The organism is Henriciella sp. (assembly GCF_029937755.1).
Taxonomy (GTDB): domain Bacteria; phylum Pseudomonadota; class Alphaproteobacteria; order Caulobacterales; family Hyphomonadaceae; genus Henriciella.
The window spans coordinates 943,347-1,042,719 of record NZ_JAPYPG010000001.1; the positions used below are offsets into that span (position 1 = coordinate 943,347).

The 99,373-nt window shown below is 62.0% G+C and carries 105 protein-coding genes (1 of these 105 running past the window's edge); 50 read left to right on the forward strand and 55 right to left on the reverse strand.

Going from position 1 to position 99,373, the window contains the following annotated elements; genetic code table 11:
* Window positions 1-98, forward strand: partial view of a 3-hydroxybutyrate dehydrogenase gene (locus tag Q1K29_RS04775; RefSeq protein WP_300391814.1) — the 3' portion only. The gene continues 688 nt to the left of window position 1, outside the view; 98 of the gene's 786 nt are visible here — the last part of the coding sequence; the start codon falls outside the window, past its left edge; its stop codon occupies window positions 96-98.
* Window positions 99-214: 116 nt separating this feature from the next.
* Window positions 215-1,042 (forward strand): hypothetical protein, encoded by an 828-nt coding sequence (locus Q1K29_RS04780; protein WP_300391815.1) that lies wholly within the window; start codon window positions 215-217, stop codon window positions 1,040-1,042.
* Window positions 1,043-1,202: 160 nt separating this feature from the next.
* Here Q1K29_RS04780 and Q1K29_RS04785 read toward each other — a convergent pair whose 3' ends face one another.
* The 4 genes from Q1K29_RS04785 to Q1K29_RS04800 all read right to left on the reverse strand — a co-directional run bounded on the left by Q1K29_RS04785 (window position 1,203) and on the right by Q1K29_RS04800 (window position 5,639).
* Window positions 1,203-2,579 (reverse strand): vWA domain-containing protein, encoded by a 1,377-nt coding sequence (locus Q1K29_RS04785; protein ID WP_300391816.1) that lies wholly within the window; start codon window positions 2,577-2,579, stop codon window positions 1,203-1,205.
* Between the two features lie 80 nt (window positions 2,580-2,659).
* A complete protein-coding gene (locus Q1K29_RS04790; RefSeq protein ID WP_300391817.1) occupies window positions 2,660-3,931 on the reverse strand; it encodes an HlyC/CorC family transporter in 1,272 nt (423 codons plus the stop codon).
* Between the two features lie 3 nt (window positions 3,932-3,934).
* Window positions 3,935-5,053 (reverse strand): 3-dehydroquinate synthase, encoded by a 1,119-nt coding sequence (gene aroB / locus Q1K29_RS04795; RefSeq protein WP_300391818.1) that lies wholly within the window; start codon window positions 5,051-5,053, stop codon window positions 3,935-3,937.
* Between the two features lie 4 nt (window positions 5,054-5,057).
* Complete coding sequence (locus Q1K29_RS04800; RefSeq protein ID WP_300391819.1) at window positions 5,058-5,639, reverse strand: shikimate kinase; 582 nt, start codon at window positions 5,637-5,639, stop codon at window positions 5,058-5,060.
* Between the two features lie 88 nt (window positions 5,640-5,727).
* On the opposite strand from Q1K29_RS04800, the gene Q1K29_RS04805 reads away from it, so the two are divergent.
* Both Q1K29_RS04805 and Q1K29_RS04810 read left to right on the forward strand, forming a co-directional pair.
* On the forward strand, window positions 5,728-5,868 hold the full coding sequence (locus Q1K29_RS04805; protein ID WP_300391820.1) for a hypothetical protein: 141 nt from the start codon (window positions 5,728-5,730) through the stop codon (window positions 5,866-5,868).
* On the forward strand, window positions 5,858-7,618 hold the full coding sequence (locus Q1K29_RS04810) for a hypothetical protein (protein ID WP_300391821.1): 1,761 nt from the start codon (window positions 5,858-5,860) through the stop codon (window positions 7,616-7,618). Before Q1K29_RS04805 ends, Q1K29_RS04810 begins: the two co-directional genes overlap by 11 nt.
* On the opposite strand, the gene Q1K29_RS04815 is transcribed toward Q1K29_RS04810, so the two are convergent.
* Window positions 7,615-8,421 (reverse strand): enoyl-CoA hydratase-related protein, encoded by an 807-nt coding sequence (locus tag Q1K29_RS04815; protein WP_300391822.1) that lies wholly within the window; start codon window positions 8,419-8,421, stop codon window positions 7,615-7,617. The two genes, Q1K29_RS04810 and Q1K29_RS04815, sit on opposite strands and share 4 nt — an antisense overlap.
* A gap of 161 nt (window positions 8,422-8,582) precedes the next feature.
* Between Q1K29_RS04815 and Q1K29_RS04820 the strand changes: the two genes are divergently transcribed.
* Window positions 8,583-9,899, forward strand: a complete 1,317-nt coding sequence (locus tag Q1K29_RS04820; protein ID WP_300391823.1) for a dicarboxylate/amino acid:cation symporter — start codon at window positions 8,583-8,585, stop codon at window positions 9,897-9,899.
* Between the two features lie 26 nt (window positions 9,900-9,925).
* On the opposite strand, the gene Q1K29_RS04825 is transcribed toward Q1K29_RS04820, so the two are convergent.
* Complete coding sequence (locus tag Q1K29_RS04825) at window positions 9,926-11,017, reverse strand: alkene reductase (RefSeq protein WP_300391824.1); 1,092 nt, start codon at window positions 11,015-11,017, stop codon at window positions 9,926-9,928.
* A gap of 95 nt (window positions 11,018-11,112) precedes the next feature.
* On the reverse strand, window positions 11,113-12,918 hold the full coding sequence (gene lepA / locus Q1K29_RS04830; protein ID WP_300391825.1) for a translation elongation factor 4: 1,806 nt from the start codon (window positions 12,916-12,918) through the stop codon (window positions 11,113-11,115).
* Between the two features lie 108 nt (window positions 12,919-13,026).
* Between lepA and Q1K29_RS04835 the strand changes: the two genes are divergently transcribed.
* Window positions 13,027-14,139 carry an aromatic ring-hydroxylating dioxygenase subunit alpha gene (locus Q1K29_RS04835; protein WP_300391826.1) on the forward strand — a complete coding sequence of 371 codons (1,113 nt, stop codon included), beginning with the start codon at window positions 13,027-13,029 and terminating at the stop codon, window positions 14,137-14,139.
* 4 nt (window positions 14,140-14,143) lie between these two features.
* Here Q1K29_RS04835 and Q1K29_RS04840 read toward each other — a convergent pair whose 3' ends face one another.
* Window positions 14,144-15,022, reverse strand: coding sequence for a 3-hydroxybutyryl-CoA dehydrogenase (locus Q1K29_RS04840; RefSeq protein WP_300391827.1), 879 nt, complete (start codon window positions 15,020-15,022; stop codon window positions 14,144-14,146).
* A gap of 308 nt (window positions 15,023-15,330) precedes the next feature.
* Here Q1K29_RS04840 and Q1K29_RS04845 point away from each other — a divergent pair, with 308 nt between their 5' ends.
* Together Q1K29_RS04845 and Q1K29_RS04850 are read left to right on the forward strand one after the other, a co-directional pair.
* The gene (locus Q1K29_RS04845; RefSeq protein ID WP_300391828.1) at window positions 15,331-16,119 is read left to right on the forward strand and encodes a MauE/DoxX family redox-associated membrane protein; all 789 of its coding nucleotides are present in this window, start codon (window positions 15,331-15,333) and stop codon (window positions 16,117-16,119) included.
* 21 nt (window positions 16,120-16,140) lie between these two features.
* Window positions 16,141-16,896, forward strand: coding sequence for a Sir2 family NAD-dependent protein deacetylase (locus tag Q1K29_RS04850; protein ID WP_300391829.1), 756 nt, complete (start codon window positions 16,141-16,143; stop codon window positions 16,894-16,896).
* A 74-nt stretch (window positions 16,897-16,970) separates the two neighbouring features.
* Here Q1K29_RS04850 and Q1K29_RS04855 read toward each other — a convergent pair whose 3' ends face one another.
* From Q1K29_RS04855 to Q1K29_RS04880, 6 genes are all read right to left on the reverse strand, one after another.
* On the reverse strand, window positions 16,971-17,900 hold the full coding sequence (locus tag Q1K29_RS04855) for an electron transfer flavoprotein subunit alpha/FixB family protein (protein ID WP_300391830.1): 930 nt from the start codon (window positions 17,898-17,900) through the stop codon (window positions 16,971-16,973).
* Window positions 17,900-18,646, reverse strand: a complete 747-nt coding sequence (locus Q1K29_RS04860) for an electron transfer flavoprotein subunit beta/FixA family protein (protein WP_300391831.1) — start codon at window positions 18,644-18,646, stop codon at window positions 17,900-17,902. Before Q1K29_RS04860 ends, Q1K29_RS04855 begins: the two co-directional genes overlap by 1 nt.
* Before the next feature lie 134 nt (window positions 18,647-18,780).
* The gene (locus Q1K29_RS04865) at window positions 18,781-19,041 is read right to left on the reverse strand and encodes a DUF3297 family protein (RefSeq protein WP_300391832.1); all 261 of its coding nucleotides are present in this window, start codon (window positions 19,039-19,041) and stop codon (window positions 18,781-18,783) included.
* Window positions 19,042-19,090: 49 nt separating this feature from the next.
* The gene (locus tag Q1K29_RS04870) at window positions 19,091-19,507 is read right to left on the reverse strand and encodes a hypothetical protein (protein ID WP_300391833.1); all 417 of its coding nucleotides are present in this window, start codon (window positions 19,505-19,507) and stop codon (window positions 19,091-19,093) included.
* A 4-nt stretch (window positions 19,508-19,511) separates the two neighbouring features.
* Window positions 19,512-20,093, reverse strand: a complete 582-nt coding sequence (locus Q1K29_RS04875) for a cob(I)yrinic acid a,c-diamide adenosyltransferase (protein ID WP_300391834.1) — start codon at window positions 20,091-20,093, stop codon at window positions 19,512-19,514.
* Between the two features lie 20 nt (window positions 20,094-20,113).
* Window positions 20,114-20,320 (reverse strand): twin transmembrane helix small protein, encoded by a 207-nt coding sequence (locus Q1K29_RS04880; protein ID WP_300391835.1) that lies wholly within the window; start codon window positions 20,318-20,320, stop codon window positions 20,114-20,116.
* A 580-nt stretch (window positions 20,321-20,900) separates the two neighbouring features.
* Here Q1K29_RS04880 and rpoH point away from each other — a divergent pair.
* On the forward strand, window positions 20,901-21,794 hold the full coding sequence (gene rpoH, locus Q1K29_RS04885; RefSeq protein WP_300391836.1) for an RNA polymerase sigma factor RpoH: 894 nt from the start codon (window positions 20,901-20,903) through the stop codon (window positions 21,792-21,794).
* Between the two features lie 3 nt (window positions 21,795-21,797).
* Here rpoH and Q1K29_RS04890 read toward each other — a convergent pair whose 3' ends face one another.
* Window positions 21,798-23,000: a hypothetical protein gene (locus Q1K29_RS04890; protein WP_300391837.1), complete on the reverse strand. Its 1,203-nt coding sequence runs from the start codon at window positions 22,998-23,000 to the stop codon at window positions 21,798-21,800.
* Between the two features lie 79 nt (window positions 23,001-23,079).
* On the opposite strand from Q1K29_RS04890, the gene Q1K29_RS04895 reads away from it, so the two are divergent.
* Complete coding sequence (locus Q1K29_RS04895) at window positions 23,080-23,877, forward strand: RNA methyltransferase (protein WP_300391838.1); 798 nt, start codon at window positions 23,080-23,082, stop codon at window positions 23,875-23,877.
* On the opposite strand, the gene Q1K29_RS04900 is transcribed toward Q1K29_RS04895, so the two are convergent.
* The 5 genes from Q1K29_RS04900 to Q1K29_RS04920 form a co-directional block, all read right to left on the reverse strand.
* Window positions 23,874-25,169: an adenylosuccinate synthase gene (locus tag Q1K29_RS04900; RefSeq protein WP_300391839.1), complete on the reverse strand. Its 1,296-nt coding sequence runs from the start codon at window positions 25,167-25,169 to the stop codon at window positions 23,874-23,876. The two genes, Q1K29_RS04895 and Q1K29_RS04900, sit on opposite strands and share 4 nt — an antisense overlap.
* 85 nt (window positions 25,170-25,254) lie before the next feature.
* Window positions 25,255-26,721, reverse strand: a complete 1,467-nt coding sequence (locus tag Q1K29_RS04905; RefSeq protein WP_300391840.1) for an NAD(P)/FAD-dependent oxidoreductase — start codon at window positions 26,719-26,721, stop codon at window positions 25,255-25,257.
* A gap of 76 nt (window positions 26,722-26,797) precedes the next feature.
* Complete coding sequence (locus tag Q1K29_RS04910; RefSeq protein ID WP_300391841.1) at window positions 26,798-27,385, reverse strand: acyloxyacyl hydrolase; 588 nt, start codon at window positions 27,383-27,385, stop codon at window positions 26,798-26,800.
* A 126-nt stretch (window positions 27,386-27,511) separates the two neighbouring features.
* Window positions 27,512-29,107, reverse strand: a complete 1,596-nt coding sequence (serA, locus tag Q1K29_RS04915; RefSeq protein ID WP_300391842.1) for a phosphoglycerate dehydrogenase — start codon at window positions 29,105-29,107, stop codon at window positions 27,512-27,514.
* Window positions 29,108-29,230: 123 nt separating this feature from the next.
* Complete coding sequence (locus Q1K29_RS04920) at window positions 29,231-30,403, reverse strand: phosphoserine transaminase (protein WP_300391843.1); 1,173 nt, start codon at window positions 30,401-30,403, stop codon at window positions 29,231-29,233.
* Window positions 30,404-30,595: 192 nt separating this feature from the next.
* Between Q1K29_RS04920 and Q1K29_RS04925 the strand changes: the two genes are divergently transcribed.
* Together Q1K29_RS04925 and Q1K29_RS04930 are read left to right on the forward strand one after the other, a co-directional pair.
* On the forward strand, window positions 30,596-31,501 hold the full coding sequence (locus Q1K29_RS04925; protein ID WP_300391844.1) for a DMT family transporter: 906 nt from the start codon (window positions 30,596-30,598) through the stop codon (window positions 31,499-31,501).
* Between the two features lie 73 nt (window positions 31,502-31,574).
* Window positions 31,575-32,417, forward strand: coding sequence for a TauD/TfdA family dioxygenase (locus Q1K29_RS04930; RefSeq protein ID WP_300391845.1), 843 nt, complete (start codon window positions 31,575-31,577; stop codon window positions 32,415-32,417).
* Window positions 32,418-32,426: 9 nt separating this feature from the next.
* Here Q1K29_RS04930 and Q1K29_RS04935 read toward each other — a convergent pair whose 3' ends face one another.
* Complete coding sequence (locus Q1K29_RS04935; protein WP_300391846.1) at window positions 32,427-33,077, reverse strand: DUF998 domain-containing protein; 651 nt, start codon at window positions 33,075-33,077, stop codon at window positions 32,427-32,429.
* A 16-nt stretch (window positions 33,078-33,093) separates the two neighbouring features.
* On the reverse strand, window positions 33,094-33,906 hold the full coding sequence (locus tag Q1K29_RS04940; RefSeq protein WP_300391847.1) for a PhzF family phenazine biosynthesis protein: 813 nt from the start codon (window positions 33,904-33,906) through the stop codon (window positions 33,094-33,096).
* A 102-nt stretch (window positions 33,907-34,008) separates the two neighbouring features.
* Here Q1K29_RS04940 and Q1K29_RS04945 point away from each other — a divergent pair, with 102 nt between their 5' ends.
* Window positions 34,009-34,458, forward strand: a complete 450-nt coding sequence (locus Q1K29_RS04945) for a DMT family transporter (RefSeq protein WP_300391848.1) — start codon at window positions 34,009-34,011, stop codon at window positions 34,456-34,458.
* Here Q1K29_RS04945 and Q1K29_RS04950 read toward each other — a convergent pair.
* The 3 genes from Q1K29_RS04950 to ftsH all read right to left on the reverse strand — a co-directional run bounded on the left by Q1K29_RS04950 (window position 34,455) and on the right by ftsH (window position 37,947).
* Entirely contained in the window at window positions 34,455-35,132 is a 678-nt protein-coding gene (locus Q1K29_RS04950) for a peptidoglycan DD-metalloendopeptidase family protein (RefSeq protein ID WP_300391849.1), read from the reverse strand. The genes Q1K29_RS04945 and Q1K29_RS04950 overlap by 4 nt on opposite strands.
* 3 nt (window positions 35,133-35,135) lie before the next feature.
* Complete coding sequence (thiD, locus tag Q1K29_RS04955; RefSeq protein WP_300391850.1) at window positions 35,136-35,960, reverse strand: bifunctional hydroxymethylpyrimidine kinase/phosphomethylpyrimidine kinase; 825 nt, start codon at window positions 35,958-35,960, stop codon at window positions 35,136-35,138.
* Window positions 35,961-36,030: 70 nt separating this feature from the next.
* The gene (ftsH, locus tag Q1K29_RS04960; RefSeq protein WP_350210202.1) at window positions 36,031-37,947 is read right to left on the reverse strand and encodes an ATP-dependent zinc metalloprotease FtsH; all 1,917 of its coding nucleotides are present in this window, start codon (window positions 37,945-37,947) and stop codon (window positions 36,031-36,033) included.
* A gap of 207 nt (window positions 37,948-38,154) precedes the next feature.
* Between ftsH and Q1K29_RS04965 the strand changes: the two genes are divergently transcribed.
* Window positions 38,155-39,459 carry a TAXI family TRAP transporter solute-binding subunit gene (locus Q1K29_RS04965; RefSeq protein WP_300391852.1) on the forward strand — a complete coding sequence of 435 codons (1,305 nt, stop codon included), beginning with the start codon at window positions 38,155-38,157 and terminating at the stop codon, window positions 39,457-39,459.
* A gap of 6 nt (window positions 39,460-39,465) precedes the next feature.
* Here the strand turns inward: Q1K29_RS04965 and Q1K29_RS04970 are convergent, their stop codons facing one another.
* Together Q1K29_RS04970 and rlmN are read right to left on the reverse strand one after the other, a co-directional pair.
* Complete coding sequence (locus Q1K29_RS04970; RefSeq protein ID WP_300391853.1) at window positions 39,466-39,777, reverse strand: hypothetical protein; 312 nt, start codon at window positions 39,775-39,777, stop codon at window positions 39,466-39,468.
* A gap of 293 nt (window positions 39,778-40,070) precedes the next feature.
* The gene (gene rlmN / locus Q1K29_RS04975; RefSeq protein WP_300391854.1) at window positions 40,071-41,234 is read right to left on the reverse strand and encodes a 23S rRNA (adenine(2503)-C(2))-methyltransferase RlmN; all 1,164 of its coding nucleotides are present in this window, start codon (window positions 41,232-41,234) and stop codon (window positions 40,071-40,073) included.
* A gap of 104 nt (window positions 41,235-41,338) precedes the next feature.
* Between rlmN and Q1K29_RS04980 the strand changes: the two genes are divergently transcribed.
* Window positions 41,339-43,153 (forward strand): NAD(P)/FAD-dependent oxidoreductase, encoded by a 1,815-nt coding sequence (locus Q1K29_RS04980; protein WP_300391855.1) that lies wholly within the window; start codon window positions 41,339-41,341, stop codon window positions 43,151-43,153.
* Here the strand turns inward: Q1K29_RS04980 and Q1K29_RS04985 are convergent.
* Window positions 43,150-43,650 (reverse strand): invasion associated locus B family protein, encoded by a 501-nt coding sequence (locus Q1K29_RS04985; protein ID WP_300391856.1) that lies wholly within the window; start codon window positions 43,648-43,650, stop codon window positions 43,150-43,152. The two genes, Q1K29_RS04980 and Q1K29_RS04985, sit on opposite strands and share 4 nt — an antisense overlap.
* 180 nt (window positions 43,651-43,830) lie before the next feature.
* On the opposite strand from Q1K29_RS04985, the gene Q1K29_RS04990 reads away from it, so the two are divergent.
* Both Q1K29_RS04990 and Q1K29_RS04995 read left to right on the forward strand, forming a co-directional pair.
* Window positions 43,831-44,415 (forward strand): sigma-70 family RNA polymerase sigma factor, encoded by a 585-nt coding sequence (locus tag Q1K29_RS04990; protein WP_300391857.1) that lies wholly within the window; start codon window positions 43,831-43,833, stop codon window positions 44,413-44,415.
* 118 nt (window positions 44,416-44,533) lie between these two features.
* Window positions 44,534-45,184 carry a ChrR family anti-sigma-E factor gene (locus tag Q1K29_RS04995; protein ID WP_300391858.1) on the forward strand — a complete coding sequence of 217 codons (651 nt, stop codon included), beginning with the start codon at window positions 44,534-44,536 and terminating at the stop codon, window positions 45,182-45,184.
* A gap of 20 nt (window positions 45,185-45,204) precedes the next feature.
* On the opposite strand, the gene Q1K29_RS05000 is transcribed toward Q1K29_RS04995, so the two are convergent.
* Entirely contained in the window at window positions 45,205-45,549 is a 345-nt protein-coding gene (locus Q1K29_RS05000) for a DUF2794 domain-containing protein (RefSeq protein WP_300391859.1), read from the reverse strand.
* A gap of 357 nt (window positions 45,550-45,906) precedes the next feature.
* Here Q1K29_RS05000 and Q1K29_RS05005 point away from each other — a divergent pair, with 357 nt between their 5' ends.
* From Q1K29_RS05005 to Q1K29_RS05020, 4 genes are read left to right on the forward strand one after another with little or no spacing between them, the layout of a single operon-like run.
* Window positions 45,907-46,635 carry an ABC transporter ATP-binding protein gene (locus tag Q1K29_RS05005; protein ID WP_300391860.1) on the forward strand — a complete coding sequence of 243 codons (729 nt, stop codon included), beginning with the start codon at window positions 45,907-45,909 and terminating at the stop codon, window positions 46,633-46,635.
* Window positions 46,632-47,396 carry an ABC transporter permease subunit gene (locus tag Q1K29_RS05010; RefSeq protein ID WP_300391861.1) on the forward strand — a complete coding sequence of 255 codons (765 nt, stop codon included), beginning with the start codon at window positions 46,632-46,634 and terminating at the stop codon, window positions 47,394-47,396. The genes Q1K29_RS05005 and Q1K29_RS05010 overlap by 4 nt, the downstream gene beginning before the upstream one ends.
* On the forward strand, window positions 47,393-49,279 hold the full coding sequence (locus Q1K29_RS05015; RefSeq protein WP_300391862.1) for a GldG family protein: 1,887 nt from the start codon (window positions 47,393-47,395) through the stop codon (window positions 49,277-49,279). Before Q1K29_RS05010 ends, Q1K29_RS05015 begins: the two co-directional genes overlap by 4 nt.
* Window positions 49,276-50,334, forward strand: coding sequence for a DUF4340 domain-containing protein (locus Q1K29_RS05020; RefSeq protein ID WP_300391863.1), 1,059 nt, complete (start codon window positions 49,276-49,278; stop codon window positions 50,332-50,334). Before Q1K29_RS05015 ends, Q1K29_RS05020 begins: the two co-directional genes overlap by 4 nt.
* Here Q1K29_RS05020 and Q1K29_RS05025 read toward each other — a convergent pair whose 3' ends face one another.
* From Q1K29_RS05025 to cysS, 9 genes are all read right to left on the reverse strand, one after another.
* Complete coding sequence (locus Q1K29_RS05025; protein ID WP_300391864.1) at window positions 50,335-51,165, reverse strand: glycosyltransferase family 2 protein; 831 nt, start codon at window positions 51,163-51,165, stop codon at window positions 50,335-50,337.
* Window positions 51,162-52,448, reverse strand: a complete 1,287-nt coding sequence (locus Q1K29_RS05030) for an O-antigen ligase family protein (RefSeq protein WP_300391865.1) — start codon at window positions 52,446-52,448, stop codon at window positions 51,162-51,164. The genes Q1K29_RS05025 and Q1K29_RS05030 overlap by 4 nt, the downstream gene beginning before the upstream one ends.
* 16 nt (window positions 52,449-52,464) lie before the next feature.
* Window positions 52,465-54,438: a threonine--tRNA ligase gene (gene thrS / locus Q1K29_RS05035; protein WP_300391866.1), complete on the reverse strand. Its 1,974-nt coding sequence runs from the start codon at window positions 54,436-54,438 to the stop codon at window positions 52,465-52,467.
* Between the two features lie 5 nt (window positions 54,439-54,443).
* Window positions 54,444-54,779 (reverse strand): membrane protein insertion efficiency factor YidD, encoded by a 336-nt coding sequence (yidD, locus tag Q1K29_RS05040; RefSeq protein WP_300391867.1) that lies wholly within the window; start codon window positions 54,777-54,779, stop codon window positions 54,444-54,446.
* Window positions 54,780-54,901: 122 nt separating this feature from the next.
* The gene (locus Q1K29_RS05045; RefSeq protein WP_300391868.1) at window positions 54,902-55,351 is read right to left on the reverse strand and encodes an iron-sulfur cluster assembly scaffold protein; all 450 of its coding nucleotides are present in this window, start codon (window positions 55,349-55,351) and stop codon (window positions 54,902-54,904) included.
* A 55-nt stretch (window positions 55,352-55,406) separates the two neighbouring features.
* The gene (locus tag Q1K29_RS05050; protein ID WP_300391869.1) at window positions 55,407-56,036 is read right to left on the reverse strand and encodes an exopolysaccharide biosynthesis protein; all 630 of its coding nucleotides are present in this window, start codon (window positions 56,034-56,036) and stop codon (window positions 55,407-55,409) included.
* On the reverse strand, window positions 56,017-56,514 hold the full coding sequence (locus Q1K29_RS05055) for a phosphoglycerate mutase family protein (RefSeq protein ID WP_300391870.1): 498 nt from the start codon (window positions 56,512-56,514) through the stop codon (window positions 56,017-56,019). The genes Q1K29_RS05050 and Q1K29_RS05055 overlap by 20 nt, the downstream gene beginning before the upstream one ends.
* A 219-nt stretch (window positions 56,515-56,733) precedes the next feature.
* A complete protein-coding gene (locus Q1K29_RS05060) occupies window positions 56,734-57,147 on the reverse strand; it encodes a hypothetical protein (protein ID WP_300391871.1) in 414 nt (137 codons plus the stop codon).
* Window positions 57,148-57,389: 242 nt separating this feature from the next.
* Window positions 57,390-58,775: a cysteine--tRNA ligase gene (gene cysS / locus Q1K29_RS05065; RefSeq protein ID WP_300391872.1), complete on the reverse strand. Its 1,386-nt coding sequence runs from the start codon at window positions 58,773-58,775 to the stop codon at window positions 57,390-57,392.
* Between the two features lie 370 nt (window positions 58,776-59,145).
* Between cysS and folE the strand changes: the two genes are divergently transcribed.
* A complete protein-coding gene (folE, locus tag Q1K29_RS05070) occupies window positions 59,146-59,760 on the forward strand; it encodes a GTP cyclohydrolase I FolE (RefSeq protein ID WP_350210676.1) in 615 nt (204 codons plus the stop codon).
* Window positions 59,761-60,057: 297 nt separating this feature from the next.
* A complete protein-coding gene (locus Q1K29_RS05075; RefSeq protein ID WP_300391874.1) occupies window positions 60,058-60,483 on the forward strand; it encodes a hypothetical protein in 426 nt (141 codons plus the stop codon).
* On the opposite strand, the gene hrpB is transcribed toward Q1K29_RS05075, so the two are convergent.
* Window positions 60,467-62,917, reverse strand: coding sequence for an ATP-dependent helicase HrpB (gene hrpB, locus Q1K29_RS05080; RefSeq protein WP_300391875.1), 2,451 nt, complete (start codon window positions 62,915-62,917; stop codon window positions 60,467-60,469). The two genes, Q1K29_RS05075 and hrpB, sit on opposite strands and share 17 nt — an antisense overlap.
* Before the next feature lie 142 nt (window positions 62,918-63,059).
* On the opposite strand from hrpB, the gene Q1K29_RS05085 reads away from it, so the two are divergent.
* The 11 genes from Q1K29_RS05085 (at window position 63,060) to Q1K29_RS05135 (ending at window position 71,928) form a co-directional block, all read left to right on the forward strand.
* Window positions 63,060-63,791, forward strand: a complete 732-nt coding sequence (locus Q1K29_RS05085; protein ID WP_300391876.1) for a glycosyltransferase family 2 protein — start codon at window positions 63,060-63,062, stop codon at window positions 63,789-63,791.
* Window positions 63,792-63,882: 91 nt separating this feature from the next.
* Window positions 63,883-64,452 (forward strand): hypothetical protein, encoded by a 570-nt coding sequence (locus tag Q1K29_RS05090; protein WP_300391877.1) that lies wholly within the window; start codon window positions 63,883-63,885, stop codon window positions 64,450-64,452.
* A 129-nt stretch (window positions 64,453-64,581) separates the two neighbouring features.
* On the forward strand, window positions 64,582-66,357 hold the full coding sequence (locus Q1K29_RS05095; protein WP_300391878.1) for a sodium:alanine symporter family protein: 1,776 nt from the start codon (window positions 64,582-64,584) through the stop codon (window positions 66,355-66,357).
* Window positions 66,358-66,528: 171 nt separating this feature from the next.
* The gene (locus tag Q1K29_RS05100) at window positions 66,529-67,440 is read left to right on the forward strand and encodes a tyrosine recombinase (protein ID WP_300391879.1); all 912 of its coding nucleotides are present in this window, start codon (window positions 66,529-66,531) and stop codon (window positions 67,438-67,440) included.
* An 89-nt stretch (window positions 67,441-67,529) separates the two neighbouring features.
* A complete protein-coding gene (locus Q1K29_RS05105; protein ID WP_300391880.1) occupies window positions 67,530-67,754 on the forward strand; it encodes a hypothetical protein in 225 nt (74 codons plus the stop codon).
* Between the two features lie 52 nt (window positions 67,755-67,806).
* Window positions 67,807-68,328 (forward strand): hypothetical protein, encoded by a 522-nt coding sequence (locus tag Q1K29_RS05110; RefSeq protein ID WP_300391881.1) that lies wholly within the window; start codon window positions 67,807-67,809, stop codon window positions 68,326-68,328.
* A 135-nt stretch (window positions 68,329-68,463) separates the two neighbouring features.
* The gene (locus tag Q1K29_RS05115; protein ID WP_300391882.1) at window positions 68,464-69,102 is read left to right on the forward strand and encodes a putative 2OG-Fe(II) oxygenase; all 639 of its coding nucleotides are present in this window, start codon (window positions 68,464-68,466) and stop codon (window positions 69,100-69,102) included.
* Between the two features lie 69 nt (window positions 69,103-69,171).
* The gene (locus Q1K29_RS05120) at window positions 69,172-70,230 is read left to right on the forward strand and encodes a CoA ester lyase (protein ID WP_300391883.1); all 1,059 of its coding nucleotides are present in this window, start codon (window positions 69,172-69,174) and stop codon (window positions 70,228-70,230) included.
* 41 nt (window positions 70,231-70,271) lie between these two features.
* Complete coding sequence (locus tag Q1K29_RS05125; protein WP_300391884.1) at window positions 70,272-70,823, forward strand: hypothetical protein; 552 nt, start codon at window positions 70,272-70,274, stop codon at window positions 70,821-70,823.
* Between the two features lie 91 nt (window positions 70,824-70,914).
* Window positions 70,915-71,463, forward strand: coding sequence for an energy transducer TonB (locus tag Q1K29_RS05130; RefSeq protein ID WP_300391885.1), 549 nt, complete (start codon window positions 70,915-70,917; stop codon window positions 71,461-71,463).
* A gap of 30 nt (window positions 71,464-71,493) precedes the next feature.
* The gene (locus Q1K29_RS05135) at window positions 71,494-71,928 is read left to right on the forward strand and encodes a hypothetical protein (protein ID WP_300391886.1); all 435 of its coding nucleotides are present in this window, start codon (window positions 71,494-71,496) and stop codon (window positions 71,926-71,928) included.
* Between the two features lie 36 nt (window positions 71,929-71,964).
* Here Q1K29_RS05135 and Q1K29_RS05140 read toward each other — a convergent pair whose 3' ends face one another.
* Window positions 71,965-72,165 carry a dodecin family protein gene (locus tag Q1K29_RS05140; protein ID WP_300391887.1) on the reverse strand — a complete coding sequence of 67 codons (201 nt, stop codon included), beginning with the start codon at window positions 72,163-72,165 and terminating at the stop codon, window positions 71,965-71,967.
* A gap of 133 nt (window positions 72,166-72,298) precedes the next feature.
* Here Q1K29_RS05140 and Q1K29_RS05145 point away from each other — a divergent pair, with 133 nt between their 5' ends.
* From Q1K29_RS05145 to Q1K29_RS05160, 4 genes are all read left to right on the forward strand, one after another.
* A complete protein-coding gene (locus Q1K29_RS05145) occupies window positions 72,299-72,718 on the forward strand; it encodes a nuclear transport factor 2 family protein (RefSeq protein ID WP_300391888.1) in 420 nt (139 codons plus the stop codon).
* A complete protein-coding gene (locus Q1K29_RS05150) occupies window positions 72,715-73,254 on the forward strand; it encodes a GNAT family N-acetyltransferase (RefSeq protein ID WP_300391889.1) in 540 nt (179 codons plus the stop codon). The genes Q1K29_RS05145 and Q1K29_RS05150 overlap by 4 nt, the downstream gene beginning before the upstream one ends.
* 42 nt (window positions 73,255-73,296) lie before the next feature.
* Window positions 73,297-74,259 carry an acetyl-CoA carboxylase carboxyltransferase subunit alpha gene (locus Q1K29_RS05155; protein WP_300391890.1) on the forward strand — a complete coding sequence of 321 codons (963 nt, stop codon included), beginning with the start codon at window positions 73,297-73,299 and terminating at the stop codon, window positions 74,257-74,259.
* Between the two features lie 90 nt (window positions 74,260-74,349).
* On the forward strand, window positions 74,350-74,670 hold the full coding sequence (locus tag Q1K29_RS05160) for an SMR family transporter (RefSeq protein WP_300391891.1): 321 nt from the start codon (window positions 74,350-74,352) through the stop codon (window positions 74,668-74,670).
* Between the two features lie 11 nt (window positions 74,671-74,681).
* On the opposite strand, the gene Q1K29_RS05165 is transcribed toward Q1K29_RS05160, so the two are convergent.
* On the reverse strand, window positions 74,682-74,936 hold the full coding sequence (locus Q1K29_RS05165; RefSeq protein ID WP_300391892.1) for a hypothetical protein: 255 nt from the start codon (window positions 74,934-74,936) through the stop codon (window positions 74,682-74,684).
* A 100-nt stretch (window positions 74,937-75,036) separates the two neighbouring features.
* On the opposite strand from Q1K29_RS05165, the gene Q1K29_RS05170 reads away from it, so the two are divergent.
* Both Q1K29_RS05170 and Q1K29_RS05175 read left to right on the forward strand, forming a co-directional pair.
* Complete coding sequence (locus tag Q1K29_RS05170; protein ID WP_300391893.1) at window positions 75,037-76,005, forward strand: ATP-binding cassette domain-containing protein; 969 nt, start codon at window positions 75,037-75,039, stop codon at window positions 76,003-76,005.
* Window positions 76,005-77,459 (forward strand): ABC transporter permease, encoded by a 1,455-nt coding sequence (locus Q1K29_RS05175; RefSeq protein WP_300391894.1) that lies wholly within the window; start codon window positions 76,005-76,007, stop codon window positions 77,457-77,459. The genes Q1K29_RS05170 and Q1K29_RS05175 overlap by 1 nt, the downstream gene beginning before the upstream one ends.
* 70 nt (window positions 77,460-77,529) lie before the next feature.
* Here the strand turns inward: Q1K29_RS05175 and rpsU are convergent, their stop codons facing one another.
* Window positions 77,530-77,775 (reverse strand): 30S ribosomal protein S21, encoded by a 246-nt coding sequence (gene rpsU / locus Q1K29_RS05180; protein ID WP_350210674.1) that lies wholly within the window; start codon window positions 77,773-77,775, stop codon window positions 77,530-77,532.
* 84 nt (window positions 77,776-77,859) lie between these two features.
* On the opposite strand from rpsU, the gene Q1K29_RS05185 reads away from it, so the two are divergent.
* From Q1K29_RS05185 to Q1K29_RS05195, 3 genes are all read left to right on the forward strand, one after another.
* Window positions 77,860-78,483 (forward strand): COQ9 family protein, encoded by a 624-nt coding sequence (locus tag Q1K29_RS05185; RefSeq protein WP_300391895.1) that lies wholly within the window; start codon window positions 77,860-77,862, stop codon window positions 78,481-78,483.
* The gene (locus tag Q1K29_RS05190; RefSeq protein WP_300391896.1) at window positions 78,483-78,953 is read left to right on the forward strand and encodes a hypothetical protein; all 471 of its coding nucleotides are present in this window, start codon (window positions 78,483-78,485) and stop codon (window positions 78,951-78,953) included. The genes Q1K29_RS05185 and Q1K29_RS05190 overlap by 1 nt, the downstream gene beginning before the upstream one ends.
* 80 nt (window positions 78,954-79,033) lie before the next feature.
* Window positions 79,034-79,972, forward strand: coding sequence for a DUF481 domain-containing protein (locus Q1K29_RS05195; RefSeq protein WP_300391897.1), 939 nt, complete (start codon window positions 79,034-79,036; stop codon window positions 79,970-79,972).
* Between the two features lie 11 nt (window positions 79,973-79,983).
* On the opposite strand, the gene Q1K29_RS05200 is transcribed toward Q1K29_RS05195, so the two are convergent.
* Together Q1K29_RS05200 and purE are read right to left on the reverse strand one after the other, a co-directional pair.
* Window positions 79,984-81,057, reverse strand: coding sequence for a 5-(carboxyamino)imidazole ribonucleotide synthase (locus Q1K29_RS05200; protein WP_300391898.1), 1,074 nt, complete (start codon window positions 81,055-81,057; stop codon window positions 79,984-79,986).
* Window positions 81,054-81,545 carry a 5-(carboxyamino)imidazole ribonucleotide mutase gene (purE, locus tag Q1K29_RS05205; RefSeq protein WP_300391899.1) on the reverse strand — a complete coding sequence of 164 codons (492 nt, stop codon included), beginning with the start codon at window positions 81,543-81,545 and terminating at the stop codon, window positions 81,054-81,056. Before purE ends, Q1K29_RS05200 begins: the two co-directional genes overlap by 4 nt.
* Window positions 81,546-81,648: 103 nt before the next feature.
* On the opposite strand from purE, the gene Q1K29_RS05210 reads away from it, so the two are divergent.
* The 3 genes from Q1K29_RS05210 (at window position 81,649) to Q1K29_RS05220 (ending at window position 83,462) form a co-directional block, all read left to right on the forward strand.
* The gene (locus Q1K29_RS05210; RefSeq protein ID WP_300391900.1) at window positions 81,649-82,347 is read left to right on the forward strand and encodes a GGDEF domain-containing protein; all 699 of its coding nucleotides are present in this window, start codon (window positions 81,649-81,651) and stop codon (window positions 82,345-82,347) included.
* 116 nt (window positions 82,348-82,463) lie between these two features.
* On the forward strand, window positions 82,464-82,631 hold the full coding sequence (locus Q1K29_RS05215) for a DUF465 domain-containing protein (RefSeq protein WP_300391901.1): 168 nt from the start codon (window positions 82,464-82,466) through the stop codon (window positions 82,629-82,631).
* 60 nt (window positions 82,632-82,691) lie between these two features.
* Window positions 82,692-83,462 carry an SDR family oxidoreductase gene (locus Q1K29_RS05220; RefSeq protein ID WP_300391902.1) on the forward strand — a complete coding sequence of 257 codons (771 nt, stop codon included), beginning with the start codon at window positions 82,692-82,694 and terminating at the stop codon, window positions 83,460-83,462.
* An 83-nt stretch (window positions 83,463-83,545) separates the two neighbouring features.
* Here Q1K29_RS05220 and Q1K29_RS05225 read toward each other — a convergent pair whose 3' ends face one another.
* Window positions 83,546-84,877, reverse strand: a complete 1,332-nt coding sequence (locus Q1K29_RS05225; RefSeq protein WP_300391903.1) for a cytochrome P450 — start codon at window positions 84,875-84,877, stop codon at window positions 83,546-83,548.
* A gap of 106 nt (window positions 84,878-84,983) precedes the next feature.
* Window positions 84,984-85,466: a DUF2244 domain-containing protein gene (locus Q1K29_RS05230; protein WP_300391904.1), complete on the reverse strand. Its 483-nt coding sequence runs from the start codon at window positions 85,464-85,466 to the stop codon at window positions 84,984-84,986.
* Window positions 85,467-85,546: 80 nt separating this feature from the next.
* Here Q1K29_RS05230 and nth point away from each other — a divergent pair, with 80 nt between their 5' ends.
* Window positions 85,547-86,287 (forward strand): endonuclease III, encoded by a 741-nt coding sequence (gene nth / locus Q1K29_RS05235; RefSeq protein ID WP_300391905.1) that lies wholly within the window; start codon window positions 85,547-85,549, stop codon window positions 86,285-86,287.
* A gap of 64 nt (window positions 86,288-86,351) precedes the next feature.
* Here the strand turns inward: nth and Q1K29_RS05240 are convergent, their stop codons facing one another.
* Window positions 86,352-86,924 carry an ActR/PrrA/RegA family redox response regulator transcription factor gene (locus Q1K29_RS05240; RefSeq protein WP_300391906.1) on the reverse strand — a complete coding sequence of 191 codons (573 nt, stop codon included), beginning with the start codon at window positions 86,922-86,924 and terminating at the stop codon, window positions 86,352-86,354.
* On the reverse strand, window positions 86,914-88,326 hold the full coding sequence (locus Q1K29_RS05245; RefSeq protein ID WP_300391907.1) for an ActS/PrrB/RegB family redox-sensitive histidine kinase: 1,413 nt from the start codon (window positions 88,324-88,326) through the stop codon (window positions 86,914-86,916). Before Q1K29_RS05245 ends, Q1K29_RS05240 begins: the two co-directional genes overlap by 11 nt.
* 72 nt (window positions 88,327-88,398) lie before the next feature.
* Here Q1K29_RS05245 and Q1K29_RS05250 point away from each other — a divergent pair, with 72 nt between their 5' ends.
* Together Q1K29_RS05250 and phaZ are read left to right on the forward strand one after the other, a co-directional pair.
* Window positions 88,399-89,016, forward strand: a complete 618-nt coding sequence (locus tag Q1K29_RS05250) for an SCO family protein (protein ID WP_300391908.1) — start codon at window positions 88,399-88,401, stop codon at window positions 89,014-89,016.
* Window positions 89,017-89,080: 64 nt separating this feature from the next.
* Entirely contained in the window at window positions 89,081-90,313 is a 1,233-nt protein-coding gene (gene phaZ / locus Q1K29_RS05255; RefSeq protein WP_300391909.1) for a polyhydroxyalkanoate depolymerase, read from the forward strand.
* Between the two features lie 6 nt (window positions 90,314-90,319).
* Here phaZ and Q1K29_RS05260 read toward each other — a convergent pair whose 3' ends face one another.
* The 7 genes from Q1K29_RS05260 to Q1K29_RS05290 all read right to left on the reverse strand — a co-directional run bounded on the left by Q1K29_RS05260 (window position 90,320) and on the right by Q1K29_RS05290 (window position 98,773).
* Complete coding sequence (locus tag Q1K29_RS05260; RefSeq protein WP_300391910.1) at window positions 90,320-90,778, reverse strand: copper chaperone PCu(A)C; 459 nt, start codon at window positions 90,776-90,778, stop codon at window positions 90,320-90,322.
* A 40-nt stretch (window positions 90,779-90,818) separates the two neighbouring features.
* On the reverse strand, window positions 90,819-91,859 hold the full coding sequence (gene trpS, locus Q1K29_RS05265) for a tryptophan--tRNA ligase (protein WP_300391911.1): 1,041 nt from the start codon (window positions 91,857-91,859) through the stop codon (window positions 90,819-90,821).
* A 63-nt stretch (window positions 91,860-91,922) separates the two neighbouring features.
* Window positions 91,923-93,476, reverse strand: coding sequence for a murein biosynthesis integral membrane protein MurJ (gene murJ, locus Q1K29_RS05270; protein ID WP_300391912.1), 1,554 nt, complete (start codon window positions 93,474-93,476; stop codon window positions 91,923-91,925).
* A 28-nt stretch (window positions 93,477-93,504) separates the two neighbouring features.
* Window positions 93,505-96,330, reverse strand: coding sequence for a [protein-PII] uridylyltransferase (locus tag Q1K29_RS05275; RefSeq protein WP_300391913.1), 2,826 nt, complete (start codon window positions 96,328-96,330; stop codon window positions 93,505-93,507).
* 55 nt (window positions 96,331-96,385) lie between these two features.
* Complete coding sequence (locus Q1K29_RS05280) at window positions 96,386-97,195, reverse strand: inositol monophosphatase family protein (protein ID WP_300391914.1); 810 nt, start codon at window positions 97,193-97,195, stop codon at window positions 96,386-96,388.
* A 33-nt stretch (window positions 97,196-97,228) separates the two neighbouring features.
* Window positions 97,229-97,621 carry a helix-turn-helix transcriptional regulator gene (locus Q1K29_RS05285; protein WP_300391915.1) on the reverse strand — a complete coding sequence of 131 codons (393 nt, stop codon included), beginning with the start codon at window positions 97,619-97,621 and terminating at the stop codon, window positions 97,229-97,231.
* A gap of 264 nt (window positions 97,622-97,885) precedes the next feature.
* Window positions 97,886-98,773, reverse strand: coding sequence for an N-formylglutamate amidohydrolase (locus tag Q1K29_RS05290; RefSeq protein ID WP_300391916.1), 888 nt, complete (start codon window positions 98,771-98,773; stop codon window positions 97,886-97,888).
* 123 nt (window positions 98,774-98,896) lie between these two features.
* On the opposite strand from Q1K29_RS05290, the gene cpdR reads away from it, so the two are divergent.
* A complete protein-coding gene (gene cpdR / locus Q1K29_RS05295) occupies window positions 98,897-99,256 on the forward strand; it encodes a cell cycle two-component system response regulator CpdR (RefSeq protein ID WP_300391917.1) in 360 nt (119 codons plus the stop codon).
* Window positions 99,257-99,373 lie beyond the last annotated feature (117 nt).

Consider the following 99,373-nt stretch of genomic DNA (forward strand, 5'->3'; position numbering starts at 1 on the left):
AACAGGTCGGCGCGATGGCGGTCTTCCTGACCAGCCCGTCCGGCGACCAGATCAATGGCGCGCTGATGCAGATGGATGGCGGCTGGGTGGCGCAGTAGAAGCCGCTGGCGCTGCAATATTCGTTACACTTTCAAATTCGTTCCAAAGTCTTCCTATTCAGCGAGGGTTCATCTATGGCGAAAGAGGGTAAGCTGAATTCTGGAGGGAGGGCTCAATGCACAAGACCATGACTATCGTAAGCGGCGCAGTTCTGCTGGCAGGCGCAGCCAGTGCGCAGATTGTGGAGTTGCCGGAGACGTTCAACCGGTTCGATATTTCCGGTGTGAAGCTCGGTGATTCGCCAGACACTGTCATCGCAGCGCTCAGGGAGCGCGGCTATGAATGCGATTTTTCCCTGATGGTGAATGCCGACGGGACATTGATCAATTCCAACGGCAATGCCGGGTCGATGGTCTGCAAGACGACGGCGCAGGTAGAACAGCGCAGCGGACGGGCCTATCCCCGCGCGGAGGTGGTTGTGGATTTCGGCAATCGGGACCTCTCCGGCACAGGGACCGACGCCAGCAAGGTCTTCGCCACCTTGATCGAGTTCAAGGAGAATTATCCCGACAAGCCGAGCGTCGATACGATCGATGCGCGCCTGCGGGGCAAGTATGGCGAGCTCGATTATCATGACTACTATCAGAAATGGTCCAAGAGCGGCGCTTCGGCGCCAGACCTTGAAGAGCGCAAGTCTGCCTACAAGGCAAAGGAACGGGAATGCGACAGCATTCCGAGGAGCGAGCGCATCGCAAAGCTGGAATGCTCTCTGGCCGAGGCCGAGCTGCAATACGACTATCTCGCCGGCCGGCCTGCCGACCTGGAGGCGAGATACTTCAGCGCCGATCCCGATGACAGCTACTCGAAGATCAGGATCACCGCGAACTGGAGTCACTGGGGCGCGGTCATGACGCGTCGCAGCATAGCGGCGGGCACCGAACGGTCGCTGGATGAAGAACGAGCGGAACCAGAGATCGACGAGGATGTCGAAACGACCTTCTAGGAGAAGGCGCCACCCCGCCCCGCGAAGAGGGTCGGGGTGGGGGATGGGGCTTCACGCATAGATATCGTGCAGAGCCCGCCATGGGGTTCGACCTCGTTCAACATGCGGGCGGCTTCCGATGCATTTGCGGATGTCTCAAACTTTCCGCGCGCGTAGGGGCTTAGTTCTCCACGCCCTCCACCTTGCAGACCCCGGCCTTGTAATCCCCCACAACGCGGATGACCTCGTCGCCCTCGGGTTCTTCGCGCTGGCCTGTGATGAGGTCGTTCAACACGCGCTCGACGAGGCTGTCGAGGCGGGTGACGACGTAGCAGTCGACGGTGGGTTCGGCGTGGGCGTTGCCGACGCCGCTATCGTCGGTGAGGAAGAGATAGCGCCCGCCGGTGATCTGGCCCATGGCGCGCATCAGGAATTCGGCGGTGTCATCGACGCCGCTCGCGGCCAGCGGCACGATATGGATGCCGCGCGTGCGGGAATAGAGCGCGCTGTCCCAGGTCGCCTGGATGTCCTCGTCATGCGGCGGGGCATCGGCGACGAGCATGTTCACCTTGATCGCATCATCACGCCAGTCGAAGTCGAGGCCGGTTTTCATCGCGTCCTGCATGGCTTCCGGGAAATCCCCGCCGCCGGACGCGCTCTGGGCCTCAAGGTCCTCCATGAATGCGTCGAGATCGCCGGTGAAATCGAAATCGCGCACGACATAAACGTCGCCGGTGTCGCGATAGACGATCAGGCCGGCATGGATGTCGAGCCCGCCATGACCTTCGCGCACGCGGTCGAGAATGGCGAGCAGTTCGCTCTGCAGGTAGCGCATCTCGTCGCTCATCGAGCCTGTCGCATCGATGGTGAGCAGCAGGTCGAGCTTCTCAACCTTCGGCGCATCGCTGTCGAAGCTCAGCGTCACCTTTTCCGGCGTGTCGTCTGCCGTGAGGTCGATGGTGTGGGAAATGCCGCGTCCGTTCGGCGCGGATGCCTGCAGCGTGATGGCATCGCCCAGCGCATCGAACTCCGGATACAGGAAGACCTGCCCTTTCGCGCCTGTCACTAGCGGAAACATGGTCTCGCCGTCAGCATCCTGAACGAGGATTTCGGCGAATGGCATCGGCTTGCCGAGCCGGTCGGTCAGGCGGATTTCGAGCCGGTCCTGTGCATCGACATAGGGCAGATCCTTGCGGCCAAGCGGCCCCTGCAGCGCCTTGTCGAGATACGCCTTGTAGAGGCCGGGATTGAGCAGGTCGTCATAATCGCCGGCCGTTAGCGTGCCTGACTGAGGCAATGGTTTTGGTGTGCTCGGCTCAGGGCCCTCTGGCGGGGCCACGGTCGGCGCTTCGGCCCGTTCTGCAGCTGCCTCGGAAGGTGGCGGCGGTGGCGGAGGAGGTGGAGGCGACGGCGGGGGTGAGGCCGGCACTGGTGCAGCATCGCCACCGCTCGACCCGGTCACGACAATCTCGTCAGAGTCCGATGCCTCTCCTGTAGCACAGGCTGCTACACCGATCAGCGCGGCAGCAGCCACGGCGCTCCATGCAATGGTCCTCATATGCGTCCCCTTCGTCTGCATTTCGCAAAGCTAGGCCGCAAATTCTGACACAATCAAGGCACTGGTCGGGAGGATTGGCCCTATTCGCTTTCGGCTTCCTCTGGCACAGGCGCGATGCGCAGGCCGGTGATCTGGTTGCGCGTCTTGCGGATGACGTCGAAGCGGTGGCCGTGGAAGGCAAAGCGCTGGCCGGGTTCCGGAATGGTCTGGGCTTCGTGAATTAGCAGTCCAGCCACGGTAATCGCTTCCTCGTCCGGCAGGTCCCAGCCCGTGGCGCGGTTCAGATCGCGGATCGTGACCCAGCCTTCGACCATGACGGAGCCGTCGGCCTGCGGGCGGACACCCTGCACGGGCACGTCATGCTCGTCGCGAATGTCGCCGACGATTTCTTCCAGGATGTCTTCCAGCGTCAGCAGGCCCTGCAGCTCGCCATATTCATCCACCACGAGGGCAAAGTGATTGCGCTCCTTCAGGAAGAGGTCGAGCTGGTCCTGCAGCGGTGTTGTTTCGGGCACGAACCACGGTTCACGCAGCAGGTCCTGGAATTCCACATCGTCGACCGTGCCCTTCTGCTGGACGACGGCACGCAGCAGGTCCTTCATGTGAAGGATGCCGGTAATTTCGTCTTCCTCGGCATTGTAGAGCGGGATGCGCGTATGCGGGCTGTTCAGGGCTTGGCGGATGATGTCGGCGGGTGGGGCGGAGGCATCCAGCATGGTGATGTTCTTGCGGTGGATCATCACCTCCTCGACCGTCATGTCCTTGAGGTCGAGCGCGCCGACAAGGCGGTAGCGGTCGGCCTCGTCCACGCCCCCTTCGGAGTGGTGGAAATCGATCGTGCCGCGAATTTCCTCTTCGGCGGTGAAGGCCGAATCGGGGGCACCCGCTCCCACCATGCGGAGTGTGGCATTCACGACGGCCTGGATGAGAACCGTGATCCATGAGACCCCGGCGACGAGCCAGGAAATCGGCTTGCCGACCGACATCGCCATCGAGTCAGCGCGTGTGATCGCATAGGTCTTCGGCAGCACCTCGGCAAAAACGAGGACCAGCACCGTCATCACGGCGGTCGCGGCGGCGACGCCATAGGCGCCCGGCATGAGGCTGGCAAACAGGTTGGTCGCAAGCGCCGAGGCGAGAATGTTGACCAGATTGTTGCCAAGAAGGATCGCGCCGATCAGGCGTTCCCGGTCGGTGATCAGGGAATTGACGGCGGCTGCACGCTTGTTCCCGTCACGCTCAAGCTGGTGCATCCGGGTGCGGGAAGCGGCGGTGAGGGCTGTTTCAGAGCCCGAAAAAAATGCTGACATCCCGAGTAGTATCAGGATGGCGACAGCGGTTCCGATGATCATGGCTCAGCCCTGCTGAAGCTCCTCATTGAGAAAATCACGGACATCCGAGAGATCGGCGTCCGGCTGGATAAAGGCACGGCCCAGCCCGCGCGCCAGGATGAGCGGTACACGACCGGCCCGGGCCTTCTTGTCCTGTTTCATCGCTTCTGTCAGCGTTTCAGCTGGATAAGGCCCACCTGGCAGGCGATTGAGATGTGTCACCAGACCCGCACTTTCAAGCAAGCGGCTGGCTCTGTCGGCATCCTGACCGTTCATCAGGCCCTGACGGACCGAGTAGCGAAGCGCCAGGGCCATGCCGGCGGCGACCCCTTCACCATGCAGGAGCGAAGGTTTGAACCCGTTGGCCGCTTCAAGCGCGTGACCGAATGTGTGGCCGAGATTGAGCAGGGCGCGCACGCCGGCTTCGGTCTCGTCTTCAGAGACGATCCGGGCCTTCGCGGCGCAGGAAATGGCGACCGCTTCGCCGAGTGCTCCGGGGTCCAGCGCGACGACGGATTTTCCGTGTGTCTCCAGCCAGTCGAAGAAGTCCGGATCATCGATCAGCGCGTATTTCACGATCTCTGCATATCCGGCCAGACGCTCGCGCTCGGGCAGGGTGGAGAGAACGGAGGTGTCGGCAAGAACGAGTTGCGGCTGGTAGAAGGCACCGATCAAGTTCTTGCCCTGCCGCGCATTCACCGCCGTCTTGCCGCCAACCGAACTGTCGACCTGTGCAAGCAGGGTTGTGGGGATCTGCACGAATTTCATGCCGCGCTTCATCAGGGAGGCGGCCACGCCGGTCAGGTCGCCAACAATGCCACCGCCAAGGGCCACCAGCACATCGTCGCGGCCGGCCCCTTGCGAGAGCAGCCAGTCGAGCACCTCGCCCAGCGTCTGCCAGGACTTGGACTGCTCGCCCGGCGGTACCGTTTTCGTGATGGCGGCGAGGCCCGAGGCTTTCAGGCTTGCCGTCAGCGTGTCGCCGTGCAGGCGGGCGACGGTCTCGTCGCTCAGGACGAAGACCCGCGGCTGGCGCACCAGCGCAGAGATGTGACGCCCGGCCTCCTCAAGGAGGCGGTCGCCAATCAGGATGTCATAGCTTCGGTCTCCGAGATCGACCCGGACCTGTTTCGGTTCACTCATCGTTTCAGCCATGACGGGCCTTTGACCAGTCTTCAAGGGCGCGGAGGATCGCCTCCACCGTCGCCCTGTGCGGGCCTTCCTCGCTGCGGACCACGAGGTCGGCCTGTTCATAGATCGGGGCGCGCTCGCTCAGGAGGCGGCTGAGGACGCTTTTCGGGTTGTCTGCCTTGAGCAGGGGGCGATGGCTGCGCCGGGAGACGCGGCGCCAGAGCGTCTCAAGATCGGCATTGAGCCAGATTGTCACAGCTTTCTCACGCAGCAGGTCACGGGTCTCGGGATCGAGATAGGCGCCGCCGCCGGTCGCCAGCACGTGCGGCTCTTCATTCAGCAGGCGTTCGAGAACGCGCCGTTCGCCGCGCCGGAACTCTGTCTCGCCATGCAGGGTGAATATGTCCGAAATCGCAAGCCCTGCGGCCTTTTCGATCTCATTGTCGCTGTCGTAGAATTTGCGGTGCAGCTTGTCGGCAAGCCGTTTGCCCACGGTCGATTTGCCCGCACCCATAAGGCCGACAAGCGCAATGGTGCGGTCGGAAAGGGCCGCCTCAATTCTGCCAGCGTCTCCTGAGTAATTGCTCTTTGCGGTCATCGGGTTTTCGCTTCTCTACTGACTGTCCTATACAGTCTCGCACGAGGCGAGCAATGATTCCGGCAAATTCAGCGCCGGAGAGAGAGGTTTGACTTTGCGCAAGTGGTTTATCCTGTTCGGTGTCCTGGTATTGGGCGTTCTGGCGCTGCTGTGGTGGCTGGGTACCGAAGTCGAAGGCTCGATGCCTGATGAAGGGGAAGTGCGTATGGAGATCGATAATGTCTTCTAGGCTGCGTGCAGCCGCTGCCGCTCTCCTGTTTTGCAGTGCCTCCCTGCCGGCAACGGCCCAGATCGAAAGTGGAGGCCTGGGGGATATCAGTCCGTGGACAGCCAGCTTCCTTGAGCGGGGAGAAGACGGGCTTGGCCGGGACCTCTGGTCGAATTCCGACCCGGAATACCTGATTGCCCTGTTCGAACACATTGATGTCTCCCGGCTATCGCCAGCAGAGACGTCTCTGCTCAGTCTTGCGTTGCGGTCGCCAGCTCAGGCGCCGGAGGGCGACCTGGCCAACATGCTGCAGGCTGAACGCATCCGGTTGCTGCTGGCCCTTGGCGAACGCCGGGCTGCGGCATCGCTTGCCAGCCAGACGGGCGATGAGATTGAAGGCATCAATCCGGACGTGATCCTGTCGGACAACCGGCTGGCGCGTGGAGAGGTCGATGTTGTCTGCGCACAGGCCAATGTGACCGGCGATGGCCGGTTCTGGTCGGAACTGCGCGCGCTCTGTACCCTGAAAAATGGTGAGGAGGCTTCGGCCGAGCTTGCTATCGAGATTGCCGGCCAGCAGGAGGGCGCGGAGCCCTGGTTTACCGAGGCCGCAGTGTCTGTCCTGGCCGATCTCGACCCGGAAGACCGCCCGGCGGCCCGGTATGGGTCGGGCCTGGAAATGGCCATGTCCGAAATGGCCGGTCTCGAGCCCGATGGTGAGAGCCTGTCGCTTGCGCGTCCGGATCTGGCGCTGCTCATCGCAGAGGATGAGGGCCGTCCGCTGGCGCTGCGCCTCGCGGCCGCCGGAATTGCCGCCGAAGCGGGGCTCATTTCAGGCGAGCAGCATCGCGCGCTTTATGAAGCGCTGATCGAGGAAGAAGATTTCGAGCCGGAAACGCCCGTGGAGGCGGCTTTCGTCCTGCTGGCCCGGGAACCCGAGCCCGAGCCTGAACCCGTTTCCGAGATTGCTGCTGGCCCTGCTGGACCGGTCGATCTGAGGGCAATGACGGATGACTGGAGCGAACCGATCGAGCCGGAAGACCTCGAAGAGACTGAGGGAGCGAGTGAGGAAGAGGAAGGCCCTTCCCTGATCGCCCAGCAGGCCCTTGCCGTAAAATATGCGCTTGCCCGGTCGGCCTCCGATGCGGTGAGTTTTTCCGTGACAGCCCGCCTGTTCGAAGAGGCGTTGGATACGCTGCCGGCGGGCGAGGATACAGCAGACAGCGCTATCGTCTTTGCTGCCGCTGCCCTGGCCAGTGGCGATCTCGGGCTGACGATGACCTGGCTGGATGCCATCCCCGAGGACGCAGAGGACGCAACGCATTTCGAGGCGGCCCTGCTGGAGGGATACGCCCTTCTGTTTGGGGATCGCCGCGAAGCGTCAGACCTGGAGCCGCTTGTCAGCAGGCTTCTGGAGACAGGCTATGAGGAAAACCAGCGTCAGGCGGCGCTGCGGCTTTTCTCCGTCTGGTCTGGCTTTGATGTGCCGATGCCGGTCATGGCCCGTTCGGCGCTCACGCAGTCGCAGATAGAGGCTCCGCCGGTCGAGCCGGGTATCCTGCTTGGCATTAGCTCGGCTGAACGGGCGGGGGCGTCGGGCGAAGCGCTGCTGACCATCCTCACCCAGACCGATGGTCAGATCGAATCGCTGTCCGGACCGTCACTTGCTGTCCTGCTCGATACGCTCAAACAGATGGGGGCCGGAGAAGCGGCGCTGGCGCTCGCCCTGGACACGGGTGAGCTCTGGACCCTCGCGGCAGAGCGGAACTAGCGGCCCTGGAACTTGGCCTCGCGCTTTTCGAGGAAAGCCATCATCCCTTCGCGGGCATCTTCTGAGCGCATCAGCGGCAGTAGCTGCAGGAAGACATGGTGGACGTGCTCGGTGAACGGCTCCGACAGTCCCATCCGCATAAGGCGCTTGGATGCCTGAACGGCGAGCGGGGCATTGGCGGCGATTTCCTTCGCCAGCGCACGGGCTTCGTCCATCAGCGTGTCGTGCGGCACGACTTTCGCGCAGAGGCCTTCTTCCAGGCACTCATCGGCTTTCAGCGTGCGGCCGGTGAAGATGAGCTGCGATGCCTTCTCCCAGCCCAGCATACGCGGCAGAAACCAGGTCCCGCCACTTTCCGGCAGGATGCCGCGCTTGGTGAAGGCTGCCGCCATCTTGGCCTTGTCGGACATGATGCGGATGTCGCAACCGAGCGCGGTGTCCATGCCATAGCCGGCCGCGCCACCATTGATCGCGCAGATCGTGGGCGTGTCCATGTTGAACAGGATGGTGGGCGGGGTGTTGCGCAGGTCCAGGCTGGCTGATGAGACCGCGCCGGAGCCGATACCCTCGCCCTTGGTGGCGCTTTCGAGGTTCAGCCCTGCGCAGAAGGCGCGGCCTGCGCCGGTCAGGATCACGCAGCGGACCTCCGGATCGGCGTCGGCCTTGAGAAGGGCTTGCGACAATCCATCCAGCATCGGCCCGGAAATGGTGTTCATCCGGTCCGGCGCATTGAGTGTGACCGTCGCAACATGATCGGCGACCTCATAGATCAGCTCTTCGAAATTCGCAGCAGTGTCCGGCATGGCGTTCTCCCTGATTATTGGCGGAAGTCTAGCGCCAGAGCGCTGGCCTGCCTATCGGTGACGTGGGGTCTGCATGCGTGGGCTGGCGTCCTGCTCCAGCCCTTTGACCTCTTGCCGGCTTCTGGCAGAGATAAGGCAAGAGGACGGCTGGAGGGACCCTAATGGCCAGAATGCTTCGCCTGAACGCTGTAAGCGGCCTGATCCGATCCCGCCTCTGGGCCCAGATCCTTGTCGCAATGATGCTCGCCCTCACACTGGGCATATTGCTCTCGCCGGGCTCGGGGAGCCCCGTCGCTGTGGCGCCCGGCCAGATTGACAGTCTCGGCGAATGGGCGCGCCTGCCGGGCCAGATCTTCCTCAACATGATCCAGATGGTCGTTGTTGCGCTGATCGGCTCGTCCATCATCCTTGGCATTACATCCTCGAGCGATCCGGAATTCCTGAAGCGGGCGGCGACACGGATCGTCCCCTATTTCGTCGCCACCTCTGCCCTGGCCGTTCTGATCGGCATCGCCGTGGCGACCATCATCGAGCCGGGCCAGTATATCGACAGCAGCACGCTCGATCTTGCGCCCGTCCCGGACCAGACGCTGGTGGCTCCGATCGACCGTGTCCCGGCCACCGAGCAGATCGCAGAGCTTATCCCGTCCAATCTCCTCTCGGCTGCGGTTACCAAGAATCTGCTGCAGATCGTGGTCGCGGCCATCTTTGCCGGGATCGCGCTTATCTCGCTGCCGCGCGAAAAAACCGAGCCGGCCCTCCGGTTGATCCAGCTGGTGCAGGATGTATCGCTGAAGATTGTCGGCTGGGCGATGCGCCTTGCCCCGCTGGCGGTGTTCGGGCTCATTCTCGATTTCGTGCTGCGGGTCGGGATGAGCGCGCTCGTCGGACTGTCTGCGTATATTGCCACGGTCATTACCGGGCTTGTCATCCTGCTTGCGCTTTATCTGGTCATCGTGTCGGTCCTGGGCCGGCGCAACCCGTTTCACTTTGCGAGCAGGATCGCCGACGCCCAGCTGCTCGCCTTTTCGACATCAAGCTCGGCGGCCACGATGCCGCTCTCGCTGCGCATCGCCGAAGACCGCCTGCATGTCAGCCCCCCTGTCGCGCGCTTCATCATCCCCCTTGGTGCCACGGTGAACATGGACGGTACGGCGCTCTATCAGGTGGTCGCCGCACTCTTCATTGCGCAACTCTATGCGGTGGACCTGTCCTCGGTCGAGCTTGCGGTGCTCATCTTCACCGTAGTCGGTGCTTCGATCGGTAGCCCGTCGACGCCCGGGGTGGGCATCGTCATCCTCGCGACCATCCTGCAAGGGCTCGGCATTCCGGCGGACGGTGCCGCGATCCTTCTGGGTGTGGACCGTATTCTGGACATGTGCCGGACATCGGTGAACGTGTCGGGAGACCTCACGGCCTGCATCGTCATGGACAAGTGGCTGGGAGAGCGCCACGCCTTGCCAGAAGCGGTGCACTGACGGCGCAGCGCGGGCGGGCTGGCGCCTCAGGCTTCTTCCAGTGTTGGAAAGTCGATATAGCCCTTCGGTCCCCCAGCATAATAGGCGCGGGGGTCGGCTTCGTGCAGTGGAGCATTCTTCTTCAGCCGTTCGACAAGATCGGGATTACCGATGAAGGGCCGTCCGAATGCGATGATGTCGCCAGTGTCTTTCTCGCGGGCGTCGATCGCCATGTCGCGCGTGTAGAGATTGTTGAGAATGGTCGGCCCGTTGAAACGGTCTCGCAGTTTCAGGACATCGAAATACGGATCTGGGGTGCGCGTGACGCCGGTATCGCCTTCGACGAGGTCGAGCCAGCCGATGCCGAGACCGTTCATCATGTCGATGACATGGGTGAACAGGGGCTCCGGATTGGTGTCCCACGTGCCGTAGGCATGGCCAAGCGGGGCCAGGCGGACCATGACACGCGTCCCGTCCCAGACCGTCAATACAGCTTCGAGAATCTCCTTCAGAAAGCGTGCGCGGTTTTCGATCGGACCGCCGTAGGCGTCGTCGCGCTGGTTCGTCATGTCATTGAGGAAGGATGAGATAAGGTAGGAGTGGGCTGCGTGCAGCTCGACGCCGTCGTAGCCTGCCTCTTTCGCGCGCCGGGCGGCCTGTCGATATGCCTCGACCATGTCGGCGATCTCCGCCGTGGTCATGACATGCACGGCTTCGAACGGTTGCGGGCCCTGCTCGGTGAAGATCTTGCCGGGTTGCTCGAAGGCAGAGGGAGAGACCGGCGCACTCTTTCCGTCAGCGCTGAGCGAGGAGTGGCTGAGGCGTCCGGCATGCCAAAGCTGGCTGAAGATGAGGCCGTTCTTGGCGCGCACCGCGTCGGTCACCTGCTTCCAGCCTGCGATCTGGCTGTCATCCCAGAGACCGGGCAGGAAAGGTCCACCGCGCCCACCCGGAACCACGGCTGTCGCCTCGGTGATAAGCAGGCCGGCACTGGCGCGCTGTGAATAATAGGTCGCCTGCAGCTCGCCAGCATGGCCATCAGCTGTGGCACGGGCGCGGGTCAGCGGCGAAAGCGCGATCCGGTTTTTCAGTTTCAGCCCATTGAATTCGACCGGGTCGAATAGGTCCGTGCCTGCCATTGCCTGGCCTCCCGCGCTTATGGTTTGGCGGGAAGTCTAGTCAGATGCCGGGTGGCCGACCATCCATCACGTCGGGAAACCCCGCGGTGGCAGGCTCAGTCGTCATCCATCCGCAGCGCGGCGACAAAGGCCTCCTGCGGGATTTCGACCTTGCCGAACTGGCGCATGCGCTGCTTGCCGGCTTTCTGTTTTTCCAGCAGCTTGCGTTTGCGCGTCGCGTCGCCGCCATAGCATTTCGAGGTCACGTCCTTGCGCAGCGCCGAGATGGTCTCGCGCGCGATGACGCGCCCGCCGATGGCTGCCTGGATAGGAATCTTGAACATCTGGCGGGGAATGAGGTCCTTCAGCCGCTCGCACATCTGGCGGCCCCGGCCTTCGGCGCGGTCGCGGTGCACCAGCATGGAAAGGGCATCGACAGGCTCTTCATTGACGAGAATCGACATCTTAACGAGGTCGCCCGGCTTATGGCCGATGATCTCATAGTCGAAGCTCGCATAGCCCTTGGAGATGGATTTCAGCCGGTCATAGAAGTCGAAGACGATCTCGTTGAGCGGCAGCTCGTATTTGCACATCGCCCGGCCGCCCACATAGGAAAGCTCCTTCTGGATGCCGCGCCGGTCCTGGCAGAGCTGCAGGATGGAGCCGAGATGCTCGTCCGGCGTGTAGATCGTCGCGGAGATCCACGGCTCGCGGATTTCGGCGATCTTGACCACGTCCGGCATGTCGGCCGGATTGTGCAGTTCGGTTTCGGACCCATCCGTCATGGTCATCTCGTAGACCACCGACGGGGCGGTCGCGATCAGGTCGAGGTCAAACTCGCGCGACAGGCGCTCCTGGATGATTTCGAGGTGGAGGAGGCCCAGAAAGCCGCACCGGAAGCCCATGCCGAGGGCCGCCGAGGTTTCCATCTCCCAGGTAAAGGAGGCGTCGTTGAGGCGCAGTTTCGACATCGCCGCGCGCAGGTCGTCAAAGTCGCCGGCATCGACCGGGAAGAGGCCGCAGAATACCATCGGCACAACTTCCTTATAGCCCGGAAGCGGCTTGTCGGTCGGCTTCTTTTCATCGGTGATCGTGTCGCCGACGGCGGTTTCGGCGACTTCCTTGATCGAGGCGGTAAGAAAGCCGACTTCGCCCGGTCCAAGCTCATCCACGTCCACCGGTTTCGGGCCGAAGATGCCGACCTTGTCGACCTCATAGGTCGATTTGGCGCGCATCATGCGGATTTTCTGCTTCTTGCGCAGGACGCCGTCGACAATGCGCACGATGACCACAACGCCGAGATACGGGTCGTAATAGGCATCGATCAGCGAGGCCTTGAGCGGCTTGTCGGCGTCGCCTTCTGGCGGGGCTGGCAGGCGGTGGACGATCGCCTCGAGCACATCCTCGATACCGATATTGTTCTTGGCCGAGGTCTCGATCGCATCAGAGGCATCAAGCCCGATAATGTCCTCGATCTGCTCCTTGACCATGTCCGGGTCGGCGGCAGGCAGGTCGATCTTGTTGAGGACCGGCACGATCTCATGGTCCTGATCGATGGCCTGATAGACATTGGCCAGCGTCTGCGCCTCGACGCCCTGAGAGGCGTCAACGACGAGCAGCGAGCCTTCGCAGGCGGCCAGGCAGCGGGAGACTTCGTAGGAGAAATCGACGTGTCCCGGCGTGTCCATCAGGTTCAGGACGTAGGTCTCGCCATCCTTGGCAGTATAGTTCAGCCGGACGGTCTGGGCCTTGATGGTGATGCCGCGCTCCTGCTCGATATCCATGGAATCGAGCACCTGTTCGCGCATCTCGCGGTCGGTTAGGCCGCCGGTGACCTGGATCAGCCGGTCAGCGAGCGTGGACTTGCCGTGGTCGATATGCGCCACGATGGAAAAATTGCGGATCTTGTCGCGGGGTGTCATGTCTGCGGCATATAGCGGGGCTTGGGCGTCCCGCCTAGCGGTTGCGTGCTGTCAATCGTGGTCTCTACCTGCTTTCTGCATTGACGTAATCAGTATAAACCTGCGCCCATGGCCGACACACAGACCCTGATCGACGCAAAGATCGAAAGCCAGCCCGGCATTACCGCTGAAGGCTGGCTGACCGATAACTGGTATCTGGCGTGCCCGTCGAGCGAGCTGAAACCCGGTGGCCTGAAACATGTCATCATGCTGGACCAGCCCATTGTGGTGGGGCGAACCGAGGCGGGTGAGGCGTTTGCGCTGCGCGATATCTGTCCGCACCGTCTGGTGCCGTTGTCAGCGGGCAAGATGATCGAGACCAAGGGTGAGCCGACGGTAGAGTGCCCCTATCATGGTTGGCGTTTCGGCACTGACGGTGTTTGTCGGCACATGCCATCAGTTCTCGAAGAGCAGCCGTATGAGGCGAGCCGCTTCAAGGTGCGCCGTTATCCGGTGCACGAGAAGAACGGAATGATCTTCGTCTTCATCGCGCATGATCCGAAATTCGCAGGTGAGCCGGATGTGCCACCGCCGGATTTCGGTGAGCTGCCCGACAAGCCGAAATTCGTGATCGAAGAGACGTTCAATGCGCATATGGACGATGCGGTTGTCGGCCTGATGGACCCGGCGCATGTGGCGTTCGTGCATTCGCAATGGTGGTGGCGCCCGCCGAGCGTTGGCCTCAAGCTGAAGGAAAAGCCCTTTGTGCCGCGCGACCGCGGCTGGGCCATTGATCGCCACCAGCCGTCATCGAATTCGCTCGCCTACAAGGCAGTGTTTGGCGGCAAGGTGACGACGGAGATCATCTTCCAGCTACCCGGCTATCGCTGGGAGATTGTCGAGAATGATTCCGCCCGCCTGCTGACACTGACCTGCCTGACGCCGATCTACAGGAAGAAGACGCGGATTACGCAGGTGACCTGGTTTTTCGGCGCACCACTGCTCAACCTCGCCATCCCGATCTTCAAGCCCGCCGCGCGGAAGTTCCTGCGCCAGGACGGCGATATCGTCGACCTGCAGAATGAAGGCATGAAGTATCAGAAGGCGATGATCTGGATCGACGATATCGACGTGCAGGCCAAATGGTACCGCACGCTCAAGAAGGAATGGGCCGCCTCGCGGACCGAGAAGCGGCCCTTCACCAACCCGATCGAGCCGGTTACCCTCCGCTGGCGGAGCTAGACGCCTAGCGGGTCGGGACCGGTTCGTCGCCGCGATAGTCGTAGAAGCCGCGTTTCGCCTTGCGTCCCGTCCACCCGGCCTCGACATATTTTACCAGCAGCGGGCAGGGCCGGTACTTGGTATCGGCGAGGCCATCGTGGAGCACCTGCATGATGGAGAGGCAGGTGTCGAGACCGATGAAGTCTGCCAGTTCCAGCGGGCCCATCGGGTGGTTCGCGCCGAGCTTCATGGCGGTGTCGATGCTCTCGACAGTGCCGACGCCTTCATACAGCGCATAGACGGCCTCATTGATCATCGGCACCAGTACGCGGTTCACGATGAAGGCCGGATAGTCCTCGGCGTTCGTGGTCGTCTTGCCGAGACGGTCGGCAAAGCCGAGCGCCATCTCATAGGTTTCCTGGTCGGTCGCCAGCCCCCGGATGACTTCCATCAGCTTCATCAGCGGCACCGGATTCATGAAGTGCAGGCCGATGAATTTTTCAGGCCGGTCGGTGGTTGCGGCGAGGCGCGTAATGGAAATCGATGACGTGTTGGTCGCCAGATAGGCGCGCTCTGGTACGACGTCGCAGAGGGATTTGAAGATCGCTTCCTTGACTTCGCGGTTCTCTGTCGCCGCTTCGATGGCGAGATCGACCTTGCCGAAGACGTCGAGCCCCGTGCCGGGCTGGATGCGTTTCAGGCCTGCCGTCATTTCTTCCGGCGTAATCAGGGACCGGGAGACCTGCCGGGTCATGTTCGCCTCGATGGTCTCAATACCCCTGGCGAGGGCTTCGTCCGAAACGTCATTGAGGTGAACATCATAGCCGGCCAGCGCACAGACATGTGCGATCCCGTTGCCCATCTGGCCTGCGCCAACCACGCCGACAGTGCCGATATTGCTCATGCCGCTCTCCGAAGGCCTTCAACTCTATACAATCCGTAATCCACTAGACTGATTGTGCGGCGCGTCAAAGATCAAGTCTTGTGAGCAGATAGCCGCTCAGTCCCCGATTGGTTGTGGCCCCCCGGGCACAGGCGATGTCGGGTCAGGAGTCGGCAGTCTTGTCCCTGATTTTAGCGACGCGAAAACCGGTGCCGCGAGGGTCCCCCGCAAGCGATGCAAGCCGGCCGGTCTTATCGATCGGGGAACATCGGCGGGAGCTCTTCGCTGGTAGAGGGAATAGTCTCCAAACCACAGACGGAACCTCGCAAATGGCCGATACGATGGAAAAACCCGTTACCGAGCAGGATCCAGCGGCCCGCAGCGGGCCGAAAACAGCGGTTCTGTATCGGATGGTGATGGACGCACACATCTGCCCGTTCGGGCTGAAATCGCGCGACCTGCTGAAGCGCGAAGGCTATGACGTCGAGGACCACCACCTCACAACGCGCGAGGAGACCGATGCCTTCCAGCAGGAGCATGGTGTAAAGACCACGCCGCAGACCTGGATCAATGGCAAGCGGATCGGTGGTCATGACGACCTGCTGCATTTCTTCGGCAAGGAAGCGCCCTCAGACAAGACTGGCGAAACGACCTATCAGCCGGTGATCGCCATCTTTGCGACGGCGGCCCTGATGGCGCTTGCAACGAGCTGGGCGGCGTTCGGCACGGTGCTCACGGTTCGTGCGGTCGAGTGGTTCATCTCGATTTCGATGTGCATCCTGGCAATCCAGAAGCTGCAGGACCTGACAGCCTTCCAGAACCAGTTCCTTGGTTATGATCTGCTGGCGCAGCGCTTTACCCGTTATGCCTTCGTCTACCCGTTCGGCGAGGCGATTGCCGGTATCCTGATGATCGCGGGCGCATTGATCTGGATTGCTTCCCCGATTGCGATCTTCATCGGGACGGTCGGTGCGGTCTCAGTCTTCAAGGCGGTCTATATCGACAAGCGCGAGCTGAAATGCGCCTGCGTCGGCGGCGACTCCAATGTGCCGCTCGGTTTCATCTCGCTGACCGAGAATCTGATGATGATTGCGATGGGCCTCTGGATGCTGTTCTAAGCCTCGACTACATTGGCATTCATGAGCAATGCCAAAGAGTTAGCCAGCCTTATCCGTCACGCCGAGCGCGTCATGGTTTTTACCGGCGCGGGGATATCCACTGAAAGCGGTATTCCGGACTTCCGCTCGCCGGGCGGGGTCTGGAGCAAGATGCAGCCGATCTACTTCCAGGATTTCGTCGCCTCACGCGAAGCGCGCCGGGAATCGTGGTCGCGGGTTTTTAACCGCACAGCGGGCTGGGTCGGCGCCAAGCCCAATCCCGGCCATTACGCGATTGCCGAACTGGTCAGGCGGGGCAAGGTTGGCGCCGTGGTGACACAGAATGTCGACAATCTCCATCAGGATGCCGGTGTGCCGGACCATCAGGTGATCGAGATCCACGGCAATGCGTCTTACGCCAAATGTCTGGACTGCGGGATGCGCCACGAGATCGAGGAGCTTCGCGCGCCATGGGAAGCCGATGAGGAAATCATCTGCGTGAATTGCGCGGGCCTGCTGAAGACCGCCACCATCTCTTTCGGCCAGCCGATGCCCGAACGTGAAATGGAGCGCGCAACCGCCGAAGCTGAAGCGAGCGACCTCTGTATCGTGCTTGGGTCGTCGCTGGTGGTTTATCCGGCGGCCGGTATCCCCGTCATGGCCAAGCGGGCTGGCGCCAAGCTCGCCATTATCAACCGGGAACCGACCGACATGGATTCCTATGCCAACATGGTGCTGAACGTCGAGATCGGCGCATTCATGGAAGAGGTGCTCAAGGAGCTAGAAGAGACGGTCTGAACAGGGTCTTCAAACCCCATAAAAAAAGCCCCGGACGCGTCCGGGGCTTTTCTGAATCAGTCGCATGCGTGCGATCAGAGCGCTTCAGTCAGCTCCGGCACGGCGTTGAAGAGGTCCGCGACCAGGCCGTAATCGGCAACCTGGAAGATCGGGGCTTCCTCATCCTTGTTGATCGCGACGATGATCTTGGAGTCCTTCATGCCAGCAAGGTGCTGGATGGCGCCCGAGATACCGACAGCGATATAGAGTTCCGGCGCGACGATCTTGCCGGTCTGGCCGACCTGATAGTCGTTCGGCGCATAGCCGGCATCGACTGCGGCACGTGAGGCGCCAACAGCGGCGCCAAGCTTGTCAGCCAGAGGCACGATGAGGCGGTCGAATTCTTCCTTCGAGCCGAGCGCACGGCCACCGGACACGACACGCTTCGCGGAGGTGAGCTCCGGACGGTCGGACTGGACGATCTTCTCTTCGACGAAGGCCGACTTGAACGGACCAGCCGGCGCGTCAACGGATTCAACCGAAGCCGAGCCGCCTTCGCCAGCAGCGTCGAAGGATGTCCCGCGAACGGTGACGACCTTCTTCGCATCCGACGACTTCACCGTCATGATCGCGTTACCGGCATAGATCGGGCGCTCGAACGTGTCGGTGCCTTCAATGCCGGTGATGTCGGAGAGCTGCATGACGTCGAGCTTGGCAGCGACGCGCGGCATGCAGTTCTTGCCCATCGTGGTTGCCGGGGCGAAGATGGCGTCATAGCCGTCTGCCAGCGGAACGATCAGCGCTTCCATGGCCTCGGCCAGCTGCTTTTCGAGCGCATCGCCTTCAGCGTGCAGGACCTTGCGGACACCGTCGATCTTGGATGCGGCTTCAGCAACGGCACCAGAGCCTTTGCCGGCCACCAGCACGTCAATGTCGCCGCCAAAGGCCTTGGCCGCGGTGACGGTCTTGTGGGTCGCGTCGAAAAGGGACTCGTTGTCGTGATCAGCAATAACCAGAACAGCCATTAGAGGGCTCCTTCAGCTTTGAGTTTCGACACGAGCGTTGAAACGTCCTCGACCGTCTCGCCGGCTTCACGCTCCGGCGGCTCGGTGACCTTGACGACGCTGAGGCGGGCGGCGGTCTCGACGCCGTAATCGCCAGGCGCCTTTTCGTCGATCGGTTTCTTCTTCGCCTTCATGATGTTCGGGAGAGACGCGTAGCGCGGCTCGTTGAGGCGAAGGTCGGTGGTGACGATGGCCGGGGTCTGAAGCGACAGGGTCTGCAGGCCGCCATCGATTTCGCGGGTGACATTGGCCTTGCCGTCTTCCAGCACGACTTCCGAGGCAAAGGTGCCTTGCGGCCAGTCGAGCAGGGCTGCGAGCATCTGGCCGGTCTGGTTGGAGTCGTCATCAATGGCCTGCTTGCCGAGAATGACGAGATCGGGGCTTTCTTCGCCCACGATGCCCTTGAGGATTTTCGCAACAGCGAGGGGCTCGACCGCATCATCGGTCTTCACCAGGATGCCGCGGTCAGCGCCCATGGCGAGCGCGGTGCGGAGCGTTTCCTGGGCCTGCTGCGGGCCAACGGAAACAACGATGATTTCCTCGGCTGCGCCCTTCTCCTTGAGGCGGACGGCTTCTTCGACAGCGATTTCGTCGAAGGGGTTCATCGACATCTTCACATTGGCGAGGTCAACGCCCGTCTGGTCCGACTTGACGCGGACCTTCACATTGTAATCGATTACCCGTTTCACGGGCACGAGCACCTTCATCGGCTGGCTCCCATATTTCTACGATCCTGAAGTCTCGCGATCACCTAAAGAACCCGCGATCAACAATCAAGCTTGTCGCTAACGTAAAGGTCAATTCGTCGCGATAGCCGACTATCACTGGCCTCGTGAGCGGCCTATTCGCTGGCCTCGCCGTTACTGGCGTCCTCGAACCAGACCTCGACGGGGCCTTTCAAGGTCAGGGTCAGCGGGTTGCCCTTGCGGTCCAGCGACTTGCCGGCGACGACCTTGATCCAGCCTTCCGACAGGCAATATTCGACGACATTGGTGCGTTCCTGGCCCTTGAAGTTTACGCCGACGCCGCGCGAAATCAGCGCCTCGTCATAATAGGGGCTGCGCGGGTCGAGGCTCAGGCGGTCTGGTGGTGTATCACTCATGGCGCGATGGTTTGCCCTGAAGCGGCGGTTTGCTCAAGCCCTGATGCTGCTAGCCGCGCTTGTAATAGACTGAGCGATTGGTAGGCGCCGAGCCGTCAGGCAGGTAGACCGTCTGGACGATCCGCATGGTTTCATCATCGATCAGCGTCCGTGTCGCGTGCATCAGCGTCTCGCCCTTCAGCGAGGCCGAGGAATTGAGTTCGCTCCTGCTTTCCGCGGTGATGGTAAAGCTGTCGACCAGATCGGTCCCGTTGAAGGGGACCGCGACGCCGTCGGGCTTGCCCCGGAATGAGGCCGAATGGTCCTGCCCGGCCTTGTCGGTCCACGCCATGTCGAAGACAAGCTCATCGCCCTCCTCGCGGATCGTATAGGTGCCGCTGGCTGGCGGCTCGCCCTGCTGGTAGGCGCAGGAGGAGGGGTCGAGTTCCCAGTGTCCGAGAAAACGGGTGTGTAGCGGCCCGGCCACCGGTTCAGCCGTTGTCCCGGTTCGCGCCCGGAACCCATTTGATGTCGTCGGCACCATTATTGTTGGCGGCACGGCAGGCGACAAAGAGCCAGTCAGACAGGCGGTTGATATAGGCCAGCGCCGGGGCACTCACGGCTTCCTCCTCAAGACCGGACAGGCGCGCGACATCACGCTCTGCGCGCCGGCAGGTTGCGCGGGCGACGTGAAGCTGGGCGGCGAGCAGCGATCCGCCGGGCAGGATAAAGCTGTCCAGCGGCGGGATATCGGCGTTCATCGCATCGATCTCCCGCTCGAGGCGCTCCACCTGGGCAGCGACGATACGCAGGGGTTCCCAGCCGAGATCCTTGCCGCGATCCGGGGTCGCGAGATCGGCGCCGAGATCGAACAGATCGTTCTGGATACGGTGGATCGCTTCGGCCAAGTCCCCTTCAGCCGCATGCGCGGCCACGCCCAGCGCGGCGTTCACTTCATCGACACCCCCATAGGCGACGACGCGCGGATGCCACTTGTCGGCCGGTTCGCCCGTTGCCAGCCGGGTTTTCCCCTTGTCGCCGGTCTTGGTGTAGATCTTGTCGAGTTTGACCATGGACGGGCTCCTCTTGCCGATCAGCCTCCGAAGGCGCCCAGGACAAAGCCAAGGGCGCACAGGAGCGCAATGGCAATCGCCTGCACGATCACGCGCATGCGCATCAGCTTGTTGGAGCGGCTCGCCTGGTTTGCGTCGGTCCGTGTCAGGTTCACCAGCCCAAGGACGAGCACGATAAGCAAGACGGCAAGTGCGAGGTAGAAGCCGATTGTAAGCAGATTGGCCATGCTGGATCCTTCGTCGAGACAGAGCCCTACTTAGGGGCTCGCGGGCCCGGTGTCATGCCCGCAGGGTTGCGCCTCCTCGTCGCAAGGGAAATGGCGGAGCCAGATAACAAAGATTTCACCTCGCCGCACATTGCTCCAAGCAATCCGAAGGTATATTTTCAGAAGTGCTGGAGCATAGCGTTCCAGTGCTTGGGAGGCGCAATAGTAAGGCCTCACTCCAAAAGGCAATCGCGATGAATTCGCAACAAAACAAGCCTTCACAAAAACCGGCAGCCAAGCCAGCTGCAAAGCCAGGCAAGCCATCGATCCCCGGCAAGCCGAAGGGCAAATAATTTCAGCAGGCAGGCGCCTGAGAGACCCGGATGCCGCCCCCGCATCCGGGTCTTTTTTTTGCGTCATAAAGCCCGGACGGTCTTCATTTGGGCGCATTTTCACCCATTTATGCAAGTGCGTGATAATTCAGATGCGCGAATGGGGGAAAGACGCTGCCGATAATCGGGGCTACAAGCTTTTTCCAGAACCGATGCGGAACTGATGCCAGACTTATGGGTCAGACTCCGTAGACAGGAGAGAACAGTCGATGGCCAAGACGACATCAATCGCACTCAGCCCCGAACAGGGCATGAGCCGGTACCTGACCGAAATCCGCAAGTTTCCCATGCTCGAGAAAGAGCAGGAGTTCATGCTCGCCAAACGCTGGCAGCAGGACGAGGACACCGATGCTGCCGAGCAGATGGTGACATCGCACCTGCGTCTCGTGGCGAAGATCGCAATGGGCTATCGTGGCTACGGCCTCCCCATGGCGGAGGTGATCTCCGAGGGCAATGTCGGCCTCATGCAGGCGGTCAAGAAATTCGATCCCGACAAGGGCTTCCGCCTTGCGACCTATGCAATGTGGTGGATCCGTGCCGCGATCCAGGAATACATCCTGCGCTCATGGAGCCTGGTGAAGCTCGGCACCACAGCCGCGCAGAAGAAGCTCTTCTTCAATCTGCGCCGTATCAAGGGCGAGATCAGCGCGCTCGAAAGCGGTGACCTCAAACCCGACCAGGTGCGCGAGATCGCCGAACGGCTGAACGTGTCCGAAAAGGACGTGCTCAGCATGAATGGCCGGATGAGCGGCTCCGACGCCTCGCTGAATGCGCCGATGGGTGCGGAAGGCGACATGGAGTGGCAGGACTGGCTGACCGATGATGAGCCGGGCCAGGCCGAGACCTATGCCAACCGCCAGGAATTCGACAGCCGTATGACCTTGCTGCAGGAGGCCATGGCCGACCTGTCGGAGCGCGAGCAGCATATCCTGCAGGAGCGCCGCCTGACGGACGAACCGAAGACACTGGAAGAGCTCTCAGAGGTCTACAATGTCTCGCGTGAGCGTATCCGCCAGATTGAAGTGCGTGCCTTCGAGAAGATCCAGAAGGCGATGAAGCGCATGGCGAAGGAACAGGGCCTGCCCGCCGGAGCAGGGGCGTAAGCCTTATTCGGCGAGGCCCGGTTCTTCTTTCTCGTCTGCGGGCGGATCGAGGAATTCCGGCGCCTTCACGCCCATCACAACCGCTGCAATCAGCGATGCCACGGCGACGGTGAAAACGACGACGGCCACCAGGCCGCCGCCGACACCGAGCGTGCGGCTGAGATAGTTCACAATCTCCTCATAGCGGAAGACACCGATGACCGCGCCAATCGCGCCGGCCGATTTGAGCGCAGTTTCGATATGGCTCGGATAGGTGCGCAGGTGGAAGAAGATGAGCAGCATGGCCCACACGCCGAAACCGAGCGCGAAGAGCGGTGCGGTAACCCTGTAGGCGTTCGACAGGCCGTCCCCGGTCAGTAGCGCCGAGGTCGATAGATAGGCCGCGTTCATCAGAGGCCAGAGCAGCACCAGCGCGCCACCGGCCGCCAGCGGAAACGAAACCTGCTGCACGGCCTTGCCATAAAGTGCCGTCAGTGGCTTGCGCAGCCAGACGAGCAGGATGCCGATGAACAGCAAAAGAAGCAGGAAGACCATCTTCACCGGCAGCACGTAACGGTGGACCGAGGACAGCAGGGAGGGGTGGTTCGCCTGCATGTCGTTCACATAGGCGCGGAAGTCCGTCTTGGCGCGGCAGCAGGCTTCGACGCTTGTCACGGTGCCCGTCGGGAAGCACAGCTTCTGCTCCTGCGAGGTCACGCCATAGCGCAGCCATTCGGGCTCGCAGCGTGACTGGAAGCGCTGCAGGCCACTGTCCATGGCGGCATTGATCCGGAGCTGGATGAGCACTTCGCCGATCGCGGCGCGCCGCTCTGCCGGGTCGGTTGAGGCAGAGCCCTCATCCTGCACGATGGCGTCTGGCGAGACCTCGAAGAGCGAGCGCGTGTTCGAACCGGCAAAGGCATTGGACATGGCAAGCGCGGTCACGCCGATGACGCCCGCAACTGCAGCCAGTGTGACCCGGCCATACGGTACCTGTCCGGTGGCCAGCGCATCAACGATCAGGACAGCCGGACGCCAGAAGGCAATCAGGGCGAGCGCGCCGGCAACGGGAAAGAACAGGAAGTTGTGGGCAAAGAGCGTGGCCATGGGCAGGGCGAGGCCATGGGGCCCGAATTCATGGACGAGAGTGCCGGTCTCCACCAGGAAGGCGGTGTAGATCAGCGCGAACAACAGCGTCACCGCGATCCGCGACCCGAGATGTGTCATGACATGTCCCTCACCCGCTCCGCCCGCGCGAAGCTGAGGAAGCCTAGCCTGAAAGGCACGGGCAGGGAATAAGAGAGCCATGCTTGTTGAAATCGATGATCCCCGCGACCCGCGCCTCGCGCCATACATTTCTATCCGTGAGCGTGACCTGACAGGCCGTGGGGATGGCCGCTTCATTGTCGAGGGGAAGGTCACGCTGGGTATTCTTGCGCGGCGCTCGCGCTTCCAGATCGAGAGCGTGTTCATCGGGGAGTCGCGGCTTGAGCCGCTCGCGGAAACGCTGGCCGAGCTGCCGGGCGATGTGCCGGTCTATGTCGCCCCGCAGGCGGTGATGGATCAGGTCGCCGGCTTTGCGATCCATCGCGGTGTGCTGGCCTGCGCGCGCAAGGGGGAAGTGCTTCCAGTCGAACGTCTTCTTGAAAGCCAGACCCTGCTTGTTCTCAATGACATTTCCAATCACGACAATGTCGGCGCCGCGTTCCGCAATGCAGCCGCCTTCGGGGCAGGGGGTGTGCTGCTTGACGAGCGCAGTTGCGATCCTCTCTATCGCAAGGCGATTCGTGTTTCTGCCGGCAGCGCGCTTTGGCTACCCTTTCATCATGGCGGCACGGGGCTGGAACATGTCGCGGCGCTGAAAGCGGCAGGCTATGAGATATGGGCCATGACACCGCGTGCCGATGCGACGCCACTGCCGGAGATGCCTGTAGGGGGGAAGATCGCCATTCTGCTCGGCGCCGAAGGCCCGGGCCTGCCGGAGGCACTGATCAATGCGGCCAGCCCTGTGCGCATTCCCATGTCGCCGGGCTTCGACAGCATCAATATCGCGACCGCCGGGGCTGTTGCGCTCTCGCGGATATTTGAAGCGCGGCTGGCCTAGCCCCGCTCGAACGGGTCGCGCATCAGGATGACGTCTTCGCGCTCCGGCGAGGTGGAAACCAGCGCGCATGGCTTGCCGACAAGCTCTTCCAGGCGGCGGACATATTTGACCGCCTCGGCGGGCAGGTCGGCCCAGCTCCGGGCGCCGCGCGTGGAGTCCTTCCAGCCGGCCATGGTCTCATAGACCGGCTCGACGGCAGCCTGATCGGTGAGCCCGGCCGGGAAGTAGTCGATTTCCTTGCCGTTCAATTTGTAGGCGACGCAGACCTTGATCTCCTCAAAGCCATCGAGAACGTCGAGTTTGGTCAGGGCGAGACCGTTGACGCCGGAGGTGGCGCAGGCCTGGCGGACCATGACGCTGTCGAACCAGCCGCAGCGCCGGGCCCGGCCTGTCACCGTGCCGAACTCATGGCCCACAGTCCCGAGGCGCTGGCCGGTCTCATTGTCCTGCTCGGTCGGGAATGGGCCGGAGCCGACGCGCGTCGTATACGCCTTGGCGAGGCCGAGAACGTAGGAAATAGCGCTCGGGCCGACGCCTGCTCCTGCTGAAGCGGCACCGGCCACGACGTTTGATGAGGTCACGAAGGGATAGGTGCCGTGATCGACATCCAGCATCACGCCCTGCGCCCCTTCGAAAAGGATCCGGCGATCGAGCTTCACCTGCTCGTCCAGAAGCTTCCAGACGGGCTTGGCGAAAGGCAGGATTTTCGGCGCGATCTCGAGCAGCTGCGCCTTCAGCGCCTCTCCGTCCGGCTCCGGCAGGTCGAGACCGTTGCGAAGCGGGCGATGGTGGGCGAGCAGGCGTTCGAGCTTGAGGTCGAGGGCAGCCGGGTCGGCAAGATCCGCCACACGGATGGCGCGGCGGCCGACGCGGTCCTCATAGGCCGGGCCGATGCCGCGTTTCGTGGTGCCGATCTTGGAATCGCCCAGCGCCGCCTCGCGGGCCGCGTCTATATCCTTGTGCCAGGGCAGGATGAGACAGGCATTGTCGGCGACGACGAGATCATCATGGGACAGGGAGACGCCTTCCTTCTCCATGTTTTCCAGCTCGGACAGGAGCTGCCACGGATCGACGACCACGCCATTGCCGATGACGGAGAGCTTGCCGCCGCGAACGACGCCCGATGGCAGGAGGTTCAGCTTGAAGGTCTTGTTGCCGATGACCAGGGTGTGGCCGGCATTGTGCCCGCCCTGGAAACGGACAACGGTATCGGCCCGGCTCGACAGCCAGTCGACAATCTTGCCCTTGCCTTCATCACCCCATTGGGCGCCGACGACGACTACGCCTGCCATGGCATCAAGCTCCTTGAAATCCAGTGCGCCACAGACAGGGTTTGCGCTGGAATTTCAAGAGGCGAGATGCCGGGAAAGCACGGGATCAGGCGAGCTCGTAGTCCTCGACCTCCACCGTCTCCACGGCCTTGGCATAGTCGCGCGTATGCGAGGACCAGTTCTGGGTGATGAGGCCATCATCGGTCTTGTACCAGGAATTACATGCCGGATCGGCCCAGACAGTCTCCTGGAGCTGGTCCTGGATTTCCTTGTTCCAGCGCTCCTGGGCGTCCTTTTTCGGCATCATCGCCGCGGCGGACTTCTCATCAAGCGTGAGCAGTGCCTTGACCATGTATTCGACCTGGCGCTCGATCATGAAGGTGATCGAGTTGTGGCCGAGATTGGTGTTCGGGCCGTACAGGATGAAGAGGTTGGGGAAATCGGCAACCGTGATGCCCTTATAGGCTTCCGGATGGTCGGCCCATTCCTCGTTGAGGTGCTTGCCGCCAAGGCCCTCGACATCGACCGACCAGTTCCAGCCGGTGGTCTCGAAACCTGTAGCGAAGACGAGGATGTCGAAGTCGCGGTGGGTTCCGTCGCTGGTTGTGACGCCGGTTTCGTCAACACGGCTGGGCCCCTCGGTGACCAGCTCGACATTGTCGCGCTGAAGGGCCGGAAAATAGTCGTCCGAGATCAGGATGCGGCGACAGCCGACCGGATAGTTCGGTGTCAGTTTCTCGCGCAGGGCAGGATCCTTGACCTGATCATTCAGGTGGTTGGTGGCGATCGTCGTGTAGGCCTCGCGCCCGGCGGTCGTCCACTGGAAGGCCTGCCAGAAGAAATGGTCGGCATTGTCATACATGAGCTGGCGCTGGCGGGAGCCAAGTTCCATCGCGGTTTCCGGCTCGGTAAACATCAGCGCCTGTTCCTGCGCCGTGATCGGCACGTCACGGCGTGGAATCACCCAGTTTGGTGTGCGCTGGAAGACGGTGAGATGCGCCGCGGTTTTGGCGACTTCAGGAATGACCTGAACGGCGCTTGCCGCGGAGCCGACCACGCCGACGCGCTTGCCCTCGAAGTCCACCGAATGATCCCACCGGGCCGAGTGCATCTTCTCGCCCTTGAATGTGTCGAGCCCGTCAATCTCCGGCCATTTCGGCCGGTTCAGCTGGCCAAGGGCGCCGACGAGAATGTCGCCGGTATAGGTCGTCCCGCTTTCCGTGGTCACCGTCCACTTCTTGGCCGTTTCGTCCCACGTTGCCGACACCGCAGCATCGTCGAGATGGAGATTGGGCCTCAGCTGGTAGCGGTCTGTTATCTCCTCGGCATAGGCCTGGATTTCCGGGCCTTGCGGAAAGGCGCGGGTCCAGTTGATGCTCTGCGCGAAGGAGAGCTGGTAGAGCGCGACAGGCACGTCGCAGGCGCAGCCCGGATAGGTGTTTTCATACCAGGTGCCGCCAACCTTCGGGTTGCGGTCCAGCAGGTCGAAGGAATGACCTGCCTCCTGCAGCTTGATGGCTGCCGTCAGGCCGCCGAGGCCGGCGCCGATGATGATGGCATGCTTCTGAGCCATACAAACCTCCCATGTCATTTATAGGGGGAGGATTCGCCCGATCCGGCCGGAATGCAAGACTTACGGCGGGTAAGGCCTACTCGCCGAACCGCCAGTATGCCCGGAGCCCGACGCTGTCGACGCCCTGATTGCGGCCATTGCCGAGAATCTGGCCATGCGAAAGATGCTCATACTGAACCTGAAGGCCCCAGCGTTCACCAAAATCACGATTGATGGCGAGGCCTGTACGGAAGAGGTCTTCGGAGCCGTAAAGGACGTTCTCCTGCGAGAAGGCGTTGCTCTCCGGGCTGCCCTGCGGGAACGGGCTCGCAACGGCGCCGTCATGGATTGCATAGCCGAGGCTCGGTTCCAGCGACCAGCCTTCGGCGAAATCCCAGTTCCACATCAGGCCGACCGCGCCGTAGCTCGTGTCGCCAGCGGTGTTGATGGAGGCCAGCGCATAGGGGCGGGGGCCGAGCAGGTATTTGAAGAAATCCGGAGAGGCGAAGACAAGTTCGCCTTCAACGGTCGGGCCATCTTCCTTGTCCGCGTTCTTGCAGTCGATGACGCAGATATTGTGCTGCATCACGCCGACCCGGGCTTCCTCGACAAGCTGGGCGTCGGCGGTCTGGGCAACGGCCATGGCCGAAAGACCGAGTGCGCTACAGGCAAGAAAACGTTTCATAGTCAGACCCCTAAAAAATTAACCCGCCCCAGAAAGGCCGGGGCGGGCTTGAGGTCAAGTTAATCGTCCTGCCTTTTCGTGCACGGGAGTGACTTTGCCGCACACGCTCATGGTGATCGGCAGGGTCTAGAAGTGGATCACTTTTGCGTAGCGCACGTGCGACAGGGAATCGATTTTCTCCGTCACTTCCGCTGCCGGTTCTCCATCGATGCCAATCAGCGCGATTGCTTCGCCGCCAACATTCTGACGACCGAGATGGAAGGTGGCGATATTCACACCCGCTTCGCCCAGCATCACGCCCAGCGCGCCAATGAAGCCCGGCTTGTCGAGATTGTTGACATAAAGCATGACCGGCGAGAAATCGCCTTCCAGCGGCATCTCCTTGACTTCGACCACACGCGGCCGCCCGGCCGAGACGGTGCCGGCCATCGAGCGCCAGCCTGTCTCATCGGAATTGGCTGTCTTCGGCACGCGCACCTTGATCCGGATCAGGCTGTCATAGACCGGGCTGTCCTCGGTCACGGTTTCTGAGAATTTCACGCCCGAGTCTGCCAGAATGGCGGGGGCTGAGACCATGTTTACATCCCCACGCGACGCGCGCAGCAGGCCGGCCAGCGCAGCCGCCGTGATCGGCTTGCGGTTCATTTCGGCCAGCTCGCCTTCATATTCGATGACGACTTCCTCGAAACCATGGTCGGAAATCTGACCGGCGAACTGACCGAGTTTTTCGGCGAGGTCGATGAAAGGTTTCAGGCGCGGGGCCTCGTCGGCGGTAACCGACGGCATGTTGAGCGCGTTTGTGACGGCGCCAGAGAGCAGGTAGTCGCTCATCTGCTCGGCGACTTGCAGGGCAACGTTTTCCTGCGCCTCGACCGTCGCGGCACCGAGGTGCGGCGTGGCGACGAAATTCGGGGCACCAAACAGGACGTTCTCCTTGGCCGGCTCCTCGACAAACACATCGAAGGCGGCTGCCTGGATGTGACCGGAATCGAGCAGTTCACGTACAGCGGCCTCCTCGACCAGTCCGCCACGGGCACAGTTGACCAGGATGAGACCCTTCTTGGTCTTCTCCAGCGTTTCCTTCGACAGGATGTTGCGCGTCTGGTCGGTCAGCGGCGTATGCAGCGTGATGACGTCGGCGCGCGTCAGAAGTGTTTCGAGGTCGACCTTCTCGACGCCAAGGTCGACAGCGCGTTCTTCCGTCAGGAAGGGGTCATAAGCGATGACCTTCATGGTCAGCCCCTTGGCGCGTTCGGCCACACGGGCGCCGATATTGCCGCAGCCGATCAGGCCGAGCGTCTTGTAGGAGAGTTCGGTGCCGACAAAGGCTTTCTTCGGCCATTTGCCACCCTGCGTGCCGGCATCGGCCGCGGGGATCTGCCGGGCGGCGGCGAACATCATGGCGATGGCGTGCTCGGCGGTGGTGACGGCATTGCCGAACGGGGTATTCATCACCACGACGCCTTTGGCCGTGGCGGCCTTGATGTCGATATTGTCAACGCCGATCCCGGCGCGGCCGATGACCTTGAGATTCGTGGCTGCGGCGATGACGTCGGCGTCCGGTTTGCAGGCCGAACGCACAGCGAGACCGTCATATTGCGGGATAATCTCGATCAGTTCGTCTTTCGACAGGCCGACCTTGATGTCGGTTTCGATGCCGCGATTCTTGAAAATATCGACGGCGGCGGGGCTGAGATCATCAGCGATGAGGACTTTTGTCATGAGTGTGATTCCTGTTCACTACGTCCGCTCATCCCGGACCTGATCCGGGATCTCGTGCCAGATGCGTTTCGGCTGTCGGCCCGAGATCCCGGCTTTCGCCGGGAAGAGCGGTGAATTGTTGGATTAAGCGTCCTGAAGCTCTTCAGCGACGGTCGCGAAGGCCCAGTCCAGCCAGGGCAGGAGCTTCTCGACATCGGACGGCTCGACTGTCGCGCCAACCCAGATGCGAAGACCCGGAGGGGCATCGCGGTAGGCGTTGAAGTCGTAGGCGACGCCTTCTTTCTCCAGCAGGCCGACAAGCTTCTTTACGAAGGCTTCCTGCGCATCCTTGTCGAGCTTTGCGACGCGCGGATCGGCAATCCGAAAGCAGACGCCCGTGTTCGAGCGCACGCTCTTGTCCTTGCAGAGAAACTCGATCCAGTCGGTTTTCGCTTCCCAGTCTTCCAGGGTCTTGAGGCTCTTGTCGGAACGGGCCTTCAGTCCGGCCACACCGCCAAGGCTTTCAGTCCAGTCGAGCGCCTTCAGATAGTCCTCGACGCAGAGCATGGAGGGCGTGTTGATCGTGGCGCCTTCGAAGATGCCTTCGTTCAGCTTGCCACCCTTGGTCATGCGGAAGACCTTCGGAATCGGACGGTCCGGCGTGTAGGTTTCCAGCCGCTTCACGGCATTCGGCGACAGGATCAGCATGCCGTGCGCGGCTTCCCCGCCCAGCACTTTCTGCCAGCTATAGGTGATGACATCGAGCTTCTCGAACGGGATGTCCTGCGCGAACACCGCAGAGGTCGCATCGCAGATCACCACACGGTCCGGGTTCGGCTTGATCCAGCTGTGATCATCGACGCGCACGCCAGAGGTCGTGCCGTTCCAGGTGAAGACGATATCGGCATCGTCGCGCGCCTTGTCGAAGTCTGGCAGGACGCCATAGTCGCCGACATGGATTTCGCAGTCGTCGAGTTTCAGCTGCTTCTGGGCGTCGGTGACCCAGCCCATGCCGAAGCTTTCCCAGGCAAAGACATCGACGGGGCGGCAGCCGAGCATCGACCACATGCACATCTCGACGGCGCCGGTATCGGAGGCCGGAACGATCGCGACACGATAGCCGTCGGGAAGGTTCAGGACCTGCTTGGTGCGGTCGATGGCTTCCTTGAGCTTCGCCTTCGAATCCTTGGCGCGGTGCGAGCGGCCAATGGCGGCAGTTTCAAGTTCGGTGAGGGTAAAGCCCGGGCGCTTTGCAGTCGGCCCGGAAGAGAAATGCGGGCATGCTGGGCGCACGTCCGGCTTAGCGGGAATCGTCATCTGTTTTACTCCTATCCTTACAGATAGGCTGGCCCTCGTTGGGGAGGGCTGGCCCACGGCCCGTATGACAGACTTTTGCGCTGCATCAAAGGGCTTTCTTGTGACGTTTTGGTGAGCCAAAGGGCTTGCCGCCTCCAACAAGCAATGCAAATGCAGGTCTCCCGCTTCCCTGGCGAAGGACCGATCCCACGGATGACCACGCACCGCTCTCCAGCCGATTGGGGCCTGTTCCTGCTCCTGTCAGCCTGCTGGGCGACCGCTTTTGCGATGACCAAGGTCGCGGTCGGAGATCTGCCGGCAAGCGTCATCATTCCGGGCCGGCTGATCTCGGGGGCGATCATTCTGTGGGGCGTGATGCTGGCACGCGGCGAAAAGCTGCCGCCCTTTTCGGACCGCTCTTCCTGGCTCGCCATTGCAGGGATCGGCACGATCGGAACCGCTGCGCCCTTCTACCTGATCACACTTGGCCAGAAGACCATCGACTCCTCGCTGGCGGCCCTGCTGATCTCCGCTGCGCCGCTATTCACAGCCGGGATGGCGCATCTGCGCTTCCATGACGAACAGCTGACGGGCTTCAAGGTGATCGGCCTTCTGGTCGGCTTTGCGGGCGTGGCGCTCCTGCTTGGCCCGGACGCGCTGCAAGGGCTCGGCAATGCCGACCTGATTGCGCAACTCCTCGTGCTGGGCGGGGCCTTCTGCTATGCGGTCAACAGCATCATCGCCCGTCAGGCGCCGCGCATGGCGCCGACCGTGCTGCCCGTCGGATTTCTTACGGTCGCCTCTATCGCATCACTTCCGATGCTGGTTTGGACGGATTGGTCGACGGTCGATCCGACCACGGCGAGCACCCTTTCCGTGCTTGGGCTCGGTGCGGTCTCGACGGGCCTTGCGGGGATTATCCTGATGCACCTGGTCGCCCGTACCAGCGCAACCTTCATTGCGCTCACCGGCTATGTGATCCCGGTCATGTCGGCGGTACTGGGCTATTTCGCGTTCGGGGAAGTGCAGAACTGGACCGCTGCGGGCGCCTTCATCCTGATCCTGTCGGGCGTCTGGTTCTCGCAGCGGGCCTCACGCCGCGGTCGTGCCACGGCGTAAGGATTGCGCCTCAGGCTGGCTGGTCTAGGATTGCGCTTCAGTTCTGGCGCCAAGACCAGACCGGGAGGAAGCAATGACCAGCACAATAGAGGTGAAACCCATTTCCGGCGCGCTCGGCGCGGAGATTGGCGGGGTGAACCTTGCCGATGATCTTTCGAACGAAGCCTTCGACCGGATCCATCAGGCCTTTCTGGATCACCATGTCATCTTCTTCCGCAACCAGCACAATCTGACGCCGGAGAAGCACAAGGCCTTCGGGCGGCGTTTCGGCACACTCAACGTTCACCCCTATGTCAAAGGCATGGAGGGCCATCCGGAAATCCTCGAAATCATCAAGGAGCCGGACGAGAAGACGAATTTCGGCGGCGGCTGGCACACCGACATGTCCTTTCTCGAAGAACCCGCGCTTGGTTCGATCCTGCATGCGATCGAGGTGCCGCCCTATGGGGGAGACACGCTCTGGGCCAACCAGCATCTGGCTTATGACACGCTGTCAGAGGGGTTGAAGGAGACGCTTGGGCGCCTCACGGCCATCCATTCGGCCAAGGGCGAGTATGGGCCGAAAGGCCAGTCGGCCCTGAACCGGAAATCGATGGATACACAGGCCGCCCCCGACGCGCCGGAATTCGAGCATCCGGTCGTGCGCACCCATCCGGAAACGGGCCGGAAGGGGCTCTATGTCAATCCGGCCTTCACCATGCGGTTCAAGGGCTGGACGCGGCGCGAGAGCCGACCCTTGCTCAACTATCTCTTCGAGCATTGCAGGCAGGAGCAGTTTACCTGCCGCTTTCGATGGGCGGCCGGATCGGTCGCTTTCTGGGATAACCGGTCGACCTGGCACTTCGCCCTGAACGACTATCACGGCCACCGTCGCCACATGCGGCGCGTAACGGTCGATGGAGATCGGCCTTTCTAGGCTATGGCTCTACCAATTGTCATCGGTGGCGAGGTGCCCGCCATGGAAGGCGAGCAGCCAGAGGGTCAGGCTTGCCGCGGCAAACCGTTCGACGAGGCCGATAATTTCGTTTGAAACGCCGAACGTCGCCGATCCCGACGCCAGGAAAATGATGGCTGCGACCGCCGTGCCCCACCGGAACCACGGGCGTCCGCTGCCGCGCTGCCAGGCGATCAGGCCCAACGCGACCGCCAGGGAGATGCCAATGGCGCCGACCGCCCAGAAATGCAGCAACGGCCCGCTCGGTGTCTGCTTGGAATACTGTTCGTAGAGAGAAATGAAGACGATGAGCGGACCGGCAAACATGAAGAGCCCGGCGGCCCCCTTTGACCAGACACTGCTGCTCATGCGCCAGATGACAAGCCCTGTCAGGGCGATGGCCACGGCAACAAGGATTAGGCCAAAATCCTGAGCGGTCGCATAGTCCCCTGCGGCGAGGTCACTGATCGTCGTGGTCAGCAAGCTCTGGCGATCCATCAGGATGGCCATGGTGAGATCGATACTCACCGCGGCGAGGCAGGCGAAAATCGAGTAAATGTGGATATAGCGGTTTGGCGGCAGCATGGATCCGGTCTGGAAGCTGCCGATATAACGCGCTTGGGGCGCGGTCGTTGCCTGCACGGATCCCTGATTTTTCTTACAGGGTGAATTTGCCTTCAATCACGGTAACGGCCTCGCCGCGCAGTTTCACCCGGTCGCCAGCCAGTTCCACGCCGATTTTTGCGCCGCGGCCCGGATAGGCCTGGTAGCAATCGAAGGCACGCTTCAGGCGCGGCCCCATGATGGCGGCGACCATGCAGTGCCAGCTGCCGGTGGCCGGGTCTTCCGGGATACCGCTGCCGGGGGCAAAGAAGCGGCTCGTTACGTCGACACCGTCGCCTCCGGGGGCGAGGACGCCAAAACATCCTGTATGCCCCGTCTGACCGATCGTCATCGGACGCAACAGGCCGAGATCAGGCTTCAGGGCCATGATCTCTTCCGGCGATCCAACCAGGGCACCATAATACGGACCCGCCCAGGCTTCCTGCGGCTGCACACGAAGCGCTTCTGCCACCTCATCGGTAACATCGATTGTCTCAATCGCAGGGGCTGGAAAGTTCATTTCATAACGCCCGTCCGGTAGCTTTGTCACAAACAGCCGGCCAGACTTCACCGTGTCGAACGCGATCTCCGCACCATCAAAGCCGAGATGTGAAAACAGCACATGCGCCGAGGCGAGCGTGGCGTGCCCACACAGCGGGACCTCGATTTCCGGCGTGAACCAGCGCAGGGCCCAGACGCCTTCGCCTTTCGCCACGATATAGGCGGTCTCGGCGACGTTGTTCTCCGCCGCAATCGCCTGCAGCGTCTCGTCCGGCAGGAAGTCTTCCAGCGGCATGACGCAGGCCTGGTTGCCTTCGAAAGCACGACTGGCAAATGCATCGATCTGGTAAAAGGGCAGGGTGGTCATCAGGCTCGCCTCCGGTCTGGAGGCTTGCAAATAGGCGATCATCTGGGCCACCACAAACCAGACTTTCTAAGCCATGGTTTAGTGGAGAGGAGGCGAATGCGCATGCCGACTGGCAATCTGCTCGTAGGACTGGGCTTCATTTGCGGCACGCTGATCGCTGCGCAGGGCGCCATCAATGGCCGTCTCGCCGGCGGGATTGGCGGACCGATCCACGCGGCGCTTATCTCATTCTCTGTTGGCTGGCTGGCTCTGCTGGCGCTCAATATTATCCTCGGGCACCGATTGCCGAGCTATGGCCAGGCGATGAGCGTGCCATGGTGGGCGTGGGTCGGCGGTTTGATCGGCGCCGTCATGGTGTCGAGTTCGGCGACGGCCGTTCCCCGGATCGGTGTGGCCGCCTGGGTCAGTGCGGTCATCGCAGGCCAGCTTACGGCCGCGGTGATGTACGATCAGTTCGGCGCTTTCGGGCAGGCCGTGCGCCCGGCCACGCCCTTGCGCATTCTCGGCATCGGCTTCCTGGCACTCGGGGTCTACATGGTGCGCCGTTTCTAGGCGCTGGCAAGCCCGAGGAATTCCCCTGGATCCGGGCAGAGCGTGAGCCAGTCCGCAGCTTCAGACCGGTTGGCGACACCGGGAAAATCGCCCGTCCGGCCCTGCAGGTCGAGCATGATCTGGAAATGCAAGTGCGGCGCCCATCCGCCATTCACGTCATTCGCCCCAAGTGAGGCGATCTGCTGCCCGGTGAAAACCCTGTCGCCGGCCTGAAGGGTCTGAAGAACATCGCGAGCAAGGTGGCCATATAGCGTCCAGACCTGCAGCCCCTCGACGGGCTGATGTTCGAGGATCACCGTCGGCCCGTAATCCTTCGCATTGTCATTGTGCTGCACGCTGTGCACGCGGCCATCAAGCGGCGCGAAAACCGGCGTTCCGGCGGCGGCGAAAACATCGAGACCCAGATGGATCGTGCGCGGCTCTTTGCCCGGTGGGTTGAAGATCGGTGTGTCGTAGATCGCCCGGTCCTCTCCATAGCCGCCAGCATGGATTTCACCGGCGCCCGGCTCCCAGTCGAGCGGCAGGTCTGACCAGCCGCGCGCGTCAAGGCCCTTCCGATCCAGCGGGAGGTGGCGCGCCGATGACAGGCCCCTGATGGGCTCGAGAGGGCTGGTTGTGCGTGTGGCAAGCCAGTGTCTGTACGTCGCGAGAGCTGGACCGATCTGCGTTTCCACGCCTTACTCCTCGACAGGCTGAAGCTGCCAGCCATGATGCACTGGCCCGTGCCCGGTGCCAAACCCCTTGGCGTCCCGGATGGCGCCGTGGAGATAGTTGCGAGCCCTCTCAACAGCCGCGTCGATCGGCTGACCCTGTCCAACCAGCGCAGCGATCGCGCTCGCCAGCGTGCAGCCGGTGCCGTGCGTCGATGTCGTGACGATGCGGTCGCTCTCCAGCAACCATTCGCCGTCTTCGGTCTGCAGGACGTCAGTGATGACGCGGCCGGGGATGTGCCCGCCCTTGACTAGAACACCCTTGGCGCCACGCTTCAAAAGCGCTTCGGCGGCCCGGCGTTGACCGTTGACGCCATCAACTGACTTGCCTGTGAGGACTTCCGCTTCCGGTGCGTTGGGGGTCAGAAGGGCGACGCCGGGCAACAGGACCGAGGTCAGCGCTTCGACGGCGCGTTCGTTGACCAGCCGGTCTCCTGAGCTTGCCACCATGACCGGGTCGACGATCCGAGGAACGTCACGGGCACGCTCATCCAGCGTTTCACCAACCAATTCGACGAGATCGGCCGTGGCGAGCATGCCGGTCTTCACGGCATCGGCGCCGATGTCCTTCAGGCAGACAGCCATCTGGCTACGCACGATGTCCAGAGGAATCGGGTGAACCCCATGAACGCCTGTCGTGTCCTGGACGGTGATGGCGGTGACGGCGGTCATCGCATAGCCGCCCATCGCCATGATGGCCTTGATATCGGCCTGGATGCCAGCCCCGCCCCCGGAATCCGATCCGGCGATGACGAGGACGCGGCCATTTGGATCAGGTCTCTTTTCGATCATTTGCTGGAGCCTCCAATAAAAAAGGGCGCAGCCATGCGAGGCAGCGCCCTCTTTCTCAAGTGTCTGACGATCAGGCCGGGCTCGGTTCGCCGTCCGGCTCGCCACCGAAGCCCTTGCGGCGCTTGCCGGTTACCGGCACCGCTGAGGCGGGGCCTTGCGGCTCATCCGGCTCATCCGGGCGGTGGGGCGGCTTGCCGTCGAGCAGGTCACGAATTTCCTCGCCGCTGAGCGTTTCGTATTCGAGCAGGCCTTCAGCGAGCGTGGACCACTGATCGCGATACTTCGTCATGATGTCGCGGGCGTCATCCATGCCGCGCTGGACCAGCTTGCGAACCTCTTCCTCGATCTTCTTCGAGGTGTCTTCCGAGACATGCGACTTGTTCATCAGCTGTTGGCCAAGGAACACGTCACCCTGGTCTTCGGCATAATCGACCGGTCCGATCTCGTCCGACAGACCCCAGCGGGTCACCATGGCGCGGGCGAGCTTGGTGGCCTGCTGAATGTCGGAGGCGGCCCCCGCGGTGACATTCTCCATGCCGAACTTTTCTTCCTCGGCGACGCGGCCGCCCATCATGATGGCCAGACGCGATGTCATCTCGATCTTCGACATCGACATCTTGTCGTCTTCGGGCAGCTGCATGACCATGCCGAGGGCACGGCCACGTGGAATGATGGTGGCTTTGTGGACCGGGTCGGCCGCGGGCACCTTGAGGGCCACGATAGCGTGTCCGGCTTCGTGCCAGGCGGTGAGTTCGCGTTCCTTGTCGGACATGACCATGGAGCGTTTCTCGGGCCCCATGAGCACCTTGTCCTTGGCGTCCTCGAACTCGGCCATGGCCACTACGCGCTTGCCGCGGCGAGCGGCGAGCAGGGCTGCCTCATTGACGAGGTTGGCCAGGTCGGCGCCGGAAAAGCCGGGCGTGCCGCGTGCGATCACCTTCGGATTGACGTCCTTGGCGAGCGGCACATTCCGCATGTGGACCTTGAGAATACGCTCACGGCCCAGAATGTCGGGATTGTTCACGGTCACCTGACGGTCGAAACGGCCCGGGCGCAGAAGGGCCGGGTCGAGCACGTCCGGACGGTTGGTCGCGGCGATGATGATAATACCGTCATTGGCTTCAAAGCCGTCCATCTCGACCAGAAGCTGGTTCAGCGTCTGCTCGCGTTCGTCATTGCCGCCACCGAGGCCGGCGCCGCGCGAGCGGCCAACGGCGTCGATCTCGTCAATGAAGATGATGCACGGGGCATTGCGCTTGGCCTGTTCGAACATGTCGCGGACACGGCTTGCGCCGACGCCGACGAACATCTCGACAAAGTCAGACCCGGAAATCGTGAAGAAGGGTACACCAGCTTCACCCGCAACGGCGCGAGCCAGCAGGGTCTTACCTGTACCGGGCGGACCGACAAGCAGGGCACCCTTGGGGATCTTGCCGCCAAGGCGCTGGAAGCGGGCCGGATCGCGCAGGAATTCAACGACTTCCTGCAGCTCTTCCTTGGCCTCGTCTACGCCGGCGACATCATCAAAGGTCACCCGGCCAGACTTTTCGGTCAGCATGCGGGCGCGCGACTTGCCGAAGCTCATCGCACCGCGGCCACCGCCGCCGCCCTGCATCTGGCGCATCAGGAAGAGGAACAGGCCGAGGATCAGGATAAGCGGAAGGAGGTTCAGCAGAAGGCCGCCAAGGCTGAAGCCTGTATCGGCATCTTCGGTCACCTGCACGCCGAGATCGGAGAGCTTGTTCGACGCTTCGAAATTGCTCGGAAGTTTCTCGGCATAGACGGTACTGCCGCCCTCTGTCGTGGCCGTGATGCGGTCGTTTGTGACCGTCGCTTCGGAGACCTGACCGTCCTTGGCCATCTGCATGATTTCGGAGATCGGAACCTTCTCCGAACCGGCCGCCACTGATGAGCCTTGCATGGCGATCATCATGGCCACAACGAGTGCAGCAATGAGCCCCCAAACTGCGAGATTACGCATGTTCATATTCAAATCCGTCGATCCTGGTGTGTCTTGGAGAACACTAACATAGGGGGCACACTACCAGAAAACGACTCAAATTGCCGTCATCTTCCTGCAATTGCTTCAGCGTGCCGCATGATAGGGCGTCCCTGTGGAAATCATCCACTCGACGGAACAGGACCGGGCAGTCTAGAGTCGGGGCTGAGGTGGGTCGCGCTCATGGACAAGAAAATGAAAGATGCACTCAAGGTTTATGGGCCGCTCGCGCTGCTCGCGTTGGCCAGCATCTGGCTTGCCCTGTCCCTGATCGACCCGGCCCCGCCCCGGAAGATCACCTTCGCATCGGGCGGTTCGGGGGGAGCCTATTATTCCCTCGCTCAGCAGTACAAGCAGGCTCTTTCGGAAAGTGACGTCGAGGTCGAAGTTCTCGAAACGCGGGGGTCGGTCGAGAATCTCGATCTCCTGATGGCGGGTGAGGCCGATGTCGCCTTCATACAGGGCGGACTTGCCGGGCCGGAGAACCGCGAAAAGCTCCGTTCGCTTGCCGGGATGTTCCATGAACCGTTCTGGGTGTTCATGCGCGAGGATGTGGGGGCGGATGATTTCGGAGACTTGAGCGATGTGCGCCTGGCGATCGGTCCGGACGGGTCGGGCACGCGCGCCCTTGCGCTCGACCTTCAGGAAACATGGGGCGGTGACTGGACGGACAAGTCGCGTCGCAGCGAGAGCGGCCTTGCAGCGGCCTCGGCCCTGAAGGCGGGCGATCTCGACGCGGCGGCTTTTTCAGCGTCGATTGATGCGCCCTATATCGAGGATTTGCTTGAGACGGACGGCATTTCTCTCCTGCCTTTCGAGCGGGCCCCGGCCCTTGCCCGACGCACGGCGGCGCTCGACGAAGTCACGCTTTACCGGGGTATTCTCGATCTCGAAAACGATGTGCCGGCTCAGGATGTGCCGCTCATCGCGTCGGTGGCCCAGCTTGCCGTGGATGAGGCGCTGCACCCGGCCATCCAGTCGCTCCTGCTTGAGGCCTCCGAAAACATCCACTCGGGGAATTCGGCCTTTGCGCCCGCAGGTACCTTCCCGGACAAGTCCCTGATCGACATGCCGCTTTCCTCGGAAGCCGAGCGATACTGGAAGAATGGGCCGTCCTTCCTGCGCAACTATTTTTCTTTCCAGGTGGCAAATTTCCTCGAACGCGCCTGGGTGTTCCTGATCCCGCTTATCACGCTGCTTATCCCGCTCGTACGTGTGGCGCCGCCAATCTATCGCTGGCGCGTGCGGCGAAAAATCTACGTCTGGTACAAGGATTTGCGCGAACTCGAAGCACGCGGGCGCGAGGCGACCACGAATGATCAGCGCGACGAGGTGCTGACAGAGTTATCAAAACTCCAGAAGGAGGTCGGCGAACTCGATGTGCCGCTCTCCTATACGGAAGAAGTTTACCACCTGCGCAGCCACATCGCTTTCGTGCGCCAGCTGGTGCAGGGGCTCTATTCTCGTGAAGCTGGCATTCCGGCCGTAAAGACGGCCTGATCCGCGTCAGGCTGACTTGCTATAAGGGACGCGGTCAGCGGCCCCGGTATCGGCGTTCCGGCTAAGTTGCGAATAGGCCTGCTCGACAAAGCTTGGCCCTTCCTCGCTGCCTACGAGCAGGTGAGCCATCGAGGCGGGCTTTGCGTTCAGCGTGACTAGCGCACTTGCCAGCGATGCACTCATTCGCGGCATGTCGAGCCGTTCCCCGCCATTGGCATCGACCAGTGCGGATTGCGTTTCCTCATCGAGAATCTGTTCTTCGACGTCCGGTGCCGGCGTATTGTCTTTCGACCGGGGGGCTGCCGCTTTCAGGCGCATGGAGGCATCCACCGGAGACGGCGGCGGCCCGGATGAGACGGGCTGGGGATCTTTTCTTGCCGTGTCTTCTGCGCGCGAGGAGTGCGCCTCTGGTGTCTGTGCAAGATGGCTCAGAGACGGCCTCACGGTCGTCTGCAAGATGGACAGAACTGATGACATATGCGGCCCCCCGCCGACTAGTAGATTGGGGGCTTATGCCAGATCGGTCTGTAGGAACCGCGAAATAGGACTTGTGATTTTCAGATAGAATTCCGGGTCATGATAAATGCGGAATTTACCATTGTAGTCCGGCGTCAGGCTTCGGCCTGCTGGGCCAGCGCCTCGCGGCGCTTCTCGGCGGCTGACTTCTTCACACTTTCCGACCTAAGCTGTCCGCAGGCGGCGAAGATATCGCGACCGCGCGGGGTACGGATCGGTGAGGCATAGCCCGCCCGGTTCACGATCTCGGCGAAGTTCTCGATCGTCTCCCAGTCGGAACACTCATAGGGAGAGCCCGGCCACGGGTTGAACGGGATAAGATTGATCTTCGCGGGTACACCGCGCAGCAACTTCACCAGGTCACGCGCCTCGGCGAGCGAGTCGTTCACGCCTTTCAGCATGACGTATTCGAAGGTCACGCGTTTGGAATTGCCGAGATCCGGATAGGCGCGGATGGCATCGAAGAGCGTCTTGAGGTCATACTTTTTGTTGATCGGCACGATCTCGTTGCGAAGGTCGTCGCGTACCGCGTGCAGCGAAATGGCCAGCATGGCGCCGGTGCGTTCGCCCAGTTCCGGGATCTTTGGCGCAACGCCAGCCGTCGACACCGTAATCCGGCGCCGGCCGAGCGCGATGCCGTCGCCATCCGAAATCGTGTCGATGGCCTCGGCCACATTGTCGAGATTATAGAGCGGTTCGCCCATGCCCATGAAGACGATGTTGGTGAGCTTGCGGTTCTCCATCGAACTCGGCCATTCCTGCAGCTCATCTCGCGCGATCAGGACCTGATTGACGATTTCCTGGGCCGTCAGGTTACGCACCAGCTTTTGCGTGCCGGTATGGCAGAAGGTGCAGTTCAGCGTGCAGCCGACCTGGCTTGAGACGCAAAGCGCGCCGGACCGGCCGACATCGGGAATATAGACGCTCTCGCCTTCAACACCGGGCTGGAACCGCGTCAGCCATTTCTGCGTCCCATCCACGGACACCTTGTGTTCGGTAATCTCCGGACGGGTCAGAACGTACTTTTCGGCAAGCTCAGCGCGCAGCTCCTTGGCGATATCCGTCATTCCGGCAAAGTCCTGGACGCCGAAATGGTGGATCCAGCGGCGCAGCTGCTTGGCGCGCATGCCGGCCTTTTTCGGCTCGAGCCCGAGGGATTCCATCTCCGCCTTCAACGCAGGGATGGACAGCCCCGCGAGATTCTTCGGCGCGGATTCGCTTGCGTTGACGCGGCGTGAAAGGTCCAGATCGTATTTCATTGCGCTGCACATAGCATGTCCTCGGCCGAAATCTAAGAATTCGAAGGCATTGTGACTGCAGCGTGTAAATAAAAGGCCGAAAAGGTCTTCGAGGGAGGTACAATATGGCTGACGGCGCGCGCGGCGTGGACTTCGATCCGGACAGACTGAGAGAAAAATACAAGGCCGAGCGCGACAAACGCCTCAGGGCTGACGGCAATGAGCAATATGTCGAGGTCCGCGATGAGTATGCTGGCTATGTCGACGATCCGTATATCGACGAGAAAGTCGAGCGGGCGCCTCTCACCGATGAAGTTGATGTGATCGTTGTCGGTGGTGGCTTTGGCGGGCTGCTTGCCGGTGCGCGCTTGCGCGAAGCCGGCATCAAACAGATCCGGATGATCGAGAAGGGCGGCGACTTCGGCGGGACCTGGTACTGGAACCGCTATCCGGGCGCGGCCTGCGACATCGAGAGCTATATCTACCTGCCGCTGCTCGAAGAGACCGGATACATGCCGGTCGAGAAGTATTCGAAAGCGCAGGAAATCCTTGAGCATAGCCAGCGCATCGCGAAGCATTACGACCTCTATGACGATGTCCTCTTCCAGACCGAAATCACGGCCATGCACTGGGATGAGGCTTCGAAGCGCTGGATCGTAGAGACCAGCCAGGGCGATGCGATGAAGGCGCGGTTCGTCATCATGTCGAACGGTCCGCTCCACCGCCCGAAATTGCCCGGCATCCCGGGCATCCAGGATTTCAAGGGCCACACCTTCCATACAAGCCGCTGGGACTATGACTATACCGGTGGCGGCCCGCAGGGTGGGCTCGACAGGCTCAAGGACAAGCGCGTCGGCATCATCGGAACCGGCGCGACCGCCGTGCAGTGCGTGCCGCATCTGGGGGAAGGCGCCAGGCAGCTTTACGTCTTCCAGCGCACGCCGTCTTCGATCGATGTACGCGACAACACGCCGACAGACCCTGACTGGGCGAAATCACTTGAGCCAGGCTGGCAGCAGAAGCGGATGGACAATTTCAACATCCTCGTTTCCGGCGGCTACCAGGCTGAAGACCTGGTCAGCGATGGCTGGACCGACATCATCCGCAACCTGCTCTTCATTGCGAAGGAGCAGAATGGCGAGGAGATGACGCCGAAGAAGCTCGAGGAAATCGGCGAGCTGGCAGACTTCAAGAAGATGGAATCCATCCGTGCGCGCGTTGACGAGGTGATCGCCGACAGCAAGACCGCCGAAGCGCTGAAGCCCTGGTATCGCCAGTTCTGCAAGCGCCCGTGCTTCCACGATGAATATCTCAAGACCTTCAATCGGCCGAATGTCGAACTGGTCGATACGGACGGGCAGGGCGTCGAGCGCATCACCGAAAAGGGCATCGTCGTCGGCGGCAAGGAGTATGAGGTCGACTGCCTGATCTATGCCACCGGTTTTGAGGTGGGCACATCCTACACCCGCCGTTCAGGCTATGAGCTCTATGGCCGCAACGGGTCGCTGTCGGACGCCTGGGAAGGCGGGGTGCGCAGCTTCCACGGCATGATGGTGCGGGATTTTCCGAACGTCTTTGTCATGGGGGGTGCGCAGGCCGCCTTTACGGCCAACTATCCTCACCAGCTCAACGAGCAGGCGATCCATATCGCCCATATCCTGTCGGATGCTTCCGAGAATGGCATCATTGCGATGGAGCCGACCGAGGAAGCTCAGAGCAAGTGGGTCGATACGATCATTGCAAAGGCGCAGATGCGCGAGAAGTTTCTCGCCGAATGTACGCCCGGCTATTACAACAATGAAGGCCAGATTGCCCAGCGGGCACGCCAGAACTCTTTCTATGGTGGCGGTTCGATGGAGTATTTCTCGATCCTGAAGTCATGGCGCGAGGACGGCACGATGGCTGGCCTCGACGTCACGAAGGACAAGGTCTCCGCCTAGCGGCAGAGCGAAGACGCCTTGTCGATCGCGTTCGCCGATCCCGACAGGGAGAAGTGGTAGGAGACCTTGGTGTCACGCGCCGAGACCGCTTCTACGCGCAGCTCGCTGCCCTTTCTGAGGGCGGAGACAAGACGCGGATCGTCCTGGTCCTGAGCGAAGGCTTCCTTGCCGACACCATAGAGTGTCCAGCCGGAACGTCCGACGGAAGCGCGGGCGGGCAGATCGGCCCGCAGCTCATAGCCGACCTTGAGGCTCGGCTGGCTGCGCGCCTTGCCGGACTTCCAGTTGGAGACGAAGAACCACACATCTCCGTGATCGGAAGCTTTCGGTGCCTTGTCGGTCGCTTCGGTCGCGGCATAGCAAAGCGTCTCGCCGTTCACGGACTCGGTGAAGACGGTCCAGTCATCGTATCGGCCGATGGCTGTCGGGGCTGCATCTGCAGTAAATGCAGCGGTTCCGAACAAAATGGCCAGACTGGTCAGGGGTCTGTTTATCATGAGCATGAAGACGATTTGGAGTTGGAGAAAGAGGTCTTAACGCAGCAAAACTGCCGGAAAGTTAAGGCTGAATTTTGACGGTGCTGCTGACGTGTGATGCCAACAGGTCGCGCGCCTAAAGGTTGCATTTTGCGCCATATGTGCGATTTCTGAGAGCCAGCCATAGCCCTTGGACGTGACTTGACCTTAGCCCGGATTGACAGCGCCAGCAGCGATCGAGCCGTTCAGTCGGCATATATCCGAAAGATTGCCGAGGAACAGTGCCGGACGTCGTTCGGGCGCCTGTTCGAATATTATGCGCCCCGCTTGAAAAGCTATCTCAAGCGTATGGGGGCTGAGGATGCTGGCGCCGAGGAAGTCGTTCAGGATGTGATGCTCACCGTCTGGAAGAAGGCCGGCCAGTTCGACGAGAAACAGGCATCGGTCTCGACCTGGATCTTCAGGATCGCCCGCAACCGCCAGATCGATCTCTTCCGTCAGGCTTCCCGCCCGGAGCTGTCACCCGAGGAGCCGATGCTTCAACCGGCAGAGGAAGCTGCGCCCGACGAAACACTGAGCCGGGCCCAGATCGATGCGAGCGTGCGTGAACAGCTGAATGCGCTCCCCAAGGAGCAGCTCGATCTTCTGAAGGCGGCGTTTTACGACGGCCTCTCCCATTCGGAAATCGCGAAAGCCTTTGACCTGCCGCTTGGAACTGTGAAGTCCCGCATAAGGCTGGCCTTCAACCGCTTGCGCGGCCGCCTTCAGGGCGAAATGGGCGATTGACTGCATATGAGACCTGCAGGAAGCCTTGACGAAATCAGGAAGCCAGCAATATCGGCTATATAGCCGGTTGAGGGGCAAGCAGCAGGTCATAAAATTGCATTCGAGCGAACCATCATATGTGTCCGAACTCTATAGTGCGTATTCCGCCGGACGTTTAAGCCCAGCCTTTGCCCTGATGGTCGAGACCCAGGCAGCTATGCGCTCGGATATTCTGCGAGACCTCCACATATCGGAGTCGATCGCTGGCGCGATGCTCGAAAGGGAAGCGCCTGAAACGATGTCTCCCAATGCGTTCGAGCAGGCGCTTCGCGCGATAGATGAAATTGAGGAGACCGAAGACCGGGACCTACAGGCCGCCCGGGCCGCCGGATCAGAACTGCAGGAGCTGCTCTCACTCCCCGAGCCGCTACGCGAGAAAGCGCTCGAAGCTTGCGAAAAGCAGGGTGGCTGGAGAAATCTCACGGGGGGTGTCAGCCGGATTGACCTCGGCGACAGCGCTGCTGTCCATGCGCATCTCTACCGCATCAAACCTGGCGCTTCGGTGCCACGCCACAGTCACCAGGGCGATGAGCTTACACTTGTGGTGCAGGGTGGTTTCTCGGATGCGACGGGAACTTACGGCCCTGGCGACATCTCACGCCAGACGCCGAGCGATACCCACCAGCCCGTCGCCGATGATGATGGTGTCTGCATTGCCTTCGCTGTCAGCGAGGGCGGTCTCAGATTTACCGGCATTCTCGGTCTGCTGCAAAAGCTCACCGGCCACTAGCCGGCCGGGCAGCGCCCGCCTCACTTGTTCCCGTTGATCACTTCAAAGCGCCGCGTCTCGAAGACGCGCAATACTTGCGCGAGATCATGTCCGCGCTTCAGGACCTGGTCCTGGCTGCCATAGACGACATAGGCCCCTTGCTGGTTCCGGAGGGCCGGGACCTTTTCAATCCGCCAGGTCGGCGCCTCTGCATGGCGCCGGAAAATCGCGAAAACCGCATGATCGCCATACATGCCGATGGCATAATCCTTGGCCTGACCCGACATGACCATCCGGCCATACACATCCAGGATGCGACTCATCTCGGTTCTGTGGAAAGCAACCTTCGGCTGTTGCGATGGCTGCAGTCTTGTCACGCTTCCCATAAAGTGAGATCACGCTCCCTTGCTTTACCGCTCTACCTTCCTGTCGCATTTTTAATGCGAAGAACAGGATTTAGCCGCATTCTCGCCTTGCGAGCGCCGCCGATTACCGCCACCTTGCAATAGTCGGGTGTTGGTGTCTAGCAGGCATCCCGGACCCATCAGCCCCCCCAGCCCCCCGGGGAGCTTGTTCAACCTTCACCCGACATCCTCACCCCATGCAATACGGACCGCCAAGACCGGCAGGTGAAATTTCTTTCACTTTCTGCGTCTTGCCCGCGATTTGAGCAAACAGCCTCTGGCCAGCTGCGGGCGAGATGGTTACTCAGTTGGCGTCTGTGCAAGCCAACGGGTCCGGACATGCTCGAACTGAAGCATCTCGTGAAAAGATTTGGGGACCATGTGGCCGTCGAAAAGGTCAGCTTCACCCTCAAGAAAGGTGAGGTGCTTGGCTTTCTGGGGCCAAACGGCGCCGGTAAATCGACCACCATGCGCATGGTCGCGGGTGTGATCGAGCCCGATGAGGGTGATGTGGTGATTGCCGGGCATTCGATCATTAACCAGCCGCGTGAAGCTCAGCGCCGCCTTGGCTTCCTGCCGGAAGGTGCCCCGCTCTATGGCGACATGACGCCCGTGGAATTCCTGAACTTCCTCTCCACATCGCATGACCTTGCCAAGGTCGAGCGCAAGCGCGCCATCGACCGCGTGGTTGCCGATGCCCGGATCGCCAATGTCGCCAACCGGCGCATTGTCACGCTCTCCAAGGGGTACCGCCGCCGCGTGGGACTGGCCGGTGCGCTGTTGAACGATCCCGATGTCCTTGTCCTGGATGAGCCGACAGACGGGCTCGACCCGATCCAGAAGCGGGCCGTACGCGCCCTTATTGCCCGCATGGCGCCGGAAAAGGCGATCCTGATCTCGACGCACACGCTGGAAGAAGTGCCCGCCATGTGTAACCGGGCGATCATCATTGATCGTGGCCGGATCGTGGCCGATGGTACGCCGGACAGCCTGACCGGGCAATCGCCCGGCGGTCTCGAGGAAACCTTCATCACCATGGCCGGGACGGCGGAGGCCGACGGGGTATGAGGCAATGGGCCGTCGACACGCTGACAGGCCTGAAGGCCAGCTATTCGCGTGAACTACGCGCCTATTTCGCGACGCCGCTCGCCTATGTCTTCATGGCCATCTTCCTGATGATGCTCGGCTTCTTCACCTGGGAAGCGTCGAACTTCTTCGACACAGGGGCCGCTGACCTGCAGCCCTTCTTCTACTGGCATCCCTGGCTCTACATGATCTTCATGCCGGCGCTCTCGATGCGGCTCTGGTCGGATGAGACTGCGGCGGGGACATCCGAGCTTCTAATGTCCTTGCCGGTGAGTGTTACGGGTCTTGCCGCAGGCAAGCTGTTGGCGGCCTGGACCGTGGCTGCGGTGAGCCTCGTGCTGACCTTCCCGATGTGGCTGACGGTCAACTATCTCGGCGCGCCGGACAACACGGCAATTTTCCTGTCCTACCTGATGAGCCTCATCATGGCCGGTGCCTATCTCTCGATAGGTGCGGCCGTGTCATCGCTCGTCTCAAGCCAGGTGCTCGCCTATGTCATTGGCGTGGTCGTCGCCTTCGTCTTTACCGCTGCCGGCTGGCCGATGGTGGTGGGGGCGGTGTCAGGTGCGCTCGGGGCGGCTGCCGGGGACCTGGTCGCGACCTTTTCCTTCCTTACGCATTTCGAAACGGCTGAACGCGGCGTGCTCGAACTGCGCTCGCTGATCTACTTCTTCGGTGTGATCGCGCTCTGGCTCGCCCTGAACGTATTGTGGGTCAGCCATCGCAGGAATGGCGCACGATGAGCCCGCGCGTCTATCTCTCTGCGGCCACGGCCCTGATTGCGGTGATTTTCATCGCCGCGACGCTGATCGTGCAGCCCTTGCTGCGCACGGCCCGTGTCGATTTTACAGAGAACGATATCTACACGCTGTCCGAAGGCACCAAGGCGGTGCTGACGGACCTGGAAGAACCGGTCGACCTGACGTTCGTCTACACCCGCCGTGTCGGTCAGGAATTTCCGGCCGTGCGTGCCTATGCGACCCGCGTTCGCGAACTGCTCGACGCCTACAAGGCCGTTGCCGGTGCCGACCTTCGCATCCGCGAGATCGATCCCGAGCCCTTTTCCGAGGATGAGGATGAGGCGCTTGCGGCGGGCATTACAGCGGTCAATTCAGACGGTGGCGACCCGCTCTATTTCGGTCTGATTGGCAAGAATACTGTCGACGATCAGCGCGTCATTCCCTTTCTTGCGCCAGAGCAGGAAGATACCCTCGAATACGATCTCACGCGCATGATCGCGCGCCTGAACCGGCCCGAACCGCCGAACATTGGCGTGCTGTCGACCTTGCAGGGCATGAGCGGCCCAGGCGAGGACAGCGGCTACACGTTCCTGCAAGAGCTCTCGAAAAGCTACGACATGCAGGAGATAGACGAGGCCTTCTTTTCCCTGCCGGAGGATATGGATGTCGTGGTCATGGTGCATCCGCCTGAGCTGAACGATTGGCAGGCCTGGCTCATCGACCAGTTCATCCTGAGGACAGGGCGGGCGATTATCCTCGTGGATGCGGCCGCAAAAACCTCTCGTGGCAGTGACTTCTCCGGTCTGGACGACCGCCAGATCCGTTCCGACCTCGGTCGGTTTTCCGATGTCTGGGGCTTGAGCGTTTCCGAAGAGGCGCTCGCTGACACCGAAAGCGCGCTTCCGATCCAGGTGGCAACCGGTGGCGGGCGCTCGACCATTGTTCGCCACCCGCTCTATCTGGCCGCCACGCCGGCGCTGATGCCCTCTGATAGCCTCATCACAGCCGACCTTTCGCGAACTGTGAATTTCGGCGCACCGGGTGGCCTGATCCTTGATGAGGACTCTCCCATCGACAAGGAAGTCCTGATCGAGACCGGCCCGGCCCCATCATGGATCGAGGCGGATGAAGCGGTGAGCGATCTCACCGCGCAGGAGACGCTCGATCTCTATGAGCCGCTGGACCAGGCAATGCCGCTCGCCGTGCGCGTCCATGGCGCGCTGGTCTCGGCCTTCGATGAACGGCCGTCGCCGGACATGCCGGACGATCCCGTGATGGCGGAACTCGCGCGCGCTGCCGCTGAAGAGGCGCAGCCACACATCTCAACCAGCGAACGCGATGCAGAAATCCTTGTCGTCGCCGACGCTGACATGGTCGATGACGGTCTTTACGTGAATCTCGACAGCGCAACCGCCTTTGCCGACAATGGTGCCTTCCTGATGAATGCGCTCGATGTCCTGTCCGGAGATGCGAACCTGCTTACCCTTCGTGCGCGCACATCCTCGCGCCGGCCAATGACACGTGTGGAAGGTATGCGCGACGAAGCCCAGGCCCGCTTCTTCGACGAGCAGGCCCGGCTTGAGGACAAGTTGGCCGAATCCCAGCAGCGGCTGGAAGAACTGCAACAGCGCGGCGCCTCGGACGGGTTCTTCGAGGGCGATATCGAAGCGTCTCTGAATGAGAATGAGCGGCTGGAGCTTGCCCGCCTGCGTGAGGACATTGTCGAGACGCGGTCACGCCTTCGTACCATCGAGCGGAATTTCCGCCAGGAAATCGACGGGCTCGAAGGGACACTGAAATTCATCAATATTTTTGGCGGTCCGCTCCTTGTGGGCCTGTTGGGAGCATTGGTCTGGTGGCGCCGCCGGCGCAGGGGGATCGCGTGAGTGCCACCCTGGATACACGCCGCCGCAAGACGGTTGAATGGCTCTCGATTACAGCTGCAGCGCTGTGGATCCTGCTGTTCCTGATGAGCCTTTTTGCTCCGGCGCAAAGCGATGTGAGCCCGCGGACTGGTGATCCTGTGCTGCCGAACTTTTCCACCGTGCGCAGCGATACCGGCGCCATCAGCTTCACCATGGCTGATGAGCGCTACACGCTGGAGCGCCGGCAAGGGGAGTGGGTCATGGCCGAGACCGGAGGTTATCCCGTTCGCGAAGACAGGCTGGCCACGCTGGCTGAAGGGCTCGAGACGATGACATGGGGTGAACGCCGTACAGCCGAGCCGGCGCGCTTCAGCCGCATTGGCCTTGGAGATCCGCGTGAGGATGGCAATGGCATTCTTATCGAGGTCTTTGCCTCAAACGGATCGAAATCGGCTGAGGTGATTACCGGCCGACGTAATGAGACGCTGTACGCCCGTGACCCTGGCGAGAATGTTTCCTTTCGCGTCGAGGGCGACCTGCCGCCGCTCTATACACGTGAGGCATGGCTGGACCTTGATATCGTCGACATCGACGCCTCTTCCATCTCGGCAGTCCGCCTGACGGATTCGCGCGGACAGACGCTCTATCTCTCGCGTGTGCCCGGTGGCGACGCCCGCAGTTTCCGTCCGGCGCCGCCCTACCACAACGATACATTGCGCAGCCGGCTGGCGGCTTCGACGCCGGCGCTGGCCATGTCGCATCTTTCACCGATTGATGTGAAACCGCAAAGCGAGCTGACGACACGTCCAGTGGCCCGCCACATCACGGAAACCCATGATGGTCTCGAGATCGACCTGCGGGCCTGGCGCGAGCCGGACGGGTTCTGGGTGACGCTTCGCGCGGTTGAGGCTGGCGAAGGCGCGCGCCGGGCGCAGACGATCAATGACCGGGCTGAAGGCTGGGCGTTCAAGCTGACGGAATATGACTGGCGGGAATTCACGCCACTTGTCTCTTCCATCGTCCGCCGGGCCGATCCGGCCGCCGAAACGCCGGGCGAATCGAACTTTCAGCCCTAGCTAGTCCCGCGCTCTGGCGGGCAGCATCCACTTCAGCAAGGGTCCGATGACGCCGCTCACAAGAGCCAGTGAGACAGGGTTTCCGGAGAACTTCCGGAAATAGTAGGCGAGGCTTTCGGCCTTGTGCCGGGCGACAGTCTTGGAAGAAACGTCTGATGTGCTGCCGTAATGCAGGGCACCAGCATCGGGGCAGAAGATCACCTCTCCACCGGCCTCTTTGGCCCGGCGGCAGAGGTCAACATCTTCGACGTGAATGAAATAGGCTTCATCGAAACCGCCAAGCTGGCGGAAGCTTTCAGTGTCGGTCAGCATCAGCGCGCCGGATACGGCGCCAACGGAGGTCGGCCCGGAGGGCAGGGGAGCCGTGTTGAGATTCCAGGTATCGATACCGGCCGAACTCGTCAGGGCGCGCCACAAGGTGAGCTTGCGCCGCCGGTCGCCACGGCCTTCCTTGCCATGAAGATCGAAGATGCGTCCGCCCAGAAGCCAAGGGCGCTGGCGGTGTTCGCTTGCCGCAACCAGCGTGGAGACCGCATCATGCTTGATGACCGCGTCCGGATTGACGAGCAGAAGATATCCCTCCTCAGCCTGCCGGCTTGCCAGATTGATCGCCTTGCCGAAGCCCAGATTGTCACCGGGTGATATCAGCTGGACTTTGGCGTGTTCGGCAGCAAAGGTCTTCAGCCAGTCCGTCATGGCAGGCGGATTGCCGTTGTTAATGATCAGCAGCGTGGTGACATCCCGGCAGGCAAGCAGTGCGTAAAGTGACTCACGAAGGCGCGGTCCGGTCAGATAGGTCACGATGATTGCGGTTATGGGCCGGGGGCTCATTCGGCTGGCTCTCTTCGCGGCCGCGCCTTGCCCAGCACAATGATGGCAGCAGCCGAAAGAACCATATTCGCCCAAAAGGCTTCGTTCCAGACACTGTAGGAGAGGCTGAACAGGGAGAAAGACGCCCCGATCAGGCCAGCCGTCGCCAGCGCCAGAGGAGCGCCGAGCATTGCCGGTGAAGGCAGGGCCAGGGCAAGAAGGAAGAGGACGGCGCAGCCAAGCAGGACGCCGACAAGACCGGTTTCGGCCCATAGTTGCAGGCCCATATTGTGCGGATGGCCGGGCAGGATGCGGTACTTCTCCCACGGGATGCCGGTCAGGTCCGTACTCTCGCGCATCAGCTCAAGCAGGTCGGGTTCTTCGGCAAAGGTTTCGCGCCATTCCTTCGATGCTTCGATGCCATGCCCGACCAGCGGGCGTTCCTCGACTTTCCTGGCCGCAAGCGACCAGGCGAAGATACGTGACTTGGACGAGGCCTGAAGTGGCAGGTCAGAGTGTACTACCATTGGCGCAGCGGCACCGAGAACAATGGGTGAGCTCACCACGGCCAGGGCAACAAAGCCGATCAGGATCCGAAAACCGTTCTTCCTGAAGATCATTACCACGGCGCTGGCGAGAGCCACGAAGACCATGCCAAGCAGGGCCACATCTGACCGCAGCAGCAGGAAGGTGGCGGCACCGAGCAGGAAACTCGCAGCCGCTGCCGGATATCGCCATGGGGCTGGGAGGCACCAGGCCGCGCCAATCAGCAGGGGTAAACCCAGGAAGAAGGCATTGGCGCTGCGCAGGATGTTCTGTGGCGCTTCTTTCACAGGGTCGCTGAACGGGGCGTACGCGCTGAGGGCGGTGTCTGGTAGCAGGCCCATCAACAACATGAGTATCCCGTGGGTCAGGATCACGAGAATGATGAAGCCTGCGGCGATCCGGGCCTGTGACCGGATGCGCAGGCATGCCGCAACGGTGAGGATGCCGGCAATAGCCGTTAGCAGGATGCGCAGGCCAGCCGCATTGATGCCGAAATCCCCCTGGGCTAGGTCTCCGGACATGATCTGGCCGGTCTCGTCGGACCAGAGGGAGGAGATGGCCGACCACGCCACGAGCAGAAGTACGGCAATGGCCAGTCGGCTTATTCCACCGCGCCAGGATACGAAGAAGGCGGCCGGAATGGCTGCCAGCGCAAGCAGGACCGAATAGCCGCCCGCGCCGAAAAGAGCGACCGGAATCCAGAGGGCAAAAGCCGCGGCCAGCACGACCGCATAGCTGAAACCGCGGCTTTCCGTCATTCGGGTCTTCCGTACTCTAAACTTTTGCCCGTTTCAGGTCGGGCGGTGTCGCCTCATCCGACAGCTTTTCGGCGGTCTCTTCAAGTCCAAGAATCTCCTGTCCCTTGGACCCGAAGCGGCGAAGCGCCAGCGTGCCTTCCTCGGCCTCACGTGCGCCAACCACGGCAATGACCGGGACTTTCTGGACGGAGTGCTCGCGGACCTTGTAGTTGATCTTTTCGTTGCGCGTGTCAACTTCGACGCGAAGTCCCGCCGCCCGCAGGCGCTGGGCGGCCTTTTCGGCATAGCCGTCAGCATCCGATGTGATCGTTGCGACAGCAACCTGCGTTGGCGCGAGCCACATCGGGAAGGCGCCCGAATAGTTTTCGATCAGGATGCCCATGAAGCGCTCGAATGTTCCGTAGACCGCGCGGTGCAGCATCACGGGGCGATGCTTGGCCCCGTCGGATCCCGTATACTCCGCGTCGAGACGATCCGGCAGGACATAGTCGAGCTGGAACGTGCCGCACTGCCAGGTCCGCCCAATGGCGTCCGTCAGGTGGAATTCGAGTTTCGGACCGTAGAACGCACCCTCACCTTCGGCATAGTCGAAATCGAGACCGGCCGCCGTCAGCGCGTCGGCCAGCGCTTTTTCTGCACGGTCCCAGTTTTCGTCCGTACCGCCGCGAACCTCGGGGCGCGTGGCGAGCTTGTAGGAAATATCCGACAGGCCGAAGTCGCCATAGACCCGCTCGAACAGCTTCAGGAAGCGAAGCGTCTCCTCGCCGATCTGGTCTTCGCGGCAGAAGATGTGCGCGTCATCCTGCGTCATCTGACGCACGCGCATCAGCCCGTGAAGGGCGCCGTGCGCCTCATTGCGGTGACAGCAGCCGAACTCCGCCATGCGGATCGGCAGATCGCGGTATGAGCGCTGATCGTGCTTGAAGATCTGCACGTGGGCCGGGCAGTTCATCGGCTTCAGCGCCATAAGCTCCGCATCGCCCGACAGGACAGGGGCCTCGTCATCCGTGGAGGGGACTTCGTCGGGCACGACGAACATGTTCTCACGGAACTTGTCCCAGTGGCCGGACTGTTGCCAGAAGACAGAGTTCAGCAATTGCGGCGTCTTGACCTCAAGATAGCCGTCCTCGTCCTGCTGGCGCCGGATATAGGCTTCCAGCTGACGCCAGATCATGTAGCCTTTCGGATGCCAGAAGACCGACCCTTGTGCTTCCTGCTGGAGGTGGAAGAGGTCCAGCTGGGCGCCAAGCTTGCGGTGGTCACGTTTCTCGGCTTCTTCGAGGCGAACGAGGTGGGCCTTGAGGTCTTTCTCATTGGCCCAGGCCGTGCCGTACATCCGTTGCAGCATTTCGTTGCGATGATCGCCCCGCCAGTAAGCACCGGCGAGCTTCATCAGCTTGAAGGCCTTCGGCAGTTTGCCCGTGGATGGCAGGTGTGGGCCGCGGCAAAGGTCGAACCAGTCACCCTGCTTGTAGACCGTGATCGGGTCGCCCGGCGGGATGATGTCGTCGATGATCTGCGCCTTGTAGTCTTCGCCGATTTTCTTGAACGTCTCGATGGCCTCATCCTTCGACCAGACTTCCCGGATGATCGGGTAGTCCTTGTCGACGATCTCTTCCATCTTCATCTCGATCCGTTCGAAGTCTTCCGTGGAGAAGGGCTCTTCGCGGGCGAAGTCGTAATAGAAGCCATCATCGATTACAGGGCCGATCGTGACCTGTGTGTCGGGATAGAGCTCCTGCACGGCCTGCGCGAGGATGTGCGCGGCATCGTGGCGGATGAGTTCGAGGCCCTCTTCGTCACGGGACGTGACGATGGCGACCTCGGCGTCACCCTCGAGTGGGCGGTTGAGGTCATACATCTCGCCATTCACCTTGGCCGCAAGCGCGGCCTTGGCGAGGCTTTTGGAAATGGATTCGGCGACATCTGCGGGGCTCGCCCCGTCGTCATACTGTCGCTTCGATCCATCAGGTAGCGTTACGTTGATCATTGGTCTCAAGCTTTTCGGTTCGTCTCGGGTCCGGCGTCGGGGAAGGGCCGTTCCGTTCGGGCCCAGTCTCCGGCGCGCCATGGCGCCCAGAAAGGTGAAGGGTTTGCTTTCTCGGGAACCGGGTCGAACCCACGCGAGCCGCCGGGGCGGCACCGCGAGAGCCTTGCCAGCGTCATCCAGCTGCCGGTCCAGAGACCATGGCGGGAGACGCATTCCGCGCAGTATTCGCTGCAAGAGGGCACATGCCGGCACTGTGCTCCAAAGACCTGAAAGGCCGGAGACAGCGTCAGTTTGTACGTTTTCAGGGCCGCATGGGCGGCTTTCCTGCGAATGGCGGACATGAGGCTTGAAGCCCGGTTGGTGTTTCGTCGAAAGCGGTTCTAGACGCGCAGGGGGCAGCTCTCAACCCGCTAGGGCTGTGGCATATGCCGTCATGGGCTGCCAACCGGCTGCGGCGGAGCGCTCAGGCCGCCGCAGCCCGCTTAGTTCGTGCGGTCTCGATCGCCTCGCAGGCGGCTTCGAAAGCCAGCATCGTGGAGGTGTGACGCGGGGGGTAGTCGGCGACGCCAGCCAGGTGACGCAATTCGGCGAACCGGCCTGCTGGCGGCTTACCACCATCCTTCAGCATGGCGCGCAGGGCATCACGGGCTGAAAGAACGTCTTCGACGCGGGCGCCGACAATGTTCTCGGCCAGAACAGACGTTGCGGCCTGGCCCAGGGCGCACGCCTTGGGTTCAACGGCAATGGCCTCAACCGTCTCGCCATCTTCGCTGAGACGGATATCGACGCGCACGACCGATCCGCACACACGCGAGACCTTCTCCACCGATGCATCGGCATCGGCGAGGGTCCCGACATGCGGAATATTGGCGGCCAGTTCCAGCACGCGATTATGATAAAGCTCTGCGCTCATGGGGCCTAGATCGCCCTGAAACGCCCGAAGATCAAGTGAATCAGGGCCGTTTGCCTCAGCCGAAGAGGTTTTGTGCGATATTGATCACGCGTGGCAGGACACGAATGAGGATAATGATCGCGCCGGTCAGGGCCGCGCCGGCAAGAAGCAGGAAGACGCCATCGCGTGCTGTCAGCCCCAGTCCGAAAAGCAGAATAGTCAGCCCGGGCAAGAGCGGGCCGAAAGGGAAAAAGCCGAGCGGGATCGTGATCACCGATGCGGCCACGCAAATGAGGGCGATGAGCGGCGCGAAGATCGGGCTTGTCAGGATCGTCAGGCGCGGCTTGAGGTAGCGGTCGACCATATGGGCGTATTTACGCCCGCCCTCGACGCCGGAAACGAGGTGCTTTCGCTTGAATTCGAAGTCGAGAAAGCGCCGCGGCACCCAGGGAAACTTCTTTCCGATCACGATCTGCAGCGAAACAAGGAGCGTGATAAGCGCGACGAGCCAGGTGGCGCCGGGAATGAATGTGAGGGGGCTGACGGATATGAATCCGAGCAGAAGCAGGATCGGTCCATAGGCCCGGCGGCCCACGGCATCCATCAGGTTGCGAACCGTGACTGTTTCGCCTTCAGTCTGCTCGCACAGGCTGGTCATCAGGCTTTCGAGATTGTTGACCGGAGGTCTAGCCGTCGCTTGCGTCATTGCGCGCTCCATAGCGGCGGATATCGGTCTGTACCGTAGCGGTCCCGATGCCGGTCAGGACATAGAGGCGATCATATTCTGTCGGCTCGTCAATCGGCGGGCCCGCTTCGCCGCCGAGCGCTGCAGCCAGATCCGGTGTCGTGTTCGAGTGCCCGACGACGAGCGCGGTCTCGCCAGCTGTTTTCAGTGTTTCTGCAAAGGCATCAAGATCGGACGGATCGTAGATCTGGACGTCAACCTCGAGTCTTTGCGCCAGCGGGGCCGCTGTTGCACGCGTGCGCCTGTAGTCGGTCGACCAGATCGTCTCAAGGCTAGCATCTTCAAGCGCGTCTGCCAGCGCCTCGGCGCGCGCCTGCCCCGCTGCGTTCAGATCCGGGTCGTCTCCCGTTTCTTTTTCAGCATGCCGGACAAGATAGACGGTGATGCCCTCAACTGAGGCTTCCGCATCTGTCGTCTCTATCTCTGAAGAACAGGCCATTGCCACCGCAAACACAGCACAGAGGACGCTTATTGTCTTGGTGAAACCCAGCCTCATTTGCGCACTCTTGCCTAATCCCGCCGCCAGGTCGAGCCTGGCACTCTGCAACTCCAACGCTTGTGCAGCAGAACGGGTTTCTCGACGTCGTGCAAGCTGTGCCGAAACAATTGCGGCCAGAGGCAATCCTCTGGCCGCGTTGTTTCATATCATTAAGTGAGCTCAGCTCGTTGCCGAGCCCTCTGAACCCGCAAGCGCGGGGAATTCGGGATGATTGACGACCTTGCTCAGCAAGTCGCTCACAGTCGGCTGGAAGGCGTCGATCACGTTCTGGCAGGCGTTGATCGCGCTGAAGCTGGTCTTGAACGAGTAAGCCGTCGAGACGGAATAGCCTTCCGGCAGGGAGGGCGATGCGACAGCCAGGGTAACATTCCAGGAGCCTGTGCCAAAGGAACTGAAGTCGAGCTCAGTAACCTCGCCCGAAATCTCCGGTGCTCCGGAGGCGATGAGTCCGGCCTCAAAAAGCTCTTCCTGGAAAGCGTCATGAATATAATCGATCGGCGACTGCCCGGGCGCGACTTCCAGTGCGCCCATGGCCCGGCAGGTTGGCGACGTATCGACGTCTGCAGCCGCCACAAAATCTCCCACCGTAACTTTCGTGCCCGCGGGCAAGGCTGACTGCGCGGACATGATATTTTCGGTTGAGGCCTTGTAAGGCCGGCTGGACGTGGTTTCACACGCCGCTGTTAGCAAAAGTGAAGCGGCGATGACGCCAAAAGTGCCTAGTTTCAATGGACTTCCCTCCGTGGTTTCCAGGAAGTCCTTTGAAATCCTATTCGGATGACGTCTATGTCTGGGGTTGAAAAAGCTGTGGATTATCAGGTGCGGCGCCAGGTTGAGCCCTGCGGTCCGTCCATGATTTCAACGCCTTCCTCGGTGAGCTGGTCACGGATGCGGTCGGCTTCAGCCCAGTTTTTCGCGGCCCGGGCGTCAATGCGCGCCTGCACCAGGGCGTCGATGCGCGCCTTGTCTTCATTGTTGCCGCCCTGTTCCCATTCAGCCGGCGTCAGCGACAGCAGGCCGAGCAGAGCACCGGCCGCCAGAAGGTCGGCGCGCGCCTGTGCCATGCGCGGCTCATCCTTTGCGTCTGCGGCCTGATTGGCTTCGGACGCCAGCCGGGAAAGTTCGGCCAGTGCAATCGGCGTGTTGAGGTCGTCGCTCAGCGCTTTCAGCACTGCGCCATCCTTCGCGGTGCCACCCTCGGCGTCCCAGACCCGGCGCAGCGCGCCATAGATGCGCCCGAGCGTGGTCTTTGCCTGTTCAAGAAGGTCGCGGGTCCAGTCCAGCGGGGCGCGATAGTGCCCCGAGAGCAGCGCCATGCGCAGCACTTCGCCCGGCCAGTCCTCCAGCAGATCATGGACCAGCTTAACATTGCCAAGCGATTTCGACATCTTCTCGCCTTCCATGTCGAGGAAGCCGTTGTGCATCCAGTAGCGCGCCATCGGTTCGCCATGTGCGCATTCGGACTGGGCGATCTCGTTTTCATGATGGGGGAATTGCAGATCGATGCCCCCGGCGTGGATGTCGATGGTCCGCCCGAGATGAGCCGCCGCCATGGCCGAGCATTCGATGTGCCAGCCAGGCCGTCCGCGGCCCCAGGGGCTGTCCCAGATCGCGTCTTCCGGCTCGCCCGGCTTGGCGAACTTCCAGAGCGCGAAGTCCGCCGGATTGCGCTTTTCCTCCGACACCGCCACGCGGGCGCCGGCCTCATTGTCCTCGATGTTTCGGCCCGACAGCTTGCCGTAATCCTCCATCTGGGCGACGTCGAAGAAGACGCCGGAGGGAGCGGTGTAGGCATAGCCCTTCTTCACCAGCTGCTCGGTGATGGCGATCATGCCGTCGATGTTCTGCGTCGCCCACGGCTCGATCGTCGGCGGCAGGACGTTCAGTCCGGCCAGGTCGGCATTGTAGATGTCAGCATACTTGCGCGTGATCTCCGGGATCGGCGTGCCATCCTGCAGCGAACGCGCGATGATCTTGTCCTCTACGTCGGTAATGTTGCGCGCATAGACGACGTGCGCCTCGCCATAGGTCTTGCGCAGCAGGCGAAACAGCACGTCGAAAACGACGGAGGGGCGTGCATTGCCGATATGGGCATAGTTGTAGACGGTCGGCCCGCAGACATAGAGCGTCACCCGGTTCGGATCCTGCGGCTCAAATACCTGTTTCTCACGCCCGAGCGTGTTGTAGAGTTTGATCGTCATGAAAGTCTTCTAGCGCCTGGAAGGTAAATACAACGGAACGGAGCGGACATCATCGCTGTGATGTCCGGTGCATCAATCGGTTCAACAACACAAGATGTGAGCGGCAATCGCCATTCCGTCTTCCTTTCAGCGCGGCGTTTATGCCATGGAACCCCTTCGGCGCCAAGCCGCTGCAAGCCTGGCGTGGCGGGGTAACGCGAAGGCAACGCATCCATTTTCTGGAAATGGTGATCCGTTTGCCTTATGTGACAGTATACGCCCTGAGGGTACAACTCGGGCGGGCGTTAAGTCCGGTATTGGGGTGCAAGGGCGCACCCACAGAACATCTGGCTCGACCCCCGTCCCTCAGAAACAGGATTTCACCATGGCGATGGATGCCATCACGACTGACAAAGAACTCGCCAACAGCGAACCGCTGAAGCGTCCCACACGCGAGGAAGCCGAAGATGCGGTGCGCACGCTGCTCGCCTGGGCTGGCGATGACCCGCGCCGAGAGGGCCTGCTCGACACGCCGAAACGCGTGGTCAATGCCTATCGCGAATGGTTCCAGGGCTATGACGAGGACCCGGTCAAATACCTCTCGCGCACCTTCGAGGACGTGCAGGGCTATGACGACATGGTGATGCTGCGCGAGATCGATGTGGAGAGCCATTGTGAGCACCACATGGCGCCCTTCATCGGCAAGGCTTATGTCGCCTACATGCCAACCCAGGCCGTTGTCGGTATCTCCAAGCTTGCCCGCGTGGTCGAAATCTACGCCAAGCGCCTGCAGACCCAGGAGACGATGACCTCGCAGATTTGCGACTCGATTACCGAGAGCCTGGCGCCGTCCGGCACCGCGGTCCTTATCGATGCGGTTCACCAGTGCATGACGACACGCGGTGTGCACCACCCGAACGTGTCGACCATCACGACCCAGTTCACCGGTGTCTTCAAGACCGACAAGGACCTGCGCGACCGCTTCCTGCGTCTGGCCGGCCGGTAAGACTGGACCCTACGGAATTTCATGGAAGGCCGCTCTACCGGGGCGGCCTTTTTCGCTTCTGGTCTTTTAGACCTTTTATGACCTTTGGTTCAGATCCCCCTCAGGACTTTAAGCAATGGTGGCTAGGCGTTAGGGCTCCTCCGCGCCAGCGGGGTCCTTGGCAGACTCGCTATCCCCCCCCCCTCCCTGCCTCGGACCCCGCTGCCTCCTTCTCCCTTGTTGGAAAAACGTTGCTGCGCTTGACCGTGCACGAATTCGATATTATCGTTTTTCAATAATTAGAAGAAGGAAATCCCCATGCGCGCCGAACTCGTCCGTGTCAGCCTTCATCAGGTCGATATCAAGGTTGTCACCGGTGATGACGAGATGCATGTGCTGCAATGGCGGCGCAATCTGATCTGGGATGAAGTGCTTCTCGACGGCAAGCGCCAGGCGCATTCCAGCGGCTTCGGGCGCGAAAAGGTCTATGGACTCGTTTTCGACAAAAGGCCCGACGGTTCCGGTGGCACCAAGGTCATGCTGCTGCTCGACCCCTCCACCAGCTATGGCAACTGGGGCAACCCGCACCAGCAGCTGGCGGGCGTCCGTCTCGAAACGGCTGAAGGCCCCATTGTCGCTTTCGGCACGCTTGACCCGAAGAACCTTGAAAAGCCGGCCACCTTCTCCGACTGGATGAAGAAGACAATGGGCATGGACTGGGGCGACACTAACCGCCCGAACTGAGCCGTTTCTTCGTCATCCCCGCATGCGCTTTCGCGCTGGCCGGGTCCTCCGGCCAGTCATGCTTGGGATATTGCGCGCGCATATCCTTCGCCATGTCGCGATAACCGCCGCCCCAGAATCCTGAAATATCTTTCGTGACGGCGATGGGCCGTCCGGCGGGCGACAGGAGTTGCAGTGCCACAGCCACGCGACCGCCCGCAATGGCAGGCTGGCGCGTGAGGCCATAGAGTTCCTGTGCCTTCGCCTCGACCAGCGGGGCGTTATCATCAAGATAATCTACGCTCGCATTCCGGCCGCTTGGCAGCGTGATGGTCGCAGGCGCCAACGTGTCAATCTCCTGCGCCTTCGGCCAGCCGAGTGACTGTTTCAGTGCATTCGCCACCGCGCCGCCAGACGGCATCTGGAACTTGCCGCCCCCCAGCACCGGCGCCAGCCAGTCGTCCGCCGTCATGGCAAGGTCGGCCTCATTCAAGGCCGGCCACTCGTCGCTGAAGGCCTCATGCAGCAGGCTGAGCCGGGCGAGGAAGCCTTTGACAGGCATGCCGAGGCCCGCCGCCTCGAAGCCGTTCTGTTGCACGAACGCGATGAAGGCGGCCCTTGCTGCCTCACCAGAAGGCTGGGGCAGGGGTGTTTCCGACAGGACGATCTTGCCGACCGCCTTCACGCGCCGGCCCTTGAAGCTTTTTGACGCCGGGTCGAAGCTCGCCCATTCTTCCGCGACAGGTGGATGCAGGGCGAGAACGTCAGCTTCGGCAATTGGTGCTGCCAGCGTGATGCGGGCCCGGCCAGCCGCTCCCACCATATCTGCGACAACAATCCATTGGGCCTTGGCAAGACCTGAGTCAGCAGGCAATTCGCCCGCGCGGCCATTGGCAAGAAGGTAGCTTGTTTCCGATCCATCCCGGCGCCGGGCGATCTGGCCGGGCCAGGCGGTGGCAAGCAAGAGTGCTGGATCGCCGCTTGGTTTTGCGGCTTTCGCCCATCGTGCCGCCTGCCGCTTCAGCGCCTCGGCGCGTGGCCCGTTATCCCGCCTGAAGCCTGCGAGCCGGTCAAGAAGGTTGGCCGAGCTTCCGCCGATCCCGGCTTCGCTGGCCAGCGCGGCGATCTCTGCGGCCAGCGCGCCTTCACCATCGTTCTGGGCGCTCGCTACAAGGCTGGCATATTTCGGATCAAGTGGCAGGGCAGCCATGCGTTTGCCACGGTCGGTGAGCTTGCCGGCCTCATCCAGCGCGCCATAGGCGAGGAGCGCTTCCCGGGCCGCCTCGATACGTCCTTTTGGTGGCGCATCGAGCCAGGTCAGGCGGTACGGATCGTCTTCTCCCCATTCCGCCAGCGAGAGAAGCAGGCCGGACAGGTCAGCATTCAGGATTTCAGGCGCGGGTGCTGCAATGAGGCCGCGTGTTTTTTCCTCGTCCCATAACCGGTAACAGACGCCCGGCCCGAGACGCCCGGCCCGGCCCCTTCGCTGGTCGACATTGGCGCGGGCTGCCCGGATCGTGCGCAGGACCTGTGTGCCACTGGCAGGCTCGAACTCAGGGACGCGGGCAAGCCCTGAATCCACGACGACGTGGACGCCATCTATGGTGAGCGCGCTCTCGGCGATGTCTGTCGCAAGCACGACCTTGCGTTGACCATCTGCGGCAGGTCGCACGGCTTCGTCCTGTTCCCTTGGCGAGAGCGCCCCGAAAAGTGGGTGTACGCTGACATTGGCAGGCAGGCTGGTCAGCCGCTCAGCTGTGCGCCGGATTTCACCAGCCCCCGGCAGGAAGGCAAGGATAGAGCCCTGCTCGGCGCGGGCCGCCTTCTCGATGGCGGCCGCCATCTGGTCTTCGATCCGGTCCCGGTTACGCCCGAGATATTTCGTCTCCACCGGATATTGCCGGCCCTGGCTTTCGATGACCGGCGCGTCGAGGCGTCCGGCCACCTTGTCGGTGTCCAGCGTGGCCGACATGGCGATGAGGTGCAGGTCTTCCCGAAAGACGGCCTGGGTCTCGAGCGCCAGGGCGAGACCGAGATCGGCGTTGAGACTGCGCTCGTGGATCTCGTCGAAGATCACCGCCGACACGCCCTCCAGCGACGGGTCGGCCAGCAGGCGGCGGGTGAACAGGCCGTCGGTAATGACCTCCACCACAGTATCAGAAGAGACCTTGCGGTCTATGCGCGTCGCGAGGCCGATCCGCGCGCCGGTCTTCTCTCCAAGTGTTGCGGCCATACGCTCGGCAGCCATGCGCGCGGCCAGCCGCCTTGGCTCCAGCATCACAATCTTTCCCGGCAGTGCCTCGAAGCCCTCGATCAAGCCGGCCAGTGCCAGCGGGACCCGCGTCGTCTTGCCGGCGCCTGGCGGAGCGGCTAGGACCAGACGCTTTTCGGCCCGCACACGTGTGCAGATCTCTTCGAGCAGGGGCTCGATCGGAAGGTCGCTCAACTTTGCCATTACGGCCCCTCTAGCGGAATCCTCTGTCGTTGGCACGGCCTCTGGCAGTCTTCGCGGTCATCCATGGTTTCGCTTTGGGCGCGAACCGCTTAAAGAGGGCGGCCAGAAACACCCCCGCATCCTCTACAAGAGGCCAGAAGCCGTGGCTGAAACACTTGAATTCTCCGTCGTCGTTCCGGTGCACAATGAATCCGGCAATGTCGAAATGCTTGCGCGCGAAATCGCGACGGCGCTCGATGGCCGTGCTTATGAGATGATTTTCGTCGATGATGCCTCGACCGATGAAACCCGTTCGGAACTGGCTGAGCTGAAAGAAACATTTCCGGCATTGCGCATCCTGAGCCACCGCAAGAATGCCGGCCAGAGCCGGGCGATCCGGACCGGCGTCAAGGCTGCGCGCGGGCGTGTTGTTGGCACGCTGGACGGGGATGGACAGAACGATCCTGCCGACCTGCCGGACCTTTATCGCGCGCTGACACGCCAGGACGCAGGCGAGAAACTCGCCATGGTGATGGGCCGCCGGGCCAGCCGCAAGGACACCGCCTGGAAGCGCTTTGGGTCGCGCTTTGCCAACTCGATCCGCCGGCGCATGCTGCGCGATGACTGCGATGATAGCGGGTGTGGCATCAAGGTGGTGAAACGCGACGTCTTCCTCGCGCTTCCCTATTTCGACCATATGCACCGCTACATGCCGGCCCTGATCCGGGCGGATGGCTATGATGTTGAATATATGGACGTAAACCACCGCGAGCGTGGGTCAGGCACGTCGAAGTATACAAACTTCGGCCGCCTCTGGGCGGCCCTCTCGGATCTGCGCGGTGTGACCTGGCTCATTCGCCGCCGGCGTAACCCTGAAGGCGCCGACGAGATTTGATCTCAGGGTGAATCCTGAAAGACACATCCCCCACCCCGGCTTTCTGTATTAGGCTTTTCATGCTTAACAGGGCGGAAAGGGGACGTTAGGCATGAGTCTGAAAGGTGTCTTCGGAGCAGCCGCCATTGCGCGAGCCGAAGACCGCAAGAAACATGCGGCAGCCTCAAACCGCTCAAGCAAAGGCAGGGGATCCAACATGCGTGTGCTACTCGGTATTTTTCCGCTCCTGATCATTCCGGTCGCGATCTACAATCTCATTGCGCTGCCCTATGGCGGCACAGGCGATCCCGCGAATGCAGTGATCAATAATGCGTCGCCGATCATTGATCTTCTCAACAATCCGATGATCACGCTGCCGATGATCTCCGGCGTCAACTGGGCGATCACCAATGGCGAGATGCTGATCCTCTTCTCCATCGCTCTGCTTTTTATGGAAATCCTGAAGTCGACCTCGACCGGCACGGCGACGATCATCAATCACGGGATATCGATGATCCTGTTCATCGTCTGCCTGGTGGAGTTCCTGCTTCTGCCGAACTTCGCGACCTCGGCCTTTTTCATCATTACCATCATGACGCTGCTCGACGTGCTCGCCGGTGTCGTGGTGACGATTGTCTCTGCGCGCCGTGACTTCGGCGTGGGAGAAGGTTTCGGCGCCTGACGCTTTCCGGGCAAAATTGAACTCTTTGGCGCGGGGCAGATGTAAAATCTGCCCCGTCCTGCTTCACAGCGGCGAAAACACGTCTAGTGTCGGGCGCTTCAAGGGAGCAAGGAGCCGGGGAGGCCAGCTTTGGATATCATCGCTTTGATCGAGAATGTCGCCGGATTTATATGGGGCGGCACATGGGGCGACACGGTCGTCATACCGGGACAGATCGGCCCGCTTGCCGTCATCCTGCTCGGCACCGGGCTGTTCATGATGGTGCGGATCGCGGCGCGGCCGCTGCGCCGTTTCGTGCCAGCGCTGGTTGAGGTCTGGCAGGGCCGCAAGGCGCAGGGAGAGGACGGTGCAATCACCCCCTGGCAGGCGCTCTCGACGGCGCTGTCCGGACAGGTTGGCACGGGGAACCTCGCTGGCGTCGCGACGGCGATTACGCTTGGCGGGCCGGGTGCGATCTTCTGGATGTGGATCGTCGCCATCTTCGGCATGGCGCTCGCCTTCTCGGAAAGTTCGCTGGCCGTGAAGTATCGCGAAACCGACGAATATGGCCGCATCAATGGCGGCCCGATGTATTACATCAAGAACGGTCTTGGTAAGAATTGGGGCTGGCTGGCCGTCATCTTCTGTCTCGGGACGCTATTCTCTGCGGCTGCGACAGGCGGGGCCATCCAGGCCAATTCGATCATGGAATCGGTCACCGAGACAAGCCAGTCGACCCTTGGTTTGACCATTCCGCCCTGGGCCATCGGCCTGGTGCTCGCCGCTCTGGTCTTCGCCGTCATCATTGGCGGCATCAAGTCCATCGGCAGTTTTGCCGGCAAGGTCGTGCCGGTCATGGCAGCGCTCTATGTGCTCGCGGCGCTGATCGTGCTGATCATCAATGCCGACAAGGTGCCGGGCGCTTTCATGCAGATTATCGGGTCGGCCTTTGGCTGGCAGGAAGCGGCAGGCGGGGCAGCCGGTTATGGCGTCATGCAGGCGGTCCGCTACGGTATTTCGCGCGGGCTGTTCTCCAACGAAGCCGGTCAGGGTTCAGCCCCGATTGCGCACGCAGCGGCGCGCACCAAGAACCCGGTCCAGCAGGGCGAGATCGCCATGATCGGCGTCTTCATCGACACGATCATCATCTGCACCATGACCGCGCTCGTCATCCTGACGGTTGTCGGCGACTTCAAGAAGAGCCCGGCCCTGATGGCCGCGAACGCCTGTGTCGAGGCGGACTATGCCCTGCCGGAAGGCACGGACATGAATGCGCTTTTCCCGAGTGCCTATACCGAGGGCCGCGAGGCGACGATTGCCCGGAACGGGGCTGTGGCGTCGGCCTGGCTGCAGGAATGCCGCGCATCCGGCGTTGCGATTGAGGACATTGCTATCGAGGCAGCCCATCCGGCAGCCTTGCAGGCCATGTCCAGCGACGACGTTGCGGCGCTCGAAGCCGAAGCTGGCGAAGGCTGGACTGAACTCCAGGCGCAGATCGACGAGTCGATGGTCGCGGTCGACCATGCCTGGGAGACGGACGCCAACTCGGCGGCGATCACCACCCGGGCCTATGGCGCGGCCTTCCCCGGCGGTGAATTCATCGTGCCGGTGGCGCTGTTCTTCTTCGCCTTCACGACCATTATCGGCTGGTCCTATTACGGTGAGCAGGCGGCGACCTATCTGGTCGGTGAGTGGGCGACCCACCCGTTCCGCTACTTCTGGGTCGTGATCATCTTCCTGGGCACCATCGCGGCGGCCGACTGGCTGTGGCTGCTGGGCGATATCGCCAATGCGTCCATGGCCTTCCCGAACCTGATTGCGCTGCTGGCGCTCTCCAGTGTCGTGGTGGCGATGCACAAGATGAATGACGACCCCGATCACGGGCATCCTGTGTTGGACAAGACCGAGGACAGCCCGGCGGAATAAGGGGCGGACGAGATCGGGACATTCGCCGGAATTGACGTTCCAGAAACGTTCCAATTCCAGCCCGGTTTCAGACCGGTTTCCGGTCCCCAGAAAAATTACCGGGCGCGGCAGCGATGTCGCGCCCGGTTTTTTTAAGCGTGATCTTAAGACTCGTGGGCGCTCAATCGGCTGATGAGCGATGCCGCCCGGATCGATGCCTTTCTTGAAATGATGAGCGCCGAGCGCGGGGCCTCGGCCAATACGCTCGATGCCTATGGCCGTGATCTCGCCGATGCCTCCGGCTTCCTGAAGGGCCGTCTCACAAAAGCCTCTGCGAAAGACGTCTCGCGCTATGCGACCTGGCTCGCCGATCAGGGGCTCGCGCCCCGCAGTCAGGCGCGAAAGCTCTCCTCGCTGCGCCGCTTCTGCCGGTTCCTGTTCGAAGAAGGCGACCGCAAGGACGACCCGACCTCGAAACTCGAAGGCCCCAAGGCCCATCGCGATATTCCCGATGTGCTCTCACGCGAGGAGGTCTCGCGACTGATCGAGGCCTGTGGCGACGACATGCGCCTTCGCTGCCTCGTTGAATTGCTCTACGGCGCCGGTCTTCGCGTTTCCGAACTGGTCAGCCTGAAGCTCGGCAACCTGCCGCGCCGCAAGGGCGAGCGCTGGGAGACGAGCGACATCATCGTTCGCGGCAAGGGCGGCAAGGACCGGCTCTGCCCGCTTGGCACCCCGGCGCTGGACGCCATTCTCGCCTGGCTCGAGCAGCGCGAAGAAAGCCTGCCCAAGGGCACGGTGAAGGCGAAGTCAGCGGCGGCCTATCTCTTTCCCTCGCGCGGCAAGGAAGGCCATCTCACCCGTCGCAGGCTCGGTCAGCTGCTGAAGGAGCTTTCACTGGCTGCCGGTCTCGACCCGGCCCGCGTCCATCCGCATGCGCTGCGCCACGCCTATGCCACCCATCTGCTGCAGGGCGGTGCCGACCTTCGCTCGGTCCAGACGCTGCTTGGCCATGCCGATATTTCCACTACGGAAATCTACACCCACGTGCTCAGCGACGAGCTGGCAGAGCTGCTTGAGACGGCGCATCCGCTGTCGCGGTAAAGATTTTGCAGAGAGCCCTCTCCCACCCTGAAGCAGGTGGAGTATATATAGAGACGCTGGCAGCCGTGACTGCTCGTATTGGAGATTACATGTTCGCTCTCATCAAGGCCCTTGCGGCCACCATCCTGATCGCAGAAGTCGCCGGCGCCTTCGCGCTTGGTCTCGTGACCGTGGTCCTGTTCGGACTTCACATTCATGGCCTCATCTTCTGGGGCATTGAGGCCATCACGACCTGCTTCGTCCTGTACGGTTGCGCCTTCTTCTTCAGCCGCGCGCTTGCCTATGAGAGATCGGTCTCGCTGCCAAAAGATTGAACCAGACGCCGCGGCTACGCGTATCTCCTCCAGGCAAGGGCGGGATTTCGATATGCGGCGACACTTCTGGGGAGCCATAGGACTGGCATTTCTGGCGGCTTGCGGAGGCTCCGACGCTGGCGATAACAGCGATGCTTCCTTTGCGCCGAAGGTGAGCCCGGACGATTTTTCCGTGCTCGTCGGCGATGAGTGGGAAGGCTCGCTCACCTATCTCGACTATTCCGACGAGGAGACCGAGACGACCATTCCGGCCGAGCTCCTGGTCGGGCAGAATGGCCGGACGTTCGAACTCTATTTCTCTTTTCCCGAGGACCCGAGAGCCGACGGGCGCGCAGAGGTCGCGATTTCCGAGAATGGCCGTAAGGTGAATGACGAGACGGTCCAGCGTCGCGTCCAGCGGGGCGATGAACTCATGCTGGTCACGAAGCAGGACTGCCAGGACAATGCCGTGACGGCCACGTGCGAATATACCTACACCATCGCTCCACAGGAATTCACCATCACCAAGATGGTCACGCCGCGGGATGAAGACGAAGCCTTCCGGCGCAATCATTACAGCTTCACCCGCTCCTGAGCCCAAGCCTGCTACAGCGCCGCATTAAACGTCCATTGACCGCCCCCCGACATCCGCATTACAGATGTCGTGCGACAGGTGTAATAATTCAGGTTTATAAGGCGCTTTCAGGGTCACGCGCCGGAGATGCTGGACGTGGCTACGATATTCACGCCGCAGGCGGAGAAGGAATTCTTCACGCCTTTCGGCCCCATGATGGGCTTTTTCCGGATGCCGGGTCAGTTCGTCGACCAGATGAACAGCGCGATGAACCGGGAGCTGGAAGACCATTCCGGACAATTGGTCGGCAAGGTTCGCGAAGAACTGCGTTTCGACAAGCCGCTTGTCGATCTCGCCGCGGCTGCGCTCGGCCAGACGCTGATCGAGTATCATGTGCGCGCCAGCCGGCGTGGAGCGTTCGGCAATTACGACCATCGCAGCAAGCAGTTTGAGCTCAATATCGCGGGCGGCTGGTTCGTGCGCCAGTATGCCGGGGATTATAATCCGCTGCATATCCATACAGGCGCTGCGCTTTCCTGCGTCGGCTATCTCAAGCTGCCCGACGGCATCGAGGCCGAGTGGGAAGAGGATTACCGCGACCACCACCCCTCGCATGGGCACCTGCAATTCGCGCACGGGACCGACAGCCACTATTCCGTCTCGAATTTCATGATCAAGCCGCGCGTCGGCGACTTCTATATTTTCCCCTCCTACATGTTCCACTGCGTCTATCCGTTCCGCTCCGAAGGCGAGCGGCGCTCCTTCAGCATGAACCTCTCGGTGCTTGAGCGCTGAGACTTTCAGCCTGATTGACCCGGACAGGCGCTCCTCTATGTTGCGCTGCGAAAACAGGAGGACATGCGCATGACCCGGAAAACACCACGGAATTTCTTCAAGCCGCTGTCGATTGGCGCGCCGGACCCGATGCGCGAGCTGCCCGTCCGGCTGGAGCGGATGATCCATTTCGTCCCGCCGCATCTCGACAAGGTGCGCGGCAAGGTTCCGGATATTGCGCCGACGGTCGACGTCGTCCTCGCCAATCTTGAAGATGCCATTCCGGCCGATGCCAAGGACGCCGCGCGCGCCGGCGCCGTCGAGATGGCCTCGATGTATGACTGGCAGGGCAAGGGGACCGGTTTCTGGAGCCGGGTGAACTGCCTCAACTCCCCCTGGTTCCAGGAGGATGTCTCCGAGCTTGTCCTGAAGGCCGGCCACCAGCTCGATGTGATCATGCTGCCCAAGGTTGAAGGCCCGTGGGACATTCACTTCGCAGACCAGTATGTCGCCCAGCTGGAAGCCAAGGCAGGGCTGAAGCGCCCGATCCTGTTTCATGCCATCCTCGAGACCGCGCAGGGCATGGCGCTGGTCGAGGAGATCGCGCTTGCCAGCCCGCGTATGCAGGGCATTTCGCTTGGCCCGGCGGATCTCGCGGCCGATCGCAAGATGAAGACCACCCGCGTGGGTGGCGGACACCCCTACTACCGCGTCGTCGATGATCCGAACGAGGATGGTTCGGCGCGCGAGAGCGCCCAGCAGGATCCGTGGCACTATACGATTGCCCGCATGGTCGATGCCTGCCGCATGGCCGGGATCAATGCCTTCTATGGCCCGTTCGGCGACATTGCCGACCTCGAGGCCTGCGAGCAGCAGTTCCGCAATGCCTTCCTGCTCGGCTGTTCCGGCACATGGACGCTGCACCCCAAGCAGATCGAGATCGCCAAGCGCGTCTTCTCGCCGGATCCGAATGAGGTGAAATTCGCTCGCCGCATCCTCGAAGCCATGCCCGACGGGTCAGGCGTGGCGATGCTGGATGGCAAGATGCAGGATGATGCGACCTGGAAGCAGGCCAAGGTCATTTCCGACCTCGCCGACCTGGTCGCCTCAAAGGACCCGGATTTGGCGAAAGCCTATTCGGGTGATTAGGATGGGAAGCGTGGTCCAAGAGCAATCAAGGAGACACGCTCATGAGAATTTCCCCCCTCATCGCCCTCGCCGCCGCCGGTAGCCTGCTCGCGGGCGCCGCCCATGCCGAGCTGGAAGATTATCACGGCTTCGACAAGGAGGTCGTTGATGCGCTCAATGACCGGATGGAAGAACCGCTGACGAGCGAGCTGCTGGCAGCGCTGAGCGGGCATGTCGGCATCGAGGCCTGCGGCGGCGACAATGTGGTCGAGGAGCGCCCGCCCGAAGGCTGGGTCGAGCGGATAAAGAAAGCCAATGCGCCGGGCGGCGACGTCGTCATGCCCATTCCGACCGGGGCGCTCGCGCCGGATTATCCGCCGCTTTTCAGCGCGCTCGGTGTGGAGGGCACCTGCGAGGTGATGTTCGACGTCACGGCGACGGGTGAAACGGAAAACATTCTTGCCAACTGCACAATGCCGCCCTTTACCAAAGCCACGAAGGGGATGCTGGCAGACCTGGAATTCACTGCCGGTGAAGGCGCTGATTCTCCGGCAACCAAGAACATCATCATCCCGGTGCAGTATTGCCGTCCCGACAAGGAAGAGGGCGGCTGAGCGCTCACCTGCCGGCTGATGCAGGGTTGGCGCGGGATTTAAGGGCCTGATAAGCTCGACGCCTGATTAACCAGGTTCAAGGACGTCCCTCATGAAGCGCTCTCATCTTGCCCTGCTGGCCGGCAGCGGCCTCGTTCTCGCAGCGTGTGCCACCAGTCCGACCCGCGTCTACGGCCCGGGCCCGTCGCAGACCGGGGCGGCGGCCTCGACCGTCTCGCTCGAAGGCAAGATTGCCGAGTGCGGCCATTCCGGCGCCGCGCCGGCCCAGGTCGTCTATCCCGATGGCTGGCAGACGCGCTTCAATGAGGTGGCGCAGAAATCCATGTCGAATGATGAACTGCTCGGCGGGCCAGTGACGACCGAGGTTGTGGCGCGCAATGACAAGCCGGTCCGCCCGCCCGTACCGAGCTATCCCGCCTCGGCTGCAAGCCGCGGTGTCGAAGGTCTTTGCTATGCGCTGATGGACGTGACACCGGCCGGCACGCCGGATGAGATCCTGACGGCCTGTTCTTCTCCAGCGTTCAGTTCAGCGACCTATGAGGCGGTGAGGGATCTGGAATTCGCGCCGAAAACGGTCGAAGGGCGGCAGGTCCGCCGCCTTAATGTGGTCTATCCCGTCCAGTATTGCCTGCAGGACTAATTCCTTCGGATACGGAAAAAGGGGACGAGGATGAACAGATTGATCGCGGTCATGGGCCTGGGCCTGATACTGGCTGGCGCGGCTGTGGCCGATGAGGCGTGGGACACCGAGATCGGCGAGGTGATTTATGATCACGACACCGACGAAGGCCACGCTGTCCTGACCTATCCGATCGAGGGCAGCGATGTCCGGGGGATTGGTTATATCGAGGGTCTGGCCGGGCAGACGACGGGCCGGCAGGCTTATGCGGGCCTCTGGGTGGAGCCGGACGGCACCGGCAGCGAGCGCTGTCCGTATGCGATTGCCGATCCGGAAACCGGCGAACCCCGCTGGACCTGGGGACAGATCGAAATGGTCTTCGTCCAGCCTGATTTCCCCGCCAGCTGGGTCATCCAGCGCGGCTACTGCTTCGAGGATCCGAGTGAGTTTCTGGTCGGCCAGCCGGTAACGACCGATAGCGAGTAAGGCGTGGGCGCAGCAACACGCTGCGCCCCCTCAGCCCTAGTCCGTCAGCACAAAAGTCACTTTCATGGTGACATAGTAGCTGTCGATCTTGCCGTTCGACACGCGGGCCTTGATGTCCGAGACCCAGACATGTTCGACATTGTTCAGCGTTTCCGAGGCGCGCTTTACGCCCTCTTCGATCGCGCCTTCGACAGATGATCCGCTTGCGGTGATTTCTGTAACGCGGGCAACACTCATGGTTGGCTCTCCTTGGTAGTGAGCCGCCCCAGCCTGACAGCAATGAACCACAGCGGCCCGAGTTCCGCCAGCGTAAGGTCTTCGCCTTTCCGTTGCCCCGCGCTAAGGAGGACGAAACAGGAGGGAAGCCGCCATGGTGCCGAAAACCGGTCACTCGAAGAATTTGCAGCGCTGGATGGATTATTTCCATGGCACGCATACGCCGGAAGAGCTGTCAGCCCTGCTGCATGACGATGTCGTCTTCAGGAGCCCGATCGTCCACACGCCGCAGGAAGGCAAGGCGATCACGATGATGTACCTCGGTGCGGCCGGGCAGACGCTCGGCAGCGATGATTTCCGCTATACCCGCGTTTTCGATTGCGGCGACAAGGCTGTCCTCGAGTTCGAGACAAGGATGGACGGGGTCGACGTAAACGGGATCGACATGATCGAGTGGGATGGCGATGGCCTGATCACCGATTTCAAGGTCATGGTGCGCCCGTTGAAGGCCATCCAGGCGGTGCATGCCGCGATGAAGGCGATGCTGGGAAAGATGAAGGGAGCCCAGGTGTGAGCGGTTCTCCCGTCCCCGTCCTGCTGACCGGGCGACTTAAGCTGCGCGGTGTCGAGGCCTCAGACTTCGACCGCCTTGTCGCGCACTGGAGCCATCCCGAGACGATCCGCTTCATTGGCGGGGAGGCACGCCCGCCGGACCAGGTCTGGGCGCGCAATGTGCTGGGCAGCCGTGGCCTGTGGCCCCTGCTTGGCTATGGCTACTGGCTGGCCGAGGACCGCAAGACGGGCGACTATGTCGGCGAGGTCGGCTTTGCGGATTTCCATCGCAACACCGAGCCAGCCTTCTGGGGCGTGCCGGAATGCGGCTGGGTGATCTCGCCCGACCGCTTCGGCCAGGGCTATGCCAGCGAGGCTGTCGGTGCCATCCATGACTGGCTGGACGCGGAACTGTCGGTGCCAAAAAGCGTCTGTATTATCGACAAGGACAATCACGCCTCGATCCGGATTGCGGAGAAATTCGGCTACAAACAAAACGGAACCGTGCGCATGAACGGGGAAGACATCTGTTTTTTCGAGCGCACACGACGCAGTTGAAAAGCCTAGGAATCTCTGCCGACTACAGCTAGTTTGCCGCCCATGCCCACGACCTATCTCGATTTTGAAAAGCCGATTGCCGAGCTCGAGACAAAGATTGCCGAGCTGGAATCGCTTAGCCAGACAGGGGACGGCCCGTCGATTTCCGATGAGCTGAAGAAGCTCAAGGACAAGGCGTCCAAGCAGCTGAAGGATACCTATTCCTCGCTGACGCCCTGGCGCAAGACGCAGGTCGCCCGCCACCCCGAGCGCCCGCACTGCTCTGACTATATCGAAAACCTGTTCGATGACTTCCAGGAGCTGGCTGGCGACCGGGTCTTCGGGAATGATGAAGCCGTGATTGGCGGCCTTGCGACCTTCCGCGGCCGCAGCGTTGTCGTGCTGGGCCACGAAAAAGGCCGCACGACCGAGAGCCGCCTGCGCCACAATTTCGGCATGGCGCACCCGGAAGGCTACCGCAAGGCGGTCCGCCTGATGGATCTCGCCGACAAGTTCAACCTGCCGGTCCTCTCCTTCGTTGACACCGCCGGCGCCTTCCCCGGCAAGGCGGGCGAGGAGCGCGGTCAGGCCGAGGCCATCGCCCGCTCGACCGAACGCTGCCTGACGCTGACGGTGCCCATGGTCTCACTCATCATCGGTGAGGGCGGTTCAGGGGGTGCGATTGCCATCGCAGCGGCCAACAAGGTGCTGATGATGGAGCACTCCATCTATTCCGTGATTTCACCGGAAGGCTGTGCCTCCATTCTTTATCGCGATGCTGCGAAAGCCCGCGATGCGGCGGAAGCCATGAAGATCACATCCGACGACCTGCTCAAGCTGAAAGTCATCGATGCCATCGTGAAGGAGCCCGTCGGTGGCGCCCATCGCGATCCGCAACGCGCGATCAGCCAGGCTGGGCGCGCCATCGAGAAGGCGCTCGGTGAGCTGAATGGCCTCTCGGTGCAGGAGCTGAAACGCCAGCGCCGCGACCGCTTCTACGCCATCGGGCGTGAGGGGCTGAACTAGCCGCGACCTGGAATCCGGAAAGGCAGGCCACGTCCTCGCCCCATTGGGAATGAAGTCCGGGACGGCCCGGCGACCATGAGGTGCAACCCTATGGCCTGGACCATTCTTTTCATCGCCGGACTGCTCGAAGTGGTCTGGGCGTTCTCGATGAAACAGTCCGCGGGGTTTACCCGCCTGTTTCCATCCCTGGTGACGATTGTCGCCATGATCGGAAGTTTCAGCCTGCTTGCCTGGTCGATGCGCGTCCTGCCATTGGGGACGGCCTACACCGTCTGGACGGGGATCGGGGCGCTTGGGGCGCTGGTGATGGGGATCGTATTTCTCGGCGAGAGCGTGACAGCGCTTCGCATACTTGCTGCGGGCATGATCCTTGGCGGACTTTTGCTGATGAGGATTTCGACTGTTAGCTGAGATGAGGGGTGTTAGCCTTCGTCACACACTGCGCAACTGTCGATGGCCGGGTCCTTGTCCAGCCGCTTCACGCTGATCTGGTCGCCGCAATATAGGCAATGGCCGAACGCACCGGTGTCGAGCCGGCGGAGCGCTGCATCGATGCGCTTGAGGTCATCTTCGGCCTGTGTGTTGGCTGGAATCGTCCGATCCGCCTCGGCCTTGCGGGGCGAAGCGCCTGAGACGCCGATCCTGTCGGCGGAACCAGGGCCATAGAGGGACTTCATTTCAGGCAGCCTGCGTCTGATTTAATCGCTTGGCAAGGGCTAGCCGGATAGGGGAGTGTTACATTATCGATAGTCGAGAAGAAGCGGCAAGGGAGGGGCAATGTCCTCCACAATACCACTCGAAATGGAGGCAGTGACCAAGCGTTTCGGCTTTTTCACCGCCGTTCGAGACCTGAGCCTGACCGTCCCACAGGGGAGTATTGTCGGCTTTCTTGGACCCAATGGCGCCGGCAAGTCGACCAGCCTGCGCATGGCCCTCGGCGTGCTCAACCCGGACGAGGGCGCAGTGCGCCTGTTCGGCGGACCGCCCGATATCCATACGCTGCGCCGGGTCGGCTTCCTTCCGGAGGAGCGCGGCCTCTACAAGAAGATGAGCCCGCGCGCCATCATCTCCTATTTCGCGCGCCTGAAGGGCATGAGCGCAGGCGACAGCCGCAAGCGCGCCGATGACCTGCTTGAGATGATGGGGCTGGAAGAGTTTGGCCGCTCGCGCATTTCGAAACTGTCGAAGGGCATGTCGCAGAAGGTGCAGATTCTCGCATCGCTGGCCCACAAGCCGGATTTCCTCATCCTCGACGAGCCCTTCTCCGGCCTCGACCCGGTCAACCAGCAGGGGCTGGAAGACCTCATCATCGAGGAGCACAAGCGCGGTGCGACCATTCTCTTTTCCACCCATGTCATGGAGCATGCCGAGCGGCTCTGCGATTCCATCGTGATGATGGCGCGTGGACGCAAGGTCTTCGACGGTACGCTGAACGAGGCGTTCGGTGCGCTGGGTCGTGCGGTCCTGATCGGTGTCACCGAGGGCTTTGACCTCGATGCCGCCATGCGGGCGAAGGGGTTCGCGCATAATGAGGTGCATGGCGATGAGTGGCGCGTCTCTCTGCCGCCGGGCCGGGATACGCAGGACGCCCTGCGGGCCGCCATCGATGCCGGGGCGCCGATCACCAGTTTCCGTCCGGAAGATGCCCGCCTGCGCGATGTCTTCGTCTCGCTCGTCTCCGAGGCTGAAGCGGAAGACCTGCACCAGACGCTCGCCACCTCGACGCCCAAAGGGGAGGCTGCCTGATGCGCTCCATCTATCTCGTCGCGCGACGTGACTATCTTGGCTATGTGCAGGCCTGGGGCTTCTGGCTCGGCCTGCTGCTCACCCCGATCCTGATGGCTGTGGGCATGATGGCGCCGACCTGGGCGGCCGCCTCCCAGCCGGTGCGCTATTATACCGTCATCGAGGACGGTTCGACCTTTGCCGACGCGCTGCGCGCCGAGCTTGAGGAAGACCGGGTCCAGATCGCGCGGACCGCGCTTGATCCAATGGCATCGCTGAACGGGGATGAAAGCGACAAGCTCAACACCTTCGATGACGCGATCGAGAATGGCGCCAGTATCGAGGAGGCGCTTGAGGCCGCTGGCGGCGCGCAGGTGCAGCTGCCGCAGGCCGATTTCATCTATGTCGATCCGCCGGCCACGAGCGAGGAAGACATCCAGCCCTACCTGCTGGGCGAGCGCTCCATCGAAACAGAGGCGGGTCCGCAAACCCTGTTTGCCGCCGTCTTCGTGCCCGATGGCGAGGGTGAGATTGAATACTGGAGCGAGAACATTACCGCTCAGTCCCTGCTCGGAAAGGTCCGCTCAGCCGAGCGCACGCTGACCGAACGCCGCGTCTTCGAGGAGGCCGGCGTCAGCCCGCGCCTTCTGCGCGAAGCCGAGAACCGCGCGCGCGATATTGCCGAGAAACGGGCCCGCCCGCCGTCTGCGGCGGCGACCGGCTCGGCGGTGACGCTGGCAGACCGGGCGCCCTTCTTCGCCGCGGTCCTGCTCGCCTTCCTGCTCTGGTTCCTGATCTTCTCGGTCGTGAACTACCTGCTCATGGGGACGATCGAGGAGCGGTCCAACAAGATCTTCGACTCGCTGCTGACCTCGGTGAAGCTGCCGCACATGCTGGCGGGCAAGCTGCTTGCCGTTCTGGCTGTCGCGTTGACGCTGATGGGCGTGTGGGCGATTGGCGCGACGCTGGTCGCCAATTTCTTCTCCGGCGCCATGCCGGCCGATGCGCGGGAAATGATGTTTACCGTCGTCGCCGCCATCGCCAAGCCGGGCCTGATCTTCCCGGCGGTGCTGAGCTTCGTGCTCGGCTATCTGATGTATGGCGCGGTCTTCCTCGCGCTCGGCTCGCTCTGTGACACGATCCAGGAAGCCCAGACGCTGATGACGCCGCTCATCGTGATGCTGATGGTGCCGATGTTCATGATCGTCGTGGCGATCTCTGACGCGGAATCGCCGATCCTTTCGGTGATGAGCTGGATCCCGATCTTCACGCCCTTCCTGCTGATCCTGCGTATCCCGGCCCAGCCGCCAATGTGGGAAGTCATCGGCCTGCTGGCCCTGATGGTGGTCGCGACACTGGTCGTGCTGTGGCTCGCCTCGCGGGTCTACCGCGCGGGCGCTGTGCATGGCGCCGGCGTCGGCGATGTCGGCAAGTGGTTCACCAAGCTGCTGCCGGGCAAGAAGACCAAGGCCTAACCAAAGAAAACCCCTCCGGCCTTCACCGGAGGGGCTCTTCATCTCTACGCCAGAACTGGCGGGACTGGTCTTATGCCAGACCCTCGCGCTGGGCGCGCTTGCGAGCAAGTTTGCGAGCGCGGCGCACAGCTTCTGCCTTTTGGCGAGCCTTCTTCTCAGACGGCTTTTCGAAATGCGTGCGGGATTTCATTTCCCGGAAAAGACCCTCACGCTGCATCTTCTTCTTCAGTGCGCGCAGGGCTTGTTCGACATTGTTGTCGCGGACGACGATCTGTACGATGGTCAAATCTCCATTGGTTTTACCCGGGCCTGTCAGAGCCCGAACGGAATTCTGGCGTGAAACGACGAATGGCGGGCCTATATCACCAAATATGAGGCTTGCCTACTCCCGGAGCCAGCAATGACAGTACGCCCGTCAGTGAAACTACAGGATAAGTGGCTTGATCGCCTGCTACCGCTCGTCGAGGACGAGGGATGGACGGATCATGCCGCTACACTATCAGCGCGCGAAGCCGGCATAAGTTCCGAAGAAAAGGCACTGGCCGCGCCGAATGGCGTTCGCGACCTGATCGAACGCTTCTTCGACCGGGCCGAAGACGTGATGCTCGAGCGTCTGGCGACGGCGGATCTTTCGGCGCTGCGCACGCATGAAAGGGTGGCCGAAGGTATCAAGGCCTGGCTGGCGGCGCTGGAGCCGAACCGTGTCGCGGTGAAGAGGGCCTCCATGCGCGGTTTCCTGCCCTGGTATGCGCCGGATGCTGCGAAGCGGACCTGGAAGATCGCCGACACGATCTGGACGGCGGCCGGGGACACCGCCACCGATTATAATCGCGAGACCAAGCGCGGGCTCCTGTCGGCTGTGCTGCCGCCGATTGTCCTCTACTGGCTGGATGAGCCCGCCGAGGAAGAGCTCGACGCCTTCATCGAGAAACGCCTGCAGGGCGCGATGAAGCTCGGCCAGACCGGGTCGAAATTCGCCAAACCGGCGCTTGAGTTGATCGACCGGCTGCGGGGGCGGGGCTGATGGACTTCAGGCGACGCGAGGCTCTGTTTGCATTCGCGGCGCCGGCCCTGCCAACGGCCTTGTTGACGCAGACTCCAACCCACCGGGACAGGCGCATCCTGCTGATCGATCCGCAGGATGGCGTTCGGGGCATTATCAGCCTCTGCATGACCAGGCGCTTTGATGCGGCATGTACCAGTGTAGAGACGTTGGCGGCGGGCCTGGGTGAGCTGTTCAGCTCCCGAGGTACGTACGACCTGCTCATCTACGGTCATGATGGTGATCAGTGCGATCCGCTGGTGGGCGAGCTTGCCGCACGCTTTGAGTCAGGCCCGGCGGTTATTACGTCAGGCTATGGTCCCGGACTTCCTGCTGGCAGACGATACCCTCGCGGTCTCCAACACCTGGAGCGGCCATTTTCGTTGAAGCAGTTTGAGGTCGCCGTCGAGCGTGCATCTGGCTGGCGTGCGGCACCGCGTCAGATCTCCTGAGAACCGGGCATCCTGACGAAGCAGCTGCAAGTAAGTGCCGTCAACTTTTTGGTAACCCGCGTCAATCCAGACACGCTAACATGTTGGAAATGTTTCTGGTGCCGGCATTCGCTGCCGGTGGCTCGACCGAAATCGTGGCCAGTCTGCCTGAGCAGTTGCCCCGCCCGGTGGCGCGGATGATTTCGGCTGCGATGCGCACGGATGATGAGGCGCAGCTTGCCGCAGTGATTGATGCGGCCAAGGCGGCCTATCCGGGCTTCTCCGCAGAGATTGACGCGCTGGTTGCCGATTTGCAGACGCCGGTCGAGCCGCTGCGCATTGCGCCGCTGATCGTGCCTGCGCCGGAGCCGGTCGAGTTCGAGCCGCCAGGCTACTGGGAAGACCTCCATGCCGAGTTGACGCTGAACGCTGCAGAAACGCGCGGCAATACCGACACGCTCTATCTCGGCCTGCACGGCAAGCTCAACCTGATGCGCAAGGCGCAGATCCACCGGGTCGAAGCCTATGCCAATACGGCGGAAGCCAACGGCGTCGAGAACCAGAACAATCTCGGCGCGTCGTACCAGCTCGAGACACTCTGGACCGATGCCTATTTTGGTTATGTCCGTGGTTCCTGGCGGCGGGACGATTTTGCAGGCTTCCGGACGGACGCCTTTGCCGGGATCGGGGCGGGCGCCTACATCCTGCAGACCGACACGATGACCCTCCGCAGCGAACTTGGCCCCGGCTATCGCTATCTCGACATCGCCGAAGAGGACCGCCGCATTCACGCGGTGGGCCTTTATGGCGCTGCGGAGTTCGACTGGCTGATCGCCGAGGACTGGACGTTTGAGGTCGATACCAATGTGAACCTCTCAGGCCCCACCTCGACCATCCATCCCACGATGCGCCTGAACACCGCGGTCTCCGACAGCATCAGCGCCGGGCTGTCTTATGACCTGCGCTACGAGACCGATCCGCCCCTGATGAGCGAAAATCTCGATCGCATCCTGAAGTTCGATGTGAAGTATTCGTATTAGGCGCGGGCCGGTCAGGCCTTCCCCGTACGCCACACCACATGCCCCATCTTGCGGCCGGGTTTGGCGTCGCGCTTGCCATACAGGGTGAGGACGGCATCGTCGGAATAGGTCTCCGGGGGAGCAAGCGCTTCCTTGCCCAGCAGGTTGCGCATTTCGGCATTGAAGACGCGGGTCACAGGCCCGAGCGGCCAGCCGGCGACGGCGCGGATATGCTGTTCGAACTGGCCGGTCAGGCAGGCCTCCGGCGTCCAGTGGCCGGAATTGTGAACCCGCGGCGCGACCTCGTTGGCGAGCAGCGTGCCATCCTCCAGGACGAAAAGCTCAAGCGCCATGACACCGACATGGCCGGTCTCCGCGGCAAGCGTTTCCGCAAGGCTGCGGGCATGGGCGATAACGTCGTCTGAAAGGCCGCAGGGCGCTATGGAGGTGCGCAGGATGCCGCCGGCATGGTCATTCATGCTCGGCTCGAATGCGGTGGTCTTGCCATTGGCGCTGCGTGCAATGACAACGGAAATCTCCCGCTCGAACGGCACCAGCGCTTCGAGGATGGCGGGCACATGGCCGATCTCGGCATAAGCTGCGGCGAGATCATCGCCGGTCTTCAGGCGGACCTGGCCCTTGCCGTCATAGCCATCGCGGCGCGTCTTCAGCAGGCCTTCGCCGCCGAGCGCCTCAAGCGCTTTTGCAAGGTCATCGGCAGAATCGATGGCTTCGAAATGACCGGTCGTGATGCCGATCGAATTCAGGAAGCGCTTTTCGCTCAGCCGGTCCTGCGACACCTCCAGCGACTTCGCGCCGGGACGGACCTTGGCGCCCTGCTCGATGAGGTATTCGACCGAAGCGACGGGAATATTCTCGAACTCATAGGTGATCGCATCGCAGGCTTTCGCGAAGGCTTTCAGCGTGGCCTTGTCTTCATAGGCGGCCTGCCAGTGCTTCGCGGCAATGCGGGCGGCGGGCGGATTCTCGTCCGGGGCGTAGACATGAATGTCGAAGCCAAGCCGTGCGGCCGCCGAGCCGAGCATGCGGCCGAGCTGGCCGCCGCCAAGGATGCCGATTACGGAGCCCGGCGGCAGTGCGGTCATCCTTCGGGCGCCTCTGCCACGCTGTCTGTCTGGGCCTGGCGGAAGGCGTCGAGCTTGCTGGCGACATCCGCATCGCCGAGCGCGATGATGGACGCGGCCATGATGCCGGCATTGGCGGCCCCCGCTTCACCGATGGCGAGCGTGCCGACCGGAACGCCCTTCGGCATCTGGACGATGGAGAGCAGGCTGTCCTGACCGCTCAGCGCGCGAGACTGAACCGGCACGCCGAGGACCGGCAGCGGCGTCATCGAGGCGGTCATGCCGGGCAGGTGCGCGGCGCCCCCGGCGCCTGCAATGATCACCTTGAGGCCCCGGTCCCTGGCGGACTTGGCGTACTCGGCCAGACGGTCTGGCGTGCGGTGGGCGGAAACGATCCTTGCTTCATGCGCGACGCCGAGCTTTTCTAGCATCTCGCAGGCAAGCTTCATGACCGGCCAGTCGGACTGGCTGCCCATGATCACACCGACAACGGGTTCACGCTCACTCATTTGACCCCCCTTTCAGGAAGCGGCCCAAAATAGGCGCGGGCCTTGCCCCGTCAAGCGCTGCTATCTGCTGGATGCACAGGGGCGATTCACGTATGCTTGATTCATGCACGATCGCAGCAGGAATGGTCGACAGGAAAAGACGCGGCAGGGCCAGCGATCGCCTGCGGATTCGCTGCTCGATGCCCTGCAGATTGACCCCTCCAAGCATGATCTCGCAACCGCTGCTGCCTTTCGTGCGCTGGCCGAAGAAGTGATCTGGCTGCGCGAGGAAGAAGCCCGGCTGCGTCATCGCCTCGAAGCTTCAGAGCAGCTGGCCGACCGCGATACGCTCTGCCCGGTCTTCAACCGGCGCGCCTTTGAACGCGAACTGTCCCGCGAGATCGCGCTCGCCGCCCGCCACGGGGCGCCGCTATGCCTGGTCTATATCGACCTGGACCGCTTCAAGGATGTGAATGACAGGTTCGGTCATGCTGCCGGCGACGCCGCGCTGAAACAGGTCTGCGATATCCTCGTCTCACAGGTCCGCCAGACCGATATTATCGGGCGGCTGGGCGGTGACGAGTTCGGTGTGATCCTCACCCATGCCGAGGTCGAGGATGCGCGCCAGAAGGCCGAAACGCTGACCGGACGCATCGACCGGCTGAGCGTAAGCGGGGCGGATCCGGATGCGCCCCCGGTGCGCCTTGGCGCCTCCTGTGGCGTGGTTGAATGGACCGGCCAGCCCTCTGCTGATCTGTTTATTGCAGAAGCCGATGAGTCCATGTTCCGGGCGAAAGCCGCCCGCAAAACAGGCAGGGTCTGAAAGAGTCGTTTTCTGACCCGATTTTCATCTGAATCCCCGTGACCAGCCCCGCTCAATGTGGTTTACTGTGATGTGAAAGACACAGTTTCTCAGCAGCAAGCAAGGAGGTTGATCCTATGTCAATCCAAGGTCGTATCGAGGAGCTTTCCACCCGTCATCGCAAGCTTGATGAAGCGATTTCGGAAGAACAGAAGCGCCCTGCTGCCGATGAGGTCCGACTGCATGATCTCAAGAGGAAGAAACTAAGGATTAAAGAGGAACTGGTCACGTTGCGGCCGAACTAGGCAGACCAGTCCGGCATTCCCTGATCCGGCTGGATCCCCCTGCCGGATCAGGAGCCATTTATGGAAAAACCCGTCACCCTCATTCTCGGCCTCGGCCAGCTGACCGGCGAGGCCGTTGCCCGCCGCTTTGTCGAAGCCGGCCACAATGTCATCGCCTGCGACCCGCAAATGAAGCGCGTCGAGCGTGTCGCCGACAATCTGCGAGACCGGGCGCTGGTCCAGCATGAAGAGCTGCACACCCGCATTGGCGTGAAGAACTGCCTTGCGGCCGCGATCGAGGCGTATGGGCAGGTCGATCATCTGGTCTGCATCCCTCCCGTGGCGCCGGAAATGCCGCTCACCGAACTCCAGATCGACCAGTTCGAGAAGCTTCAGATGCGGGCCGTCCGGGGCGCGGTGCTGACGCTGCAGCTGTTCGAGAAGCATATTGCGAGACGCGTCGAAGAGGCGGGGGATACGATGGGGCGGCGTCCCCAGATGGGCAGCGTGACCTTCATCCTGTCGCTTTCGGCGACGCAGATGAACTATGGCGATTTCGGCGATGCGGTCGTCCAGCATGCCATCCTCGGCGTGATGCGCGCCGGTGCCGTGGAGCTGGCGCCCAAGCGGATCCGCTCGAATGCCATCTGTGCGCTCCGTCCACGCGCGGAAGCCCAGGAAAGCCAGTGGCTGAAGAAGCGCACACCCATCGGGCGAGCCTGCCAGCCTGACGAGATCGCGGATGCGGCGCTTTACCTGTCCCAGCCGGCCAGTGCCATTATCACCGGCGAAACGCTGGTCATGGATGGCGGGCGCGCGCGCCTGTCCGGCCTCATCGACACCGACGACTAAAGGCGCTCGCCAGAACGGCGCAAAGAAAAAGCCCCGCGAGCCTTTGGCTGCGGGGCTTTCTGCTGTGGCCGTGGGACGGGCCTTTATTTCTTGGGGTGCAGGATGACCGGCATCCAGGTGTAGCCCTTCACGAAGGAGTGCGGCGTACGCTCCGGCTCGTCGAGCAGCTCGACATGGTCGAAGCGTTCCATGATCTCTTCCCAGAGAATGCGAAGCTGCAGCTCGGCCAGGCGGTTGCCCACGCAGCGGTGGATGCCGAAGCCGAAGGAGAGGTGGTTGCGCGCCTGCTTGCGGTCGATGATCAGGCGGTAGGGGTCTTCTTCCCAGAACCGCTCGTCACGGTTGCCGGACACATACCACATGGCGATCTGGTCGCCTTTCTTGATCGTCTTGCCGTGCATCTCGACATCTTCGAGTGCGGTGCGGCGCATATAGGCAAGCGGCGTCTGCCAGCGGATCACTTCCGAAACCATGTTCGGAATGATCGACGGGTCGGCTTTTAGCTTCTTGTACTCTTCCGGCCACTTGTTGAGCGTATAGACCGAGGCGGACATCGAGTTCCGCGTCGTGTCATTGCCGCCAACGATGAGCAGGATAACGTTACCCAGCAGCTCCATCGGCGTCATGTTCTTGGTCTTCTCACCGTGGGCGAGCAGGCTGATCAGGTCATTCTTCAGCGGCTTGGCCTGACGTTCCTGATAAAGGCCGGTGAAAGTGGTCAGGCACTCCATGAGTTCCTGCTTCCACTGGTCGAGGCCGCCGGGGCAGATGTCCGGATTGTGCGGGTTCACGGCTACGTCCGACCAGCGCGTCAGCTTGCGGCGATCCTCGAACGGGAAGTCGAACAGGGTGGCGAGCATCATCGTGGTCAGCTCGATGGAGACATTGTCGACCCAGTCGAACGGCTCGCCGACAGGCAGGGAGTCGAGCAGGCCCTGGGTCCGCGAACGGATCAGCGGCTCGAATTCCTTGAGCATATTCGGGGCGACCGCCGGCTGGACGGTCTTGCGCTGTTCGGAGTGGCGCGGCTCATCCATGGCGATGAACATCGGCAGCTCGAAGTCGTCAAACGGCTCGCCGAGCGTGATGCCACCATATTCCCAGGACGAGGAAAAGCGCTTGTGGTCGATATCGATCTTCTGGATGTCTTCGTAGCGCGTGACGGACCAGAACGGGCCGGAGAAGCTGTCCGGCGTGTAGTGGAGCGGGTCATTGTTGCGCATCCAGGTGAAGAAGTCCCAGTGGGCGTCGCGGCGCCAGAGCTCCGGATCGAGAATGTCGAACGTCGACATGTCCACGTCTTCCGGAGACGGGATCGGCGCATCGCGATCGAGATGGAACTCCATCAGTTTCTCGCGCGCCGTCGTCTTCGGGCGCTCAAGATTGTGACGAACTGTAGTTGCGGTGTCAGCCATGATCGTGCCTCCTGAAATGCCGGTTTTTGCCGGCTGTCTTCCTCGTTTCACAGAACCCTACCATAGACTTTGTTAGAAAACCATGACGCCTGCGTCATTTTTTGAATCAGTAGCGTTCGGCCCTTGCCCGGGCGACGGCAGACGTGATGGCTTCATAGAGTGACCGGCGCTCACGCGGGGTCAGGAACCGTCCGATGACATAGGCTGTCTGGCCGTGGGCGAGGCGCAATTCGCTCGGGCCGCGCGGGGGCTGGACCAGTGCCAGCCGGGTAAAGGCGGTCGGGAGTTTCGCCGTCCGCATCTTCTGTCCCGGACGCGAATGGGTCAGCTCGATGGCCTCGGCCGTAATCTGAACGCGGGTCTCTTCCTTCAGGTTCTGGAAGTTCCTCCTGAAGGCGTACCAGATCGCCAGCGCATCAAGCCCGAACCAGCCGAGGACCGGGAAGGCGCCCATCGACAGGAACATCATGCCGGCGAGGAAGCTCATTCCGCCGACCAGGCCCATGATGACCAGGAAGGCACGCGGGCTGAGCGCAGTATTCGGTGTCAGCGTTGCATCGAAATGGATGAGGGAGGGGGCGTCCGTCATGGGTCTTAATTTGTGACGAGATGGCTCCTGCGGCAAGTGAAGGCTTGATCAGGCGGCTGCGGCATTTACATCGCTTCGCCATGGCGAAGACACCTGCGAAGAAGACCCCGGCCAGCCCGCGCAAGAAAAAACGTGCTGCCGCGACCCTCGGTCCGGAGAAAACCGCCCGGCTCTATGCCGCGCTGGCGGAAGACCGCCCGGCGCCGAAGACCGAACTCGAATATCACAACCCTTACACGCTGGTTGTCGCCGTGGCGCTCTCTGCGCAGGCCACCGATGTCGGGGTGAACAAGGCGACGAAGAAACTGTTCGAGGTCGCCGATACGCCGGAGAAGATGCTGGCGCTGGGCGAGGAAGGCGTTGCCGAACACATCAAGACGATCGGGCTGTGGCGCAACAAGGCCAAGAACGTCATCGCGCTCTCGCAGCGCATGGTCGATGAGTATGACGGCAAGGTGCCGGAGAAGCGCGATGAGCTGACGACGCTGCCGGGGGTGGGGCGCAAGACGGCGAATGTTGTGCTGAACGAAGCGTTCGGCCACGAGACGATTGCCGTCGATACCCATATTTTCCGGGTCTCGAACCGGACCGGCCTGGCACCGGGAAAGACCCCGGACGAGGTCGAGGCGCAGCTGGAGCGGGTGACGCCGCCGGAGTTCAAGCGCGGCGCCCATCACTGGCTGATCCTGCACGGGCGCTACACCTGCGTCGCGCGCAAGCCGAAATGCTCGGACTGCGTGATCGCCGATATCTGCAAGTTCAAGGACAAGACGCCCGATCCAGCCAAGAAGACATCGGATCTGGGGCCGAAGGGGCCTTAGGCAAGGAGCGTTTTCCTCCCCCGCAGGCGGGGGAAGAAGGCAAAACAGCCAGGTATTGGAAAGACTAGCGCGGCGCGCGTTTGGCAAGGATGCGCTGCAGCGTCCGGCGGTGCATGTTGAGGCGGCGGGCCGTTTCCGAGACATTGTGGTTGCACAGCTCATAGACCCGCTGGATGTGTTCCCAGCGCACGCGGTCGGCCGACATCGGGTTTTCCGGCGGCTCCGGCATACCCTCACCCTGATTGACGAGGGCGCGGATGATGTCTTCGACCTCGGCCGGTTTGGCAAGATAATCGGCGGCGCCGGCCTTCACGGCGGCAACGGCGGTCGCGATAGCACCATAGCCCGTCAGGATGACGGCGCGGGCTTCCGGGCGGTAGCGATGAAGGACTTCAACGACATCGAGGCCTGAGCCGTCTTCCAGACGCAGATCCAGCACGGCAAAGGCCGGCGGGTTCATGCGGCAGATATCCTTGGCTTCAGCAGCCGATGACACAGCCGAGACCAGAAAGCCCCGCTGGGTCAGGGCGCGGCCAAGGCGCTGCAGGAAAGGGCCGTCATCATCAAGCACAAGACAGGTCTTGTCCTCGACATCTTTCAAGGCCTCATGAAGTTTTACGGTGACGTTATAGTCCATCGGATTTGCTCTCCACTTGGGGACTATTTATCTGCATGCGGTCAGATTCCAAGGATTCGAGTGCTTTTCGTGGCCAGACGGCCTGCACAATTGCGCCATGTCTTGGTGGAGTGCGGTTTCTGGTGGCGATCCGACCCCCCGTGCGCTCGATCAATGTCTTGGCGATGAAGAAGCCAAGCCCCATGTCGCCGCCGCCAAGATGCGCATCGCTGCGCTGCGAGACATAGGGTTCCCCCAGTTTCGGCATGACCTCGGCGGCAAAGCCCGGCCCGTCATCCGACACGGTCACCATGAACTGCCGGTCCGTCCAGCTGGCCACCGCGCGGACTTCGCTATCGGCGAAGCTCACCGCATTCTCGATGAAAGCGCCGAGCGCGTGCAGTATTTCAGGGCTGCGGCGGATCAGCGGAACGCGAGGCTCGCCATGCTCTCCGGGGGAGTAGGTGACGCGCAATTCGACGCCGAGCCCCTTGAAGGGGGCGGCGGCTTCCTCGACGAGGGCACTCAGCGGCATGTTGGCATGGACGATGTCCTCGGCCTCGCGCGCCCGGCTGAGCTTGCCGAGAATCTCGCGGCAGCGGTCGGCCTGGCTGGCGATAAGCTGAACATCCTCATGGCGCGGGTCGGCTTCGTCGAAATCGGCGGCGAGTTCCTTGGCGACAAGGTGAATGGTGGCGAGCGGCGTGCCGAGCTCATGCGCCGTCATCGCCGACATGGCCCCAAGGGCCGAGAGACGCTGCTCCCGCGCCATGACAATCGAGGCGGCGTCCAGCGCGCGGACCAGCCGGGCTTCATCCTCGCTGAGCCGTGCCGACGACACGACGAAAAAGAGGATGCCGATGCCCAGGGCTGCGAAGTGGCCCCACTCGAAGAGCGGTGGCAGGTCGAAAGACTGGCCGGGCCGCCAGGGCAGCTCATAGGCGAAGGCTGGCATCACAGCGGCGCAGGCAATGCCCAGCAAGGCGATGGAGATCGAATAGCGCGGCCTCAGACTTGTCGCGGCCACGGTCACCGGCGCGAGCAGGAAGAGCAGGAAGGGATTGGTCAGCCCGCCCGTCAGCGCGATCAGCAGGGCCAGCTGCATTGTGTCGAAGGCCAGTTGCAGCGTGGCTTCCCAGCCTTTCAGCAGCACCTGCTCGCGCATGGCGAAGGACAGGAAGACGTTGAGCCAGGCCGAGGCAGCAATAACGGTCAGACAAAGGCCGAGGGGCAGGTCGAAGCCAAGAATGAACTGAACGAAGATGACCGCCGCCGTCTGGCCGGCCACCGCCAGCCAGCGCAGCGTGACCAGGGTGCGCAGGCGTGCGCGCCCGCGGGCTGCATCGACACCGGCAAGGCCGGTCGGCAGCAGGCTGTAAAGCGCCTGTTCAAGGCCCTCACGATTGGCGGTGACGTCGTCCATCTTGCTCCTGCGACACTGTTTCTCCGTAGTCCGGACTTGCAGAGCCCGAGTGTGCGGCACATACCTTCTGCCATGAAACCCGTTCAGACAATGTTTCTCGGCATGGCTGCCTTCCTCGTCGCGTGCAGCGGTGAACAGCCGGTGAAGACAACAGCCGGCGGTGCGCTCGCGAGCTGTACCACGCGCGCCTATGAGGAGATTGGCGGGCCGTTCACCCTGACCAACCAGGATGGCGAAACCGTCACCGAGGAAGACTTCAAGGGAAAGCCGTCTCTCGTCTATTTCGGATTTACCTATTGTCCGGATGTCTGCCCCGGCACGCTGGTCGGCATCAACAATGCCTACCGCCAGCTGCCTGAAGGTGTCGAGCCGCCGCAGACCATCCTGATCTCGGTCGATCCCGAACGCGACACGCCGGAAGCGCTGAAGAAATACGTGAACAGCAATGCCTTCCCGGACAATCTGGTCGGCCTGACGGGCACGCCCGAGCAGATCGCTGCCGTCGCGGACGAGTTCTTCGTCGGATATGACCGGATCGAGACCCCGGAAAGTGCCGGTGAGTATACGATGGATCACACATCGCTGCTCTATCTCATGGACGAGGACTGGCAGCTCGAAACCTTCTTCGCCGAGGGCAATTCCAGTCCGGAAAAGATGGCCACCTGCCTCGGCCAGCTGCTGCGCGACTAGAGCGTCATTGCAATTTGAGGAATATGGGCGCATATGTTGCGGTGCAACATAAGGGGTGTGTCGAGTGCTCTATTCACTGGTGGAAATGAACAAGGCCGCGCTGGCGCCGCTGCGCCTGCAGGCCAAGGCTGCGGATTCGCTCTGGTCATCCACCGCAAACCCCTTCCGCGAAACACAGTTTGCCCGGTCCGTCTCCGCGGTTTCCAAGGTCTTCGAGCGCGCCACGCGCTACTATGGAAAGCCCGAATGGCAAATCGCGGAAACCGAAATCAAGGGCAAGACCCACGCGGTCACGCCGATGACGGTCTGGGCGTCTCCCTGGTGCCAGCTTGTGCACTTCCAGACCGAGGATGCCCCGAAAAACCGTCCCGAACTGATGATCGTGGCGCCGCTCTCGGGCCACTATGCGACGCTGCTGCGCGGGACGGTGGAGGCCTTCCTGCCGACGCATGATGTCTATGTCACCGACTGGACCGATGCGCGCATGGCGCCGATCTGGTTCGGCCGCTTCGACCTCGACGACTATATCGACCATATCCGCGACATGCTGGATTACCTGGATGCGGGCGTTCATGTGCTCGCCGTCTGCCAGCCCGGCCCGCCAGTCCTCGCCGCCATCGCGATGATGGCCGAGGATGGCTCTCCCGACCTGCCGGCGACGATGACCTTCATGGGCTCGCCCATCGACGCCCGCCGCTCGCCCACCGTGCCGAACAAGCTGTCGGAGGAGCGCAGTCTCGACTGGTTCCGCTCCAAGATGATCCATACTGTGCCCGCACCCTGGCCGGGGGCCTTCCGGCGGGTCTATCCGGGCTTCATCCAGCTGACCTCCTTCATGCACATGAACTGGGACCGTCATGTCGACGCCCAGCACCGCTTCTTCGAACACCTGATCGAGGGTGACGGGGACAGTGCCGACAGGCATGAGACCTTCTATGACGAATATCTCTCTGTCCTCGACCTGACCGAGGAATTCTACATCCAGACCATCGAGCGGGTCTTCCAGAAGGCCCTGCTGGCGCGCGGCGAATACCGCTACCGCGACGAGCGGCTGGTGAAGCCGGGCGCAATTGAATCGGTGGGCCTGATGACAGTCGAGGGCGAACTGGATGACATTTCAGGCATCGGCCAGACACAGGCCGCCCATGACCTCTGCACGCGCATTCCGGACAAGATGAAGGCCGACTATATCCAGCCGGGCGTCGGCCATTATGGTGTGTTCAACGGCTCGCGCTTCCGCACGGAAATCGTCCCGCGTGTGATCGATTTCCAGCAACAGGTGACAAAGAAGAAGTAACGGGCCCTATTCGCCCCGAGCGCGGACTTCGGCGTCGGCTTCCAGCGTCAGGGTTTCGCCGTCAGCCGTTTCGAAGGTGAAGGCGATGTTCGCCGCCTCGCCGGCGGCGAGGTCAGGCACGACACCGAACAGCATCAGATGATCGCCGCCGCGCTTCAGCTCCAGCGTTTCGCCGTCCTTGATCTCGAAGGACTCCACCGGCCGCATCGTCATCTTGTCGTCCACCATCGCCATGGTGTGGGTCTCGACCGTTGCGGCGACGTCGGAGCGCGCGCCCGTCAGTGTGACATCTCCGCCTTCGACGGTAATACGGATGCCGCCCATGGTGACGTCCCGCCCACCGATCGGAGCCATGATGAAGGCATCCTCATAGGAGAGGACAGGCCCATCTCCAGCAGGAGAGGAGGCGGGCTGACAGGCTGCAATGAGCGCAGGGGCGAGTAGCAGGGGTGCGAGGCATCTCATGGGACAGATCCTTTTCTGAACCCCCAGCTGTCTCACGGCCTTATGGCCGCCAGAAGCCGACGATCTGCCGCACCTCTTCCATGATCGGTTCGGCAATCGCGTTGGCTTTGTCCGCCCCGATGCGCAGCGCGGCATCGATGTCGCCCGGATTGTCCATCAGCTCGCGCATGCGCGCCGTGATCGGCGCAAGATGGTCGACAGCCAGTTCGGCGAGCGCCGGTTTGAACGTGCCGAAGCCCTTGCCGCCATACTCGGTCAGGACCTGCTCGTCCGACATATCTGCCAGCGCGCCATAGATGCCGACAAGGTTGGCGACTTCCGGGCGGCCTTCGAGGCCATTGGTATCGCTTGGCATGTCGCCCAGCGTGTCGGTCTTCGACTTCTTGATCTTGCGCGCAATCGTGTCGGCGTCATCGATCAGGTTGATCCGTGAATTCTCCGCCGGGTCGGACTTCGACATCTTCTTGGTGCCGTCCTTGAGCGACATGATCCGGGCACCCGGCCCTTCGATCAGGGCTTCTGGCAGCGGGAAGAAGTCCGGCGCGTCGAAATCGCGGTTGAAGCGGTCTGCAATGTTACGCGCGAGCTCAAGGTGCTGCTTCTGGTCTTCGCCGACCGGCACATGCGTCGCCTTGTAGGCGAGAATGTCGGCCGCCTGCAGCACAGGATAGTTGAACAGGCCGACCGAGGCCCGCTCGGCATCCTTGCCGGATTTTTCCTTGAACTGGATCATCTTCTCCAGCCAGCCCATGCGCGCCACGCTGTCGAAGACCCAGGTGAGCTCCGTATGCGCGCGCACAGAGGATTGCACGAAGAGGACGGATTTCTCAGGGTCCACACCGCTGGCCATCATAGCCGCCGCGATCTGGCGCGTCTGGCTGGCCAGCGCTGACGCATCATAGGGCATGGTGATGGCGTGCAGGTCCACCACGCAGTAGACGCAGTCCCAGCCCGCATCCTGAAGCATGGCAAACTTCTTCAGGGCACCGAGATAATTCCCCAGATGGAGATTGCCGGTGGGCTGGATGCCGGAGAAGACCCGCTGGGGCCCGGCATAGGTCGAGGTCTGTTCGTCAGTCATGGCGCGGCCAATAGCGCATGGTATCAGGCGCGCCTAGTCCCCGATTGCGCTGGATGGACGGTTTCAGCTCTTGCGCGCCGGTTTGAGTTCGCTTGGCCGGATTGCACCGAAGAGGAGGGCAAAGATGCCGTAGGCTGCCGCACCAGCCGCTGCGATGAGCAGCGCCGCCAGGAATTTCGAGTCGAGAGTGTAGCCGGCAATCGTGGTGCTCATGCCTGCGAGATACCAGAGCAGGCCGGCCAGTGCTGCAGACGCGACGAGAACCGAGGCCAGCCGCTGCACCAGGCGCGTGCCGGGCTTGTACCAGCCACGTCCGAGAAGGCCGAGGAAGAGCAGGCCGGCATTGACCCAGGCTGCTGTACTGGTTGCCACGGCGAGGCCCGGGAAGCCTGCCATGCCCTGCGATTTCAGGAAGAAGAACAGGCTCGCGCCCAGAACGGTGTTCACCGCCACAGAGATGAGCGAGTAGTTCATCGGCGTCTTCGTATCCTCGCGGGCGAAAAAGCCAGGCGCCAGCACCTTGATCAGCACGAAGGCCGGCACACCCCAGCCGAAATGAAAGAGCGCGCGGGCTGTCTGCTGGGCGTCGACCGAAGTGAAGTCGCCGCGCGTGAAGAAGCCGTCGACGAAGAGGAACGGCGCGGCCATCAGGGCGGCGGCTGCAGGCATGGTAAGCGCCATGGCAAGGCCGACGCCATTGTCCATCACCGACTGACTCTGGGTCTGGTCATCCGAGCGCGCCGCCCGTGACAGGCGCGGCAGGATGGCGAGGCCCACCGCCACACCGACCAGGCCGAGCGGGAGCTGGTAGAGCCGGTCGGCGGAGTAGAGCCAGGTCTTCGCGCCGGTCTCGAAACTGGCGAGTGCCTGGCTGACCATGATATTGATCTGCATGCCCGACGCCGCAATCGTTCCCGGCACAGCCAGCGCCGCCACGCGTTTGACGCCGGGGGTGAGCTTCGGCAGGCCAAGGCGCAGGCGGATTTTCTGCCGCGAGACGCCATACCAGAGCAGGATGACCTGCAGCAGCCCGGCGACCGAGACGGCGAAAGCGAGCGACTTCGCGACTTCGTAATTGTCGGACCCGATAAAGGCGGCCCCCAGCAGGCAGAGATTGAGCAGTGTGGGCGCAGCTGCCGACATGGCAAATCTGCCACCGGAATTCAGCACGCCCGACAGGAGCGCAGCCAGCGCCATGAAAGACATGTATGGCATGGTGATCTGCGTCAGCAGGATCGCCAGAGGGAAGTGGACCGGGTCATTCCGGTAACCGCCATGTAGCAGCAGCATGATCCATGGCATCGCCATCTGCGCGAGGATGACGAGCAGGGCCGTCACGGCGAAGAGGCCGCGCAAGGTTTCCTGCGCGAGCTGCTCTGCGGCCTCCGGGCCTTCAGCCTCCAGTGTGCGCGAATAGGCTGGCACGAAGGCCTGCGCGAAGGCGCCTTCGGCAAAGACCCGCCGGAACAGGTTGGGGAACATCAGAGCGGTGAAGAACGCGTCCGCCACCGGCCCTGCGCCAAGCTTGGCGAGGATGACGACATCGCGCAGGAAGCCGAGTGCCCGGCTGCCAAGTGTCCATGTCGACTGGGTCAGCGTGTTGCGCAGGACACTCATGGGCGGACGGTCTTCCTTGCGGCCTTGATCAGAAGCTGTCGGCGGCGTTGGCCTGCTTCAGGCTGCGGGCCGGTGTTCTCGGGGCTTCGGGTTCATCGCGCTTGAGTGCGGCAAGAAGATGCTCCTTGAGCGCCAGTTTGCGGGCATCGTCATAATTGTCCGGAAGCTGCACATAGAAGGCATCGAAGACGCGCTCGCCATAGCTGCCAACATGGGCGGAGTGGATGGAGATGTTCTCTTCCGCCAGCACATTGGCGACGTCATGCAGCAGGCCGGGCCGGTCGCGTCCGGCGACATCGATCACGGTATAGTCCGAAGACAGGCTGTCATCGATCTTGACCTGCGGGATAACAAGAAAGGCCGCTTCGCGCCGCGAAGACGGGGTGACGATCTCCTTGATCGGCGCATCGCTGGTAAAGACGCGGCGGACTTCGTCTTCCAGCCGTTTCAGGCGGCCCGGATCGCCCGCGGCGAAGACGCCGCCCTTGCCGTCCTGCAGGATGAAGACGTCGACGATAAAGCCTGACGGGCCGGTATAGACCTGGGCGGAGACCACGTTCGCGCCTTGCGCGGCGATGGTGCCGGCGAGCTTGGCAAAGAGACCCAGCCGGTCATGGCCGGCCACCAGCAGCGAGACCCCGCCGCCATCCTCGCGCACCTGCGCGGAGATGACCGGCGTTTCGTCGGAGGCAAGCTTCTTCGCGTGCTCTTCCAGCACGTCGACATCGAAGCCGGTCCAGTAAGACGGATCCATTTCCTGCATGACGGGGGGGACTTCGCCAATGCGCTGTTCCAGTGCGTCACGATTGAAGGCCGCGCGCCCGGCAAGTTCGCGCGCGACACTGGTTTCATCTGTCCGGCCGCCGCGCAGGGCAGCTTCGGTATTGTGGTAGAGGTCTTCCAGCAGCTGGCCTTTCCAGGCGTTCCAGATGCCGGGGCCGACGGCGCGGATATCGGCAATCGTCAGGATGTAGAGCAGGCGCAGCCGCTCGATCGAGCCGACAAGGGCGGCAAAGCGCACGATCGTGCTCGGATCGGCAATGTCGCGTTTCTGGGCGGTCTCGCTCATCTCGAGATGGTGGCCGACCAGCCAGGCAATGAGGTCGACTTCGGCATCATCCAGGCCAAGCCGTTCGCCGGCCTGTGTGGCGGTCTTCATGCCCTCGACCTGCTGGTCACCATGGCCCTTGCCGGTGTCATGCAGCAGCATGGCGAGGTAAAGCACCTGCTTGTTGTCGATCTTCTGGAACAGGCGGTGGGCAAGCTCGAAGCCTTCGCCGCCTTCGTGGTCCATCTCGGCAATATATTCCACAGCGCGGATGGTGTGCTCATCCACGGTGAAGTGGTGGTACATGTTGAACTGGGTCTGCGCGACGATGCTGCCGAACTCCGGCAGGAAGCGGCCAAGCACGTCGGAATCGTTCATGCGGCGCAGGGCCAGGCCCGGATCGTCTCCTTCGACCAGAAGCTTCAGGAAGGCCTCGCGCATTTCCGGCTTCATGCGGGTCTTGGGGTTGATCAGTTTTGATTTGCGCGCCGCCATTGTCATCGCATCCGGGTGGATGTCGTGGCCCGTCTCGTCGGCGATGGCGAAAAGGTTGATCAGGTTTTCCGGGTGCTTGTTGAAGACATCCTCGCCGGTGACGCTGATGCGGCCGCTATCGACAACGAAGCCTTCCTGCTCAAGCGGTTTCGGCCCGCCGGACGGAATGAAGCGGCGCCAGCCTTCCGGCTTTTTCAGATGCTCGGCCTCGAGTTTGGCGGCCAGGATGCGGGTGAGATTGCCGACATCCTTCGCAACCAGGAAATAGTGCTTCATGAAGCGCTCGACGCCAAGCTGTTCGGACCGGTCGCGATAGCCCATGCGCGAGGCGATTTCCGGCTGCATGTCGAAGCTGAGGCGCTCTTCGCCGCGCCCGGTCAGGTAGTGAAGGTGACAGCGTACCGTCCACAGGAACCGGGCGGCACGGTTGAACACGGTGTATTCGTGCTGCGTGAACGGACCGTTCTGCATCACGTCTTCCAGCGTCTCGCCGCCATACATGTGCTTGGTGATCCAGAACAGCGTCTGCAGGTCGCGCAGGCCGCCCTTGCCGTCCTTCACATTCGGTTCGACCACATAGCGGCTATTGCCCTGCTTGGCGTGGCGCGCATCACGCTCGGCCAGCTTGTCGGCGATGAATTCGGTATTGTGGCCTTCAATGGCTTCGGCGCGGAACTTCTGATCCGTCTCATCCGCGAGGCTTTGATCCCCGAACAGGAAGCGCGCATCGAGCAGCGAGGTCTTGATGGTCACATCCTGCTTTGACAGCCGGATACATTCTTCCGGTGTGCGGAAGGCGTGGCCAACCTTCAGCCCCATGTCCCAGATCGCGTAGAGCATATACTCGATCACGCTCTCGGCATGGGCTGAGGCCTTGTAAGGCCGGATGAAAAGCAGATCGATGTCGCTCGACGGCGCCAGAACGTGACGGCCATAGCCGCCGGTCGCAAAGACTGCGAGGCGTTCGCCCTCGGTGGGGTTGCGTGCGCGGTGGACGTGGACGGTTACATAGTCATAAAGCGCGTGCAGCACCTCATCCTGCACGGCGGCCAGCAGCCGGGCAGTATCGAGCCCGTCGGCGCCCTGCTGCAGCCGTTCCTGCGCGATCATGCGGCCGCGGAAAAGGGCGCCATGCAGGTGGTTCAGCACTTCCTTGCGGGCGGCCTGTTCGTCGCCGAGATTGTCGAGAAAGGCCGTGGTCAGCTTCACCCGCAGGGCGCGGCCATCGATGATATTGGAAATCTTCCACTTGTTCGGCCACCGCTTGGTGGGCAGCTTGCGGTGGACGAGGGAGTTGCTGGTCTCTGTCATATGTCCCTATCTAGCGCGAATCTGCGCCCTGTGACCAGCAATCCTGCAGGCGAGGTCAGAGCGCAGAGCGGCGCAGCGAGATCAGCGCCTGCTCGAAAAGCGGCTCAGAGGTGGCGCAGGCGATCTGTGAGCCGAGCTTCGCCTCATTGCCACGCCAGTCACGAGCAACGCCGCCAGCTCCGCGCACCACCGGGATCAATGCGGCGACATCATGCGCCTGCAGGCCGGTCTCGCAGACCAGATCGATCGTCCCGCCGGCGAGGCGCGCATAGCCATAGGCATCGAGGCCGTAGCGGGTGACGCGGGCGGTATGGCGCAGATGCGTCCAGGCGCCCTGTTCGGCAGGGGTCATGATGAAGGGATCGGTGGTCGCGATGATTGCATTGCGAAGGTCATCGCAGTCTGAAACATGCAGCTGTGTACGGCTGTCTTTCGTTTCCAGGAAGGTCCCCGCGGGCGAGCCGACATAGCGTTCACCCAGAACGGGCTGGTCGATCATTCCCAGAACGGGATTCCCTTCTGGGTCAACAAGGGCAATCAGCGTGGTCCAGACGGGCAGGCCGGCCAGGAAGGCGCGGGTGCCGTCGATCGGATCGATATACCAGGTCCAGCCGGAGGGGCCTTCATGAGCGCCGAATTCCTCGCCGTCGATCCCATCATCCGGGCGCTCGCGGCCAAGGATGTCGCGGATGGCTTCCTCGGCGGCCTTGTCGGCGACCGTCACAGGATCATAGGAGGCGCCCTTGCCGCCCTTGTTCTCGGCGGCGACCCCGGCGCGGAAGTGTGGCTGAATCACAGACCAGGCAGCGTCTGCGAGCTGCCTGGCCAAGTTGAGTGATGATGTTTCGTCGAAACCTGTCTGCATGGAGAGCGGCTTTGGGCCAGCCGCCCGCCAGCGTCAAGCGGCGCCGGTATCGTTCTGGTCGCCTTCAAGCGCCTTGGCGAGATCCAGCAGGCGCCGGCGCGGGCGTTCGCTAAGGCGGTAATAGGCGCGCACCAGTTCCAGCGTTTCCTTCTGGCTGAGGATGTCGCCGTCGAGCCGTTCGGCATCATTTGCGGCAAGCAGGTCGTCGCCTTCCATGCCGTCGAAGAAATACTGAACAGAGACGTTCAGGGCCCGCGACAGGTCATATAGCCTGGATGAGGTCATGCGGTTGGCGCCGCACTCATATTTCTGTATCTGCTGGAATCGCACGCCGACCTGGCTTGCGAGTTCCTGTTGGGTCAGTCCCAGCAATCTGCGACGGCGGCGCAGTCTCTTACCTACGTGCAGATCCGTTGTGTCCGTCATGTGCGGCTCCCCTGAGTTCCGGACGGGTGTCCCGATTTGAAAACGTCTGGGGAACGGGGTGAGCAAGCTTCATGCCGAGTGGGTGTGTGCCAGCCTGTCGCATGCAAAAATGCAGGGATCCTTCATTTGGCCCTTGCATTTTGTGCGCCGCACAATAATGTAGGTCTCAGCACTGCGGTGCTAACGCCTTCTGGCGTTTCCTCCCTTTACCTTATTGGCCGTGCCGGCTTGGCACGGCCATTTTTTTCTTCAGGGATAAAGGGGTCAGGGGCGCAGCCGTAGGGCGAGCCGCCGCACCTCAGCGATGAGCGTATCGAATTTTTCGATCAGGGCCTCGCTCGTCTTGAGAAGCTCGACGCTCGCTTCATCCATGTAAAGCTTACGGTTTACCTCGATCTGGAGCGCATGCACATGACGTTTCGGGCGCCCGTAGAGGCGGGTCGTATACCCGCCGGCATAGGGCGCATTTCGGGCCACACTGAGCCCCAGCTGCCGGAATGTGCGCTCCACGAGATTGGTCAGCTGGCTGGTGCAGCTCGATCCGAACCGGTCTCCCAGCACGATATCCGGCAGCGCGTTGCGCCCTGGTTGTCGTGAAGGCATGGAGTGAACATCCAGAAGGATAGCGCTACCAAAATCCTGATGCAGTGCAGCAATTTCGGCCTTGAGAGCCTGATGATAAGGGGCGTGAACGTCTACCAGTCTGACCCGCCCATCCTCCGGGCTAAGCTTTTTTGCATAAATAGTGTCCCCTCGTGCACCGATCTTGGGCAGACAGCCCAGCCCGGCCTGCACCCGCGCGGTCGGGGCGGCGACCGGGCCGGGCGGGAGTCCATCGAACATTTCGGGGTCAAGTTCGTGCGGATCGCGGTTCAGGTCGACATAGGCACGCGCATGTGTAGCCGCCAGCAGGGTCGCGCCAAGGTCGGGTGCATGGGCAATGAGCCGGTCGACATAGGCGTCTTCCGTGCGGCGCAGGTCGATAAGGGGCACGCGGATATTCCGAAGCAGCGACTCCGGGTAATGGGTTCCACTGTGCGGAGACGAGAGCAGGACGGGCGCATCGACGGCCGCCGGGCGAACCAGCCTGTAGGCCGGGACCGGGTCGGGCGGGCTTTCCATTTCGCCCTGTTCTCGTTCGACAATGCTCATAAGGTCCAGATGGTTGGGTATTTCAGACAAACGTCAAGCTTGCCGACAATGTTCACTCGCAATTTACCCGAAGCGTGCTCTGTGGAATCAATAGATGAGTGACCATTCCGGGGACAGGGGCCTATGAGCAAGATTCTTCTCGCCGAAGACGATGAAATGATGCGCACCTTCCTGGCTGCCTCGCTGAAGCGGGCCGGCCATGATGTGCTGCACTTCGAGGATGGCGAAACGGCCCTCAATGCGCTTGAGCGTGAAGTCTTCGATCTCCTTCTGACCGATATCGTGATGCCAGGCATTGACGGGATCGAGCTGGCGCGGCGCGGTGCGGAACTCGATCCGGCCATGAAGATCGTCTTCATCACCGGTTTTGCCGCCGTCGCGCTCGCCTCCGGCACACCGACGCCGGCCGGCGCAAAAATCCTCTCCAAACCCTTCCACCTGCGCGAACTGGTCGAAGAGGTCGACCGCGTCATCGCGGCCTGACATTCACAGCGTTTCCGGACTTGACTTGCAGCGCTCCCTGCCCGATTAGGGCCGCTTCCAATCGGATGGGCGGTTAGCTCAGCGGTAGAGCACTACGTTGACATCGTAGGGGTCACT

Bases quoted from the DNA above. Each gene is read 5' to 3' on its own strand.
- Q1K29_RS04780 (WP_300391815.1), top strand. From the start codon at position 215: ATGCACAAGACCATGACTATCGTAAGCGGCGCAGTTCTGCTGGCAGGC.
- Q1K29_RS04785 (WP_300391816.1), bottom strand. From the start codon at position 2,579: ATGAGGACCATTGCATGGAGCGCCGTGGCTGCTGCCGCGCTGATCGGT.
- Q1K29_RS04790 (WP_300391817.1), bottom strand. From the start codon at position 3,931: ATGATCATCGGAACCGCTGTCGCCATCCTGATACTACTCGGGATGTCA.
- aroB (WP_300391818.1), bottom strand. From the start codon at position 5,053: ATGAGTGAACCGAAACAGGTCCGGGTCGATCTCGGAGACCGAAGCTAT.
- Q1K29_RS04800 (WP_300391819.1), bottom strand. From the start codon at position 5,639: ATGACCGCAAAGAGCAATTACTCAGGAGACGCTGGCAGAATTGAGGCG.
- Q1K29_RS04810 (WP_300391821.1), top strand. From the start codon at position 5,858: ATGTCTTCTAGGCTGCGTGCAGCCGCTGCCGCTCTCCTGTTTTGCAGT.
- Q1K29_RS04815 (WP_300391822.1), bottom strand. From the start codon at position 8,421: ATGCCGGACACTGCTGCGAATTTCGAAGAGCTGATCTATGAGGTCGCC.
- Q1K29_RS04820 (WP_300391823.1), top strand. From the start codon at position 8,583: ATGGCCAGAATGCTTCGCCTGAACGCTGTAAGCGGCCTGATCCGATCC.
- Q1K29_RS04825 (WP_300391824.1), bottom strand. From the start codon at position 11,017: ATGGCAGGCACGGACCTATTCGACCCGGTCGAATTCAATGGGCTGAAA.
- lepA (WP_300391825.1), bottom strand. From the start codon at position 12,918: ATGACACCCCGCGACAAGATCCGCAATTTTTCCATCGTGGCGCATATC.
- Q1K29_RS04835 (WP_300391826.1), top strand. From the start codon at position 13,027: ATGGCCGACACACAGACCCTGATCGACGCAAAGATCGAAAGCCAGCCC.
- Q1K29_RS04840 (WP_300391827.1), bottom strand. From the start codon at position 15,022: ATGAGCAATATCGGCACTGTCGGCGTGGTTGGCGCAGGCCAGATGGGC.
- Q1K29_RS04845 (WP_300391828.1), top strand. From the start codon at position 15,331: ATGGCCGATACGATGGAAAAACCCGTTACCGAGCAGGATCCAGCGGCC.
- Q1K29_RS04850 (WP_300391829.1), top strand. From the start codon at position 16,141: ATGAGCAATGCCAAAGAGTTAGCCAGCCTTATCCGTCACGCCGAGCGC.
- Q1K29_RS04855 (WP_300391830.1), bottom strand. From the start codon at position 17,900: ATGGCTGTTCTGGTTATTGCTGATCACGACAACGAGTCCCTTTTCGAC.
- Q1K29_RS04860 (WP_300391831.1), bottom strand. From the start codon at position 18,646: ATGAAGGTGCTCGTGCCCGTGAAACGGGTAATCGATTACAATGTGAAG.
- Q1K29_RS04865 (WP_300391832.1), bottom strand. From the start codon at position 19,041: ATGAGTGATACACCACCAGACCGCCTGAGCCTCGACCCGCGCAGCCCC.
- Q1K29_RS04875 (WP_300391834.1), bottom strand. From the start codon at position 20,093: ATGGTCAAACTCGACAAGATCTACACCAAGACCGGCGACAAGGGGAAA.
- Q1K29_RS04880 (WP_300391835.1), bottom strand. From the start codon at position 20,320: ATGGCCAATCTGCTTACAATCGGCTTCTACCTCGCACTTGCCGTCTTG.
- rpoH (WP_300391836.1), top strand. From the start codon at position 20,901: ATGGCCAAGACGACATCAATCGCACTCAGCCCCGAACAGGGCATGAGC.
- Q1K29_RS04890 (WP_300391837.1), bottom strand. From the start codon at position 23,000: ATGACACATCTCGGGTCGCGGATCGCGGTGACGCTGTTGTTCGCGCTG.
- Q1K29_RS04895 (WP_300391838.1), top strand. From the start codon at position 23,080: ATGCTTGTTGAAATCGATGATCCCCGCGACCCGCGCCTCGCGCCATAC.
- Q1K29_RS04900 (WP_300391839.1), bottom strand. From the start codon at position 25,169: ATGGCAGGCGTAGTCGTCGTCGGCGCCCAATGGGGTGATGAAGGCAAG.
- Q1K29_RS04905 (WP_300391840.1), bottom strand. From the start codon at position 26,721: ATGGCTCAGAAGCATGCCATCATCATCGGCGCCGGCCTCGGCGGCCTG.
- Q1K29_RS04910 (WP_300391841.1), bottom strand. From the start codon at position 27,385: ATGAAACGTTTTCTTGCCTGTAGCGCACTCGGTCTTTCGGCCATGGCC.
- serA (WP_300391842.1), bottom strand. From the start codon at position 29,107: ATGACAAAAGTCCTCATCGCTGATGATCTCAGCCCCGCCGCCGTCGAT.
- Q1K29_RS04920 (WP_300391843.1), bottom strand. From the start codon at position 30,403: ATGACGATTCCCGCTAAGCCGGACGTGCGCCCAGCATGCCCGCATTTC.
- Q1K29_RS04925 (WP_300391844.1), top strand. From the start codon at position 30,596: ATGACCACGCACCGCTCTCCAGCCGATTGGGGCCTGTTCCTGCTCCTG.
- Q1K29_RS04930 (WP_300391845.1), top strand. From the start codon at position 31,575: ATGACCAGCACAATAGAGGTGAAACCCATTTCCGGCGCGCTCGGCGCG.
- Q1K29_RS04940 (WP_300391847.1), bottom strand. From the start codon at position 33,906: ATGACCACCCTGCCCTTTTACCAGATCGATGCATTTGCCAGTCGTGCT.
- Q1K29_RS04945 (WP_300391848.1), top strand. From the start codon at position 34,009: ATGCCGACTGGCAATCTGCTCGTAGGACTGGGCTTCATTTGCGGCACG.
- thiD (WP_300391850.1), bottom strand. From the start codon at position 35,960: ATGATCGAAAAGAGACCTGATCCAAATGGCCGCGTCCTCGTCATCGCC.
- ftsH (WP_350210202.1), bottom strand. From the start codon at position 37,947: ATGAACATGCGTAATCTCGCAGTTTGGGGGCTCATTGCTGCACTCGTT.
- Q1K29_RS04965 (WP_300391852.1), top strand. From the start codon at position 38,155: ATGAAAGATGCACTCAAGGTTTATGGGCCGCTCGCGCTGCTCGCGTTG.
- Q1K29_RS04970 (WP_300391853.1), bottom strand. From the start codon at position 39,777: ATGCGCCTGAAAGCGGCAGCCCCCCGGTCGAAAGACAATACGCCGGCA.
- rlmN (WP_300391854.1), bottom strand. From the start codon at position 41,234: ATGAAATACGATCTGGACCTTTCACGCCGCGTCAACGCAAGCGAATCC.
- Q1K29_RS04980 (WP_300391855.1), top strand. From the start codon at position 41,339: ATGGCTGACGGCGCGCGCGGCGTGGACTTCGATCCGGACAGACTGAGA.
- Q1K29_RS04985 (WP_300391856.1), bottom strand. From the start codon at position 43,650: ATGATAAACAGACCCCTGACCAGTCTGGCCATTTTGTTCGGAACCGCT.
- Q1K29_RS05000 (WP_300391859.1), bottom strand. From the start codon at position 45,549: ATGGGAAGCGTGACAAGACTGCAGCCATCGCAACAGCCGAAGGTTGCT.
- Q1K29_RS05005 (WP_300391860.1), top strand. From the start codon at position 45,907: ATGCTCGAACTGAAGCATCTCGTGAAAAGATTTGGGGACCATGTGGCC.
- Q1K29_RS05010 (WP_300391861.1), top strand. From the start codon at position 46,632: ATGAGGCAATGGGCCGTCGACACGCTGACAGGCCTGAAGGCCAGCTAT.
- Q1K29_RS05015 (WP_300391862.1), top strand. From the start codon at position 47,393: ATGAGCCCGCGCGTCTATCTCTCTGCGGCCACGGCCCTGATTGCGGTG.
- Q1K29_RS05025 (WP_300391864.1), bottom strand. From the start codon at position 51,165: ATGAGCCCCCGGCCCATAACCGCAATCATCGTGACCTATCTGACCGGA.
- Q1K29_RS05030 (WP_300391865.1), bottom strand. From the start codon at position 52,448: ATGACGGAAAGCCGCGGTTTCAGCTATGCGGTCGTGCTGGCCGCGGCT.
- thrS (WP_300391866.1), bottom strand. From the start codon at position 54,438: ATGATCAACGTAACGCTACCTGATGGATCGAAGCGACAGTATGACGAC.
- yidD (WP_300391867.1), bottom strand. From the start codon at position 54,779: ATGTCCGCCATTCGCAGGAAAGCCGCCCATGCGGCCCTGAAAACGTAC.
- Q1K29_RS05045 (WP_300391868.1), bottom strand. From the start codon at position 55,351: ATGAGCGCAGAGCTTTATCATAATCGCGTGCTGGAACTGGCCGCCAAT.
- Q1K29_RS05050 (WP_300391869.1), bottom strand. From the start codon at position 56,036: ATGACGCAAGCGACGGCTAGACCTCCGGTCAACAATCTCGAAAGCCTG.
- Q1K29_RS05055 (WP_300391870.1), bottom strand. From the start codon at position 56,514: ATGGCCTGTTCTTCAGAGATAGAGACGACAGATGCGGAAGCCTCAGTT.
- cysS (WP_300391872.1), bottom strand. From the start codon at position 58,775: ATGACGATCAAACTCTACAACACGCTCGGGCGTGAGAAACAGGTATTT.
- folE (WP_350210676.1), top strand. From the start codon at position 59,146: ATGGATGCCATCACGACTGACAAAGAACTCGCCAACAGCGAACCGCTG.
- Q1K29_RS05075 (WP_300391874.1), top strand. From the start codon at position 60,058: ATGCGCGCCGAACTCGTCCGTGTCAGCCTTCATCAGGTCGATATCAAG.
- hrpB (WP_300391875.1), bottom strand. From the start codon at position 62,917: ATGGCAAAGTTGAGCGACCTTCCGATCGAGCCCCTGCTCGAAGAGATC.
- Q1K29_RS05090 (WP_300391877.1), top strand. From the start codon at position 63,883: ATGAGTCTGAAAGGTGTCTTCGGAGCAGCCGCCATTGCGCGAGCCGAA.
- Q1K29_RS05100 (WP_300391879.1), top strand. From the start codon at position 66,529: ATGAGCGATGCCGCCCGGATCGATGCCTTTCTTGAAATGATGAGCGCC.
- Q1K29_RS05105 (WP_300391880.1), top strand. From the start codon at position 67,530: ATGTTCGCTCTCATCAAGGCCCTTGCGGCCACCATCCTGATCGCAGAA.
- Q1K29_RS05110 (WP_300391881.1), top strand. From the start codon at position 67,807: ATGCGGCGACACTTCTGGGGAGCCATAGGACTGGCATTTCTGGCGGCT.
- Q1K29_RS05120 (WP_300391883.1), top strand. From the start codon at position 69,172: ATGACCCGGAAAACACCACGGAATTTCTTCAAGCCGCTGTCGATTGGC.
- Q1K29_RS05125 (WP_300391884.1), top strand. From the start codon at position 70,272: ATGAGAATTTCCCCCCTCATCGCCCTCGCCGCCGCCGGTAGCCTGCTC.
- Q1K29_RS05130 (WP_300391885.1), top strand. From the start codon at position 70,915: ATGAAGCGCTCTCATCTTGCCCTGCTGGCCGGCAGCGGCCTCGTTCTC.
- Q1K29_RS05135 (WP_300391886.1), top strand. From the start codon at position 71,494: ATGAACAGATTGATCGCGGTCATGGGCCTGGGCCTGATACTGGCTGGC.
- Q1K29_RS05140 (WP_300391887.1), bottom strand. From the start codon at position 72,165: ATGAGTGTTGCCCGCGTTACAGAAATCACCGCAAGCGGATCATCTGTC.
- Q1K29_RS05145 (WP_300391888.1), top strand. From the start codon at position 72,299: ATGGTGCCGAAAACCGGTCACTCGAAGAATTTGCAGCGCTGGATGGAT.
- Q1K29_RS05155 (WP_300391890.1), top strand. From the start codon at position 73,297: ATGCCCACGACCTATCTCGATTTTGAAAAGCCGATTGCCGAGCTCGAG.
- Q1K29_RS05160 (WP_300391891.1), top strand. From the start codon at position 74,350: ATGGCCTGGACCATTCTTTTCATCGCCGGACTGCTCGAAGTGGTCTGG.
- Q1K29_RS05165 (WP_300391892.1), bottom strand. From the start codon at position 74,936: ATGAAGTCCCTCTATGGCCCTGGTTCCGCCGACAGGATCGGCGTCTCA.
- Q1K29_RS05170 (WP_300391893.1), top strand. From the start codon at position 75,037: ATGTCCTCCACAATACCACTCGAAATGGAGGCAGTGACCAAGCGTTTC.
- Q1K29_RS05175 (WP_300391894.1), top strand. From the start codon at position 76,005: ATGCGCTCCATCTATCTCGTCGCGCGACGTGACTATCTTGGCTATGTG.
- Q1K29_RS05185 (WP_300391895.1), top strand. From the start codon at position 77,860: ATGACAGTACGCCCGTCAGTGAAACTACAGGATAAGTGGCTTGATCGC.
- Q1K29_RS05190 (WP_300391896.1), top strand. From the start codon at position 78,483: ATGGACTTCAGGCGACGCGAGGCTCTGTTTGCATTCGCGGCGCCGGCC.
- Q1K29_RS05195 (WP_300391897.1), top strand. From the start codon at position 79,034: ATGTTGGAAATGTTTCTGGTGCCGGCATTCGCTGCCGGTGGCTCGACC.
- Q1K29_RS05200 (WP_300391898.1), bottom strand. From the start codon at position 81,057: ATGACCGCACTGCCGCCGGGCTCCGTAATCGGCATCCTTGGCGGCGGC.
- purE (WP_300391899.1), bottom strand. From the start codon at position 81,545: ATGAGTGAGCGTGAACCCGTTGTCGGTGTGATCATGGGCAGCCAGTCC.
- Q1K29_RS05210 (WP_300391900.1), top strand. From the start codon at position 81,649: ATGCACGATCGCAGCAGGAATGGTCGACAGGAAAAGACGCGGCAGGGC.
- Q1K29_RS05215 (WP_300391901.1), top strand. From the start codon at position 82,464: ATGTCAATCCAAGGTCGTATCGAGGAGCTTTCCACCCGTCATCGCAAG.
- Q1K29_RS05220 (WP_300391902.1), top strand. From the start codon at position 82,692: ATGGAAAAACCCGTCACCCTCATTCTCGGCCTCGGCCAGCTGACCGGC.
- Q1K29_RS05225 (WP_300391903.1), bottom strand. From the start codon at position 84,877: ATGGCTGACACCGCAACTACAGTTCGTCACAATCTTGAGCGCCCGAAG.
- Q1K29_RS05230 (WP_300391904.1), bottom strand. From the start codon at position 85,466: ATGACGGACGCCCCCTCCCTCATCCATTTCGATGCAACGCTGACACCG.
- nth (WP_300391905.1), top strand. From the start codon at position 85,547: ATGGCGAAGACACCTGCGAAGAAGACCCCGGCCAGCCCGCGCAAGAAA.
- Q1K29_RS05240 (WP_300391906.1), bottom strand. From the start codon at position 86,924: ATGGACTATAACGTCACCGTAAAACTTCATGAGGCCTTGAAAGATGTC.
- Q1K29_RS05245 (WP_300391907.1), bottom strand. From the start codon at position 88,326: ATGGACGACGTCACCGCCAATCGTGAGGGCCTTGAACAGGCGCTTTAC.
- Q1K29_RS05250 (WP_300391908.1), top strand. From the start codon at position 88,399: ATGAAACCCGTTCAGACAATGTTTCTCGGCATGGCTGCCTTCCTCGTC.
- Q1K29_RS05260 (WP_300391910.1), bottom strand. From the start codon at position 90,778: ATGAGATGCCTCGCACCCCTGCTACTCGCCCCTGCGCTCATTGCAGCC.
- trpS (WP_300391911.1), bottom strand. From the start codon at position 91,859: ATGACTGACGAACAGACCTCGACCTATGCCGGGCCCCAGCGGGTCTTC.
- murJ (WP_300391912.1), bottom strand. From the start codon at position 93,476: ATGAGTGTCCTGCGCAACACGCTGACCCAGTCGACATGGACACTTGGC.
- Q1K29_RS05275 (WP_300391913.1), bottom strand. From the start codon at position 96,330: ATGACAGAGACCAGCAACTCCCTCGTCCACCGCAAGCTGCCCACCAAG.
- Q1K29_RS05280 (WP_300391914.1), bottom strand. From the start codon at position 97,195: ATGCAGACAGGTTTCGACGAAACATCATCACTCAACTTGGCCAGGCAG.
- Q1K29_RS05285 (WP_300391915.1), bottom strand. From the start codon at position 97,621: ATGACGGACACAACGGATCTGCACGTAGGTAAGAGACTGCGCCGCCGT.
- Q1K29_RS05290 (WP_300391916.1), bottom strand. From the start codon at position 98,773: ATGAGCATTGTCGAACGAGAACAGGGCGAAATGGAAAGCCCGCCCGAC.
- cpdR (WP_300391917.1), top strand. From the start codon at position 98,897: ATGAGCAAGATTCTTCTCGCCGAAGACGATGAAATGATGCGCACCTTC.